Origin of the sequence: Arthrobacter gallicola (genome assembly GCF_014836775.1) — a bacterium.
Lineage (GTDB): Bacteria > Actinomycetota > Actinomycetes > Actinomycetales > Micrococcaceae > Arthrobacter_B > Arthrobacter_B gallicola.
Genome location: NZ_JACSQD010000006.1, coordinates 1 through 115,343, shown reverse-complemented (window position 1 = coordinate 115,343; position 115,343 = coordinate 1). Strand labels below are relative to the sequence as shown.

Genomic DNA, 115,343 nt, shown 5'->3' with positions numbered 1-115,343 from the left:
GAACCTCAAGGGCAAGCTGACCATTGTCGGCTTCGACTCCGGCAAGGCGCAGATCGATGCAATCAAGGACGGCACCATGGCTGGCGCCGTCACGCAGAACCCGGTGGGAATCGGCTATGAGACGGTCAAGGCGGCAGTCGCCGCTTCCAAGGGTGAAAGCGTGGAGAAGGTGATCGACACCGGCTTCTTCTGGTACGACGCCGAGAACATCGATTCAGACGAAATCAAACCGAACCTCTACGAATAGAGGTAAACGAACAGGAATGCCCCGCCCGCGAAACCGCCGGCGGGGCATTCCTGCGTGCACCCTATTTCTTGATGCGGATGAGTTTCCGGTTCACGAACTCGTCCATGCCGTACTTGCCCAGTTCCCGGCCGATGCCGGAGCGTTTGATCCCGCCGAACGGCAGCTCCGCTGAGGTGCCGCCGGCTTCGTTGATGAAGACCATGCCGGCGTCAATCTCCTCTGCCAGCTGCAGGGCGAGCTCCTCGTTGGCGGTGTGGATGGAGGCACCCAGTCCGAAGGGTGTGGCGTTTGCCAGGGCAGCTGCCTCTTCCGTGTCCTGTGCTTTGAAGACCATGGCGACCGGGCCGAACAGTTCCTGCCGGAAGACCTCCATCTCCGGGGTCACGCCGGTGAGCACGGTGGGCAGGAAATAGGCGGAGTCCTTGGCGGTCTTGGTCCCGCCGGTGCGGACGACAGCTCCGGCGGCGGCAGCGCTTTGAATCTGGCGCTCCAGTCCGTCGGCAGCGGCCTGCGAGGACAGCGGGCCCAGGAAGGTTGTTTCATCGGTCGGGTCCGCGGGCATGATCCCGGCCATGGCGGCCGTGAACTTTTCCACGAACTCGTCGTAGATGTCCGCCAGGACAATGAAGCGTTTGGAGGCGTTGCAGGCCTGCCCGCCGTTGACCATGCGGCCGAAGAGGGCCCGGCCCACCGCCTCATCCATGTCCTCGGTGTCCAGGAGGATGAACGGATCGGATCCGCCCAGTTCCAGGACCACCTTCTTCAGGTGCCGGCCGGCGGTCTCCGCCACGGCGGAACCGGCGCGTTCGGATCCGGTGAGGGAAACGCCGTGCACCCGGGGGTCAGCGATCACGTCAGTGATCTGTTCATTTGTGGCAAACAGGTTCACGTAGGCGCCGTCGGGTGCGCCGGCGTCGGCGAAGATGGCCTCCATGGCCAGTGCGGATTCGGGGCACTGCGGGGCGTGCTTGAGCAGGATGGTGTTGCCGTTCATGAGGTTCGGTGCGGCGAAGCGGGCCACCTGATAGTAGGGGTAGTTCCAGGGCATGATGCCCAGGAGGGCGCCCAGACCCTGTTTGCGGACGACGGCGGTGCCGCCGGCGGCCACGTCCAGGGTCTCGTCTGCCAGGAAGGCGGGTCCGTGTTCTGCGTAGTAGCGGTAGATGGACGCGGCGATGTCGACTTCGATGCCGGCCTGGAAGATGGGTTTTCCCATTTCCCGGGTGATGATGGCGGCCAGTTCGCTCCGGCGCTCCTCGTAGAGGTCCGCGACCCGGTTCAGCAGGGCGGACCGCTGTTCCACGCCAGCCCGGCTCCACTTGGTGAAAGCGGCGTCGGCGCGGCTGATGCCGTCCCGGACTTCGGTGTCTGTGGCGGTGGGGTAGGTGGCCAGGACCTCGCCGGTGGCGGGGTTGGTAACGGCGTAGGTACTCATAGGGATCTCCTTTTGATGGGAAGGCTCAGGGCAGCATGATTTGCGGGTCGGTCACCACATGGATGACGGCCGGCCGGCGGTCGACGACGACAGCCTTGACCGCGCGTTCAACGGCAGCCGCTGCCTGCTCATCACTGGTGATCCTCTCGCCGTGGCCGCCGAAGGCCTCGGCGAAAGCGGCGAAATCCGGGTTGGTCAGCGCGGTGCCGGAAACCCGGCCGGGGAAGTGCTGCTCCTGATGCGCCCGGATGGTGCCGAACTGGCCGTTGTCCATAACGACGGCGAGCAGCGGGGCGCGGTACTGCACGGCGGTAGCCATTTCCTGGCCGTTCATGAGGAACTCACCGTCGCCGCAGACGGCCACGACCAGGCGCTCGGGGGCAGCCAGGGAGGCGGCGACGGCCGAGGGAATGGAGTAGCCCATGGAACCGTTGCGCGTGCTCAGCTGGGCGGGAAAAACGTTGGTGGGGATGTAGGACTGCGCCCAGGCGCAGTGGTTGCCCGCCCCCATGGTGCGCACCACGTCCTCCGGGAGGTGCCTGGCCAGCTCCGCCATCACCACTGACATGTGGGCTGTTCCCTCGGCCGTGACGGGCAGTGAAGCGGGGTCCGGCAGCGCGGCCAGCTGTTCCTGCGCTTCCCGGCCCGCAGCCCGCCAGGTGTCCCACGCTGCCGACCTGCCCAGGTCCAGCCCGGCAACGGCGTCGGCGAAGGCGGCAGGGGACGCCACCACGTGCCTGGACACGGCACCGGAACGGCCGCGCAGGGACGTGTCGATGTTAACGAGAATGTTCACGGCGTTGGGATGCTGGCGCAGGGTGAAGCCATCGGTTGGCACATCGGAGGGAACCGCCCCGATGGCGAGCAGGACGTCGGCGTCGTTGAACATCCGCGCCGCAGTCTCCTGCCGGCCGTACCCCAGTGAGCCGGCGTTGACCGGCGAATTAGCGGGGATGCGGTCGTCAGCATGCCAGTCCTGAAGCACCGGGATGCCGTTACGCTCGGCAAACGCCGTCACCTGTGCCGCGGATTCCGGCGTCCAGCGCTGACCCCCGACGAACAGCAGCGGACGCTCCGCGGCAGTCAGCGCCGAGCGGATGTCCGCCAGCTCCTGGCTGGACACAGCGCCGTCGGCCACGGGGATCGGCGGGTAGAGGGCGCCGGTGAACTCGTGCGTGATGATGTCTTCGGGCAGGCCGATGACGACGGGCCCGGGGCGGCCGGATGCAGCGGCGAAAAAGGCTTCGGCCACGATTTCGGAGGCGCGGTCCGCCTCATCGAGCACAAATACCCGCTTGGTCTGGGTGCCGAACCAGGCAGCCGGATCGAACTCCTGGAAGGACTCCCGCATCCGGTCGGCGGTCGGGACGAGCCCGACAAACAGCACCATGGGTGTGCCGTCCTGCCAGGCGCTGTGAATGGCCACAAAAGCGTTGGCCGCGCCTGGGCCGCGGGTGACCATGGCGACGCCGGGTTGCCCGGTGAATTTACCGTGGGCTTCCGCCATGTAGGCTGCGCCGCCTTCATGTCGGGTGACCACGTTCTCGATGTTGCTGCCATGCAGTCCGTCCAGGACTGCCAGATAGCTTTCGCCCGGGACGGAGAAAACACGCTGCACACCGTGCAGGGCAAGGGAATCGACGATCGCCTGGCCGGCGTGTCTGGGTTTGTTCATGGCAGTGCTCCTGGTGGATTTACGGTCCCTGGCAGGGGACTCACGATGGCTGGGGGGAGGGGGGAAGGGGGAGGGGGAAGGAGGAGGTCAGAGGGACCCGGCGGCGAGCTGGCCGCCGACGACCGTTGCGGTTACCTGGACCGAGCTGATTTCACGGGCCGGCACCCTGTAGAGGTCTTCGGACAGGGCCACGAAGTCGGCCAGCTGGCCGTGCGCCAGCGTTCCCTTGTCCTGTTCCTGATGCACCGCCCGGGCGCTGCCCACGGTGTAGGCGCGCACCGCCTGGGCGACAGTGATCCGTTCTTCGGGTACAAACTCCGCGCCTGAGGCCGTGGTGCGGTTCACCAGGGACGCGATGTTCAGAATCGGGTCTGCGTCTACGACCGGGGCATCCGTGCTGGCCGGAATGTCGATGCCGGCGTCGAGGAATGCCTTGACCCGGTAGGTGAGGTTTGCCCGGTCCTCTCCCATGGCGCGGGCAGCGCCGTCGCCCAGTTCGTGAATGAACCGGCCCTGCGGAACCGGGATCAGGCCGAGCTCGGCGATGCGGGCGATCTGGCTGTCGCTGGCCACGGAAACGTGTTCCAGCCGGTGCCGGGCATCGGGGCGGGGGAGCAGCTTCTGGGCGTCGGCGAGGATGTCCATGGCCACGTCCAGCGCGGCATCGCCAATAGCATGTACGGCCAGCTGCCACCCGGCCAGGTGCGCCCCGATCAGCCGTTCCCGCAGATCTGGTTCGGGGAACTGCAGAAGCCCGCGGTTCTGTTCGCCGGCAGCCAGATCTGCCGCGTAATCGCAGCACATAAAGGCACTGCGGCCAATCAGCGATCCGTCGGAAAGTACCTTGGCCGGACCGATGCGCAGGAAGTCATCGCCCAGGCCGCTGCGCAGCCCGAGATCCAGGCTGTAGAGCGGATGCCCGGCAAACTCCGCGTCACCGATGCGGTGCAGGGTGGTCAGATAGGGCATCACCGTGGCGCGGACGCCCAGCTCGCCACGGTCGGCCGCCAGCTGGAAGCCCGCGAGGTCAAAGCGGGACATGCCGATGTGGTCCGGGGCGCCGATGCCCGGTTCGGTGACGGAGGTGATGCCCAGTTTCAGGACGGCCTGTGATCCGGCAACCACCCTGGCGGCGACGTCCTCGGCGGTATTCGCGGGAATGTGGTCCATAACCAGGGCCCGGGCAGTTTCCTGCAGCAGGCCCAGGGCCCGGCCGTCGGCGTCAGCCGGCACAGCACCGCCGTCGGGGACGGGGACGCTGCGCCTTTCCGGAAATCCGGCCAGTTCAAAGGCCCGGGTGTTGGCCACACCCATATGCCGGGAGTTGTGGATGAGGTAGACGGGATGGCCGTGGCTGACGGCGTCGAGCTGCTCGGCGGTGGGGTGCTCGCCCAGGTAATTCTGGTCGTAGCCCTGGCCCAGGACCCAGCTTCCCGCGGGTGCGGCTGCCGCGAAGGCGTCTACCGCCGCCAGCAACTCCGCCATCGAACGCACCGCGGCAGGGCGCAGATCCACCTGCAGGGTGGCGTCGCCGATATGGCTGAGGTGGCAGTGGGCGTCGTTGAATCCGGGAACCACAGCGGCGCCGTGCAGATCAACTGTTTCCCGGAACGCCGTGGCGGGCAGTTCGTCGTCGAGGCTGATGATTCGGCCGCGGTGGACTCCCACACTCCCGGCGGTGGGGCGGGAGGGATCCTGGGTGTAGAAGGTTCCATTGGTGTAAAGGGCGTCGAACTGCATGAACTTCTCCGAATCTGTGAGACCGACCTCTCTCAGTATCCGCGCGGCGTTCCATGCCGTCTAATGCGTAAGCGGTTCAGGAACTATACCTTTTGGGCATATAACTTTAGAGTCCGCGTTCCTCGTTCTCCAGGAAGGTGCGGATCGAGGCCGAGATGGAGCGAATGGTGGCCTCCGCGAAGTGGCCGGGAGTCCAGGTTGCATGCAGCGGCAGCTGCAGCACATCGGGTTCCTGACCTGTGCCGGCCCGGCGGGTCAGGATCCGCAGACCATGCGCACCAAAACGGGGACGGTCGGTGGTGATACCCATGCCGTGGCCGGCGGCGGCCAGGGCCAGGATGGTCTGTCCGTCGTCGCATTCCGAGACCTCGGCGAATGCCAGGTGCTCCAGGTTCAGGGCGTCATCGAGCAGGTGGCGGCTGGCACTGCCGTGTGAGGGAAGGATGGCATGTTCCGCGCAGAGCTCTGCCAGCGGCAGCGCATCAATGCCCTGCCGTGCCCACCGGTGGTCCGCGGACACATACGCCTGCACAGCCACGCTGCCCAGCGACATGGTGGCCAGGCCCGAGCTGGGCGGAGCGGGGGAGATGGCGAAGTCGGCCCCCAGCAGCAGCGCTTCCGGAATGCTGAAGTGGCTGGTCTCACGGGTGATCAGGAGCGGATCCTCCGGGCCTGTGGTGGCCACAAAAGGCGCAATGAATCCATGGACGGAGGCCCCCGTCGCCGCAACCACCAGGCTTGCCACCTTGCCGGTGCGGAGCGCTGCGGCAGTCTCCTGCACTCCGCGGGCCTCCACCATCATGCGCCGGGCGGCAGGTACAAATGCCCGGCCGGCCTGCGTGAGGGACAGCCGGTTGGCCTTTGGCTCAAACAATGTCAGTTTCAGCTCACGTTCCAGCGTCTTAATCTGACGGCTAAGGGCCGGCTGGGCAATGTGCAGACGCTCGGCGGCTGCAGTTACGGTGCCGGCGTCAACAACGGCAAGGAAGTACTCAAGACGGCGTAGATTCACGAGGCAAGTATGCCCTAAAGGCATGATGGGACGCCCGGATTGGCATTGGACATGCATATGCGTCCGGCATCACAGTGAAGGAATTCAACAGCTCGTCCCGCGTTCCCCCACGCGCTATCCCCTTGGAGCATTTATGAGTACAGCGACGCCGGCAGATCAGAAACGCCGCCAAAACCGCGCCACCGCAGGAGCCTTCGTGGGCACCGCCATCGAGTGGTACGACTTCTTCATCTTCGGCACGGCCGCCGCCCTGGTCTTCGGCAAGGTGTTCTTTCCCGACGCCACCCCCGCCGTCGGCATCCTCGCCTCCTTCGCGACCTTCTGGGTCGGCTTCCTGGCCCGCCCGCTTGGCGGCGCTTTCTTTGGCCACCTCGGGGATAAATTCGGCCGGAAGAACACCCTGGTCGCCACGCTGTTCCTGATGGGTACGGCCACTACGCTGATCGGCGTGCTTCCCGGCTACGCCACCATTGGCGTCGCAGCTCCCGTGCTGCTCGTGATTCTCCGGGCCTGCCAGGGCCTGGCGGTCGGCGGGGAATGGGCAGGCGCCGCGCTCATGGCCACCGAGAGCGCGAGCGCCAAGAAGAAGGGCCTGGCCGGAGCCTGGGTCCAGCAGGGCTCACCCGCCGGTTCCATCCTCGCGACCCTGATGTTCCTGGTGGTCGGCGGACTGCCGGATGACGCCTTCCTGTCCTGGGGCTGGCGCATTCCGTTCCTGTTCTCCGCCGTTCTGGTGCTGGTTGGCCTGCTGATCCGGCTGAAGGTCGAAGAGTCCCAGGACTTCATGGAGGCCAAGGCGCAGCAGGAAGTCGTGAAGGTTCCCATTGTGGAGGTCTTCCGCAAAGCCCCCGCGTTCGTCTGGCTCGGTGTCGCGGCCTCGGTGCTGGGCATCGCCGTCGCGTTCTTCAACAACACCTTCCTGCTCTCCTGGACCACAAGCGAACTGGGCATGCCGCGGCAGACCGTCCTGAATGTCCTGCTGATCATGGCCGTGCTCCAGTTCATCTGGCAGCCGCTGGCGGCCCTGCTGGCAGAGCGGATCGGCGCGGTCCGCGTTATGATCGGCGGCCTGGTGCTGAACCTGCTCGTGATCGTGCCGATGTTCCTGGCCATTATGTCCACCAATGCGGTGCTGATCGCCGTCGTCCTCGGCGTGGCCACCCTGGGCGGCACTGCCTACTATGCAATGCTGGCCAGCTTCCTGACCTCGGCGTTCCCGGCCAATGTCCGGTACACCGGCGTGGCCCTGGCCAACGGACTGTGCGCCTCCCTGATCGGCGGCTCCACACCGCTGATCGCCCAGTTCGTGCTCACTTCCGTGGGTCCGTGGGGCGTGGCAGCCTTCTACGCGGTGATTGCCGTTGTCACCGTGGGCGGAGTCTGGGGCCTGCACCGCCGGATCGTCCGGCGGGATACCGAAGCAGCCGTGCTGGAACCCGCAGCGCGCTAACGGCCGACGGCGGGTCGCCGGCTAAAACACCGGCTAAAGCGCCTGGCGCAGCCAGTTTTCCACTCCGCTGACATGCACCGTCATCAGGGCCCTGGCCAGATCTGCGTCTGATCTGGCCAGGGCCGCTGCAATGGCGGTGTGTTCTGCGAGCGTCGCGGACACTGCTCTGTCCTGGGTCAGGCCGCGCCAGACCCGGGCACGGACCGTGCTGCTGGAGAGCCCGTCGAGCAGGCTCTCCAGGTAGGCGTTGCCCGACGCTTTGGCGATCAGGCTGTGGAACGCGAGGTCGTGCGCCACCAGGTCTTCCACCGATGTGTCCTCGTGCACGGTGTCCAGGGTGGCGGTCAACTCGGCGAGCTGGTCCCCGGTGATCCGCTGGGCCGCCAGGGCTGCGGAACCCGGCTCCAGGATGCGGCGGACTTCGAGCAGTTCCAGGACCGAGGTGTCCTGGTGCAGGTCCACGACGAAGGACATGGCCTCGGTCAGCAGCTGCGGTTCGAGGCTGGTCACGTAGGTGCCGTCACCGCGGCGGACGTCCAGGACCCGGATCAGCTCCAGGGCCTTGACCGCTTCCCGCATGGAGCTGCGGGACAGACCCAGGCGCTCGCTGAGGTCCTTCTCCGGGGGGAGGCGGTCACCTGCTTTGAGCTCACCCGAGATGAGCATGTCCTTGATCTTGGTGATTGCTTCGTCCGTGACTGCCATGCTCCCATCCTAATGGTCGGATGTTTCAGCTGGCCGTCAACGCCCGCGTCAGTCCCCGGTGAAGGAGGCGGGCCGCCGCTCCGCGAACGCCTGCGCTGCCTCGGCAAAGTCGCGGCTTGGCAGGAAGGCCGTGTTCCAGACCTGGACGTAGTCCAACCCGGCCTGCACGGCGGCCTCACTCCCGTGGTCCAGGACCTGCTTCACGCCCTGCACCACCAGCGGCGGATTCGCGGCAATCATGGCGGCGAGTTCGCGGCCGCGGGCAACGACGTCGTCCGCCAGTTCGGTGACCAGACCCAGTTCCAGGGCGCGCGGGGCGGCGAAATCCTCGCCCGTCAGAGCCAGATGCCGGGTGGCCCCGGCTCCGATGATTGCCGGCAGCCGCTGCAGCGATCCGAGGTCTGCCACAATTCCCACCTTGACCTCCCGGACGCTGAACTTGGCGACCGGAGAGGCGATCCGCAGATCCGCAGCTGCGATCAGGTCCACGCCGCCGCCGATGCACCAGCCATCCACCGCAGCAATCACGGGTTTACCGCACCGGGCCACGGAGCTGACCGCGTCCTGCAGTTCCTTGATGTTCTGCCGGAAATTGCTGCGCAGCCGGGCGTCGGTGCCGCTGGATTCCAGCAGCGGACGGAAGACCGGTTCCATGGCGGGAAGGTCGAGCCCGTAACTGAAATTGCCGCCGGAGCCGTAGAGCACGACGGCGCGGACCTCATCGTCGGCGCCCAGGTCCGCGAAGACGGCAGGAAGTTCCGTCCAGAAGTCCGGTCCCATCGCATTGCCCTTGGATGGTCCAAGGAGCTGGACCTCTGCCACCGGTCCGTTGATTTTGACGTGGAGGGAACGCAGGGCGGAATCCGGTGTCATGGCATCCTTCGCTGATGGGCCGGGATATCCGGCGTGGCTGGGCCTTGGCCGCCAATATACAGTGGCCGGGCGAACCCCGGCGCCGGAAAAGCTAGGATCAAGGTATGGAGTTTGTGGTCATTATCCTGTTCGTTGCCGCCATCGTGCTTGTGAACTTCCTGGTGGGCCGCGCGCAGCGCCGCCGTGCGGGACGTCCGGCCACACCCAAGGCTGCGCCAACCCAGGCCCAGCGTGCCAAGGCCGCCGGGCGCGCTCCCGCCGGCGCATCGCCGGAAGCCTCCCGTGAGGCAGTGGCCCGCCTCGATGAAGCCGGCCACCGCCAGGTCTATGCCGCCATTGCGCAGGGGCAGCCCATCCGTGCCATCCAGGTTTACGCCCAGCTGACCGGCTGCGGCCTGCGCGCAGCCAGTGCCGCCGTAGCGTCGCTGGCCTCGCATCCGGTGCCGTACATCAAGCCGGCCCAACGGCCGGACCCGGCGGCTGGGACTCCGGCTGCGGAAGATCCGTCAACGCAGGCTCCGTCCGCCGGCACTTCCGGCGTCGGAAGGTCAGCGGCAGACGCCGCCGGAACCGACACCCCGGACACCGCCAGCGAGTCCGGCAGCACCGCTGCCGGGTCCGTGAATTCCGGGCGGGACGCCGGGAGTGCCGCGGGGGGCGAGGGTAAAGACGCCGGAAGCACCGGAGCCGACTCTGCCTCGCCGGAGAACGCCGGAAAGGATCCGTCTGCCCCGGGCACGCCCAAGGAGGCGGGCAAGCGGAGCGACCCCCAGACACTTCCGGACGAGGCAGAGATCAGCAAATGGGCGCAGAACCTGCGTCCCGAAGACTTCTAACCCAGCCGGCGTGAACGCTGGGTGAGTCCGTCCCGGCCATAGGGGTAATTCCCCACCGAGGGGGCGCTGACCTCATCCAGGTACTGCAGTTCCGCCGTCGTCAGCTCCAGCTCCGCTGCCTGGAGGTTTCCTTCCAGCTGCTCAGGGGTGCGGGCACCCAGGATGACCGAGGTGACCCCCGGGCGCCCGGCGAGCCAGGCCAGTGCCACCTGCGCCGGAGCCGCGCCGTGGGCGGAGGCGATTTGCTGCAGCGCCTCCAGGACGTGCCAGGTCTGCGGGTTGCTGCTGCGCAGGTCCCAGCCCTGGAACTGTCGGGCCGGGTTTTCGCCCACTCTGGTATTGCCGGACGGGACGGTTTCCCGGTGGTACTTACCCGTGAGCCAGCCGCCGGCAAGCGGGGACCAGGGCAGCAGGCCCAGCCCGGCGTCGAGCGCTGCGGGCACAATCTCAGATTCAATCTCCCGTTCCAGCAGGTTGTACTGCGGCTGCAGCGTCACCGGCAGCGGCCGGTTATGGAGTCTGGCCAGCCAGACCGCTTTGGTGAGCTGCCAGCCGGTGAAGTTGGAAAAGCCGTAGTAGCTGATCAATCCGGCGGAAACGGCATCAGACAGGAAGCCCAGCGTTTCCTCCAGCGGGGTCAGCGGGTCCCACGAATGCAGCTGATAGAGGTCGATGTGGTCCACACCCAGCCGCCGGAGCGAGCCCTCCAGCGCCCGGCGGAGATGACGGCGGGAATTGCCGGCGTCGTTTGGGCTCTCCCCGGTGGAAAAACGGCCCTTGGTGGCCAGGACCACCGTGTCCCGGGCCGCCTGGTTGGAGTGCAGCCACTTGCCTACGATTTCCTCCGATGCGCCGGAGTTGTAGATATCCGCCGTGTCAATGAAATTGCCGCCGGCGTCCAGATAGTCCTCCAGTATCCGGTGCGAGGTCCGTTCATCCGTTTCATTTCCGAACGTCATCGTGCCCAGGGCATAGTTGCTCACCACGGCTCCGCTGCTACCCAGCAGGCGCATTTCCATAACTGATTTCCTTCCGGCAGGCTGATCGCTGTTGCGCTCCACCCTATGCCCCGGTGTTCCAGGCCGGACAGAGGGACACCGGTGAGGGCTGCAGCGGCAACCGGCCTAACGCTCTGCGACGACGCGGCGGGTCACGCTGATGTCTCGCTCGCCGTAGCCCCGCTCGTCGATCTCGTCGAAGAAGTCGCGCAGCGCCGGCAGCAGCGCAGGGCTCGTGCCGGTCGCCTCGGCGATGTCCGCCGCGAAGCCGAGGTCCTTGATCATGTAGCGCGCGATCCCGGAGGGTGAGTCGTCGCCGCGCACGAGCTTGTCTTGTCGGCTCTCGAGCAGGTTCGACCCCGCGTAGCCGCCGCCGAGCAGCGCCCAGAGCGCGTCGAGGTCCAGCCCCGAGCGGTCGGCGAGGACTGTCGCCTCGCCGAGTGCGGTGATCGTCGCCGCTACGACGAGCTGGTTGCACGCCTTGGCGACCTCCCCCGCGCCGAGCGGACCGAGGTGGACGGGCCGTCCGCACGGCGCGAGCAGCGTAGCGGCGCGCGCGGCGTCCTCCGCCCCGCCGCCGAGCATGATGGAGAGTGATCCGGCTTCGGCGCCGTCCACGCCGCCCGAGACCGGGCAGTCGACCACTCGAACGCGGCCCTGCGTCTGGGCTGCGAGGCGCCCGGCGAGCGCGCGCACCTCTGGTGCCGAGGAAGTCGAGCCGATGAGCAGCAGCAACTCGCTGTCACCGAGGCCCCCGAGCAGGCCATCGGGTCCATTGAGTGCCTGCTCGAGCTCAGCCAGGTCGGGCAGCATAGAGAGCACGGCGCCGGCTTGTGCAGCGAGCTCCCGCGGCGTCTCGGTCCACACCGCGCCGGCGTCGACGAGCGCGGGCCTGGCGGAGCGGCCGGTGATGAACACCGGTCCGTGCCCTTTCAGCAGCCGGAGCACCATGGGTGCACCCATCGCGCCGAGTCCGATGACGCCGATCGCGTCGGCCCGTGCGGTGGCGTCGAGTGTGTCTGAAATTTCGTTACCCATGCGCTCAATATACGTCGGACGCGCGCAGATCGGACAGCGTGTCGGACGGTGTTCATCAGGATGGATCCACTCTACAGTTGGCGTCGATACCTCGACCCCAAAGGAGTGGACCATGGCTGAACAGGAAGCAACAACATCCTCGGAAACGACGGAACGCAAGGAACGTGATCCCGCTCCCGCGGTCTCACGAGCGCTGCGCATCCTCGCCTTGCTCGCTGACGCGGGGGGTGTGCCGATGACCCTCAGTGACATCGCACGGGCGCTCGGCATCGCGAAGTCCTCCACCGCGAACCTGTGCGCGGCGCTGGAGGAGGGCGCTATGGTCGAGCGCGACGCCGGGGGCTACCGGCTCGGTCGCCGCACGGCGGAGCTCGGCGGTGCGTTCGCGCAGCAGTTCAACCAGGTGCGCGAGTTCTACCGCGTAGTGGCGGCCTCGCCCGGGCTGCGCCGAGAGGTCGTGCAGATCGCCATGCTCGACGGCGTGGACGCACTCTACCTCGCGCGCCACGAGGGCCGCTCGCCCTACCGCCTCGGCACGCCGCTCGGCTCGCGGCTGCCGGCACCGCTCAGCGCCACCGGCGTCGCACTGCTCGCGGGCCTCGACGACGGCGAGGTGCGCAAGCTGCTCGCACCCGCCGAGCCCTTCCCACGCCTCACAGCCACGAGCATTACGACGGTCGACGAGCTGCTGCCACTGCTGCGCGAGGCACGGGAACAGGGCTTCGCGGTTGACCGGGGAGGCTCGTTCGGCGACATCACCGGCGTCGCGGTCGCGCTCGACCCGTGGGCGCCCGCCGATCCGCCCCTCGCGATGGGGGTCGCGCTGCCGGCCGAGCACGCGGACGACGCGCGCATCGCGGAGGTCGGCGCCGCGCTGCGGGAAGCGGTCGCAGCGCTGACCAACCCGCTCCGTGGTGCAGCCTCGTCCTAGTCACGGCAATGTGTCCAAAGTGTTGAACAGTGTTCAACCCTTTGGTACGCTCGGCGGTGCAATGACGCCTTGCACGACTGTCGAAGGAGATAGACCGTGACTGAGACCACCACCGAGCAGGATCCGGGGCAACAACGCCCCGCGAACACCGATGACCCGGAATACGCCGCCAACCTTCGCCGGGCGACGCTCGCTTCGGGTGTCGGGAGCGCGCTCGAGTACTTCGACTTCGCCCTCTACGGACTGTCGTCCGCGCTCATCTTCAATACTCTGTTCTTCAGTAACCTTGACCCCGCGATGGGCGTGGTCGCGGCCTTTGCCTCGTTCGGCGTCGGCTTCGCCGCCCGGCCACTCGGCGGCCTCTTCTTTGGGAGGATCGGCGACCGCATCGGCCGTAAGCAGGTGCTGGTCGTCACGATCCTGCTCATGGGTGGTGCGACGACTCTCATCGGGCTGCTGCCGACGTACGATCAGATCGGCATCTGGGCTCCTGTGCTGCTGACGGTGCTGCGCCTCGCCCAGGGCTTCGGTGCCGGCGCCGAGCAGGCTGGCGCAACCGTGCTTATGGCGGAGTACTCGCCTGTGCGGAGCCGCGGCTTCTTCTCGTCGCTGCCCTTCATCGGCATCCAGCTTGGCACCCTGCTGGCCGCCGTCGTCTTCACGTTCCTTTCCTCGTTGCCGGAGGACGTCTTCCTCGGCTGGGCCTGGCGCGTGCCGTTCCTGATGTCCTTCGTGCTCATCCTCGTCGCGCTCTTCATTCGGATGCGCCTGCGCGAGACGCCGACGTTCGTCGAGCTCGAAAAGCAGGAGCAGGTGGCCGAGACCCCGATCCGCGACATCTTCACGAAGGGCTTCCCGGGCGTCGTCGTCGGCATCGGGCTCCGAATGGCGGAGAACGGCGGCTCCTACATGTTCCAGAACCTGGCACTCGCCTTCGTCGCCGGCACGTTCATCGCCAACCCGGTCGACCGCGGCGTGGCGACCTGGGGCGTCACGATCGGCTCGCTCATTGGCATGGGCACGATCCCGCTCGCCGGACACCTCTCGGACCGCTTCGGCCGCCGCGCGGTGTACCGCTTCGGCGCCGTGTTCATGCTGCTCTACGCGTTCCCCGCCTGGTGGCTGCTGTCGATGGGCGACCCGGTGACGGTGGTGATCGTCATCGCGCTCGGCATCGGCATCGCCGTGAATACCATGCTCGGCCCGCAGTGTGCGATGCTCCCGGAGATGTTCGGCAACCGGCACCGCTACCTGGGCGTCGCGATGGCGCGCGAGATCTCGGCAGTGCTGGGCGGCGGGCTCGCGGGTGTGCTGGGCGCCTACCTGCTCGCGACGTCGGACGGCAACTGGCTCCTGCCCGCGATCTACATGGCGACTCTCGCGCTTATCTCCACCGCGTCGACCTTCCTCGTGCCTGAGACGCGTGGCCGCGACCTGATGCGGCTCGAGGACGCCTTGCGCCTCTCGACCGACGAGGGCGCCGACCGTGTCGACCACGCCGGCGGCGCTGGCAGTGCCGCTACGCTCGCGGCGGCGGCGCATTGATGCGGATAGCGCGAATCGCCGTCGACGGCCGCGAGCTGCATGCCCGCGCCGACGGTGACGCCTGGGTGCCGATCGAGGACCCGTACGCGGCGTTTGCAGCGGGCACCGGCGCCGCAGACACGGGGGAGCGCGTGGACGGATGCGACGCGACGCTCCTTGCCCCGGCCCTGCCGACCGTACTCGTCGGCATCGCGCAGAACCGCGGCGCAGAGCCGGAGCCACCCCTGCCCGTGCAGGCGTGGCTCAAGAGCCCGCGCGGCGTCGTGCCGCACGGCACCACCGTGCGGGTGCGCCGCGAGGCCGGCAGGGTCGTCGCGGAGGCCGAGATCGCGGTGGTCATCGGCCGCGACACCGGAGACCCCGGAGACGGGCTCGTGACTGAGGCGAACGCACACGAGTTCGTGCTCGGCGTCACCGCCGTGAATGACCTCTCCTACCCCGACCGGGCCGCTCTCGACGTGCGCAACTTTGAGTCCAAGGGCGGCGACGGCTCGACGCCGCTCGGACCCTGGATCAACACCGAGGCGTCGATCGATGACCTCGTCCTGCGGCTCGAGGTCGACGGCGAAGTTGTCTGCGACTCCTCCGCGCAGGAGATGCCCGTCCCGGTCCGGGAGTCGATCGCCTACGTCGCCCGATGGCTCCGGCTGGGGCCCGGCGACGTCATCATGGCGGGCGCGCCGCACTCGAGCCACGAGGTCGCTGCGGGATCGACGGTCTCGGTCGTCGTCGGCGGGCTGCGGCTCGAGACACCGCTGCGCTGACCGCGCACCGCGCACACACATCAATAACCCTGAGCACGAAGGAGACACCCATGCCCGGATCCACACTGAAGGTCGCGGTCGCCGTGAGCATCGACGACGCGAGCGCCGACCGCATCTGCGAGCTCGAGCCACGCGTCAAGCTGCTCCGCGATCCCTCCCTGACCCGGCCGTGGCGCTGGACGGGAGACTGGGAGGGGGATCCCGAGTGGCAGCGTACCCCCGAGCAACAGGAAGCATTCGAGGCGATGCTTGATGAGGCAGATGCGCTCTTCGGTCTGCCCGATGTCAGCCCCGCCGCGCTCGCCCGCACGGTGCGTGCGAACCCCCGGCTGCAGTGGCTGCACACCACTGCCGCAGGCGGCGGCGGTCAGGTGCGCGCGGCCAGGCTTACCGACGACGAGCTTGAGCGCGTCGTCGTCACGACCAGCGCTGGCATGCACGCGTCGACGCTCGCCGAGTGGGCGGTCTTCGGCGTACTCGCAGGCGCCAAGGGCCTGCGCCAGCTCGAGGCCGACCAGGCAGCGCGCACGTGGGGCGAGAGCCGTCGCCTCATGCGGCACGTCGGCGAGATGACCGTGCTCGTTGTCGGGCTCGGCGGCATCGGCGCCGTCGTCGCCGAGCGCTTCTCGGCGTTCGGTGCGACCGTCTGGGGCACCACGCGGTCGGGCGAGCCAGTGAAGCATGTTGACCGCCTCGTGCCGATCGACCAGCTCGTCGAAGCGGCCGGCCAGGTGGATGCGATCATCGCGACGCTGCCGGGCACGGAGCACACCACCGGCCTGCTCGGTGCCGATGTGTTCGGCGCGGTCCGCAGCGACACGATCCTCGTCAACGTAGGGCGCGGCACCGTCGTTGATGAGGACGCCCTGCTCGACGCCCTCGACACCGGCCGCATCGGTTTCGCCGCACTCGACGTCACCGCGGTTGAGCCGCTGCCGGCCGAGTCGCGGCTGTGGGAGCACCCGAGCGTGCTGCTGAGCCCGCACACTGCCGCGCTCTCGGTGCAGGAGCCCCGGCGTATCGCCGAGCTCTTCGCGGCGAACGCGACCCGCCTGCTCGACGGTGACCCGCTCCAGAACGTCATGTCGACGAAGGAGTTCTACTGAGCGCATCGCCATCTTCGCCGTCGCGGACGCCGAGGCGAGAGCGCCTCTGCAGCTAAAGGCCCAAAACGGCGGCAGCGATGAGGAAGTAGAGGATCAGGCCCGCAGCATCGACAAATGTGGAAATGAACGGGTTGGAGAACACGGCCGGGTCCACTTTGAGTGCCTTGCCCAGCAACGGCATCAGTCCGCCGATGCCCGCGGCCATGGTGCACACTGCCAGCAGCGTCAAACCGATGACCAGGCCGAGCGGCACGGTGAAAATGATGGCTGCCACGGTGAACCCCAGCGTGCCGAGCAGCAGTCCGAGCCACGCTCCGACCCGGACTTCACGGGCCGCGACTTTGAAAACGTCCCGGGGCCGCACGTCCCCCAGCGCCAGAGCCCGGGTGATGGTGGTGGCCGCCTGGTTGCCGGTGTTTCCACCGGTGCCGATCAGCAGGGGGATGAAGAGCGAGAGCACCACCTGCTCGGCGAGGGTAGCTTCGAAGGCCCCCATCACCTGCACCGTCAGTGTGGCGCCCACGGCAAGCACCAGCAGCCACACGACACGGGCCCGGACGATGCTGCGGATCGGAGTCGCCAGGTAGGGACGGCGCAGCGGCTCGGAGCCTCCTGCCCGGGCGGCGTCCTCACTTTCGGCGTCTTCGAGGATGCGCAGGGCATCGTCCACGGTCAGGATTCCGACGAGCCGGTTCTCCGCGTCGACGATGGGCAGGACCAGGACTTTGGCGTCAGCGCAGTAGCGGGCCGCTTCCTCTGCGTCCAGCGTCGCCGGAGCGGACAGCGGGTCCTTCATCAGATCAGAGATCAGATCTGATGAAGCGGCGCGCAGCACATCCCGCAGCGAGACCACGCCTACCAGGTGGCGGCCGCCGTCGGTGACAGGGATCGTGTAGACACTCTCGGCGTCGTCGAGCTGCTCCCGCACCCGGGCCAGGGTTTCGCCGGCCGTCGTGCCGGGGTGGGTCGTGACAAACTGCGGACTCATAAAGCGGCCCACAGCGCCCTGCGGGTAACCGAGCACCATGGTGGTGAGTGCGCGGTCCTTCTCGTTGAGTCCCAGGATCAGCCGGTTGGCCACCGACGCCGGCAGCTCATCCAGCAGTGCCACCCGGTCATCCGGACTCAGCGCGGCAAAAACCTCCGCCACCTGCGCATCCTGCAGCCCGGCCACGAGGTCGGCCTGGAGGCGCGCGTCGAGCCGCTCGAAAACCTCCAGCGCCCGTCCCTTGGGGAGGGTGCGGTAAGCCAGCGCCCGGTCAATGGTGTTCAGCCGTTCGAGCTGTTCCAGGGTTTCTGCCACGTCCAGCGGTTCCAGGGCACGGGCCACCTGGGACAGGCTGTTACTGCTGAGGGCGTCCGCGAGCAGCTCGGCGCTGGCATCGAACGAAAGAGTGGGAGATTTGATCATGATCCGCTTCCCTCCTGTGGGGCGCGCACACCAGAAAGCCGCAGCAGTGCAGCGGGCATGCGAGAAGTGAGTGTGGGTTTTCCGGTGTTCTACCGCAACCGCACGGGCTCACGCCTCGAGGGGGATTCGAAGGGTCCCGGATTGTATCCGCGGGACCGTCCCGGGGGCTGCCTGCTGGGCGGCAGCCGCGTCCTAGGACGAGTGGTGAAAGGATTCCCTGGAGCGAAGGTGAGGTCCGCGCGGTGCGGTAGATCGACTATTTCCGTCGTCCATGCGTGCGGTCCACCTCCTGCCCTGCTCGGAATGATCGGTATCTGTTAGCCCGGATGACCCGGATAACCCGGATCGGATATGCAAACACCCCGGTCCGAGGACCGGGGTGTTTGCCACCTGGCGGAGACGGGGGGATTTGAACCCCCGGTGGGCTTTAGGCCCACACTTCATTAGCAGTGAAGCCCATTCGGCCGCTCTGGCACGTCTCCATTTTGCCCTGGCAAACTTCCGTAGCCAGCCTGTCAAGACTACCCATAACGGGGTGCTTTCGGCAAAACAGGTTCAGGACAGCCGGCCGGTAAGTGCTTCCCACAGGAACTCGTAGGACATGGCGTGCATCCGCGCGGACTGGCGGTTGTCCGCAGCCCCGGCATGTCCGCCCTCCAGTGCCTCGTGGAACCAGACCCGGTCCACCCCGATGGCCTGCATGCGGGCGGCCATTTTCCGGGCCTGGACCGGACCGACCCGGTCATCGCTGGTAGCAGTCCAAATCAGCGACGGCGGGTACTGAACGTCCTCGCGAAGCAGGTGATACGGGGAGAACGTCTTAATGAACTCCCACTGCTCCGGATCGTCCGGGTCGCCGTATTCGGCGATCCAGGAATGGCCGGCGGAGAGCTTGGTGTAGCGGCGCATGTCCAGCAGCGGCACACCGCAGGACACCGCCCCGAAAAGCTCCGGGTAAAGGGTGAGCATGTTGCCCACGAGCAGGCCGCCGTTGCTGCGGCCGGTGCAGCCCAGATGGTTCCGGGACGTGACTTTGCGGTCCGTCAGGTCCCGGGCGACGGCGGCAAAGTCCTCGTAGGCACGGTGCCGGTTCTGCTGCAGCGCCGCCCGGTGCCACTGCGGCCCGTATTCACCGCCGCCGCGGATGTTCGCCAGGACGTAGACGCCGCGGCGGAGCGTTCCGCCGTCGTCCGTGTAGCTGCGCTCCAGCCAGCCGCGCCCGACCACGCCGCTGTAGGCGGGGGTGAGGGCCTGTTCAAACCCGCCGTAGCCCGAAAGCACTGTGGGATTGCCGCCGTCGAGCACCATTCCCTGGTGCGCCACCTGGAAGTACGGGACCCGGGTGCCGTCAGCGGACACCGCGAAGTGCTGCTCCACTGTGCAGCCGGTGGAATCGAAGAACGACGGCGAGGATTTCACCGCCGCGGCCGCACCCCCGTCCGTTCCTGCAGCGGGGCCAAGCGTTCCGCGGGAGAGCGTGGAGGGGGTGGTGAAACCGGTGCTGATCAGCCAGTAGTCGTTGCCGGCGGCGTCGTCCTCGTCGTCGACCGCGTACGCATCCACGGTGTGGAGCGGCGGGCAGGCATCCAGCGCGGCGGCCTGCCAGTCTGCTGCCGGCTCCAGAACCTGGATTTCGGAGGAAACGTCCCGCAGCAGGTTCAGCAGCAGATAGTCCCGCGTCCAGCTCCAGGACTGCAGGGAGACGGTGGGCTCCGGAGTGAAGAGCGTGCGCAGGTTCCGGCCGCCGGCGAGGAAGTCCTCCAGATCCGCGGCGAGCAGGGAGCCCGCCTTATGCAGGGTGTCGCCGACCAGCCAATCGGTCCGCGGCCGCATCAGCAGCCACTGGCGGTGCAGGTCCACCGTGACGTCCAGCGGTACCTCCACATGCACCCACGCATCACCGCGCTGCAGGTAGGTCTTGCTGTCGTAGAAGTCGATGATGTCCACGGCCAGGTCCCGCTCGAATCCCGGTGTCTGGTCATGGTGGACGTAGCCCATCATGTGGTCCTGCGGAACCTCGAAGTACAGGTCGGCGTCAGCGGGGTCCTGGCCGCGGTGCACGGTCCGCACCATCCGCGGATAGGAGGAAGCCGTCATGGACCCGGGACCGAAATCGGTGGCCACGTACAGGGCATCCGGACCGGCCCAGGAGACCTGGGTCTTCGCTACGGGGAGGTCAAAACCGCCGGGGACAAACGCCCGGTCCACGACGTCGTACTCCCGGTAGCGGGCAGCGTCGCCGCCGTCGGGGGAGAGGATCACCAGCGCCCGGCGGTAGGATTCCCCGTCCTCCGGGCGCAGGAAGCGGGCTCCGCCCCAGACCCACTCCGTGTCTTCTGCAGTGCTCAGGGCATCCAGGTCCAGCAGGGTCTCCCACTGGGTGTCTTCGGCGGTGTAGCTGTCCCAGGTGGTGCGCCGCCACAGGCCCTTGGGATGCTCGCCGTCCCGCCAGAAGTTGTAGTACCAGTCTCCGCGCTTGACCACCATGGGAATCCGGTCGGTGGAGTCCAGGACTTCCAGCAGCCGTTCCTCGGTGCGTTCAAAGTCCGTGGCGGAAAGCAGCGACTCCGTCTTGGAGTTCTGCGCCCGGACCCAGTCCAGCTGCCGGTCGCCGTAGATGTCCTCCAGCCAGAGGAATTCGTCTGTTGTGTCCTGAGGGATTTCTGCACTCGCGGAAGTCATAGTGCCCATCCTAGGCGGGGCGTCGTTGACTGTGACTCCCAGGCCAGCAGCGGTTCTCATTCCCTTGGACGCTTCGACAGGTAATGTATATACATAAAGACAACGTCCCTTGGCTTTACCTTTGCGCTCTGGAGGCACATCATGTCCGGCCCACTCCGTCTCACGGTAGACAAGACCTCCCCCGTCCCGCTCTACCATCAAGTGGCACAGGGACTGGAGGAGGTCATCCGGAGCGGGCAGCTGCCCCCAGGGACCAAGTTGGATAACGAAATTGACCTGGCAAACAGTCTCAATTTGTCCCGGCCCACCATGCGCAAGGCCATGGATCAGCTTGTGCGCGCCGGTTTGGTGGTGCGCAAGCGTGGTGTGGGCACCCAGGTCATCGGGCCGCAGGTCCGCCGGTCACTGGAATTGACCAGCCTGCACGAGGACCTGCGCAGCAGCGGGGGCACGCCCAGCACCGATGTGCTGGACTTTGACGTGGTTCCGGCCGATGAGGAGACCGCCCTGCTGCTGGGTCTGCAGGCCGGGGACAGCGTCTACCACCTGGTGCGGCTCCGCTGCGCGGATGGCGGCCCCCTTGCACTCATGGAGAACTGGATCCCCCAGCCGCTGTGCCGGCTCAGCCGCGGCGAACTGGTCGAGGAAGGCCTGTACTCCCTCATGCGCGGCCAGGGAATCAATTTCCAGCTGGCCCACCAGCGCGTGGGCGCCGTGGCCGCCAACCCGTTCCAAGCCGCACACCTGGGCGTTGCGCCCGGAGCCCCTCTCGTTAGCATGCACCGCACCGCCATGGATGACACAGGCCGCCCGGTGGAGACGGGCCGGCACGTCTACCGGGCAGATAAGTACAGCTTCGAACTCACACTCGTTCAGCGCTGAGATTCGAGTCCCCTTCCAAGGTCCGCTGTAACCCAATCCCACGCGTGCCACGATCATCCAACCCGACGACAGCAGAGGACAACCAGCACATGCCTACGGACAGCTCCCGGCCCGAATGGGTCTATCCAAAAGACTCCGCAGTGCAGGAGGGGTGGTTCGTCTCGCTGGGCGGACACGACTCCACAGCAGAGATACCCGGGTGGGCGCATACTGGCCTGCGGGTGGCCGACCTTGCCCCCGGGGAGCAAATCCGTTTGGCCGCGGCCGAAGAGGAACGCATCGTCGTTCCCCTGGCGGGGAGCTTCACCGCTGTAACGGGAGGCGCACGCTACGATCTCACCGGCAGGCCGTCGGTCTTCGCCGGGGCGACCGACGTCCTCTACACCGGGATCCAGCAGGACCTAACCCTGTCCAGCGAAACCGGTGGGCGGGTAGCCGTGGCCTCGGCCCCGGCAAGGGCGTCCTATCCCGCCAGGCACATAACCCGGCAAGAGGTTCCGGTGGAGCTGCGGGGTGCTGGCAATTGCTCCCGCCAGGTACATAACTTCGGTACACCCGCCACGTTGGAAGCCGACAGGTTCATTGTCTGCGAGGTGCTCACTCCAGCCGGTAACTGGTCCTCCTACCCGCCGCATAAGCATGACGAGGAGAAAGACGGTGAGAGCGCCCTCGAAGAGATTTATTACTTCGAGATCAGGGCTGTCTCCGGTGTCGCTGCTGCTGAGCAAAGCGAACCGGACCCTGTGGGGTATCAGCGGGTCTACTCCTCCGATGACCGGCCCATAGATGTGGCCGCGGAAGTCCACTCCGGTGACGTTGTCCTGGTGCCTTACGGCTGGCACGGGCCGGCGATGGCGGCTCCCGGCTATGACCTGTACTACTTGAACGTCATGGCCGGTGCCGGCCGCGTGCGTGAGTGGCTGATCAGCGACGATCCCCACCACGGGTGGATCCGCCGGACCTGGGATGAGCTGGCCGTCGATCCCCGTCTTCCCTTCACGGATTAGAGAACACAGCAATGGGTCCAAGCCTCCGAAGGAGCGCTTGGACCCATTGCTCAGACGGTGACGTTCAGCGCAGGAGCCTGCTCAACGCTGGGCGAATACAACCCGGGTCTGGCCTCAAGCTGGACCGGTTCGATCCTGCCGCTGGCCTGAGCCTTCACCCCGGCCTCGCAGCAGGCCGCGGTGGCATAGCCATCCCAGGCGGACGGTCCGCCGATCTCTCCGCGGGCGGCCGCGTCAACCCAGTCCTGGAGCTCCAAGTCGTACGCGTCGCCGAAGCGTTCTCCGAAACCGGGAGTGACGCCACCACCCCAGGTGCCGGCGCTGCGGATATACGGCTCGGTATCACCGCCAATGCTGACGATTCCGGTCTCGAATGAGGCCTGGGTGGCAACCTGGTAGCCGAACTGCGCGTTGACGTACGCTTCGACCTGCGCCAGAATCCCGGATTCGGTCTCCATCAGCACCAGCTGCGGGTCCCGTTGCCCGGCCGGTGCGTTGCGCGTGGAGCGGCCGGCCCGCACCTGGACGGAGGTGATTTCCTCTCCGGTGAAGAAGCGCACGGCGTCGAACTCATGCACCACCGTGTCATGAATGATCATCTCGTTGGTGAAGCCCGCAGGTGTCGTCGGATTGCGGTGCTGATGGTGCAGCGTCAGCAGTTCTCCGTAGGACTTCTCCTCGATGATCCGGCGAAGGGCACGGTAGCCGGCATCGAAGCGGCGCATAAACCCGACCTGAATGAGCTGGCGGCCAGCGGCCAGCTCGGCCTGGACCACCCGCCAGGCGGACGCCGCATCCGGGGTGAGCGGCTTTTCGCAAAGGGTAGGCAGCCGGTGTTCCAGCGCGGCTAGGAGCACGTCTTCGTGCAGAAAGCCCGGCGTCGCAATCAGGACAAGGTCTATGCCGCCCCGGTCGAGTGCCTGCCCAAAATCGGTGTGGGCCTCCGCGCCGGGGATATGGGCGATGGCGGCCTCGGCCCGGTGTCTGTCGATGTCGACGACGGCGGCGACCTCGGCGCCATTGATCCGGCGGTGAATGCGGTCAATATGGTCGGCGCCCATGCGGCCGGCGCCAACGACGGCTACGCGCAGTGGAGTATTCATGGATTGCGTCCGTTCTGAGCCCTTCACAGGGCAGTGTTGGTTTGGATGGGTGGTGCCCGCGGTTTCCCCGGCCCGCAACTGGGCCGGGGAGCCAGTGGTTCAGCGACCCGCGGAGGAAGGTATGCGCTCTCCGACGAGCGGGCGCTGCCGCTCTTTCATCTCCTGATAGACCGCATAGGCGGCTTGGGTTGAGGCAAGGCTGGCAGTGCCTGGGACGGGCACATCCCACCATGACTCAGAGCTTGGAGCGTCAATCAGCGGATCGGATTCCACGTGCACAAGTACGGGCCCGAAGCCTTCGGGCGCGTCTTTGGCTTGGCGGACCGCTGCCTTGAGCCTGGTGATGACGCCGTCGCCCGGTTCAACCCTGAGCACGCGAACGCCGAGGGATTCGGCATTCGCCGCCAGATCGACCGGCAGCGTCGAACCAGTGTCGAAGGACCGCTGCGCCTCATCCAGATAGCGGTACTTCGTGCCGAAACGCTGCGATCCGAGCTGCTCGGACAAGGCTCCGATCGACGCGTACCCGTGGTTCTGGATGAGCACGACCACTAACTTGATACCCTCCGCCACGGCGGTCACGAGCTCGGTGTGCATCATGAGGTAGGATCCGTCACCAACCATAACGACGACGTCGCGCACGCCGCCAGGGCCCCCAGCGTCCCCAGCCTCGGCGATTGCAGCGCGTTTTATCCCCAGCCCGCCGGCTATCTCATAGCCCATGCAGGAGAAGGCATACTCAACGTGGTAGCCGAAGGGATCCTTAACCCGCCACATCTTATGCAGGTCGCCAGGCAGCGATCCCGCGGCGCAGACAACGACGTCGCGGTCATCCATTGCAGCATTGACCGCACCGATGATCTCGTTCTGGCTGGGCAGCGGCAGGTTCTGTTCGTTGAAGGCCGCGTCAACTGTGGCATCCCAGCGCCGTTTTTCGGCGTCAATAGTCTGCGCGAGGTCCCCGCCGACGCGGTAACCGCCCAGGGCAACGGTCAACGCGGCGAGTGTTTTGCCCGCGTCTGCGACGATCGGAATGGAACTGCCCTGTTTGTACGCGTCGAACGGCGCGATATTGATGTTGAGGAAGCGAACGCCGGGGTGCTGGAACGCGGTGCGGGAGGCGGTGGTGAAATCCTCGTAGCGGGTGCCAACACCAATCACGAGATCCGCGTCGGCCACCACGGTGTTCGACGCCGTCGTGCCGGTCGAGCCCACGGCCCCGAGGCACAGGGGGTGGTCCCAGTCCAGGACACCCACCCCGGCCTGTGTATACGTGACGGGGATGCCGGTGGCTTCCGCGAAAGCGCGCAGGGTATCGGCAGCAAAGGCGTAGTGGACTCCGCCACCGGCAATAATCACGGGTCGGTCCGCCGCCCGGATAGCCTCGACAGCGGCCCGGATGTCCTCCTCTTCCGGGGCTGGACGGCGGATCCGCCATTCCCGGGGGGCCAGGAATTCCTCGGGCACCTGCAGCGTCTCAGTCTGCACGTCCTGCGGCAGGGCGATGGTGACAGCCCCGGTCTCGGCTGGATCCAGCAGCACACGCATGCCGCCGAGCACGGCCGAGAACAGCTGTTCAGGACGGACCACGCGGTCGAAATAACGGGAAACAGGACGGAATACATCGTTGACCGTTATGTCCCCGGTATCCGGGCGCTCAAGCTGCTGCAGCACCGGGTCCGGCGCGCGGGACGCGAATTGATCCGATGGCAGGAGCAGGGCTGGAAGCCGGTTGGTGGTAGCCAACGCAGCCCCGGTAACCATGTTGGTGGCCCCGGGGCCAATGGACGTGGTCACCGCGAAGGTGGACCGGCGCCGGGTATGGCGGGCGTAACCAACGGCCTGGTGGACCTGGGCCTGCTCGTTGCGGCCCTGGTAGTAGGGCATGAGCGTGGGATCCTCGGCTTGGAACTGCTTGAGCGCCTGCCCCACGCCGGCGACGTTGCCGTGGCCGAAAATCCCGAATATGCCTGGAATTGTCCGGGTCCGGTACTCCTGCGGTCCGATCCGGTCCACAGTCCATTGGTTGGCGAGAAACGCAACGAGTGCCTGGGAGACAGACATTGTGCGGGTGCTCATACGATGGCTCCTTCTTCGACGGGGTGTCCCTTCAGAAGGGAAGCGGCGGCGGCAACGGCGGCGGCGACATCGCCGTCCTCCGGATAGAGCAGTGCCCGTCCGACCGTGAGTCCTTGCACGCCGGGTAAGGCCAGCGCAGCCTCCCACGTCGCGAAGATCTCCTCCGGGCGGCCGAGCGGATCCCCACCCAGGAGGACAGTGGGCAGTGTGGTGGCGGCCATGACCCTTTCCATCTCTGCGACCACGGGGAGTTTCATCCAGGTGTGCGAGGAAGTGCCGCCCAGGCCCTGGGCAATCGCCACGGACTGGATAACGGCGTCCGTCGACAGGTCGTTGACGATTCCCTGGCCGGTGCTGATGGAGATAAAGGGCTCTATCATGGCGATGAGGCCGTGCTGGGCAAGCGAGCTCACAGCGTGGGCGGTGCTTTCCAGCATGGATACGGTATGCGGGTCCTCGAAACAGATGCGCGTAAGCATCTTGCCGCCATCAGCTCCAATTTTGGCCAGCGCTTCGGCGGTATGCCCCGTGAACCGGTCGTCCACCTCGTTAATAAGGCCTGCGAGTCCGCCGCGGTTCATGGAGCCAAAGATCAGTTTGCCCTCGAGTGCGCCCAGAAGCAGCAGGTCGTCAAGGATGTCCGGTGACGCCAGCACCCCGTCCACTCTGGGGTTGGCCAGAGCAATCAGGAGCCGGTCAAGCAGGCTGCGCCGGTCGGCCATGGCGCCGGCGTCCTGCCGCACCCTCAAGGCACCGCGGGCCGGGTGGTCTGCTGCGACGATAAAGTTTTGCCGGCCGTGCACAAGTCCCGGTGCTCTTCCGCGGGAGTCAGCAGCCCGCTGGACGGCCATCGGATCCTCCAGCCTGATCCGGCTCAGGTGCTCGTAGCGGCGTGGGTTTGCTGTGTCCGGATGGGGCCGTGGATACGTTTTCATCGGGTAGCTCCTTCGGGAGCGGCACGGCCATGTTCCCTCAACAGTGCGAATACTTCGCCGGGGGTTGGCATGGCATCGGAACAGGAGATGCGCGAGGCCACGATGGCGCCCGCTGCGTTGGCATAGTCGAGGACCTGTTTCAGGGGCCATCCCTGATTGATGCCGTGGCAGAAGGCACCGCCGAAGGAGTCTCCCGCTCCGAGGCCGTTGATGGTCCGCACCGGCACCGGAGCGGAAACCACTCGCTCATCCCGGGTTTTCGCCATAACGCCCTCGCGGCCAAGCTTAACCACGGCTACGTGCACGCCTGCGGCGAGCAGCCGGTCAGCCTGTTCATCGGGAGTGCCGTCCCCAACAGCGACCGCACACTCCTTGTCGTTGCCGATCGCGATGGTCACGTGCTGGAGCAATTCGCGGATCTGCACCCGGGCGCTTTCCTCGGACTCCCAGAACATCGGGCGGTAATCGAGGTCCAGAACCGTGTGCTGGTCCGCGCGCAACTGCTCCCGCGGGCGGACAAGGTGTGCTGCGAGGTGGGCGGAGCGGCTGGGCTCCTGGCACAGTCCCGTGACCGTTGACCACAGGATGCGCGTTTCGCGCACCACCTCGACGTCGATCTCCTCCGGCCGCAGCTGCAGATCAGGTGCTGTTGGGAATCGGCCGTAGAAGTAGAGCGGAAAATCCTCCGGCGGGCGGATTGCGCAGAAAGTCACAGGTGTCTGCAAGCCCTGTACCTGCTCGACGAAGCGGTCATCCACTCCGTAGCGCACAAGTTCGCGGCGCAGGTATCTGCCGAACGGGTCATTCCCGGTGCGGGTGATCACCGCTGCGGATTCTCCGTGGCGCGCAGCGGCTACCGCCACGTTTGCCGGAGAGCCGCCAAGATATTTGCCGAAGCTGCTGACGTCCTCCAATCCGACCGAGATTTCGTTGGGGTAGATATCAACGCTGATGCGTCCGAGGGTAACAACGTCATAGGTCATGCCCTGACCTCGAAACACATGCCGGGGTACGCGGGGCGGGCGCTAACGGTCTTCATTGACAGCTCTCCAAATCGGTGGTGCCGCGGAATCATCGGACGCTCGTGCGGGATCCGCAGCCGAGCAGGTAGGAACGGGTTCGCGTGGCGATGGGAAGCGGGACATCGAAGGATGAAACCGGGTACATATCCTGTTCTACGATGCCGAAGATTGATCGGCCGAGGCCCTCTGCGCCCGCGATGACGGCAGCCAGGTCGGGGAGTCCCGCAGGGGGTTCCACCATGACCCCGGCCAGGTTCGCCGCGGCCCATGTCAGGTTTTCCCGCCGCACACGTTCGAGAATCAGGGGATCGACCTGCTTCAGATGCAGATAGCCGATCCGCTCGGGGTACCGGCGGATCAGGTCCAGGGACGATGCCCCGCCATACTCAGCGTGCCCGGTATCCAGGCACAGTGTGACGAGCTCCGGATCGGTCCGCTGCAGAAAGTTCTCGATGTCCGGCTGAGCGCAGACATGGGAATCGGCGTGCGAGTGGAACTGCTGCTGAAGGCCAAAATCCTCCCGCAGCACCCTGCCCAGCCGATCATGGCCCGAACAAAGCGCATTCCATTGTTCTGGACTCAGCTGCTCGTTCTCCAGCGCTTCTCCGGACACATCGTCGCGCCACATAGCCGGGATGACTACCAAGTGTTCTCCACCGAGCGCCGCCGTGAGCTCTGCCACTTTCCGAGTGGATTCCCATGTCTCCTGCCACCGGTCAGCTCCGCGGTGAAATGCGGTGAAGACTGTGCCGGCGCTGACCGACAGGTTCCGCTGGGCAAGCTCGTCAGCGAGCCTGACCGGATCGGTCGGGAGATAACCGTAGGGTCCCAGTTCGATCCAGGAATACCCGGCCTCGGCGACCTCATCGAGGAAGCGCTCCCACGGAATCTGCCGTGGATCGTCAGGAAACCACACTCCCCAAGAGTCCGGTGCCGTGCCGATGAGAAGAGGCGCTTCGGGTTGGTTTCCTTCTGTGGGGACAGCGGCTGAGGTGTCCTGCCGGACCATAGTGACCTGCTTTCCTGCTTCGGGGTGCTGGACCGGTCGCGTGGAAACCGAGCTCCACGCCCGATCTGTGGTCGGGATCACGTCCAGAATACCCAGTCAGGTCAAATTGTAAAGACATAAGGACGAACTCGTGTGCTCCCATGTCACGGGGGTAGGCAGGAAAAAATAAACAAACCAAATTAGGGCTTGGCATTATGTACTTACGTATGATCAACTTCACATGTTGACGGAGTGGGCAGGTGTCATAGGACATCCTGAGCGCTGTGCGTTACCGTCCCAACAGCCTGTGCCTTCCTGGCCGGCAGCGGTCCACTTCCCGTCCCTGGCCAGTGACCGCTTTTCGGCCGCGGGTCGGGCACGCCCCTGATTCGGGTATCTGGCAAGGCAATACCCGGATGCCTAGAAGAGTACGTTTATGTTCAGACAAGGACGTCACTGTGACAACGACAATCCTCGCTCCCGATCCGCAGAAACTGCACGATCAGGAGAAAAAGAGACGTCGCCCGAAAGTTCCACTGCGCTACCGCATCCGGCTGTATGCGCAGAACCCTGTCGTAACCATTGGGTTTCTGGCGCTGGTGTTGTTCTGTTACCTCATTGTTGTTCCGATCATCTCCCTGCTGATTGACGGCGTGGTGGTGCATCGGCGGGAAACCGGCATCACGCAGCAGGAAGAGGGGAGCTTCACCACCTACTATCTGTGGCGGGTGTTCGTTTCGCCGCAGGCAGTCAGTATCTTCTGGGCGCCCCTGGCCAACACTCTGATGATCGCGCTGTGCAGCGTCGTGCTTGCGCTTCTGGTGGGAGTTTCGGTCGCCTGGCTGATGGTCCGCACCAACATGTGGGGGCGGCGCTGGTTCGCGACCGCCCTGATCGTCCCGTACATGCTTCCGGCTTGGACTTTCGCGCTGGCCTGGGTCACGATTTTCAAGAACCGGACGAGTGGCGGTCAGTCCGGCTGGCTCGAAAACCTTGGAGTCACGGTACCCAACTGGTTGTCCTACGGGCAGATTCCGATCATCTTGATTTTCGCCATACACTTCTCGCCTTTTGTCATCCTGCTGGTTGGAAACTCACTCAAGCGTTTTGATTCGACGCTGGAGGAATCATCCAGACTCTTGGGTGCATCGCGTCTCAAAACGACCTTCGACATTATCCTTCCCCTTCTGCGCCCCTCCCTTATCTCAGCCGTGACTCTGATCCTGGCCAAGGTGCTGGGAGAGTTCGGCGTGGCGTATGTCCTTGGCCTGCCAGTCAACGTGAACGTGCTGGCGACGAGCCTGTACCGCAACATCTACAGCGACCAGAAGGGGTCTGCTGCTGTGATGGCTGCCGTGATCGTGATGATCGGGGCGATCTCCCTTTGGATAGATATGCACTTTCTGCGCGAGGCAAAACGCTTTGTCACGATTTCGGGCAAGAGCGGATCGAACAATACGGTCATGGACCTGAAGAAGGCGCGCCCGTTCGCCACGCTCGCCTGCATGGTGCTTTTCCTGGTCAGCGTCGCGGTTCCGATCACTGTGCTGGCTCTCTCCACCCTCATGAAGCAGCCGGGGGTATTCAAGTTCGAGAACTTCACGCTGCAGTTCTGGGCTGGCCGGGACCTGCCAACTGTTGGGTTCCAAGACGGCATTCTCTTTAATTCGGAGGTGTGGTCGGCGGCCTGGAACAGCCTGTGGATTGTCGGCCTGGCGGCCCTCATGGCCGGCATCATGGGGCTGGTCATCGGATACGTCGTGGTCCGCTCACCCTCAGGGTTTATCTCCGGGGCGTTGCGCCAGATGGTGTTTCTGCCCTACCTGGTCCCCGGTATCGCGTTCGCCGTCGCCTATCTCTCGCTGTTTTCCGTGCAACGAGGCCCGATTCCTGCCCTCTACGGGACCGCCGCGATCCTGGTGCTTATCTATTTCACGGAGCAGATGCCCTTTGCTTCAAGATCCGGAATTTCCGCCATGATGCAGCTGGGTTCAGACCCCGAAGAGGCTGCGCAAATGTCGGGGGCGGGATGGTGGCGTCGATTCTTCACGATCGTATTGCCCATCCAAAAAGGGGCATTGGCGACCGGCATATTGATGGCATTTATTTCCGGCATCAAGAGCCTCAGCCTGGTTGTGATTCTGGCGGTTCCCGGTATGGACGTCCTGACCACGCTTTCGATCAGGCTCCTTGATGTGGGCTACTCGCAGGCCGGAAATGCAGTGGTGCTGCTGGTTGCGGCCATTGCATTCTTCGGCACCTACGGAGTTCAAAAAATTATGAAGACCGATCTTGCTCAAGGAATTGGAGGCTGAGATGCCCACGATCAGATTGAAAAACGTTGTGAAAAACTACGGCGGCGATACGAACGCGGTGGAGAACCTTGATCTCACCATTAATGATGGTGACTTTATGTGCCTGCTGGGGCCGTCAGGGTGCGGCAAGACCACAACGGTCCGCATGATCGCCGGGCTGGAGAACATCACTGCAGGAAGCATTCAAATTGGAGACAGGATGGTGGACGAGCCGAATGCTCAAACCTATGTCACCCCAGAGCAGCGCGACGTCGGAATGGTTTTCCAGAATTACGCGCTTTGGCCCCACCTCTCCGTGGCAGACAACGTTGATTACGGACTCAAACTGCGGAAGATGTCCAAGACAGACCGGGATGCCCGGGTAGGGGAAATTACCGGAAAGCTCAGTATCGCCAAATACCGGGACCGCTACCCCTCGCAGCTTTCCGGCGGGCAGCAGCAGCGGGTCGCTTTGGCCCGCATGCTCGCGGTGAACCCGAAATTGATGCTCCTTGATGAACCGCTGTCCAACCTGGACTCACGGCTGCGGCTTGAGATGCGGGCCGAATTGAAGCGTATCCACGCCGAGTTCGATGCAACCGTGGTGTTCGTGACCCACGACCAGTGGGAGGCCATGACGCTGGCCACCCATGTGGCAGTGATGTTCGAAGGGGTGCTGCAGCAAGTCGGCAGTCCAATGGACATCTATGACCGGCCCGTCAACCGCTTCGTCGCCAGCTTTCTGGGAGTTCCGCCGATGAACTTCGTGGAGATGGGGGAAAAGTCCCCGCAAGCCGCGTCCGCGGCGGAATTCCTGGCGGGACGGGTGGAGGACATCGAAGGGATCGGATCCATCGGCATCCGCCCAGAAGCGTTGACGGTGGAACGTCCGAATCCTGTGCGGTCCTCAGGCCAGTTTGTCCTTGCGGGCCGCGTTGAATCGCTTATGCCGACCGGTGGCAGCTGGACGGTGGAAACGGCTGTAGGCAGCCAGCGGGTGTACGCAACTGCTCTCCAGCTCGGCGATCTGCAGCCCGGCGATCGGATTGAACTTGTCGCCCCGGCCGCGAGCGTCCATGTGTTTGACCTGAACGACCAACGAGTAAGGGTGCGCCAGTAATGCCAGACATCCATGAAATCACCGGATTTACAAAGCGGATTGCCCTCGCTGCAGGAGCGATCGCGATGGAGGGATTCCGGAACAGAGAGCTCAATATCGACCTCAAAAAGGACTTTCACGACATGGTCACCAAGTATGACCGTGCCTGCGAAGAATACATCCGGTCGGAAATCCTCGCCCACTACCCGGAGTCAACGATAGTCGGGGAAGAAGACGGCTCGAGCGTGGGCTCCGGGCCCCTGACCTGGCATATCGATCCCATTGACGGCACCGCGAACTTTGCCCGCGGACTGGCGTTGTGGGCCGTGAGCATTGGCGTTGCCCTCGACGGGGAGATGGTGGTCGGCGTCGTGTATGACCCAGCCAATGAACACCTGTTCTGGGCCGACGACCGCGGCGCGTTCTTGGGCGAGGAACCGATGCACAGCTGGGGCTCCACCGCCCCGGCTCAGGCAACTGTTGCGTGCAGCTTTCCGCTGCCCAGGGATCTGGTCCACTTTCCGGACCTCGCACTGACTCAATTCGCTGAAGTGGTTCAGCAGTTCGCCCACGTACGCACCTTCGGCAGCAGCTGCATTTCGCTCTGCTGGGTTGCCGCCGGCTGGATCGACGCGACGATCTCCTTCGAAGCCGATTCCTGGGACGTCGCAGCGTCGGCCTTCATTGTCCGGCGGGCTGGAGGCACCTATGTCAGTTACCTGAATGGAGAAGCGCAGCCGGAGACACGTGACTATGAAAAACCCCACTACGTTGCGGCCATTCCCGGCGCCAACTTTGAACTGCTGCACGAGATTCTGCGAACGCAGAGCAAGCGGCCGCTGCCTGCGGCATCCCTGGACCATCAAATAAGTGAAGGAGCTCGACGATGAGTACGAAGTTGATGAAGAGTAACCGCTTCCTGACCGTTGCGGCGCTGGCATTGGCCTGCACCCTGGGCGTGAGTGCCTGCGCTCCGTCCAGCGTCGCCGGCGGGGAAGTGCAGGAGGACGTGCGCGATGAGATTGAGCTGCAGGCCGACGAAACCGCGGACGGGTTCGATCTGGACGAACTGATCGCTGCGGCGAAAGAAGAGGGCCCGATCACCATTTACGATGAAACCGGCAAAGTGACGCAGATAGCGGCTGCATTCACTGAGAAATACGGGATTAAGGCCGAGGGCGTCAAGATCGAAGCCAACGCCATTGACAAGGTTAAGCGCGAGAGCGAGTCGGGCAACATCATTGCCGATGTGCTCGCGATCTCGGAGCCACCGGCGCTTTATGCCGAGCTCCTCCGCGACGGCCTGATCACCAACTGGGTTCCCGGGGATGTCTATGACAAGCTCCCCGAGGAGGCGCGGTACCCCTACCTCTCAAGTGTCAGCTGGCTCTGGTGGTCCTACAGCCCTGAAGCCTATGGGGATAAGTGTCCGGTGACGAACATCTGGGAGATGACCGACGAGGAATGGAAGGGACGGGTCGCTTTGCCTGACCCCGAAGCCCGGGCCATGTACACCAACATCTGGAACCAGTCGGCCCGCGACCACGAAGATGCCTGGGCAGCGGCGTACGAGGAGCACTACGGCAAAGCCTACGAGTCGGACCAGGAGACCGCGTTCCATGCCTGGCTGAAGGGACTCGCCGAGAATTCACCCGTGGTGTTCAAGAGCGATGAAGAGGTGTCCGAGGCGGTTGGCGCACCGGGGCAGACCGACCCACCAATCGGTGCGATGTCCGGAGCGAAGTACCGGAACAATGCTGAGAAGGGCTACAGCCTGGCTCCTTGTACCGGGCTGGATCCCTATGTGGCCGGACCGATGCCGCAGACCATGGGGTACGTAACGAAGTCGGAAAGCCCCAACGCCGCAAAGCTCTACATTCACTTTGCTTCCAGCCAGGAAGGCATGGAATTCATCATGGGCGACGGCAAACGGTCGTACAACCCGGACGTCGTTCCAGATGAGGACCCGCATGGCCTGGAAGATCTGATCGGGGATACCCAGCCGTTCAGCACAAATTACCTTGAAGACGACTTCCAGAACACCGTGACGTGGCAGGATTTCTGGCGCCAGAACCGGTAGCCACTAGGGCAAAACCGGGGAACAGGTCATAAGTGTTGGCGAGGTGGGGGCCAATCCCTGCCTCGCCAACACTTATTTGCGCTGTGGCGGTACCGAATTGTGCCGTATGGGTAGAACGCTAAGGTGCGGATTGCTCCGCGCCCTTCTGCTGAGGAACGGCTCGGTAGCGCGCGTGCAGGGTGCCGCGCCAGTGCCGGACGTTGTGCAGCTGCAGCAGGAGGGATCGTTCCGGAAAGGCACGCAGCCCTTGCCCAAGCATGATCGGAGCGATGAAAAGATCCAACTCGTCGACTTCCCCGGCTTCCAATAGGGCGTGGACGAGGCTCACCGAACCCCAGATGAGAAACTTTCCACCCTGGCTGCGGCGTTCCCGGACGTAGCTGACGGCGTCCGGAACGACGGCGGCCTCCGGGTAGGCCCCCCAGGGGGCTGAGGAGAGGGTCCGGGAGGCTACTGTTTTCCGGGCCATGTTCAGCTGAGCCGCAATCGGCTCGTCCGCCGTGGGCCAGTACGCGGCGAAGAGCTCATAGGTCCTCCGGCCCAGCAGTATTTCATCGACGTGCGGCAGGAGCCGCATATTCCAGTCCTGGCCGGCGGCGCTGGTTTCCGGAGCCACGGCGGCGAAGAGGTCAGCTTCACCGCCGGGCCCGGCCGCAAACCCGTCGAGCGAGATCCATTCCTGGACCATCACCTGCACCCCGGGATCCAAAGTGAGATCAAGTGATGTGTCCGGTGCTCTGTCGGGAATGGTCTCCGGTGCGTCATCAGTCATGCCCGCCATTGTGCCTGCGCAGCGAAGTGAGGGCCAGAGCCAGCAGCCCGCCGATGGCTCCGATGGCCGCACCCGTCATCAAACTGCCCGGCACGGTTGCCAACCGCAGGGCTGGTCCGGCCTCGAGGAGAGCCGGCATGCCGGCGAAAGCGAAGTTCCAGAGCAGCTGGTGGGTGATGGCCAGCATGACGCCGAACATCACACCAATAACCAATACGGTCAAGAACGGCCGCGGGGAACGGACCCGGACGGTGACGAGGATCCACACGGCAACGGGCGCCAGGGCCAGGAACCAGGTCACCGGTGCGCCTTCGTGGATTACCTGGAGATCGTGCAGGACGGCCCGGGGCAGGCCAAGCAGTGCCAGGCCGGCCATCAGCAGCAGGGGCATTCCGAAGGAATAACGGACTGCCCGGGTGGTTTCCTGGGGTGTTGGGTATTCAGTCATGCTGCCACGGTAGGCACGCGGGCCGGGGCTCCGCGTCGGGCTGCGGGCGCCGGAGTGGGTCATCGCAGGCGACAAACCGGTACGCGTTTGGACGCCGTCGTCTGTTGCTGTTGCTGTTGCCGTTGCCGTTGCTGTGCTGTTGCCGTGCTGTTGCCGTGCCATAGGCACCGTCGCGGGAGCCGCTACTGAACCAGGCCCGAGCGGTGGGCGATCACAGCCAGTTCGGTGCGGTCCCTGGCCCCCAGCTTGCCCAGGATCCGGCTGACGTAGGTCCGCGAGGTTGCCGGGCTGATGAAGAGCACAGCCGCGATCTCCTGGTTGGTGTCACCGTGGCCAACCCGGACCAGGACGTCCAGTTCCCGGTCGCTGAGCAGGGACAGGCGGGGGTCTGGAACCGGCGGGCGCGGTCCGGCAGCGACAATTTCCAGCAGCCGTCCCACGACGGCGGGGGAGAGGAGTTTCTCCCCGTCCGCGGCCCGCCGCACCGCGTCGCGCAGCTCCGGACCGGGGGCATCCTTCATCAGATACCCGGCCGCACCCGCCCGGATGGCTTCCAGGACGTCCCTGTCGTCGTCGAATGTCGTCAGGATCAGCACGCGGGTGGCTGCCAGCGATTTGTCACTGCGGATCAGGCGGGTGGCCTCGATGCCGTCCATAACGGGCATCCGGATATCCATCAGGACAACGTCGGGCCGGTGCCGGGCGGCTGCTTCGACGCCGCGGCGGCCGTCGGCGGCTTCGCCTGTGACGAGGATGTCCTCGCCGCTGGAGAGCAGCGTCCGCAGCCCTGCCCGGACCAGGTCCTGGTCATCCACCAATACAACGGAGATCATGCTTCCTCCCGGCGCAGCAGGGCGGTGACCTCGAAGCCCGCCGGGGTCCAGCCCGCGGTGAAGCTGCCACCCAGGGCTTCAATCCGTTCCCGGAGTCCGGCGAGTCCGTAGCCGTGTGAACCGGAACCGGTGCGGGCCGCGGGTTCGTCCTTCCGCGGCGGAGCACCGTTGTCCGAGATGCGGAGCCGGACGGTCCCTGCCGCTTCGGTGAGGCTGATTCTGGTCTGCGTGCCGCTGGAATGCCGGACGATGTTGGTGACTGCTTCCTGGACAGCCCGGAAGAGGGCCGCCTGAACCGAGGCAGGCAGCTGGGGCTGCAGGGTGTTTGTTACCGTCACCCTGATCCCTGCTGCTTCCGCCGGAGCGATCGCGCTGGCAAGGGAGTCCGCGTCCAGCACGCTGTGTGCCGGAGGGCCGCCGCGCCGCAGGCCGGCCACGGTGCGCTTGAGTTCGGTGGAGGCCTCCGCCGTTGTGGCGCGGATGACTTCCAGCGCCTGGCGCCGGGCGCCGTCGTCGTCCGCCGGTGCCTCCCGGGCCACCTCGGTGTGCAGCGAGATTACCGCCAGCCAGTGGCCGAGCGAATCGTGCAGCTCCCGCGACACCGCGAGGCGCTCGGCGGCGATGCGTTCCTCCGCGTCGCGGCGGGCCTGTCTGGCCGTCAGGTCCCGGATCCGGCCGGCCTGCCACTGCAGTTCCCTCCGGGTACGGAGGCTGTCCCCCAAAGCGACCGCGCCGGCGAGGATCAGCAGGTTCTGCGGGAGGTCGTAGGCCAGGACGAACGCCGCATCCTGGCCGCTTCCCAGCCGATAGGCCACGGAGATGGCGGCGACGACGGCGGACCCGCTCACCGCTGCTGCCAGCCGGCCGCACTCGGCAGCTGAAAACACGGCGGCGGCGATGGGCACAGCCGTGCCGATGGCGGTGAATCCGGAGGCGTAGTAGGCAACGAACCCAACGACGGACAGGGCCACGACGAGCGTGGGATAGCTGCGGCGGATGAACATCAGCGCACCGAATCCGGCGGCCCAGAGATAGGCCCAGCCTGCCGGGCGGGTGCCTTCAACGTCGGCCGTGATGAAAGCGGCAAGGGTGAGTGAGACGCCCGCAGCGAGCAGGGCGTCAAAAACCCAGGGTGCGGGTGCGGACCGGCTGCCCTTCGGACGGACAGCCACCGGCGCTGCCATTTCCCCATGGTACGGCGGGGGACAGGCAGGCGGGAGGTGCCGGAGGCGGCAAGCGGGGTCGTCCGGGAGCGATGGCGCCGATTGCCTGGGGGCGCCGTGGGTAACGTCCGCAGGCAGGGGCAGCGCAGCCGTGCGGCAGGTACCTTCAACATCAGCGGCAGAACTTTAGGTGAGTTTGACGGGTTGGAGGCGGGACTGTGCGCGCAACGATCATCGGCGGAGGAATCGGCGGGCTGGCAGCGGCGCTGGCACTGCTGCGGAACGGCTGGGACGTGGAAGTCCGGGAGCGGTCCGCGGACCTGCCCTCCGGCGGGACAGCCCTGGGGATGTGGCCGGAGGCGATGGCAGCCCTGGACGCCCTGGGGGTGGGGGACGCGGTCCGGCACCAGTCGGTGCACTGCGCGGGTGCGGCGCTCCTCCGGGCCGACGGCAGCGTCATTGCCAGGCTGGGAGCCGAACGCAGCGCGCACCTGGTCACCCGGAACATGCTGCTCCGTACCCTCTATGCGGCGCTGCCCCCGGACGTGGTCCGGTGGAACATGCCGTACTCAGCGGGGCAGGCTGCTCCCGGCGGCGAGCTGCTGATTGCTGCGGACGGAATCAACAGCACGGTCCGGAGCACTGTTTTCCCCGGGGTAGCCCCGCGGAAGCTGGGCACCACGGCCTTCCGCGGCGTGATTGACGGCCGGGTCGGAACGGTCACCGAGACCTGGACCCGGGGCGGCCTGTTTGGGATTACCCCGGCCGGTGACAACGGCATCAACTGGTTCGCTGCCCTGCGCTCGGAACTGGTCCCGGCCGGGGCGCAGGACTCCGCCGGGTTCCTGCGGCGGTACTTCGACGGCGCGCATCCGGCGGTGCGCGCCGTCGTTGATTCCCTCCGCCCGGACGGCATAGACCGCCGGACCCTCCTCGATGTACAGCTGCGGGGTTCGTATGTGAGCGGGCAGACGGTCCTGATTGGCGATGCCGCGCACGCCATGGCCCCGAACCTCGGGCGCGGGGCGTGCGAAACCCTGCTGGACGCCGTCGCGCTCGCGGATGCCCTGGCCGGCAGTCCGGGCGTGGACTCCGGGCTGCGGCACTTCGACCGGACCCGCCGCCCGGTGGGCCGCCGGATGGTCCGGCTGGCCCGGATGCTGAACCGTGCGGCGACCGCCAAGCACCTGCTGCCCGCGCGGAACGGGCTGGTCGCAGCGGCCGCCCGGTTCAGTTCATAACCTGGCGCTAGGCGGCATCACCGGCGGGTCCGCTTTCGTAGACGCAGCGGCCGCCGACGACGGTGCGCAGGATCTTGGTGTCCAGGAGCACCGAGGGGTTCTCCGCCGCGAGGACATCGGTGTCGAGGACAATGAAGTCCGCGTAAAGGCCCGCGGCCAGCCGGCCGATTTCATGTTCGGCGCCGGCCGTCCAGGCGGAATCGCGGGTGGCGTGCTCGATCGACTCGGCGAGGGGCAGCGCGAATTCCGGAACGTTGGTTCCCGCCGCGGCATCCAGTGCCGAGGCGCGGGTAGCGGCAACATACATGTTGGGCAGCGGGGTGTGCGGCGACGTCGGGGAATCGGTGCCGAAGGCCAAACAGCCACCGGCATCCGTGATCCACGGCCAGGGGAAGCCGCGGTCCACGCGGTCGTCGTCCAACCTGGCACGCCAGTTGCTGCCAATGGCGGGATCGGCGTGGACCGGCTGCATGCTTGCGGTGATGCCCAGGGCAGCGAGGCGGTCGACGTCGGCCCGGTCCACGAGCTCCAGGTGCTCGATCCGGTGCCGGCGTTCGCGGGGGCCGTTTGTGGCCACCGCATATTCGACCGCACTGATAGCGATCCGCACGGCTTCATCCCCGATGGCGTGCATGGCGACCTTCAGCCCGGCGGCATCGGCAGCGGCGACGATCGGAGCGAGCTCCGCCAGGCTCCAGACAGGTTCGGCATTGGAACCGTCGGCGTAGGGGGCTCCGAGCACCGCGGTGCACCCGTCGATGGTTCCGTCGATGACCACTTTGATGCCCACCACCCGCAGGAACGCTGAGCGGTGTTCGGCGGCAAGTTCGGCCGCCCGCTGAACCTGCGCGAGGTTTTCCTCGAGGGAGCCGGTGTTGTTCAGCCGCCAGTAGGCGATGAGCCTGCTGGTGAGCGTGCCATCCTTCTCCGCCTGCGTGAACGTCTGAAGATCCGTCTCGTTGAACCCCATATCGCACGCGGTGGTCACACCGGTTTCCCGGTAGGCCTGCTGGATGGCGGCGATGCTGGCCTGGTGGTCATCCCCGCTGGCCTGCGCATCGAGGAAGGGGAGCACGATGTTGTAGAACGCGTTCTCGTCAATGTAGCCGGTGGCGTGCCCTTCGGAATCCCGTTTGATGGTGCCGCCCAGGGGATCCTCTGTCTGATCGGTGATTCCGAGCTCCGCCAGTGCCGCGGAGTTGACCCAGACCGAATGGAAATCATAAGCCAGCGCGTAGACCGGTTTGCCGGGCAGGGCGGCGTCGAGCATCCCGGCGTCCGGGACGCCGCCGGGAATCGCACCGTGTGCCCAGCCGGTGGCCATGATGCGGTCGGATTCCGGCCGCTCGGTGTCCCAGTCTTTGATGCGCTGCTGGATCTCTTCCACGGAGCCTGCACCCCAGAGGCTGACCTGTGCCAGGGACTCTCCCGTGCCGATCACGTGGGCGTGGCCGTCGACGAACCCGGGAAGAACCAGCCGGCCGTCGAGGTCAATCCGCTCCGGGTCCGCGGCAAGGCGCTCCGCGGTGACGGAGTCGCCGACATAGAGAATCCGCTCGTCCTGGACGACCATGGCCTCGGCCCAGCGCCGGGTGCTGGAGGTGAAAATACGGGCATTGGTGTAAAGCTGCGTGGTCACGCGGGAACTTCCTTCAGGGTTGGGGGATTAGGCGAGGGCGTCTTCAGCGACGCGAACCTGCGGGGCCGGGCGGGTGGGCGCCAAGCGTGTCCAGAGGACATACACCGCCGAGGTGACGATCAGGGCGACCGGCACGGAGAGGTCGACGTTGCCCATGGCCGCGGAGAGGGGGCCCGTAAACAGGCCGCTGTTGAGGAACAATGCTGCGGTGGACGCGCCGAGCGTGACGGCGGCCATGCCCGGAAGGTTCCAGCCTGCGGTGAACCAGAACGGTCCGCCGGGACGCTCGTCGAAGAGCTCCGCGCCGTTGTAGCGGTTGCGGCGGAGGATGACGTCGGTGGCGAAGATGGCCATGGTGGGGCCGGAGATGAGGATCAGCAGCTGCAGCATCAGGTTGACGGCCTCAAGGAAGCTGGTTGACGTCACCAGGTAGATGGTCAAGGCCGTGCCAATCACGCCCACAACCACCGCTGACGGGATGCGCCGGATCGGTATACCGATGGACTGGAACGCCATGCTGGCGGTGTATGTGGTCATGCCGTTGAGCGAGATGGTGTTGATAATGACGCCGGCAACGAAAATCGGTCCGAGCCACACGGGCAGCATGGCCAGCAGTGCGGACTCGATGCCGAGTTCCATGGCGGCCGCATCGATTCCCGTGGCCAGCAGTGCACCCACGGAAGTAAAGAAGATACCCGGCAGCATGCCGCCGAGTGCGGTAGCCGCCACGATGGAGGATGCCTTGGTGGAGCGTGGCAGGTACCGGGCCATGTCCGGACTGTTGGAGAAGGACAGCGGGTTGGAAGCAAGAATGGCGAACCCGATGGTCACCGAGGACCACAGCGGCAAGCCGTGCAGGGATTCGGCCGGCGCATAGTCCCAGTTCACGTGCGGCAGGATGAAGAAGGTGACCAGCAGGAAGATCAGCAGCAGGACCGAGGCCACTACGGGATAAATGCGCAGGATCAGGTTGTGGCCATATACGGCCACCAGTACGGTGACCGCCGCGACGACGATCGTGATGACCACCGGTCCGAGAACCGGATGGGTGAAACCGGCGCGGGCCAGCAGCTCGGCCCCCATAAAGGACGCGGCCAGCCAGTTCAGTGCCAGGAAGACGGCGGAGATGAACCAGCCATAGAACGCGACGATCACTTTGTTGCCGCGGATTCCGTAAATCGCGCGGGTAACTACTGACCCGGACGTGCCTGCCGCCGGACCGCTGATGGCCACAACGCCGACCAGGATCCAGAGAAGGTTGGCGGCGATGATCACGGCAAACGCCTGCCACAGTTCCAGGCCAAGCAGGATCAGGGATGCCCCGACGGTAAGGCTCAGGACGCTGACGCTCGGAGCGGCCCAAACAGGGAAAAGACCGCGGGCACGCCCGTGCCGTTCGGAGTCTCCGATCAGTTCAATTCCGCGCTTTTCAGGATGCGTCAGTACCTCAGGGTGGGTGACTGTTTCAGTCAAGTAGGACTCGGGCAACGCGGTTCCTCTCGGAGGGCTCGCGACCACACTGCTGCTTCGTCGAGCCGGAATACTGTTGGTCGAGTGGCCAACAGTGATATTGGTCACTAATCCAATAGACTCACCGGCATGCTGTCAAATCCCACCTCTCGGGTTAGGAAACATCCGGACGTACGCCGGGCTGAAATCCTCGCGGCGGCGGCGTCCATTGCGCTCGCCGACGGACTCGAAGGCATTACCCTGCGCGCGGTCGCTGCCCGGCTGGGGGTCCGGCCCGGACTTATCAGCCACTACTATCCGGCGGCGGAGGGTCTGGTGGTCGCCGCCTTCGCCCGTGCCGTGTCGGATGAACGCGAGGACTTATTTCCGAGCCAGGGGAATCCGTTGATGCGGGTGGCGTCCTTGATCTCACGCAATGAAGGGGAGGGATGGCGGGAGCTGTCGCAGCTCTGGCTGAACGCCCGCCACCTTTGCCGCTTCAGCCCCGCCTTGGCGGAGGCTGTGCAGGTCCAGGAGGGGTTGACGCACAGCCGCCTCGCCCGGCTCATCGAGGAAGGCGTGGCCGGCGGGTACTTCACCGCGGCCGACACCGATGCTGCCAGCAGCAGAATCCTTACCGCCATTGACGGCGTTGGAACCTATGTCAACAACACCGCCCCGCATGCGGATGAGGGCATTGCGCACTTTGTTTCTGATGTCGCCGAGTGGGCGCTCGGCATCCCGGCTGGGCAGCTGCGCGCCGCGGTGGATCGACAGTAGGCGGCGGGGTTCAACTCGTTTCCGCAGCTTCCGTAAACCCCTTGCGCCCTATCTACTCAGCGTTACTATGTACTGGTAGTCACTAATACTAAGTAGCAAGGAGTGTCCGATGGGCAAGCAGGCGACGGAGATGCTTAAGGGCGTCTTGGAAGGCATAGTCCTGGCAATCCTGTCCGGCCGCCCGGCCTACGGCTACGAGATCACCGGATGGCTGCGGGACCAGGGCTTCACCGACATCGCCGAAGGCACCGTCTATGCGCTGCTCATCCGGATCGAGCAGCGCGGACTCGTCGACGTCGAAAAGGTGCCGTCAGAAAAAGGCCCGCCGCGAAAGGTGTATTCCCTGAATGCGGAGGGGGAGGACTATCTCAAAGAGTTCTGGAGGACCTGGAGCTTCCTCGCAGACCGTCTGGAACAGCTCCACCAAGGAGATAAGTGACCATGTTGATTGAAAAAATAGTTGGAGACTTCGGCGACAAGCGCCGGTGGCGGGAATACAAGGCGCGGGTCAAGGCCCTTCCCGCCCCGTACCGCACGTCCGTCGAAGCATTCGAGCGCTACCTGACCTATTTCGGCGCCGTCAGCGACGGCAGCATCATGATGACGATGGTTGAGGATCTCGCCGACCTGTTTGAACGCGCCGCGGTGGATGGAACCCCCATCCGGGCCGTGGTTGGAGAAGACCCGGTGGAATTCGCCGAGACCTTCCTCCGGAACTACTCAGACGGTCAGTGGATCAATAAGGAGCGCAAGCGCCTCACCAAGGCCATTGACCGTGCCGAAGAAGAAAGCCGAGGTGAGGGTCATGACCGCCCGCCTGAGTGAGCGCCCCGCGATCCGGGTCGCCGGACTTGAAAAGTCGTTCAAGGACCTGGATGTGCTGCGGGGTGTGGACTTCGACGTCGCGCAGGGCAGTATCTTCGCCCTCCTCGGTTCCAATGGAGCGGGCAAGACGACAGTGGTGCGGATACTCGCAACACTGCTGAAAGCGGATGCCGGAACTGCTGTCGTGAACGGCTTCGACGTCGCCGCCGCGGCAGGGGAAGTGAGGGAATCAATCAGCCTCACCGGACAATTCGCCGCCGTTGACGAGGTCCTCAGCGGGCGGGAGAACCTGGTCCTGGTGGCCCAGCTGCGGCGCGTCAAAGAGCCTGGCCGGGTGGCAGATGAGCTTTTGGAGCAGTTTGCGCTCACCGAGGCGGGCGGGCGGAAAGCCGGAGCCTACTCCGGCGGTCTGCGCCGGCGTTTGGACATCGCGATGAGCCTCATCGGCAATCCGTCCGTCATCTTCCTGGACGAGCCGACGTCGGGCCTGGACCCGCAGGGCCGGCTCGAGGTGTGGGCGACGGTGAGGCAGCTCGCTGGGCAGGGAACCACGGTGCTGCTCACCACCCAGTACCTGGACGAAGCCGAGCAGCTCGCCGACCGCATCGCGGTCCTGCACGGCGGAACGATCATCGCGAACGGAACCTTCGCTGAACTCAAGCGGCTCATTCCGCCGGCAACTCGCGAATATGTGGAGAAGCAGCCGACTCTCGAGGAAATTTTCCTCGCCATTGTCGGCAGCGATGAGAATCAGGGGCAGAGACGATGACTGCAACCCATTTCTACGGCAACACCGCCGTGCTGACCCGGCGCTCGCTGCGGCATATCCTGCGCAGTCCGGACACCATCATCACCACGGCCATCATGCCGATCGCCATTATGGTGATGTTCGTATATGTGCTCGGCGGGGCGATCAACACCGGAGCCACTCGGTACATCGATTACATGCTGCCGGGCATCCTGCTGATCACCATCGCATCGGGTATCGCCTACACCGCTTTCCGGCTCTTTATGGATCTCTCGGGTGGCATCTTCGAACGCCTCCAGTCCATGCCCATCGCCCGGTCCAGCACCCTCTGGGCCCACGTTATGACGTCGCTGGCCGCCAATCTGATGTCGCTGGCAATCGTGGTGGGTGTGGCCCTCATCATGGGTTTCCGCACGGGAGCCGGCCTGTGGGCATGGCTGGCGGTTGCCGGCATCCTGTTCCTGTTTACCCTGGCGTTGACCTGGGTTGCCGTGTTCGCAGGGTTGTCGGCAAAAACCGTGGAGGGCGCAAGCGCCTTCTCCTATCCGCTGCTTTTCCTGCCGTTCATCAGCTCGGCCTTCGTACCTACTGACACGATGCCGGCCCCGGTGCGCTGGTTCGCTGAGAACCAGCCGGTGACCTCGATCGTCAACACGATCCGCGCCCTGTTCGCGCGGCAGCCGGTGGGGACCGAGATCTGGATTGCCCTCGCTTGGTGTGCCGGGATCCTGGTGGTGGCCTACGCGCTCTCGATGGCGGCGTACCGGCGCCGGATCAGCTAGGAGTCTCAGTGCAGCAAGTGTCTCAGTGCAGCAAATGTCTCAGCCCCGCTGGGACACCCGGGCAGCGGCGATCCGCTGCCCGGCGTCGAAGCTAACCGGCTGGCCGACGGGGCAGGCGGCCTACTGGAAGGCTGCCTGACCCTGAAGGGCAGAGGCCACCAGATTGCTCTGGGGCAGTTCAGTGCCGGACTCCACGGCCTTGGCCCAGTCACTGGTGGCTGCGACAGCCGCAAAGTTGGACTGCAGCAGCACCAGCAGGGCCTCGTGGACCTGCTGGGCGCTGACCTGCCCCATCTCGTTCGCCAAGTGGATCGCGCCGCTCGCGTCCGACAGCAGTTCCACCTTGAAGCCCAGGGGTTCCGCTGCCGCTGCGGTGGCCAGGTCGCAGTTATTGGTCATGTACCCGACCAGGGTGACCGTGCTGACCTGGTTCGCCCGGAGCCAGGCCTCGAAATCGGTTCCGGCGAAGACGCTGCCGTAGCTCTTGACAATGTGCTTCCACGAGTCCGTGCGGCGGGAGGCAATCTCCGGGTGCAGTTCCCAGCCCTGGGAACCTGCGGCGAACACCGGGGCTCCGGCCGGTGCCTCGTGCTGGACGACGGCGATGGGCAGGCCTTGTTCTTCGGCCAGGTCGATGGCCCGCATGATGTTGGCCAGGGATTCACTGCGGTCCGGGTACTGGATCTCAAAAGGTCCGGCAAAGTACTCATTCTGCACGTCGACAATAACGAGTGCGCGGCGTAGATCAGTCATAACTGGCCTCAAATCCTTAGGTGGAAATCTGTTGATTTATTGGTGATTCCAGCTTTGCAGGACCGGTCCCGGTAGAGTGAGTGGCGTATATGCACACTTTCGATGGAAATGGGCCACGTTGAAGATTGCCATCCACGCCTTCGACGGCATAACGATGTTCCATCTGGCGACCCCGTTGCTCGTTTTCGGCGAGGTGGCGCGCCTCGGCCTTGCCGCGGAGTGGGAAACCGGCTTGTTTTCCGAGGAGGGCCAGCCCATCCGCAGTGCGGAAGGGTATCTGGTTGACGGAGTCGCCGGGCTTGGGGCGGCTCAGGACGCAGACATCGTGGTGTTCCCCTCCTGGCTGTCCCATCTTCCCGATCCGTCAGAAGAGCTGCTGCGGCTGATCCGCCAGTCCCACGGGCGGGGAGCCGCTGTCGTCGGACTGTGCCTGGGTGCTTATCCGGTCGCTCGAGGCGGGGTGCTCGACGGACGCACGGCGGTGACGCATTGGGAGGCCGCTGCCAAGATGGCGGCAGCACTGCCAGCCGTACGGTTTGATGATTCCGCGCTGTATATCGACCACGGAGACGTGCTGACGTCGGCTGGGACCGCCGCGGCCCTGGATGCCTGCCTGCATCTTGTCCGCAAGCATCTGGGCTCGGCCGTGGCCGTCGACGTCGCGCGCCACATTGTGGTGGCCCCGCACCGGGAGGGCGGCCAGGCGCAGTACATTGTCCGCCCGCTGCAGGACCCCGAGCTCGACGGGCCGCTGGGCAGGACCATCGAATGGGCGCTCGCGAATCTGGACCAGGACCTCGAGGTGGAAAGCCTCGCGGCGCACGCTGCCATGAGCAAGCGCAACTTCACCCGCCGGTTTAAAGAGGTCACCGGGTTCTCACCCGCGCGCTGGGTGCTTGGCCGGCGGCTGGATGACTCCCGCCAACTGCTGGAGACCACTACCTGGAGCATTACGCGGATTGCCGAGGCCTGCGGCTTTGGCAGCCCGGTCACTTTCCGGCAGAACTTCATCAGCGCCTATTCCACCACTCCGACGTCGTACCGCAGCCGCTTCACCAGCCGCTGAGCCTGCTTCTTCGTCCGGCGCCTTAGCCTGCGGGAGCCTTGTCCACTTTGCGGGCGTAGGACCGGGTGGCTCGCTGCCTGGCACCGCACCGCTCGGAGCACCACTGCCGCCTTGCGTGCGTGCGGACCATAAACCTGTCGCACGGTGCGGCGGCGCATTGCGCGATGCGCCCGGCGTCGGGGCCGGTCAGCAGGGCGGCGGCATCCTCGGCAATCTGTGCCATGGCGTGGGCAACAATCTGGCTGACGGGGTGGCTCGGCACCCGGCTGAGGCCCGCTCCCGGGGAATAGTGCAGCGGCGCCGCGCTGGGCACGGCGGTCAGGGCGTGGTTGAGTCCCGCCAATGCCTCGGGTGCCGGGGCGGTGCATTCGGTGTGGGACCTGAGTATCTCCCGGAGCTGCTCCCTCAGGCCTGCGAGCTGATTCTGGCAGTAGGAGAGCAGTCCGGTGCCTTCCGGGGCGAGGTTATGCCCGACGAGCCAGGCCGTGGCGTCTTCCGGACTGTTCAGCTCGTCAACCCGCTGCCCGCCTGGAAGGGTGACGATGCTGTTAGCCAGCGCCAGGCACAGGTGTTCGGCTGTTCCCGGAGCCGGAGGGAGTGGGACGTTTGTCATAGTACTCACGGTATCAGTTGCACTTTACCGTGAGAACCTCCTAGAGTGAATCTCACGTTAAAGATTTACTTATACCGTGATATCTGAGGTACTTCATGAATCATCCCAGCCCTTCCGGCACCGCCCCCTTCGTGCTCTCGGTCCTCGACAACGCCTTCACCGGCGTCGGCCACACCGTCAACGAGACCTACAGCGAGATCATCTCGCTGGCAAAGCTGGCCGACCGCCGCGGCTTCCAGCGCTTCTGGATGTCCGAGCATCACGCCATGCCCGGCGCCGCCATTCCGTCCCCGCTGCTTATGGCGGCCCGGCTCACCGGTGAGACCGAACGCATTCGGCTGGGTGCGGGCGGGATCATGCTGCCCAACCATGTGCCGCTGGTCATCGCCGAACAGGTCGGCATGCTGGAGACGCTGGCCCCAGGGCGGATCGACCTCGGCCTGGGCCGGGCACCGGGCACCGACGGCGCCACGGCAGCCGCCCTGCGCCGCCACGCTTCCGCCAATGACGAATTCCCCGAACAGATCGCCGAGCTGCTTGGATTCCTGGGGAACGACTTCCCGCAGGGCCACCCCTATGCCGGTGTGCCAGCCGTTCCCGGACCCTGGCAGGCCGACGAGAACCGGGTTCCGCACTCCGAGACGAGCGCCGATGTCTGGATTCTCGGGTCATCGGTCTACTCAGCCCAGGTGGCCGCGCGGCTTGGCCGCCCGTACGCGTTCGCCCTGCAGTTCGGCAGCGCCGACATCCTGAATGCCATGCGGATCTACCGCGAGAATTTCCGCCCCTCGCCCTTCCTGGACACGCCCTACAGTCTGGTGAGCATCGGCGCCATTGCCGACGAGGATCCGGCCGAGGCACGGCGCCAGGCCACCTCCACCGCCATGGCGATGCTGCGTATGTTCCAGCGCAAGCCCTTTGCGCTGCTGCCTCCAGAGGAGGTGGCGGCCTACCCGGCCAACCTCCACGAGCGGCAGATCCTGGAGGAATACACCGACCGCACAATCCACGGCACCGCTGCGGAGGTGGCGGCCGGACTGGAGGATCTGCAGCGCCAGACGGGTGTTGATGAAGTGATGCTCGTCACCGGCGGGTACCTGCGCCGCACCCAGGCACACACGCTGGAACTGCTCGCGGACCACTACAGCATGCCGGCGGCCTAGCGTGCACCTCGCCGGTTCCGGAACTGATGGACAAAGAATTGGAAGTTTTGTGGAAATAACGAGGGACTCAGTTCCCGGAACCGGCGTGGACGCGGCGCCGCCGAAGGGGCAGGGCCTGGGCTATCACGAGCTCAACGCCATGCTGAACCTGTACGGCAGGGACGGGGAAATCCAGTTCGACGCCGACCGTGCGGCTGCCCGCCAGTACTTCCTGCAGCACGTGAACGACAACACTATGCACTTCGAGAGCCTCGACGAGAAGCTGACGTATCTGGTGGACAACGGCTACTACGAACGGGAAACCCTTGACCGCTACTCGATGGACTTTATTCGCGGGCTGTACCAGCGCGCCGCGGATCAGGAGTTCCGCTTTGAGACCTTCCTCGGCGCGTTCAAGTTCTATACCTCCTACACGCTGAAAACCTTTGACGGCAAGCGGTACCTTGAGCGTTTCGAGGATCGGGTCTGCATGACGGCCCTGCATCTGGCCGGCGGTGACGAGAAGCTGGCCGTGCAGATGGTGGACGAGATGCTCAGCGGCCGGTTCCAGCCTGCCACTCCCACGTTCCTGAACGCGGGTAAGGCCCAGCGCGGTGAGCTGGTCTCCTGCTTCCTGCTGCGGTTTGAAGACAACATGGAGTCGATCGGCCGGTCCATCAACTCTGCCCTGCAGCTGTCCAAGCGCGGCGGCGGCGTCGGGCTGTCGCTGACCAACGTCCGGGAGGTGGGTGCGCCGATCAAGCAGATCGAGAACCAGTCCTCCGGTGTTATCCCCGTGATGAAGCTCCTGGAGGATTCCTTCTCCTACGCCAACCAGCTCGGTGCCCGCCAGGGTGCCGGCGCGGTGTACCTGCATGCGCACCACCCGGACATCAACCGGTTCCTGGACACCAAGCGGGAAAACGCCGACGAGAAGATCCGGATCAAGACCCTCTCCCTCGGCGTCGTCGTTCCCGACATCACCTTTGAACTGGCCAAGCGGGACGAGGACATGTACCTGTTCTCCCCGTACGACGTCGAAAAGGTCTACGGCGTCCCGTTCTCCGACATCTCGGTCACCGAGAAATACTACGAGATGGTGGACGATGCCCGGATCACGAAGACGAAGATCAAGGCGCGCGAGTTTTTCCAGACCCTCGCCGAAATCCAGTTTGAATCCGGCTACCCGTACATCATGTTCGAGGACACCGTGAACAAGGCGAATCCGATTCAGGGACGGATTTCCATGTCCAACCTGTGCTCGGAAATCCTCCAGGTTTCGACGCCGTCGCGCTACAACGACGACTTGAGCTACTCCAGCGTTGGCAGGGACATCTCCTGCAACCTTGGCTCCCTGAACATCGCCAAGGCCATGGACGGCGGAAATCTGGGTGTCACGATCGAGACTGCCGTCCGCGCGCTGACTGCTGTCTCTGATCTGAGCCACATCAATTCGGTGCCCTCCATCGCCGAAGGAAACGACGCCTCGCACGCCATCGGGCTCGGCCAGATGAACCTGCACGGCTACCTGGCCCGTGAACGGGTCCATTACGGCTCCGAGGAAGCACTGGATTTCACCCACATCTACTTCTACACCGTGGTTTACCACGCCCTGCGGTCCTCCAACCTGCTCGCCAGGGAGCGCCAACAGACTTTCGAGGGGTTCGAGAACTCGCAGTACGCCAGCGGTGAGTTCTTCGGCAAGTACGTGAACCAGGAATGGATTCCCAAGACCCAGCGCGTCCGCGAGCTGTTCGAAGGCATCCACATTCCCACCCAGGAGGACTGGGCCGCGCTGCGTGAGTCGGTGATGGCGCACGGGATCTACAACCAGAACCTGCAGGCCGTCCCGCCGACCGGTTCGATCTCCTACATCAACAACTCCACCTCCTCCATTCACCCGGTGGCGTCGAAGATCGAGATCCGCAAGGAAGGCAAGCTGGGCCGGGTCTACTACCCGGCTCCGTACCTGACGAACGACAACCTGGAGTACTACCAGGATGCGTATGAAATTGGCTACGAGAAGATCATCGACACCTACGCTGCTGCCACGCAGCACGTTGACCAGGGCCTGTCCCTGACGTTGTTCTTCAAGGACACCGCCACCACGCGCGACATCAACAAGGCGCAGATCTACGCCTGGCGCAAGGGCATCAAGACCATCTACTACATCCGCCTGCGCCAGCTCGCCCTGGAAGGCACCGAAGTCGAGGGCTGTGTCTCCTGCATGCTCTAGCGGCGGACCCGCGGGAGCTCCCCTGACACCCCTCGTGAAGGAGGACCAATGATTCTGTCCACCACAACGGACTCCCGGCCCGGAGGGGGCGGCGGGACCATCACTTCCGAGCGGTACCGCGAAGTCATGCGGCAGCACCCCACCGGGGTAGCCGCCGTCGCCTCTTTGGATCCGGATACCGGTGCGCCCTGCGGGCTCATCGTCGGGACACTGGCTTCCCTTTCGCTGGACCCTGCCCTCATCACTTTCAGCATTGACCGTGCCTCAGCAACGTGGCCGAAGATCGCGCGTTCGGGAAAGTTCACGGTCAGCCTGCTGGCGGAAGGACAGCAACACGTTGCCCAAGCACTTTCCGGCAGGCAGGCGGACAAGTTCGCCGGCCTCGACTGGAGCCTCTCCTCGCAGCAGACACCGCAGATCGACGGAGCCACGGCCTGGATCCACGCCACCATCAACCGCGAGGTGGATGGCGGCGACCATGTCCTGGTCATTACCGACGTCGTGGGGATGAGTACATCCGGCGGCCGGCCCATGATCTTCCATGGAGGAAGATTCGGCGGCCTCGCCGAACCCGGTTCTGCCTGACCGGCTGTGGCGCCGGATCCAGCAGGCGCCGAAGCGCCATGGTACGGATCCATGGCGCCGGCATGCCCCCGGCTGCACAGGTTCATCCCGACACGCGTTCCCACTCTTTGTAGCCTCCTGTGGCAGGTGAGGTCACACCAGTCCCTCCACACAACTAACAGTGGGAACGCGTGTCGGCCGGGGCTGCTCGGGGCCATCCTGCCCGCAGGCGGGTTGTCCGTGTGCCGGGGAAACCCTTCCATTTGGGACATGCCTCCCAGTTTGGGACATTCCTGCCGTGGCGCCGCGCAGGATTGTCCCGAAGTGGCAGGGAAGTCCCGAAGGGCAGGGAAAAGGCCGCCCCAGGTGTCCCGCAGTGGCAGGGAAGTCCCGAAAGGTAGGGATCAGACCGCCCGAGGTGTCCCAAAGTGGCAGGGAAGTCCCGAGAGGCAGGGAAAAAGGCAGACATGGCTCCGGCGGCGCCCGAGATTCCTGATGGCCGCCGAGCCCCAACTCCCGCAGCCCGTCATGTGATCCCAGATTAGCGGCCGGTCAGGGGAGCGTGCCGGCGGCAAAAAAGTCGTGTTCCCACTGCACAGAACCAGTAAACGCTTCCTGCGCGGCCTGCCGTTCGGATGCATTCCGGGCCAGGACGGTTTCCAGGATCCCAATGGCCTGTTCGGTGGCGGCGGCGAAGCCGGGATCGGCGTAGGTGTCCAGCCATTCCCGATACGGATGGGCCGTATGATTCAGGCGCTGGAGCCTGGCTCCCACCTCCGCATAGACCCAGAAACAGGGGAGCACCGCTCCCACCAGGCGGGCGTACTGGATGTGCTCCTCCACAGACCGGTCCCGGCCGAGCAGATGCTCCAGATAACCGCGGGTCGCCGGCCCGGAGGGGTCCGTGCCAGCCGGAGCAGCCAGGACCTGTTCGACGCCGGTGCCGCCCGCAGTCCCGAGCCAATTCCGGTGCAGATCGAGCTCCGCTTCGAGGGCGTTGCGGGCACCCGCCGCCCAGAAAATCTGCTCCTGAAGCCGCGGCGCCAGTTCGCTCGCCCGGGCCATAGCACGGGCATACCCGCGCAGATAGATCGCGTCCTGGGTCAGATAGAAGCCAAAGGCCCCGTGATCCAACGACCCGTCGCCAAGCCCCCGGATGAAGTCCAGTTCAGCGATCCGGGCCCGCAGACCGGCGGTCGCTTCCCAGAGAGCGGCCGTCCGCACGCCAGCGGGGGCCGGGGCCGCGCTGGCAGCTGCCGAAACCGGCCCGGCATCGGGCGTCCGGGAGGTGTCCGGCGGCAGAGGATCCAGACCGCGTTCCCAGACACCCTGGAAATGGTTCACCGGTCCGTGGCCAGTGCCGACGTCCAGACGATCCGCGGTCTCCAGCGCCTCCTGCAGCCAGGCCTTGGCAGCCGTCAGCGTCCGGACCCAATTCCCGGTACGGACGAACAGCGTCGCCATGGCCGCGGACAGTGAGCATCCGGTCCCGTGGGTGTTCTTAGTGGCAACCCGCGCCGAACTGACTTCGGTCACCGCAAACCCGCCGCCGCCGTCGGGCACCACCAGCGCATCCGGCGCCGTCTCCCCGGCAAGGTGCCCGCCTTTGACGAGCACCGCGGTCGAATACGTCCCGGCCAGCCGTCGTCCCTGGTCAAGTGCCTGGTCCCAGGTCGCGGCGGGCTCTTCCTGCAGCAGAACGGCGAGTTCGGGCAGGTTGGGAGTGACCAGATCCACCCGGTGCAGCAGGTCGCGCAGCGCCTTCTCGGCACCGGTGCTGAGCAGGCGGTCGCCACTGGTAGCCACCATCACGGGGTCCAGCACCACCACCGGCGGGCGCACCTCCGCGAGCCACCTGCCCACCGTCTGCGTCAGTTCCGCAGTGCCCAGCATGCCGATCTTTACGGCGTCAATCACGACGTCGTCACTCACCGCCTCCAGCTGCTGGAGCAGGAAGTCCGCCGGGGGCGTGTGGACGGACCGGACGCCGTGGGTGTTCTGCGCCACCAGTGCGGTCACCGCCGCCATGCCGTAACCGCCGGTGGCAGCAATGGACTTCAGATCTGCCTGAATGCCCGCGCCCCCGCTGGGATCGGTGCCCGCGATGCTCAGGACCCGCGGAATGCTGCGGCCGGTGTCCGACGGCGGCAAAGTTTCCGCGGAGGCTAGGCGTTCCATGCTGCCACCAGCTCCCGGGCGCTGCGGAGCGGATCGGCGGCCGCGCAGACGGCCGACACCACCGCTGCGCCCGAAGCTCCGGCGGCGCGGAGAGCAGGAATGTCCGGTAGCTCAATCCCGCCGATCGCCACAGACGGGACCGGCGAGGCAGGAGCAAACGCCTGGAATCCATCCAAGCCCAGGGGTTTCGGATGATCCGGTTTGGTGCTGGTGGGACGGATGACGCCGACGCCGAGATAGTCCACCGTGCCGGGCGCGCATGCCCGCACAGCATTGAGGTGGGCCGTGGTGTTAGCGGTCAGGCCGACGACGGCGTCCGGTCCCACGACCGCGCGGACGGCCGCAACGGGAAGGTCGCTCTGCCCCACATGCACTCCGTGGACCCGCGCACCGGCGGCCCGGGCGGCCAGATAAATGTCCACCCGGTCATCCACCAGCACCAGCGTCTGGTCCTTGGCGGCCTGGTTATTAACTGCCTGGTCACTAACTTCCTGGGCGACGGCGAGGACCAGGGCATAAAAGTCTGCGGCCGAGGCGTGCTTTTCCCGGATCTGCACGGTCCGGATCCCACCGGCGACGGCGGCGCGCACGGTGTCCACGACGCCGCGGGCACCGCACTGGGTCGTGTCGGTCACCAGATAGATACCCGTGTTCCGGGCCAGGTCCCGGGGTGGCAGGGCCAGGGCGGCCGCGGGCAATCCGGGGTTCATGCTGCCACCAGCTTCGCGTCGATATCCTCGGCGGCAAGGTTTGCCAGCGCGTCCAGGAACGCCGGCACAAAACTGCCCGGCCCGGCTGCCTGCCGGGCGGCCAGCTCGGCCGCCAGCGTGTAAACGGCGGTGGCAGCAGCCACCGCGGCCAGTCTTCCCCTGATGTCTGCTCCGTCGTCCGCCACAGCACCATCCGCCACGGCCAGGAACGCGGCAGTGACCGCACCGAGGGCGCAGCCGCCGCCGGTAACCCGGGTCAGTAATGCGTCTCCGTTGCTGATCCGCACCGTGGAGACGCCGTCCGTGATGACGTCGGTGGGTCCGGAGACAGCAACGATGGAGCCGTACTTCTGGGCCAGGAGCGCCGCGGCGGGGAGGGCGTCCTCCGCAGTGTCCGTGGCGTCCACGCCGCGTCCACCCGCCCCCAGCCCGGCCAGCGCCATAACCTCCGACGCGTTGGCGCGGATCGCGGTGGGCCGCAGCTCCAAAAGCTCGGCGGCGAGGGCGGTGCGCACGGGGAGGCTGCCCACGGCAACGGGGTCCAGGACCCAGGGGGTGCCGGCGTCGTTGGCCGCATTGGCGGCTTCGAGCATGGCGGTGCGCTGCTCGGCGTGGGGCGTGCCGAGGTTAATCAGCACTCCGGAGGCCAGCCTGGCGAAGGGCCCGGCTTCCCCGGGAATGTCCGTCATGGCCGGGGCGGCGCCCAAGGCCAGCAGCACGTTGGCGGTGAAGTTTGTGACCACGGTGTTGGTCAGGCACTGCACCAGCGGTGGCTCGCTGCGCAGGCCGGAAAGCAGGGTGGATACGGTCAATGGTGTCAGGCCACAAGTCATGGCGACATCCCTTCGCTAGTCCTAACTAGATCAGGTTCGACGGGTCTAATCTCAGCCAAGCGGCACCCCGTGTCACTGCCCACGACTCTAAGGGCGAACCGGCCGGTTGGCCAACCGGGGGATTCCAGCCAGGAAATAACCGTTCTGTGCACCGCGTACCGAACCCCAGGTTTCGGGCCCGTTCGGCGCCGGCCTGCTTGCTGTCCGGCGGCGCGGCGTGGCGGTCTGACCGCAGGTCGGCCGGGGCAGGAACGTCCCGGGAAGGCTCTGCCCGGTTATGCGCTGAGTCCGGCGTCGGCCAGTCGGTTGACCAGGGTCCTGAAGAGGTCCGCGTCGCTGCCCAGGGCGGCCAGCAGTTCCCGCTCGGTCTCAGCAACCAGCTGGTCGGAGCGGGAAAGGAGGTCACGGCCGCCATCCGTGGCGATCACCTTCCGGGCTCGACGGTCCGCTGGATCCGGGACACGTTCCACGGCTCCGGCCTCTGCCAGGGCGTCGATCAGATAGGTCAGCACAGTCCGGTCAATCCCGAGGCGGGCACCGAGCGCCTGCTGGTTTTCCGGAGCATGATGGACGACGGCGGAGATCACCTGGAAGCCGCGCAGGCCGCCGGGGATGTCGGACAGGACCTCCTCCAGCCGGGACTGGTATCCGCCTGCCACAATCCCGAGGTTCCGGGCGAGTTCGCCGGGTACGGGGTCCGGGAGGCGGGTCCCGTCAGTGCCTTTGCTCATGGCCTTCATGATAGACCCGTCATGTGGGCGAATAGATATTCTGCTGGTTAACATAGTCTGCAGCTGTTCTGCCGTCCGGGTCGGGAGCTGGAGACGGTGCCGGGTTGCCGCCCAACCGGACCCGCCCAACCGGACCCGCCCAATTGAGCGCCCGCCCAACCGGGCCCGTCCGGAGGGCTGTTCCGTTCGCCAGGACCCCTCAACCGAGGGGAACCGTACCGTTCCCGCGGCCGTACCCGGTAGAGTCGCCTGCACGCAGATCCGTTGACGCCCCAGGGGGCCGCCGTGCCGATTTTGACCACCGTGCTGCTGTTCGCCGGGATCATCGCCGCCGTCATCCTGATTGTGCTGATCTTCCGTGGATCAAGGATTCCGGAGACGGATATTGAAGGCAGGAAGCGGGTAAACCGCTGGTTCTGGATCCTGGGCGTGTTTGTGGCGGCCGCGTTTATCTTCGTGTCCTTCACCTAGCAGTTCCGGCAGCCCGGAGCTGCTGAGCCGCCCTCTTGAGCACGGGCAGGCGGATACCCTAAGTACATGGACAAACCTCAGAGGCTTCGCGTGGCCGTCATCGGAGCCGGCCCGCGTGGAATATCTGTCCTGGACCGGCTGCTCGCGAGATACCTGGAACTGCCGGCTGACGAACGCCCGGAACTCGACATCCGGTTGGTGGATCCCTATTCGCCGGGGCCCGGCCACGTGTGGCGGACCAACCAGCCGCGGCTGTTCCTGATGAACACACCCTGCCTGTTTCCCACGGTGGTCCCCGCCGCAGCCACCGCGGACGGGTTCGCCCCGTCCGTCTCGGGACTCTCCTTCGGTGCCTGGCTGCGGAAGATGGTGCTGGATCCGGCGCCCGCATTGAGCGCAGGGGACCGCAGGGAAGCCGCAGGCCTGGAACCGGGAGACTTCCCCAGCCGCGCCCTGTACGGCCGCTACCTGGAGTGGACCTACGCCCGCCTGACCGCCGCGGCAGCGGACGCAGGCGCCGCCGTCGTCCACCACCGGACCGAAGCCCTGGCGCTGGCCCGCACCGAAACCGGGTTCAGCGTGGAACTTGCCGGCGAGGACGCTCTGGCGGCTGACGCCGTCGTCCTGGCCATGGGACACCTGCCCGCGGCCCTGAACCCGGAACAGTCCCGGCTCAATGACGCCGCAGCGCGGCTGGGCCTGCGCTACCTGCCGCCGGCCGTGCCTTCGGACGCGGACTTCTCCGTGCTGCCCGCCGGGGAACACGTGCTGGTGCGCGGCCTGGGATTGAACTTCTTCGACATCATGGCCCAGGTGACGCTGGGCCGCGGTGGACGGTTTGTCCCCACCGGGGCCCCGGCCGGGACGTCGCTGCGCTACGAACCCAGCGGCCGCGAGCCGGTGCTGGTCGCCGCCTCCCGGCGCGGAACGCCCTACCGCGCCAAGGCCCGGCTGAACAGCTACCTGCCGAAGAGCGTGCAGCTGCGCTGGTTCACCCGCGAAGCGGCGGGCAGCTTCGCGGCCGAAGGAATCCAGCCCGGGTTCGACCATGACTTCTGGCCGCTGCTGCACCGGGATGCCATCTGGGCGTACTACTCCACGCTGGCGCGGACCACCCCGGACTGCCTGACCGTACCCGCCGGAGACTTCCTGCGCGATTTGGATGCCGCCCTCAGCGTGGACGGACCGGACTGGGATGCCGCCAAGGAGCGCGTGCTTCAGCGCTGCGTCCCGGCCGAGCACCGGACCAGCCTCGAGGCGCTCGCCCAGCCGCTGGGCCGGCGGCCCTTCACCGGTGCCGCCGACGTCGACGCCGCCGTGCTGGCCTATCTGGAAGCCGACGCCGCCGGGTCGGCGAAGGGCGAAGACGACCCCCTGAAGATGGCGATCGGAGCGCTGAACGCCGGGCGGTCCGTCCTCAAAGCGGTGGTGGCCGACGGCGGACTCTCCGAAGAGTCCTGGCTCACCGAACTGCGCGGCTGGTTCGAACCCCTGGTTGAAGGGCTCGCCAGCGGGCCCCCGCCCGAGCGGATCGAGCAGCTGGCAGCGCTGACCCGCGCCGGTTTGGTCCACTTTGTTGGCCCGGATCCACGGTTCGACGTGGACGAAGCCCGTGGTGTCTTCACGGCGTCGTCCCCCTGGTCACCCGAGGAATACGCCGCGAAGACCCTGGTCGAGGCCATGATGCCCGCGAACAAGGTCAGTGCCAGCCTGTCCCCGCTGCTCGAAGGAATGCTGCACCGCGGCCTGGCGCGCACGAAGGTCATGATGGCGGCCGACGGTACGCCGGTGATGACCTCCGGGCTGGACGTTTCGCTGCCGCCGTACCGGCCGCTGGACGTCAAGGGCGAGCCGCAGCAGGACCTGTACGTACTCGGCCTGCAGCTCTCCTCCGTGCAGTGGGGCACGGCTATCGCCGCTGAGACAGGAGCTCCGGCCGACGCCGGTGCCCGGACCCTGCGCGACGCCGATGACATTGCTGCCGCGATTCTTGCCGGTGCCGGCCAGGATCCCGGCGCGACTGCCGGGGACCGCACGGGGGACCAGGCGGTGCTCCCGGACCTGGACCGGACAAGCACGGGTACTGCCGCCGTCGGGGCCGGATCGTAGCCGTCTGTCCCCGGGATCAACCCATCGCCCGGCACAGCCGGCCTCCCTTCCTTCCCACCCCCTCAGGAGAACCATCCATGCTAAGAACCGCCAGCAACCATAACGACTCCGCGGCTCCCACCGCCCTCGTGGCAGGTGCCACCGGAATCGCCGGCGCAGCGCTCGTCGACCTGCTTGCGGACCGGGGCTGGAACGTTTTGGCGCTCTCCCGGAAGGCAACCGCCGGGGTACGTCCCGGCGTCACTCCCATCGCAGCGGACCTCACGTCAGCCGAAAGCCTCGCTGAGGCTCTCGGCACAGCCCGCCCCACTCATGTCTTCTTTACCTCGTGGTCCCGTCAGGAGACCGAGGCAGAGAACATCCGGGTCAACGCCGCGATGGTCCGGAACCTGCTGACGGCACTTCAGGACGCGCCCCTGGAGCATGTCGCCCTGATGACCGGGCTCAAGCACTACATGGGGCCCTTCGAGGCTTACGGTGAGGGGCAGATGCCCGATACACCGTTCTCCGAGGAGGAGCCCCGGCTGCCGGTGGACAACTTCTACTACGCGCAGGAAGACGAACTCATGGCAGCCGCGGAGCGTCAGGGTTTCGCCTGGTCGGTGCACCGCGCGCACACGGTGATCGGCTTCGCCGTCGGCAATGCCATGAACATGGGCCAGACGCTGGCGGTTCAGGCCACACTCTGCCGCGAACTGGGACTGCCGTTTGTTTTCCCCGGGTCAGAAACCCAGTGGAATTCTGTCACCGACATGACCGACGCCGGCCTGCTCGCCGAACACATGCTCTGGGCCGCCACCGATGAGCACACCGCCAACGAGGCCTTCAACGTGGTCAACGGTGATGTCTTCCGCTGGCGCTCCCTGTGGCCGCGGCTCGCCGCCTGGTTTGGCGTGGAGCCCGAAGGTTACGCCACCGCACCCCGGCCGCTTGAAGAGCAGATGGCCGGGATGGAGGAGGCCTGGGAAAAACTGGCCGTGCGTCATGACCTGGCCGAGCCGGACCTGGGCCGGCTGGCTTCCTGGTGGCACACCGATGCAGACCTGGGCCGGAAAATGGAGGTGCTGACCGATATGAGCAAGAGCCGGGTCGCAGGGTTCACCGGCTACCGCCGCACCGAGGATGCCTTTCTCGCACTGTTCGAACGTCTCCGCGCGGAACGCCTGATTCCCTAGCCGGACGCGGGTCCAAAGGCTGCCGGACCACCGTCGGTGCGGAGCTCCACTGGTAGGCGGGGAGCTTCGTCGTATTTCAAGTAAGCCGTGCTGCCGGAATGGCGCTGAGCTGGCGCTAGGTTGGGTTACCGCCCGATTCCGGTGCCGGGACGGTGCTGGATGTGCAGGTATGGCGACCAAAATCGCGCCGAAGCCGCCAGATCTGCACATCGAGCGCCGTCGCCCGCGCTCGCAGGCCCCGCCCCTGACCGCGCCGCTCGACGGAACTCCGTCAATCCGCAAGTCTTGCCGCCTATTGAAATTGCTGTTTTACTAGGTGGCAACAGCAGCAGGTAACGGAAAGCGGACGCATGGCCGAGGCAGTGAGGACAGCAGACAGCACCACCCGGACGGTCGAACGCGCGCTGTCCCTACTGAGCGTGGTGTGCCAGCAGGGAGCCGTGACGCAGTCGGAGGCCGCCAAGGCCGCAGGCCTGTCGACCAGCACGGCGCTGCGGCTGCTGCGCACCCTGGAAGGAACCGACTTCGTGCGGCGGGAAGAGAACGGCACCTACCGTCCCGGACCGGCCATCGTGCAGCTGGGAGTGCTCGCCCTGAGCCAGGAGTCGCTCATCGCCACGTACCGCAGCGCCATGGACCGGATCGTTGAGCTGACCGGAGAATCCACCTACCTCAGCGTTCCCGCCGCGGGCGGCCACGGCCTGTACATTGCCATCGCCGAAGGAACCCAATCCGTCCGCCACGCCAACTGGGTGGGCCGGCGCTTTGTGCTCGAAGGCAGCGCCGCCGGAAATGCCCTGCAGGGAAGCACCGGCGAGCACGGCTGCGCTGTGGTGAGCGACGGCGTCGAACCCGACATCACCGCAATAGCCGTACCGCTGACCGCCGGCGGGAAACCCGTGGCGGCCATGAGCGTGGTTGTCCCGAGCTACCGGATCACGCCCGCCCGGATCCAAGACATCTGCCAGGTGCTGACCGCCGAAACAGCCGCGGTCCACACCTCGGGCTAGTCCACCTCACGGAATAGCAACAGCATCCACCACCGACAATGACGACGGAGAACCCCATGACCGAGACAGCCAACACCCCGCGCACCGTCCGGGCGCCCCGCGGCACGGAGCTGAACGCCAAGAGCTGGCAGACCGAGGCACCGCTGCGGATGCTGATGAACAACTTGGACCCGGAGGTCGCCGAGCGCCCCGAAGACCTCGTCGTGTACGGCGGCACCGGCAAGGCAGCCCGGAACTGGGAGTCCTTCGACGCGATCATCCGCACCCTGAAAACCCTCGACGACGACGAGACCCTGCTGGTGCAGTCCGGCAAACCGGTGGGCGTCTTCCGCACCAACGAATGGGCGCCGCGCGTGCTGATCGCCAACTCGAACCTGGTGGGGGACTGGTCCACCTGGCCGGAATTCCGCCGGCTCGAAGCCGAAGGGTTGACCATGTACGGGCAGATGACCGCCGGCTCCTGGATCTACATCGGCACGCAGGGCGTCCTGCAGGGCACCTACGAGACCTTCGCCGCCATTGCGAACAAGCGGTTCGGCGGCACGCTCGCCGGCACCGCCACCCTGACCGGCGGCTGCGGCGGGATGGGCGGTGCCCAGCCGCTCGCGGTCACGCTCAACGGGGGAGCGGTGCTGATTGTCGACGTCGACGAAACCCGGCTGCGGCGCCGCGCCGGCAAACGCTACCTGGACGACGTCGAAACGGACCTTGACGCCGCCCTCACCAAGGTGATGGCAGCCAAGGCCGAAGGCCGGGCGCTCTCCGTGGGCCTGGTCGGCAACGCGGCGGAGGTTTTCCCCGAACTGCTCCGCCGCCGCAACGCCGGCGAAGGCGCGGACTTCGACATCGTCACCGACCAGACCTCCGCCCATGACCCGCTGAGCTACCTCCCCGAAGGCATCAGCACCGCGGACTGGCACCGGGAGGCCGAAGCGGACCCCGAAGGGTTCACCAAAAAGGCCCAGGCATCGATGGCCCGCCACGTCGAGGCCATGGTCGGTTTCCAGGACGCGGGAGCCGAGGTCTTCGATTACGGCAACTCCATCCGCGATGAAGCCCGTCAGGGCGGCTTCGACCGGGCCTTTGAGTTCCCCGGCTTCGTTCCGGCCTACATCCGTCCGCTGTTCTGCGAAGGCATGGGCCCGTTCCGCTGGGTGGCACTCTCCGGGGACCCGGCGGACATCGCCGTCACGGATGCCGCGCTGAAGGAACTTTTCCCGGAAAAGGAGCACCTGCACCGCTGGCTGGACGCCGCCGCGGAGCACGTCGAGTTCGAGGGCCTGCCCGCCCGGATCTGCTGGCTTGGCTACGGGGAGCGGGCCAAGGCCGGACTGCTGTTCAACCGGCTGGTCGCCGAGGGCAAGGTCTCCGCGCCGATCGTGATCGGCCGCGACCATCTGGACTCCGGCTCCGTGGCCTCCCCGTACCGCGAAACCGAAGCAATGAAGGACGGCTCCGACGCGATCGCGGACTGGCCGCTGCTCAACGCACTGCTCAACACCTCCTCCGGCGCCACCTGGGTCTCCATCCACCACGGCGGCGGCGTCGGCATTGGCCGATCGCTGCACGCCGGGCAGGTCTCCGTGGCGGACGGTACGGAGCTGGCGGCCCGCAAGCTGGAACGCTTGCTCACCAATGACCCGGGCACCGGAGTGATGCGGCACGTTGATGCCGGGTACCCGGAAGCTGAGGCCGTCGCCGCCGAACGCGGTGTCCGCATCCCGATGGCAGAGTAGAGGACAGAGAGATGACAGCAGTCACCACCCTCCTGGACGCCATCTCCGGCATCGGCCGGGATCCGGTCCGCGGCGGCTACACCCGTCCCGTGTTCTCCGCCGCGGAAACCGACCTGCGGGCTTGGTTCATTGCCGAGGCACGGACCCGGGGACTCGCGGTGGAGACCGACCGCAACGGCATCCTCTGGGCCTGGTGGGGAGAGCCGCAGAAGGGCGCGCTGGTCACCGGCAGCCACCTGGACTCGGTCCCCGGCGGCGGAGCGTTCGACGGTCCGCTCGGGATCGCCGCGGCACTGGCCGCCGTCGACGTCCTGGTTAAACGCGGCGTGCAGCCCAACCGGTCCCTGGCCATCACCGTTTTCCCGGAGGAGGAGGGCTCCCGCTTCGGTGTCGCCTGCCTCGGCTCACGGCTGCTGACCGGAGCGATCGACCCGGACAAGGCCCGCAGCCTGCGCGACGCCGAGGGCACCACCTTCGCCGACGCCGCCCGCGCTGCCGGGCTGGCCCCGGAACACCTAGGCCGGGACGAGGAAGCGCTGGCCCGGATCGGGGACTTCGTGGAACTCCACGTGGAACAGGGCCGGGGACTCGGCGAGGACGGCCCCGCCGTCGCCGTCGGCAGTTCCATCCTCGGCCACGGACGCTGGAAGCTCACGGTCCACGGGCAGGGCAACCATGCCGGAACCACCTTGATGGAGGACCGGGCGGACCCCATGGCAGCCGCAGCGCAGATCATCACTGCCGTGCAGCAAGCGGCAACCGCGCAGCCCGGCGCGCGGGCTACGGTAGGCCGGATCCAGGCCGTTCCAGGCGGCACCAACGTCATCGCCTCCCGGGTGGAGCTGTGGCTGGACGCCCGGCACGAGGAGGACGCGGTCACCGCGCAGCTGGTGGAGACCATCCACGGCAAGGCGCAGAAGATCGCCGCGTTTGAAGGCTGCTCCGTGACCCTGGACCAGGAATCCTTCAGCCCCACCACCACCTTTGATCCGGGGCTGCAGCGTCAGCTGCAGCTCGCCCTGCCGCAGGCACCCGTCCTGGCCACCGGGGCCGGGCACGACGCCGGAATTCTTGCGGGCCATGTGCCGGCCGGCATGGTGTTCGTCCGGAACCCCACCGGCATCTCGCACTCCCCGGAGGAATATGTGGAAGACGCCGACGCCGACTACTCGGCGCAGGCGCTCGCCGATGTCCTGGAGGCGCTGCTGTGACCCGCCCGCCTAGCGGAGTGTGGTGCGAACAGGCGGTGGAGAACGGCCGGGTGGCCAGCGGTGTCCGGCTCAGTGTTGACTCCGCCGGCGTCGTCGCCACGGTGGAAACCGGCACCGATCCACGCCCGGGAGACCTGGTGCTGACCGGCGTCGTTTTTCCCGCCGCTTCCAACGCCCATTCGCATGCCTTCCACCGGGCCCTGCGCGGACGCACCCACAGCACGGGGGCGGACAGCTTCTGGACCTGGCGGCAGGCCATGTACCGGGCCGCCGGCGCCCTGACCCCGGAACTCTACGAGGAACTGGCCACCGCGGTCTTCACCGAAATGGTCACGGCCGGCTACACCTCCGTCGCGGAATTCCACTACGTTCACCACCGCCCCGACGGCACGCCGTATCCCGGCCATGCCATGGAACTCGCCCTCGGCCGAGCCGCGCAAACCGCCGGAATCCGGCTCACCCTGCTGGACACCTGCTACCTTGCCGGTGGATTCGGGGAGCCGCTGGGCACGGCGCAGGTGCGTTTCGGGGATGCCGGTGCCGAGGCCTGGCTCCGCCGGCTGGCAAGTTTGCGGGCGGCGGTGGAAGCCGAGTTCGACCCCACCGAGGTGAGCGTGGGGGCGGCCCTGCACTCCGTGCGCGCCGTGCCGGAGGACGCGCTAAAGGTCATCGCCGCGGGGCTGGACCCGGAGCTGCCGCTGCACCTCCACTTATCCGAACAGCCGGCCGAGAACGAAGCCTGCCTCGCCGCAACCGGCCTCACCCCGGCGCAGCTGCTGGCAACGCACGGTCTGCTGGGTCCACGGCTTTCCGTGGTCCACGCCACCCACCTCACGGAGACCGACATCGGGCTGCTCGGCGGTGCCGGCGCCACGGTGGTGATGTGCCCCAGCACCGAGGCCGACCTCGCCGACGGCATCGGCCCCGCCGCGGCACTCGCGGCTGCCGGCGCCCGGATCGCGCTGGGCTCAGACCAGCACGCTGTCCTGGACCCGTGGCTGGAGATGCGGGCACTGGAACACGGGGAACGGCTGGCTACCGGCGTCCGCGGCAGGTTTACCCCCGCCGCCCTGCACACAGCCCTGTCCGACGCCGGTGCTGCCGCCCAGGGACGGCGCACGCCCGGCTTCGCTGCGGGCAGCATGTGCGACCTGATGGTCCTGGACCCCGCCAGCCCCCGGACTGCCGGCGCAGACCCGGCCCAGCTGGCACTCGCCGCCACCGCACAGGACGTCACCGCCGTCGTCGTCGGCGGGAAGCTCACCGCCGAGCACGGGCGGCATCTGCGGGTTGGGGACCCCGGGCCCCTGCTGGCCGCAGCGATCCGGAAACTCGATGAAGCCGCCGAAGGACACGCATGAGCCCCTCCACCCTCATCACCAACATCGGTGAACTCTCCACGATGGATCCCTCCCGCGGCGCCGACGCAGTGCTCACCGACGCCGCCGTGGTGCTCGACGGCGAGCGGATCGCCTGGATCGGTCCGGCCGCTGAGGCACCGGCGGCGGATGAGATACACGACGCCGGCGGGCGGGCGATGCTGCCCGGCTGGGTGGATTCGCACACGCATCTGGTGTTCGCCGGGGACCGCAGCACCGAATTCGAAGCCCGGATGGCCGGGGAGCCCTACCAGGCGGGCGGGATTGCGGTCACCACGGAAGCCACCCGTGCCGCCGGAGACTTTGACCTGACCCGGCTGCTGCTGGCCCGGCAGGCCGAAGCGGCCGCCGGGGGAACCACCTGGCTGGAGACCAAAACCGGCTACGGGCTCGATGTTGAGCAGGAAGCCCGCAGCGCCAGGATCGCGTCCACCGTGGTGGATGATGTGACGTTCCTGGGCGCGCACCTGGTTCCGGCGGGCAGCGGCCCGGAGGAATACACGGACCTGGTGTGCGGACCCATGCTGGCAGCCGTCCGGCCCTACGTGCAGTGGGCGGACGTGTTCTGCGAACGCGGCGCTTTCACCGAGGAACAGTCCCGCCGGGTGCTCACCGCCTGCCGGGATGCCGGCCTGGGGCTGCGGGTGCACGGCAACCAGCTGGGCCCGGGCGGGGGCGTGCGGCTAGCCGTGGAGTTCGGCGCCGCCAGCGTGGACCACGTGAACTACCTGGCGGACAGCGACGTCGCGGCGCTCGCCGGAAGCTGGCGGGACTGGGACGCGCAGACGGGATCGGGACAGCCCGGAACCGTGGCTACCTGCCTGCCGGCCTGCGATCTGTCCACGCGGCAGCCGCTGGCCCCCGCCCGCCGGCTGCTGGACGCCGGTGTCGAAATCGCCCTGGCCTCCAACTGCAACCCGGGGACGTCCTACACCTCGTCCATGAACTTCTGCGTCGCCACGGCCGTGCTGCAGATGGAGCTCAGCGTCGCTGAGGCTCTTCGTGCCGCCACCTACGGCGGTGCGCTGGCCCTGCGCCGGCACACCGGTGCGGATGAAGACGGCAAGCGTGCCGTGGGATCGATCGCCGTCGGGCACCGGGCAGATGTGCAGCTGCTGAATGCGCCCTCGGCCGCGCACCTGGCCTACCGGCCGGGCATGCCGCTGACCGCGGCAGTGTGGCGGGCAGGGAAGAGGGTGCGCAAGCCCTAACGGCTGCGGGAGCGGGAAACCGGCCGCCACTCTGGACTGCCTCCGGGCGGGGTTTTACAGTACAAGGCAGACTGGGCTGCGTTGAACTGGTGCAGCGGCCGGGCTGAATATCCTGCGGATCCAAGGTGGCGCTGATGTCTACTCTGAAGTACACAGCCGACGACGGAACAGCTGTACCGCCGCGGGTGGTGCCCGTGTCCAAAGGGCGGGTGGTGGTGGACTGGCTGACCACTACGGACCACAAAAAGGTCGGCTACCTCTACCTGATTACCTCGTTTATCTTCTTCTGCCTGGCCGGCGTTATGGCACTGATCATCCGTGCCGAACTCTTCCAGCCCGGACTGGAAATCGTGGCCTCACGGGAACAGTACAACCAGCTGTTCACCATGCACGGGACCCTGATGCTGCTGATGTTCGCCACTCCGCTGTTCGCCGGTTTCGCGAACGTGATGATGCCGCTGCAGATTGGTGCGCCGGACGTCGCGTTCCCCCGGCTCAATGCCCTGGCCTACTGGTTCTTCCTGTTCGGTTCGCTGATCGCGGTCTCCGGGTTCATCACACCGCAGGGGGCGGCGTCCTTCGGCTGGACGGCGTACGCACCGTTGTCCAACACCGCCTTCTCGCCCGGTATTGGCGGTGACCTCTGGGTCTTTGGACTGGCCCTGTCCGGGTTCGGCACCATCCTGGGATCGGTCAACTTCGTCACCACGATCATCTGTCTGCGCGCGCCCGGAATGACGATGTGGCGGGTGCCGATCTTCACCTGGAACACGCTGGTGACGGCGATCCTGGTGCTGATGGCCTTCCCGCCGCTGGCCGCCGCACTGTTCGCCCTGGGGCTGGACCGGAAATTCGATGCACACATCTTTGATCCGGAGAACGGCGGCGCCATCCTGTGGCAGCACCTGTTCTGGTTCTTCGGCCATCCTGAGGTCTACATCATCGCTTTGCCCTTCTTCGGCATCATTTCCGAGATCATTCCGGTCTTCAGCCGCAAACCGATCTTCGGCTACAAGGGGCTGGTCTTCGCCACGATTGCGATTGCCGGACTATCAATGACCGTCTGGGCGCACCACATGTATGTCACGGGCCAGGTCTTCCTGCCGTTCTTCGCCATCATGACAATGCTGATCGCCGTCCCCACCGGGGTGAAGTTCTTCAACTGGATCGGCACCATGTGGCGGGGGTCCATCACCTTCGAAACGCCGATGATGTGGGCGCTGGGCTTCCTGATCACCTTCCTCTTCGGCGGGCTCACCGGCATCATTCTGTCCTCCCCGCCCATGGACTTCCACGTTTCCGACACCTATTTCGTGGTCGCGCACTTCCACTACGTGGTCTTCGGCACCGTGGTGTTCGCGATGTTCGGCGGCTTCTATTTCTGGTGGCCGAAGTGGACCGGGAAAATGCTCAATGAACGGCTGGGGAAGATCCATTTCTGGCTGCTGTTCCTGGGCTTCCACCTGACGTTTATGATCCAGCACTGGCTGGGCGTGCTGGGTATGCCCCGGCGGTATGCGGACTACCTGGTGGAGGACAACTTCACCGGGATGAACCAGCTGTCCACCATCGGGTCCATGATCCTGGGCTTCTCCCTGATCCCGTTCTTCTGGAACGTGTACGTCACCTGGCGGCGCGGCAAGAAGGTGGAAGTGGACGATCCCTGGGGCTTCGGCGGTTCCCTGGAATGGGCCACCTCCTGCCCGCCCCCGCGGCATAACTTCACCTCACTGCCAAGGATCCGGTCCGAGCGGCCCGCCCTGGACCTGCACCACCCGGAGCTGAAACCGCGTGCCAACGAGAAGACCGACAACCCGGTAGCGAGTGTGCTCGGCGCCGCGGACATGGGCTCAACCGATCCAAAGAACCCCGATCCGCGGCAGTAGTGGCCGGTTAGCGGGATCCCCCGGCATCAATTCGCCTGGCAAGGTTCTCCAGTCCGGCCGCAATCATCTTTCCGTACCCATCGTTGGCGAGGGCCGAGGAAGAGGCCATTCCGAGGGCGAGGTGTTCGCGGGCTGCAGTTATTTTTCCGTTGCGGTGGTACCCGTCCCCCAGGTTGAGATGCAGGGAGGGGAGCATTCCCCGCGTCGACGGGATGCCCAGAGGTGCAAGATCATCCTCGTCCAGGTGCCGGTGTTCCTGCAGAGCTGCCTCGTCCCAGCTGATCTCCAGCTCCAGATCCGTTTCGGTGTCGGCGAGGTAATGCGCCAGGACGCAGCGCTGGGCATGGTCGGTTGGGCCGGTCGCGTTCCAACAGGACATCAGCGCTTCCTTTCCGGCCTGCTGGTCTCCGCCCAGGGCGGTTCCTATCGCAGTCGTGATTGCTGTCCAGTCATCCATGGGCTTGCTCACCTGGCGCTCTCCTGAGTTATCCGCTTTTTCGCAACCCTATAGTTCGCCGGTGACACGGAAGCGGCGCCACCCGGGACCAAGACCCCGGACGGCGCCGCTTCGTTCCGTCATTCCTACTCAGCGAATGCGGACTAGCCGCGGCCGCTCAGGCAGATCAGGTACCGCGCGTAGTCAACGGCGTATTTCAGCCAGCCGCGCACGTCCCACCAGTTTTTCGGCGGAATGGGCCGTACACAGGTTGGCTGCTGCGGTTCAGCCTCCACCGTGACCGGGATGGTCACCGTGGTGCCCGACGGTGCCGCGGTGAGGACCAGGGAACCGCTGCCGGAGGCCGACGCCGGAATGGCCGCGGTGACGCTGGCGGCACCACCGGACACAGGGACAGATCCCAGCGCCACAGCCGCCCCGGAGGCCGGAACCCAGCTCACCGCGAGCGTGGTGTTGACCGGGCTGCCCAGCGAGGTCAGGTCCAGCTTCTCCACCGTGAAGGAGGTGCTGGTGCCCGCCCGTACGGTTGCCGGAGCTCCCTTGACGATGACCCCCTGACGGGCGAAATCGGGGGAGACCGGGCTGCTCGCCTGCAGGTAGCTGATCCAGGCATCCCGGTCGATCAGGCCTGAGTCACGGGTGTCCGTGCCGGCGGCGAAGGTGGAGAAATTGTCCCCGCCCTGGGCCAGGAAGCTGAACGTGCCAATCCGGTAGGCCCTTGCGGTATCCAGCGGAGCGCCGTTGATGGTCACTGACTGGATCCGGGAGCCGCGGGGCTGGTCCGGGTCGTAGGTGTAGGTGACGTTATCGGAAAGGCCCAGAGCCAGGAACGCCCGGGAGGAACCGTCCGGCTGCCACTGCTCCTCCAGGACTGCCTTCAGCTGCGCGCCGGCAAGGGTGGTGGTCCACAGGTTGTTCACAAAGGGCAGCACCGCGTTGGCTTCGGCGTAGGTGATCACACCGTCAGGGCCGTAGTACAGCTCGGCCCGCAGCCCGCCGGGATTGACGACGCCGATTTCGGCCCCGCCGCGTTCGGGAGCGCCCAGCGAGGAGAGCAGCGAGTCCGCCACCAGGTTGCCCAGCGTGGATTCGTTGGACCGGTCATCCCGGGAAGTGCCGGTAAACGCCGTCGTGATGTCCGCGGTCACCGAACCGACCGGCTGGTTGCCGACCTCGGCTGCGAACGCCAGGGCGGCGTCGACAATCCGCTTCACTTCAGCGACTGCCGGGTAGGCCGCCACCAGGTCCGCCGCGGGGGTGGTGGTCCGGGCGACGTTGCCGGCCGTGTAGGAGAGCACTTCGTCCGTCTCGGCGTTGTACTCGAGTTCGATCTGGCCGATGAACTCACCGTAGGACCCAGTCTGGACCACGGGACGGGTTTTGCCATCGACGCCGGGAACCGGCGCGTCCCACGCGTACTGCTTGTGCGTGTGCCCGGTATAGATGGCGTCCACCAGTGCGCTGGTTTCCGTCACGATCTCCGCGAATGCTCCACCGGCAGCGACTTCCTGCTCCAGGGTGGCGCCGTCGGGCGTGCCCGCACCGGCGCCCTCGTGGTATTCGGCAATGATGACGTCGGCCAGGCCCTCAGCCACGAGGCGTTCGGCCACGCGGTTCACGGCTTCCACCGGATCCCCGAACTCCAGGGTGGCGATGCCGCCGGGGCTGACCAGCGTGCCGGTCTCCTCGGTCACCGCACCGATCACGGCCACCTGCACACCGTTGACGTCCAGGAGGACGTACTCGGGCAGCGCCGGGGTGGTGGTGTCCTTGAGGTACACGTTGGCACCCAGGTACTCGAAGTCCGCGGCAGGAACCACCCGGTCCGTGAGGTCGGCGAAACCGCCGTCAAACTCATGGTTGCCCACCGCCGAGGCCCGCAGGCCCAAGGCGTTGAGGACATCAATGGTCGGCTGGTCCTGCTGCACCGAGGACGCGAACAGGGAAGCCCCGATATTGTCACCGGCGGAGAGGAACAGCGAGCTGCCCTCCGGCGCCGCGGCCTTGAGCTGTTCCACCGTGCCGGCGAAGTTCACGGTGTTCGCATCGATCCGGCCGTGGAAATCGTTGATATTGAGCAGGTTCAGCTCGGTGGTTTCCGCCTCGGCCGGGGTCAGGTTCAGGCCCACCAGGATGGGGTCGTGGTCCGAAGAGCGGTAGGCGTCCGGTGCATAGAAGTTGGTGACGTTGTAGTTGAATCGGCTGTATTCCAGCGCCACGGACTCCACCGAGTTGATGTTCCAGATGTCCGTGCCGGTGACATCCTCGGCTGCAGCCGGGGACGCCAGAATGTGATCCAGGGAGCCCACCAAACCGCTGAAGGCGTAGGAGTGCTTGCCGGTGGCAGCACCCAGGTTCACGTAGCCGGCGTCCGCCAGGACGCGCATGGGATCTTCGGCGGCGTAGGAGTTGAAGTCACCGAGCAGGAAAACCCGCTCCGTGCCCGCAGCGGCCGCGGTGGTGTCCGCGAAGGAGACCAGGGCCTGCGCCTGACGGACCCGGTCGGCGTTCCAGCCGCCCTGACCGTTATCGGCGTTCTCCCCGGTTGCCGGGGGAGAGCCCTTGGACTTGAAGTGGTTCGCGATCGCCACGAAGGACTCACTGTCCGCTCCGCCGGCCGGTTTGAAGGCCTGCGCGAGCGGTTCACGGGCGTTGGAGAAGACGCTTTCGTCGTTGAGGATCACGGACTCCCCAACAGGTTCAGCGCTCGCGGTCCGGTAGATGAAGGCCGTGCGGATCACGTCCTCGGCGTCGGGAAGTGCGGCCGGGGAGCGGACATAATCCCAGGTGCCGGGGGCTGCGGCGTTGAGGGCCGCGGTCAGGTGCGCCAGCGCCGCGTCGCGGTCCTTGCCCAGTTCTGCCGAGTTCTCGATTTCCATCAGTCCGACGACGTCCGCCCCCAGGGCATTGATCGCCGCAACAATCTTGGCCTGCTGGCGTTCCAGGTTCGCCGCGTTGGCCGCGCCGCGGGCATCACAGCCGCCGCGGACGGTGACCGGAGCGCCGGAACGGTCATTGAAATACGTGCAGCCGGAGAGCTGATCGCCGGTGGTGCTGAAGTAGTTCAGCACGTTAAAGGAGGCGAGCTTCAGATTGCCGCCCACACTCTGCGGTGCCGCGGTGCGGGTGTTTTCAAACGACGCCGGCTGCACAGCCGGTGCGTTCGCCGGGGTCAGCTCGGTGAGCGGCTGGAACTTCCAGGCGCTGTTGCGGAAGTCCAGGATCACATTCGTGCTGAACGCAACAGGCGCACCAACGCGCACCGGATCGGTGGTGCTGAGGTACGGCAGCGGCTTGGATTGGTTTGCCGCGGACAGGAAATTGATGGTGGCGCCGTCGTCGAGCTTCACGGCCTTGGCCGCATTCCCCGTGGCAACAGCCGCGTGCTCCGGCGTTCCTAACGGTGCGACGGCGGTGGGCTGGACCAGCGGTTCGGTCCCGGCTGCGAGGCCGATCTCCGCGTACTGGTTCAGGGAGAAGTTATCGGTGACGGTGAAGTCGCCCTGGGGAGCAAGGAGCATGCCTTCCAGGGTTTCCCGTTCCGCGTCGGTGGCAGGCCAGGCGACGGCGGCGGGCTTGACCTCCTCCGCCGGTTCGGTGAGCTTGGTCAGGGCGCCGGCGGGAACCGTGAGCTGGGTGAGCCCGAAGTACTCGCCCACGGTGCCGGTGACCTCAACGTAGTCGCCGATGGCAACCTGGCCGACGGTGGCCGCGGAGAACACGAAGATGCCATCCGAAGCTGTGTGGGTGGCGGGATCGATCGTGCCGCCGGTTCCCGGGGTTTGCAGGTAATAACCGCTGAACCCGCCGGTGGGGTAGGCAGCGGTGACCTTGCCGCGGGTGGTGACACTCTGCCCGACGAGCGGGCTGGCGTCGCCGGTGCCCTGGATCGCGGCAATGGCGACGGTTCCGGCGGGCGGATCTGTTGGGTCGGGCGGATCGGTGGGGTCCGGTGGATCAATGGGCCCCGCTCCGCCGCCGGCGGTATTGGTGGGGGTGACCGTCCCACTGAGGGTGAAATCAGCCGCGTTGTTGTTTGTGTCCGCAAAACCCGTGCGATTCAGCGACTTCGGGTCGCTGTTGCCGGCGGGCGCGGCGGCGGCTGCCGTCTCGAATGTGTTGGAGGTGCCGTAGCCCAGCAGGTCAACGACGCCGGGCTGACCAATCACCGAGCCGGTGGGCAGCGGGTTGACCGGGTTCGCCTGGCTGGCCAGCACCAGGGTTCCGGCGGTCCCGGAGAAGCTGGCTCCGATGGTCGCATCCGCGGCGGGGAGCGCGTTGCCCGTGGTTCCGTTGCTGGCACCTTGGATCAGGTAATACCCGCCGGCTGGGATAGTTCCGGCCAGCCGGCCGATTCCGGACGGTGCCGTGGTTGTTCCGGCGGCACGGTACTGGAGCGACCAACCCTCCAGGCTTACCGGGGCACTGGTGGGGTTGTAGAGCTCTACGAACTTGTTGGTGAAGGGAGCGTTGGCGCTGCCGCCGCTCAGATAGGCCTCATTAATAACGACGCCGCCCGCGCCTTCGTCGGCGTGGGCGGGCAGTGCCGCCAAGGGTCCGGCCAGCAGGCCGGCTGACAGTGCTGTTCCCAGCACCGCCTTCCATCTCGCAGGTCTCATGCCTCATGCTCCTCGAAGAAAGTGGTGCCGCAGCAGGGCAAGCAGAAGCGGCCCGGATGGTACGGCGGTGGGGTGCGGTGAACCCTCTTTGCATATCCCAGCCCCGGGGCTTTGACCAGTGGAACGGATGGGTTTGAAGGCCGATCCGGCACCAGCTCTTGACAAAGAGAAAGAGGACCCGGGCACAGTTTCAGTGCCGGGGCCCTCTTTCCAGAGTGTAAGAGCTTAGATCTGCGAGTTGCGCACCGAGTTGGTCAGCGGGGAGCCGTCCAGCCGGTAAGCGGTGCAGAGGATTTCCCGGTCGCTGGCCAGGGTCCAGGAGTACGACGTCGGCGTGATGAGACCGATGTCCAGGACCGAAGCCTGGTAGTCCGTGCCGATGTAGGGCTGGAATTCCGCCACACAGAATTCCGCCGCTGCTTCGTCGACAGCGGTTTCGCCCGGGTATTCCCCGCCGTCCATGTCCATGGCGGCATAAACTTCGCTGTCGTGCTCCTGCGTGCACGGCAGAACGTCTACCTCGGTGATCTGATCGCCGTCCGGTTCGATGAGGCAGTCGCCGACATTCAGGTCGATCGCGTCCACCGTTTCAGGCGAGACCTCTTCGACTTCTTCAACTACCTTTTCGGAAGTAGGGGATGCGGATGCAGAGGAAGGCTTCTCTTCCGACGCGGTGTTCTCGCCGCCGGAGGAGGCCGGAACCGCGCAGCCTGCGAGCAGTGCCGTCAGCGATGCTGCGGTGAGGATTCTTCCGGCTCGGGACAGGGTCGTCTTGTGGGCCGAATGCATAGTCATAGCTCCTCGATAGGAAATGGTTTACGTGGTCCACCCCCCAAATGGGCCGGAAACCACACATCAACCCTATTTGAGGGCAAGCATGCTGATGAATCGGCGAAGTAACATGCCAGCACAATATGCAATGGCATAAAAAAGCACCCCGGCTCAGTGAACCGGGGTGCAGATGCGGAAGGTAAGGGATTCGAACCCTTGGTACGGGGTTACCGCACACTGGTTTTCAAGACCAGCTCCATCGGCCGCTCGGACAACCTTCCCCGCTAGTAGTCTGGCAGATGAGCCCAATTCGCCAAAATCTTCACCAGCTACAGGAGGCAGCATGAAAGCCATCGTTATCAGCGAACCAGGCGGACCGGAGGTCCTGGAACTCCGGGAGGTCCCTGCACCGGTGCCGGGCCCGGGCGAGGTCCTCATTGATGTGGCAGCCGCAGGGCTCAACCGCGCCGATGTCCTGCAGCGGAAGGGGAACTATCCCGTCCCGCCGGGTGCCCCGGAATTCCCCGGTCTGGAGGTCTCCGGCCGGGTAGCCGCGGTGGGTTCCGGAGTGGAGCACCTGGAGGTGGGAGCCGACGTCGTCGCTCTCCTGACCGGCGGTGGCTACGCGGAGCAGGTGGCGGTTCCCGCCGGACAGGTGCTGACAGTGCCGCCGGAGCTGGACCTGATCACTGCCGCCGCCCTGCCGGAAGTAGCCGCAACGGTGTTTTCGAATCTGTTTATGGCGGCCGGTGTCCGGGAAGGTGACTTTGTCCTCATCCACGGCGGGGCCGGCGGGATCGGCAGCATGGCAATTCAGCTGGTTGCCGCGTTCGGTGCGGTGCCGATGGTGACTGCCTCCAGCGCCTCGAAGCTGGAACTGGCGCGGAGCCTGGGGGCCAAGGTCCTCATCAACTACAAAGAACAGGATTTCGTGGAGGAAGTCCGGAAGGCCACCGGCGGACACGGTGCCGACGTGATCCTGGACGTGATGGGTGCCAGCTACTTGCAGCGGAACGTCGATGCGCTCGCCGTCGCCGGCCGGCTGGTCATCATCGGCATGCAGGGCGGCACCCGGGCGGAGATCGACCTCAACGCGCTGATGACCAAGCGCTGCGCAGTGATGGGCACAACCCTGCGGGGACGCCCGGAGGAAGAAAAGAGCGCCATTATGGCCGCCGTCGGGGAGTACGTCTGGCCCATGCTGCGGGACGGGACCGTCAAGCCCCTGGTGGACCGCACCTTCCCGCTGGCTGAGGCGGCCGCCGCGCATGAGTACTTCGACTCCGGCCAGCACACCGGGAAGATCCTGCTGACGGTATAGACCCGCCGCAAAACCCCACTCAGCGCAAAACCAGGACCGGCCGCCGAACACCGGCGGCCGGTCCGGCGTGTATGTGACCTGGAGCACGGATACCGCTGCTACCCTCGTGCGCATCACCCGCACCCCGTTCCAAGGTGCGGAACCGCACTGCTGACAAGGGGTAGCACCATGAGTGAGAACAGACGGCACCGAAAGGGGCCGGCCGGGCACGATCCGGTGGACACAGGCCCGGACGTCCTGGTCCAGGACACGGATCTGCCGCCGGTTGCGTTGGACGACGCCGCCGCCGAGGCCGAGGAGCGCCGCTGGACGCCGGCCAAGATCATCCTGTGGACAGGTATTGCCCTCCTGGGCGGCATCAGCTGGACCATGCTCGCGATTATCCGCGGTGAAACAGTCAACGCCATCTGGTTCGTGTTCGCAGCGGTCTGTACTTACTTCATTGGGTACCGCTTCTACTCCAAGTTTATTGAACGGCACCTCCTCAAGCCCAACGACCGCCGTGCGACTCCCGCCGAATACAAGGCGGACGGCAAGGACTACGCCGCAACCGACCGCCGGGTGCTCTACGGCCACCACTTCGCCGCCATCGCCGGGGCCGGACCGCTGGTCGGCCCCGTGCTGGCAGCCCAGATGGGCTATCTGCCCGGTACGGTCTGGATCATCGTCGGCGTCATCCTGGCGGGAGCGGTCCAGGACTATCTGGTCATGTTCTTCTCCATGCGCCGAGGCGGCCGTTCGCTCGGCCAGATGGCCCGCGAAGAGCTGGGCCTGATCGGCGGCACCGCCGCCCTCATCGCGACCCTGACCATCATGATCATCATCGTTGCGATCCTCGCGCTGGTGGTCGTCAACGCCCTGGGCGAGAGCCCCTGGGGTGTCTTCTCCGTCGCCATGACCATTCCGATCGCCCTGTTTATGGGCGTGTACCTGCGCTTCCTGCGGCCCGGCAAAGTCACTGAGGTCTCCATCATCGGTTTTGTGCTGCTGATGCTGGCGATCATCGGCGGCGGCTGGATTGCGGACACCGAATGGGGTGTGGCGCTCTTCTCCCTGGACCGGGTCACCATCGCCTGGGGCATCATCATCTACGGCTTTATTGCCGCTGTCCTTCCGGTCTGGCTGTTGCTGGCCCCCCGGGACTACCTCTCCACCTTCATGAAGGTCGGCACCATCGTGATGCTGGCCGTGGCCATCATCATCGTCCGTCCCGAGATCAGCGTTCCCGCGTTCAGCGAGTACGCGTCCCGGTCGGACGGGCCGGTGGTCGCCGGGCCACTCTTCCCCTTCCTGTTCGTCACGATCGCCTGCGGTGCCCTCTCCGGGTTCCACGCCCTGATCTCCTCCGGCACCACGCCGAAGATGATCGAGAAGGAACGCCAGACCCGGTTCATCGGGTACGGCGGCATGCTGATGGAGTCCTTCGTGGCCATCATGGCCCTGGTTGCCGCGCTCTCCATTGACCGGGGAATCTACTTCGCCATGAACTCCTCCGCCGCAGCCACCGGCGGAACCGTGGAGGGCGCCGTCGCTTTCGTCAACTCCCTCGGCCTGGCCGGGGTGAACCTGACACCGGACATGCTCACGTCGCTGGCCTCCGGCGTCGGCGAAGAGTCCGTGGTTTCACGCACCGGCGGTGCCCCAACCCTCGCCGTCGGACTGGCCATGATCATGCAGAGCTTCATCGGCGGTCCGGGCATGATGGCCTTCTGGTACCACTTCGCCATCATGTTCGAGGCGCTGTTCATCCTCACGGCCGTCGACGCCGGTACCCGCGTGGCCCGCTTTATGCTGCAGGACTCGATCGGCAACTTTATCCCGAAGTTCCGGGACACCTCGTGGCGTACGGGAGCCTGGATCTGTACGGCCGTTATGGTCGCGGGCTGGGGGTCGATCCTGATCATGGGCGTGACGGATCCGCTGGGCGGAATCAACACTCTCTTCCCGCTGTTCGGCATCGCCAACCAGCTTCTGGCGGCCATCGCGCTGGCTATCTGCCTGGCGATCCTGGCCAAGAAGAACCTCTTCAAGTACATCTGGGTGGTGGTGCTGCCGCTGGGCTTCGCCTCGGTCGTGACGATCACGGCCTCGATGTACAAGATCTTCTCCCCGGTCCCGGGGGTGGGCTACTGGGCTCAGCACAACGCGTTCAAGAACGCGCTGGCTGCCGGGGAGACCAGCTTCGGCACCGCCAAGACCGTGGAGGCCATGGAGGCCGTTGTCCGCAACACTTTTGTGCAGGGAATCCTGTCCATCCTGTTCGTGACGCTGGCCATCATCGTGATTGTCACCGCTGTTATTGCCTCGGTCCGTTCCTACCGTTCCGGAGGCGCTCCGAGTGCCGAGGATCCGGCAGTGCCGTCGCGGATTTTTGCGCCGGCCGGGTTCTTCGCCACCCCGCTGGAGAAGGAGATCGAAGCGCGGTGGAGGGCCCTGCCGCAGGACAAGAATCCCGCGGCGAAAACAGCAGGAGCCGGGCACTGATGGTGGCGGCATTGGCCGGCAGCCTGCGGGGCTTCATCCGCTTCTTCCGCGATGTGATGGGCGAAGACGCCTACCGCAAATACCAGGCGCACCACGCGGCGTCCGGCTGCGCCGGCCCGGTGCTGACGGAGCGGGAGTTCTGGAAGGACAAGATGGACCGCCAGGACCTCGTCCCCGGCGGACGCTGCTGCTGACTCACTGCTGCTGAGGCCGTAACGCGGCAGGCCCGGTGCCACCTGGCGCCGGTCCTGCCGCGTTTTTGCGCTGCGGTTCCCGTCCAGCGGCCCTTGTAGTGGGTGGCGGTTCCTGTTTTGCTGGTTAGATGCCTGGACGCGATGAACTGCCCCAAGACCCCCACCTGCGTGAGGACATCAGCCTTCCCCTCCCGGAGCCGGACAACGAGGATGAGCATCTGGCCGAGGACATCAACCTGCCGGAGGAACAGCAGGACTCCGGTCCCGAGTTCGACTCACGCCACTACACGTCAGGCCAGCTCAACGCCGGCCAGTACGTGCCCGGCCTGAGTCCCAACGGGGAATACGCGGAAAAGCGGGAAGAAGAGCTTGAAAGCGACTAGCGCCCGGAACAACCGGCCCCAAGCGTGAGAGCATTTATTTATGACTGAACAGAACGGATCTGCGGCCGTCCCCGGTGCTCAAGCCTCCGGGGCTCCCGCCGGAGGGCCGGCCCAGTCCCCGGAGCGGGACGGCACTGGATTCCGCCCCGCCGGAGCCCAGACCCAGGACCCAGGTGCACCTGTTCAGCCGGGTGCAGCGCAGGACACTGGCAGCGGGGCCGAAAACGGGAATCCACAGGACAAAAACGGCCCGGCAAAGCTGAATGAACTGGTGGATGAGCCCGCGAAGGTTATGCGGATCGGCACCATGATCAAGCAGCTACTCGAAGAAGTGCGCAACGCACCCCTGGATGACGCGGCCCGTAACCGCCTGGCGGAGATCCATGAGCGGTCGCTCAAGGAACTTTATGACGGCTTGGCTCCGGAGCTGGTCACCGAACTGCAGCGGATAAACCTGCCCTTCCTCGAAGACGCAACGCCGACCGACGCGGAGCTGCGCATTGCCCAGGCTCAGCTGGTGGGCTGGCTGGAGGGACTGTTCCGCGGCATCCAGACCGCCATCGCAGCCCAGCAGACCGCCAACCAGCAGCTGCAGGGCCGCTTGCAGCTGCGCCAGCTGCCGCCCGGCACGGTCCTCGCACCGGGAGTGGTTGTGGGGGAAGACGGTGAACCACGGCGTGCCGGTGCCGCTCCGGGCCAGCAGCGGCAGGCCCCCGGTTCGGGCAGCCGGATTGAGCCCCACGCGGGTCCCGGACAGTATCTGTAGAATTTTCCGCAAGATGGCACTTTTCGCAGCAGCCCGGCAGGGGCGCAAGGACGACGTCGAACTCGGCAAGGGTGTATGGCGGCGTGCCCACGACCGCTTCACCCGCGGGCTGGACCGCTACCATCAGATGCTGGAAGGCGTCGAGGACGATGCGCTCTATAACGAGCTGGCACTCGTAGCCAATCAGCTCTCCGGGCTCCTGCCGCGTGTCCGGGCGGTCTGCGCGCACGCCCAGGAGCAGTGCCCCAGCGCGGGCCAGGACATCCCGGGCCGGATGATCACCGTCCACCGAGCCCTGTCCCGGTCAGGCAACTCGCTGGCAGCCACCGCGGAAGCGGCGGCCATGTCGCGGCTGGAAGGCGAACGCTGGGGGATGGCGTCCTCCGGCATCGAGAACGTCCGGCGCCGGGCACAGCTCGTGGAACAGGACATCGCCGAGGCAGAACGCGTGCTCGCCGCCGATCAAGCCGGCGGTTAGCCGGGCAAAGGGAGCCGGCAGCACCCTTTTCAGGGTCCGGTTTCAGCGCTGGTCCCCAGCGCCGGGGTTCAGTGCCGAAATTTCGCGGCCAGCAAACAGGGCACCGTTTGGTCAACGCGGCACCGCAGTGAGGGGCAGGATAGTGATCATGACTACATCCCCACTTGTGACGTTCAACGACGGAAACACCATCCCCCAGCTCGGCTACGGCGTCTGGCGGGTTGAGGACGAACTTGCGGAAAAGACTGTGGGCATGGCCTTCGAGGCCGGCTACCGCCACATCGACACCGCCAAGATCTACGGCAACGAGTCCGGCGTCGGCCGGGCCATCGCCGCCTCCGGCCTGCCGCGCGAAGACCTGTTCATCACCACCAAGGTCTGGAACGCCGACCAGGGCTACGAAGAAACCCTGGCCGCCTTCGACGCCTCCATGGAACGCCTGGGCCTGGAATACCTGGACCTGTACCTGATCCACTGGCTGCAGCCGAAGCAGGGCAAGTACGTGGACACCTGGAAGGCCCTCGTTGAGCTGCAGAAGACCGGCCGGGTCAAGTCCATCGGCGTCTGCAACTTCACGGTCGAGGCGCTGCAGGAAATCATCGACGCCACCGGCGTCGTCCCCGTCCTGAACCAGGTGGAAACCCACCCGTACCTGGCGCAGAAGGAACTGCGCGAGTTCGAGGCCAAGCACGGCATCAAGCACGAGTCCTACTCGCCGCTCGGCTCCGGCCAGGGCCTGCTGGATGATCAGGTCCTGCAGGACATCGCAGCGAAGTACGACGGCGCCACGCCGGCCCAGGTGGTTATCGCCTGGCACCTGGCGCTCGGCAACATCGTGATTCCGAAGTCCGTGACCGAGTCCCGCATCCAGGAGAACTGGGCCGCACTGGACCTCAAGCTGGCCGACGAAGACATCGACGCGATCAACGCACTGGATAACGGCACCCGCTTCGGCGCCGATCCGGCGACCTCCGACTTCGCTTAACAGCCGTTTCGCCAGCCGGCACGACGGCTAAAAACTGAAGGTGGCCTTCCCCGAGGGGAAGGCCACCTTCAGTTTTGTTCCGGTTAAAACCACAGGCTGCCGATGAAAGACCCTTATCGGCATTTATTGCCCCAATGTTAGTGATATGTTGCACGTGCTACGCCGAATTTTTTGGAATCAGCCGGGAGTCTCAGCTCCTTTCCAACCGGTAAGCGCTCTTAGCTGGAAACAAGGACTTTGGGGGTCCGTATTTGAATCGCGAAGCACGCAACCGTTTGGTTGTGGAGAGCCTGCCGCTGGTGGGATATCTGGTCTCGGAGACATGCGCCAAAGTGACGCACCTTTCCCGCGAAGAGCTGGCATCAGCCGGGGCGGCTGCTCTGATCACTTCCGCTGACTCCTTCAATGCGGAGCTTGGTGTGCCCTTCGGTGCTTACGCACGGCGCAGAATAGTGGGGGCTTTCGCCGACGAGATGCGCGCGGCTGACTGGGCAACAAGGACGGCACGAAAGCGCATAAGGGACACTCTGGCAGTGAAGGAAACGCTCACTGCAGTGCTTGGCCGGACTCCTGCAGCGGCTGAAATCGCCTCCGCAATGGGCGTAGACCGCGCCGCCGTCGATGAAGCACTCGCTGATGCCTCACGCAGCGTGTCCTATCTTGACGATTCCACCTCGGAGTCACTTGTCAGTGAACTCTCTTCGCCGGAGGAAGCAGTTCTGACAGCCGAGCGTCTGCAGTATCTTCGGGCGGCAGTAGCCGCCTTGCCGGAGAGGATGCGCTACGTCGTAGAACAGATCTATTTCCGCGACCGCTCAGTCAAGGACCTCGCCGCCGAGCTGGGAACTACCCACTCCGCCATTTCCCAGCAGCGGGCAGAGGCAGTCCGGTTGCTCCGCGACGGCCTCGGGACGCACTACGCTGACTCGGATGCGCCGGTGTCAGTCGAATCCCGAATTTCACCTGCCCGGCGAAACGCCTACCTCTCGCTGGTCGCGGAACGGACGGCAGGAGGGCTCACCCGCCACAGCACGCACCATGACACCACAGCCGTGCGGCGGATGGATGCCGCCTGCTGACTCAGATGGGTCCCATCGTGCTCATGCCCCCACATAAGCGGCCAGGTGCTCGCCGGTGAGCGTGGCCCGCGATGCCACCAGCTCCGCCGGCGTTCCCTCGAACACAATCCGGCCGCCGTCGTGCCCGGCCCCCGGACCCATGTCGATGATCCAGTCCGCGTGGGCCATCACCGCCTGGTGGTGTTCGATCACAATCACCGACTTACCAGAGTCGACCAGCCGGTCCAGCAGACCCAGCAGCTGCTCGACGTCGGCCAGATGCAGGCCCGTGGTGGGTTCATCCAGAACGTAGATGTCCCCCTTCTCCGCCATCTGCGAGGCGAGCTTCAACCGCTGACGTTCACCGCCCGAAAGGGTGGTGAGCGGCTGGCCCAGGCTCAGGTAGCCCAGCCCCACGTCGGCCAGCCGGGAGAGCACCTTATGCGCCGCCGGCGTGCGGGCTTCCCCGTTGTTGAAGAACTCCTCCGCCTCCGTGACAGACATGGCCAGCACCTCGGCGATGTTCCGCCCGCCCAGGGTGTACTCCAGCACCTGCGCCTGGAACCGTTTGCCGCCGCACTCCTCACAGGTGGATTCCACCGTGGCCATCACACCCAGGTCGGTGTAAATCACCCCGGCACCGTTGCAGACAGGGCAGGCGCCCTCCGAGTTGGAACTAAACAGTGCCGGCTTCACGCCGTTGGCCTTCGCAAACGCCTTGCGGATTGGCTCCAGCAGCCCCGTGTAGGTTGCCGGGTTGCTCCGGCGGGACCCTTTGATCCCGCTCTGGTCAATCACGACGACGCCCTCGCGTCCCGCAACCGAACCCCGGATGAGTGAACTTTTCCCGGACCCGGCCACCCCGGTCAGTGCGCAAAAGACTCCGAGCGGAATATCGACGTCGACGTCCTGCAGGTTGTTGGTCGAGGCACCGCGGACCTCCAGCGCACCGGAGGGCTGCCGTACGGATGGTTTGAGCTGTGCCCGGTCATCCAGGTGCCGGCCGGTGACGGTGTCCGCGGCGCGCAGCCCTTCCACCGTGCCCTGAAAACAGATCTCCCCACCACCCGTTCCGGCACCGGGCCCCAGATCAATGACGTGGTCGGCAATCGCGATCATTTCCGGCTTGTGCTCCACCACCAGAACGGTGTTGCCCTTGTCCCGCAGCTGCAGCAGCAACTGGTTCATCCGTTCGATGTCGTGCGGATGCAGTCCGATGGTGGGCTCATCAAAAACGTACGTGACGTCGGTGAGTGAGGAGCCCAAATGCCGGATCATCTTGGTCCGCTGTGACTCGCCTCCGGAGAGTGTCCCGGCGGGACGCTCCAGGGAGAGATAGCCGAGCCCGATCTCCGTGAAGGAGTCCAGCAGGTGCTGGAGCCCGGCCAGCAGGGGTGCAACGGACGGCTCGTCCAGCTCCCGGACCCATTGCGCGAGGTCACTGATCTGCATCGAGCACAGGTCGGCGATGTTCTTTCCCCTGATCCGGGAGGAGAGCGCTTCAGGAGCGAGGCGGGTGCCGCCGCAGTCCGGGCAGGTGGAGAACGTGATGGCGCGCTCCACGAAGGCACGGATGTGCGGCTGCATCGCTTCGCGGTCCTTGGACAGCATGGATTTCTGGATTTTCGGGATCAGGCCTTCGAAGGTGACGTTGATGCCCTCGACCTTGAGCTTGGTCGGCTCCTGGTACAGAAGGGCGTGCAGTTCTTTTTTCGTGAACTTGGCGATGGGTTTGTTGGGATCGAAAAGCCCGGTGTTGCTGAAGATCCGCCCGTACCAGCCGTCCATGCTGTAGCCGGGGATGGTCAGGGCCCCCTCGAGGATCGACTTGGAGTCGTCATACAAGGCCGTCAGGTCGAAGTCGCTGACCGAGCCCATACCCTCACACCGCGGGCACATCCCGCCGAGACGGTTGAAGGTGGCCTTCTCGGCCTTGGTCCTGCCCCCGCGTTCAATAGTGATCGCACCGCTGGCCCTCACCGAAGGAACGTTGAAGGAGTAAGCGTTGGGGGAACCGATGTGCGGGTCCCCGAGACGGCTGAACAGGATACGCAGCATGGCGTTGGCATCGGTGGCGGTGCCAACCGTGGACCGCGGGTTGGCGCCCATCCGTTCCTGGTCCACGATGATGGCTGTGGTGAGCCCTTCCAGCTGGTCGACGTCGGGGCGGGCCAGCGACGGCATAAACCCCTGCACGAAGGCACTGTAGGTCTCATTGATCATCCGCTGGGAGTCCGCCGCGATGGTCGCGAAGACGAGCGAACTCTTGCCCGAACCCGAGACCCCGGTAAACACCGTGAGACGGCGTTTGGGGATTTCGACGCTGATGTTCCTGAGGTTGTTCTCCCGGGCGCCGAGGACACGGATCAGATTATGGCGGTCGGCAGCAGTCACATCCGGGGACTCTGAGGGCCGGTCCGTAGCCATGCTCATGGTTTCTCCCTTAACCGGACGACGTTGAGTGCTTCAGAGGCGCAGGCAGCCCGCAAAAAACCAAGCCGTCCTGCCACGTTACCTGTGGAGCCGGAGGTCAGGCTTGTTCACCCCTGCTCACTTGTTTCCCCGCCGCTAATCGGGCCCGGTTAAAGCCATGCCCCGGCATCCAATGGGGTGGAAGCCGGGGCATGGTGAGCCAGGTACCTTCCACGGACGGGTGGTTGGTACCGCACATGCAACTGTGTGGCTCGTCTTTTCGCAGTACATTTTCTTGGGGGATACTGCGGGTTCTTTCCTGGGGAAAGATCTAAAGGTGACGCAGGTAACACGTTCAATGCAGGTTTCTCTGTAGCTCACTTCGACAGGATGCGCTTCTCCTGATGGGAAGGACGATACAGAGCTATGACCGGACAAACGCTCAAGTTCACCCCGCGGTTAGCACAATGTTTCCGCAAGAATTGCCCCGGAATTCCTGAGCGGGATCCGGGGGAAGAAACCCAATGGAAAAGCGGCGGCTGCCCTGCCGGGCGGCCGCCGCTTATGGTGCTGCAGGAAGGACTAGAACGGGTAGGACGCAATCTCCGGCCGCATGGTGAGCCACTGGATTTCCGTGAAGGATTCCATATTCGCGGCGGCACCTCCGACGCGGCTTCCGTTGCCGGAATCCTTGACCCCGCCGAAAGGAGCATTGGGTTCGTCGCTGACGGTCTGTTCGTTGATGTGGACCTTGCCGGATTCCACTCGGTCGGCGATAGCCATTGCCATTCCGACGTCACCCAGGATGGACAGGGAAAGTCCGTAGTCACTGTCGTTGGCCAGCGCCACGGCCTCATCGATACTGGCGAATTTCATCACCGGTGCCACAGGACCGAAGATCTCCTGGGTCCAGGCCGGGTTATCCGGAGTGAGATCGGCCAGCACGGTGGGCCGGTAGAAGAGAGCTTCGCTGGTCCCTCCGGCGGTGAGCCGCGCTCCGGCAGCGACGGCGTCCTGCACAATACCGTTGACCTTCTTGAGCTGGTTTTCGTCGATGATGGGTCCAAGCGCCACCTGGCCACCGGCCGGATCTCCCACGGGAAGGTGTTCGGCCTTCTCGGTGAGCGCCGCAACATACTCGTCGTAGATGTCCTCGTGGACAATATGGCGCCCCGTGGTCATGCAGATCTGGCCCTGGTGCATAAAGGATCCGAAGGCGGCAGCAGAGGCGGCCTTTGCCAGGTCCGCGCCCGGAAGCACGATCATGGCGTTGTTGCCCCCCAGTTCCAGATGCGCCCGCTTAAGCAGGCGCCCGGCGGTCTCGCCGATCTTGCGTCCGGCGCCGGTGGACCCGGTAAACGCAATGACCCTCACCTCAGGGGCCTCAACCACTGCCGCGCCGATCTCAGCACCGCCGGGGAGCAGGGACAACAGCCCGGATGGAAGGCCGGCCTCTTCGAAAACGCGCATCAGCGCGACGCCGCCGCAGACGGCGGTACGCGGGTCCGGCTTCAAAAGGACGGCGTTTCCCAGGGCCAGGGCCGGGGCAACCGCACGGATAGACAGGATCAGGGGAAAGTTGAACGGAGCAATGACGGAGACGACGCCGGCTGGCCGCCGCCGAGCGAGGGACCAGCGGCTCGAATTGCTTGTCAGCACTTCACCGGCGGGGAGGGCAGGAAGGGCAGAGGCGTCATAGCACTCGTTGGCTGCAGTGTGCGTTTCCAATGCGGCTTTAGCCGCAATGCTGCCCGTCTCACGGGAGATCCAGGTGTCGATTTCCTCCGCATGCTCTTCCCAGAGCAATCCGGCCCGGCGGAGGACGGCAGCGCGTTCTTCGGGTTTACGCTCAGCCCATTCCTTCTGCGCCGCGGCCGCGGCGCGGGCTGCGGACCGGACGTCCTCCACAGAAGCCACGCCGTAGCTCCCCAGCGTGTTGCCGGTGGCCGGCTCCGTTGCATTGGCGGTGCCTGCACCTCCGTCACGCCAGCCGTTTACGTAAATCTTGCCTGTCCAGATTGACGGGTCGAGCAAAACCATGGGTCATCCTAGCTGTTGGGGGTTACCTGGGCCACCGATTATCGCAGACGCCTGTGTCCGGACACACACCGGGGTGCCGGGGCCGGGGTCACCGGTGGTTTTCTGCGGTTTTCCCCGGTGTGGCCTCACCCGCCCGCCGCATTCCACCCGCCGGTGTACCCCGCAGGGGCTGCCCGTTCCTCGTTGACAAATGCGCTCTCCGAGGGTTGGCTGTCCCCAGCCCCAGCCCCAGCCCCAGCCCCAGCCCCAGCCCCAGCCCCAGCCCCAGCCCCAGCCCCAGCCCCAGCCCCAGCCGAACCCGCTGCGGGCCCAGCTGGCGCCGTCGTCCCGGAACAGTCCGAAAACACACTGCCCGCTAACTGAAGAGAGCAGCACCATGACCAACCGCCCTACCAACCATGTCCTGGAGGTGCCCGGAGCCCGTATCGTCTATGACGTCGCGGAGGTCCGGACCAGTGCGGAGCCGCCGCTGCTGCTGTTCGGCTCTCCCATGGATGCCAGTGGCTTCACTGCCCTCGCCGCCCGGTTTTCCGACCGTACTACGCTCACCTATGACCCCCGGGGCACAGGGCGGAGCGAAACCTCCGATACGGAGTGCTCACCCGAGCTGCACGCCCAGGACCTTCATGCGCTGGTCACGGATCTCGGCAGCGCGCAGGTGGACATCTTTGCCAGCAGCGGGGGAGCGGTCAACGCGCTGGCGTTCGCCGCTAAGGCCGGAGAGCAGATCCGGATCCTCGTGGTGCACGAACCCCCGCTGGCCGGGATTCTCCCCGACCGCCACGCGGCCCTGGCCGGCATCGAGGCGATACTGCAGACCTATCAGGAACACGGCAGGGGTGCGGCCATGGCACGGTTCATGGAGTATGCAGACTGGCGGGGCGAGTTTCCAGCAGGCTCCGGGCACCTGCAACCCGCGGACCTGCCGGACCCCGGCGATCCGGAGCCCGGTACGAGCCGGGAGGCCGCCACACGTCCGGAGGCCGACGACGGCACCAGGGACGATCCGTTGTTTGCCCGTAACCTGCGGACCTGCACAGCATTTCAGCCGGACTTTGACGGGCTCCGTGATGGTCCGGCGAGCATTGTCGTTGGTGTGGGGGAGGAATCCAGCGGCACGATGGCGGCACGCGCCGCCAAGGTGACAGCTGACCGGCTGGGAACACTGCCGGTGACCTTCCCTGGCGGACACAGCGGGTTCATGGGTCCGGAAGCCGGACCGGGCGCGGGAGATCCGGATGCCTTTGCCGGGGTGCTGCGCCAGGTGCTGGACGGAAGGTAGCCGCGGGTCCCGGCCCGGCCCGCCTCCTGCGCCGAACGGTCAGCGGCCGCACGGCGGTTGGCGAGGGCACTGCGGAGCTGGCGGAAAATACCGATGAAGCCAAAAACCACGGGCATAATGGCGATGATCCCAGCCACCGGATCACTGAGCAGCAGGAGAATGCTTACCCCGAAAAAGATGTGCAGGCAGTACCCGGCTGCCCGTGCGGATTCGGGGCGCCTCCGGACGGCGGTGGTGAGGGTGGTGATGATTGCTCCCAAATGTTGCCGGGCTCGCGCTGCAGCGAAGCCCCCGGAACCGGGGGTTCCGAGGGCTTCGATAGGGAGCCTCCTGCCAGAATCGAACTGGCGACCTTCTCATTACGAGTGAGACGCTCTACCAACTGAGCTAAGGAGGCGGGCTTCCTCTGCGCCGGGCTACCGGCCAGAATCCACAAGGAATAACTTTATACGGCGGGAGCATCCGGGTCAAAAGCGCCGCCGGGAAGCCCCCGCAACCCAGCGGCACCGCAGTGGTTTACGAACAGACCAAACCGTCCTCCGGCACTGTCCCGTCGATGAAGTAGTCATCCACCGCATCCGCGATGCACTGGTTTCCGCGGCCATATGCGGTGTGGCCCTCGGCCTCCCAGGTGAGGAGCACCGCCGAGTCCAGCTGATCCGCCAGCGCCTGCGACCACTCGTACGGGGTGGCCGGGTCGCCGGTGGTGCCAATGACCAGCAGAGGCGCAGCACCCTCTGCGGTAATCCGGTGCGGTTCGTTCACCGGGGCATGCGGCCATGCCTCGCAGGTCAGACCGCCGTAAGCGAGGAACCGGCCCAGGGTCGGGGACGCTTCGTCGAGTTCCGCGGCATCCACCGCCATCGCCCCGCGGTCGGTTTCCATCGGGTAATCAAGGCAGTTCACCGCGCTGAACACCTCGGAGGAGTTGGAGGCGTAGGTGCCGTCCTGGTTCCGCTCCGCACCAAGGTCGGCCAGCATCAGCATGGTTGTGGGGTCACCGCGCAGGGCCGAGCTGAGTGCCTGGGTGAGGGCGGGCCAGTTGGCGTCGTTGTACAGGGGGAGGATGAACCCGCTGACGAAGATCGAGGCGTTGACCACCCGTCCGTCCGCTGCTGTCAGCGGGCTGGCTTCGACGGAGGCGATCAGGTCGCGGATAGTCTGCACCCCGTCGTCAACGCTGCCCTCCAGCGGGCAGTTGGAGGAAGACTGGCAGTCTTCGACGTAGGAGCGGATCGCCGTTTCGAAAGCCCGCGCCTGGCCAAGAGTGATCTCCTCGTTGCTGGCCGATGGATCAATTCCTCCATCCAGCACCATCCGGCCGACGTTCTCCGGGAACAGCTCTGCATAGGTTGCTCCGAGGAAGGTGCCGTAGGAGAAGCCCAGGTAGTTGAGTTTCGGATCGTTTACGACGGCGCGCAGGATGTCCATGTCCCGCGCGGCACTTTTGGTGTCCACAAAACCAAGGAGCTCACCGGATTCCGTGGCGCACTGCTCGGCATAGTCCCGGGCGCTCTCCCGGGCTTCCTCAAAGCCGGCGTCCGTGGACGGATCAATGGTTTCGCTGCGCGCCTCATCGAGCTCTTTGTCGCTCAGGCAGTCCACCGGGGTGGAACGGCCGACGCCGCGCGGATCGAAGCCCAGCACGTTGAAGCTGCTGCGCAGCCGGTCGGTGGTGACCCCTTTCAGGGATTCAAGCACCGTGTCATACCCCGAACCGCCCGGTCCGCCGGGGTTGAGCAGGATGGTGCCGGCGGGCGTGCCGCCGGACTCGGCCAGAATCACTTCGAGCCCGATGCTGCTGCCGGGATCCGAGTAATCCATGGGCACTTCAACGCTGGCGCAGAGGAAGTCCTCCTCGCAGGGCTCCCAGACGACTTCCTGCGTGTAGTACGACTCGAGCTCCGCCGGGACGTCACCGATGACCTCCGGCGCCGCGGACTGCGTGCCTTCTTCCGGCCCCTGGGACTCCTCGGGTGTGCAGGCAACCAGGGAACCCAGGACGACGGCGGCGGCACCGGCGGCTGCCGCGGCGCGGCGCAGGGTGCGGACGGAAGTCCGGGGACGGCGTCGTACTGGGGGCATTGGTGCGGCTCCTGAGTCCATAGGGGTGCTGGCGCTGTGGCGGGGTGTCATCACAACAGGCTGACTGCCATCGCTTCGATGGCAAGCAGCGGGGCGACGTTGGTGGTGACCAGCCGGCGCCGGACGGCGTTGATCTCCTCCATCCGCGCCAGGGTTGCTTCCGCAGCGCTGCGGCCGGCAAACTCCTCAAGCTCGGAGCGGAGCGCCTCATTGACCAGGTCAGTCCCGGAATCCAGCTGAAGTACCAGGACGTCGCGGTAGAAGGACAGCAGGTCCGTCAGGGCCCGGTCGAAGTAATCATTCTTGGAACGTTTCGCCCGGCGCAGCTGGTCATCTTCCAGCCGCTTGACCTGGCTGCGCATCGAGGGCGGCAGGGTTCCCGTCTCCGGGGCGCCGAGCGACGCCAGCAGGGCGGCCTTCTCCTCGGCGTTCCGCTGTTCAAAGGAGCTGGCGGCCTCGGCCTCGGCCAGGGCCACCAGGTCCGCAGCCACCTTCATGGCACCCGATACGCTGCGCAGGGACAGCGGAAGACGCACGATCTTCTCCCGCCGGGCCCTGGCTCCCTCATCGGTGGCGAGGCGCTTGGCCACACCCACGTGGCTCTGCGCGGCCCGGGCCACCTCCACAGCCACGGTGGGGTCGACCCCGTCGCGGCGGACCAGGAGTTCAGCGACGTCGGCCACCGGCGGCAGCCGCAGGCCCACGGGACGGCACCGGGACCGGATGGTCACCAGCACATCCCCGGGGCTGGGCGCGCAGAGCAGCCAGATGGTCCGCGGCGGCGGTTCCTCGATCGCTTTGAGGAGCACATTGGTGCTGCGTTCCTGCATGCGGTCGGCGTCCTCAACGATCAGCACCCGCCAGCGTCCGGTGGAGGGTTTGTCCTGGGCCTTCTTCACCAGCTCGCGGGCCTCGTCGATGCTGATGGTGACCTTCTCGGTGGTCACCGAGGAGACATCGGCATGGGAACCGGCCAGGGCGGTGCGGCAGGCCCGGCAGTGTCCGCAACCGCGCTCGGAAGGGTCCTCAGCTTCACACAGCAGGGCAGCGGCAAAGGCCCTGGCAGCGTTGGACCGCCCGGAGCCGGGCGGTCCGGTGAACAGCCAGGCATGGGTGGGGCGTTCCTCGGCGGCCGCACGGCGCAGCTGGTCGACCACGGGAGCCTGCCCCTGGAGGTCATCCCAGACGCTCACGGAAGCAGCCCGCCGATCCGGGCCAGGATCTGCCCGGCCAGTACGGGCACCGGAAGTCCGGCATCGAGCACCAGATACCGTTCGGGGGATTCCCCGGCCAGCGTCAGGAACGCTTCCCGAATGCTGCCGTGGAATTCATCGGGCTCGGATTCAAGCCGGTCTTCGGCGGCAGCGGAGGCGGTGCGGCGGCTCCGGCCGGCCCCGGGGTCAACGTCCAGGAGGACCGTGAGGTCGGGAACCAGTCCCTCCGTAGCCCATTCATTGAGTCCGCGGACGGTGTCTGTGCCCAGCGCGCGTCCAGCGCCCTGGTAGGCAACAGAGGAATCGATGTAACGGTCGCAGACCACAACGTCGCCGCGCTCCAGGGCCGGAAGAATCACCTGCTGGACGTGCGCCGCGCGGGAGGCGGCAAAAATCAGGGCTTCGGTGCGGGGATCAATTTCCCCGTGGCCGTGCTCCAGGACGAGTCCCCGCAGTTTCTCGCCCACAGGGGTTCCGCCGGGCTCGCGGGTGCGGACCACCCGCCGGCCCGCCTGCTCCAGGGCTTCCGTGAGCAGTGAAGCCTGCGTCGACTTACCGGCGCCGTCGCCGCCTTCAAAGGCAATAAAGAGACCGGCGGAAGGTTTCGAAATACTCACCCGCATAGCCTACCCAGTCAGGCTGGGAACGCCGTGCCGGCAGGTGGAACCCGCGGGCAGGCGGCCCGGCGAAACATGACGGAGCATAGCGAAACGTTCGGCGGTGCGGCGCCCGGCGGGTCTAGGCTGAATGCCATGAGCACAGCCACCGAGCCGAAACGGCATGCCGCGAACCTGTCCGCCGAAACCCTCGTGGTGTCCGCCGGACGCCCGGAACGCCTCGCGGATTCGGCGGTCAATCCGCCGATCGTCCTCACCTCGACGTTCCTCGGAACCGGCGCGACCCGGGACGGCGACCGCGTCTACGGCAGGTACTCCAATCCCACGTGGGAACCGTTCGAGGAGGCTCTGGGAGCCTTGGAGAATGCTGAGCTTCCCGCGCTGGTCTACTCCTCCGGGCTGGCAGCGGTCATCGCCGCACTGTCCCTGATTCCCGCCGGCGGAACCCTGGTGATGCCCCGGCACAGCTATCAGGGCTCCCTTCTGCTGGCCGCTGAAGATGCCCAGAACGGGCGGATCAGTGTCCGCACGGTGGATATTGCGAACACCGCTGAGGTCATCGAGGCGCTGGACGGAGCGGCGATGCTCTGGCTCGAGAGCCCCACCAACCCCATGCTGGAAGTCGCCGATATTGAGGCGCTGAGCGCGGCTGCCCACGCTGCCGGAGCCATCGTGGTGGCAGACAACACCTTCTCGACGCCCCTCGTGACCCGGCCCCTGGACCTGGGTGCCGACGTCGTCGTCCATTCGGTGACCAAGTACCTTTCCGGCCATTCCGACGTCGTCCTCGGCGCAGCGGTTACCTCCGATCCGGAGCTGCGCGCCCAGCTGCTGACCTACCGTTCGCTGCACGGTGCCGTGGGCGGTCCGTTCGAGGTGTGGCTGGCCCTGCGCGGCCTGCGCACGCTGGCGCTGCGGGTGGAACGGTCCATGGCGACGGCGATGGACCTGGCCCGCCGGCTGCAGGAACATCCCCGGGTGGAAAACGTCCGTTACCCGGGGCTTCCCGGAGATCCGGGGCACGCCCGGGCAGCCACCCAAATGAACGGCTTCGGCTCGATCCTCTGCATTGAGGTGGCCGGCGGCGCTGCTGCGGCGGACGCCGTGACCGAAAAAGTGAACCTCTGGCTTCCGGCCACCTCGCTGGGCGGAGTTGAATCGCTGATCGAGCGGCGGAGGCGGCAGCCAGCAGAACCGGTATCTGTTCCGGAGAATCTGCTGCGGCTGTCCGTGGGAATCGAAAACGTTGAAGACCTCTGGAACGACCTTGAGCAGGCGCTGGCACGGTAGGCTGGCCGAGTGATACTAGTCTTCCAGCTGCAGAACCTGCTCTACCTGGTCCTGGGCCTCGTGGCCCTGGGAATCGAACTGTGGGCTTTCGCGGACTGCGCCCGGCGCAAGCCCGCGGATTTCGAGCGTGCCTACAAACGGACCAAGGGGTTCTGGATGGGCCTCACCGGCGGTGCCGCCGCGGTGGGTCTGCTCTCGGTGCTGCTGTTCGGCCCGCTGGCCCTGCTGCTCTTTGAGCTGGCTGCCGTGGTCGCGGCGTCGGTCTACCTGGCGGACGTCCGCCCGGCGCTGAACGAGTCCAAAGGCCGCGGCGGAGCCTACGGGTCCTGGTAGCGGCCCGGTAGCCGGCTCTACCTGCACCGGCCCAACGACGGTGCGACGGCGCTCCACGCCACGGTAATTTCGCCGAGCCGCCACCGGGACGGTCCGGTCAGCAGCGGCCAGCCCTGGCTGCGCAGTGTCCGGCACATGGCGATCCAGCGCTGCCGGGTGCCGTAGGAAGCCATCGGGGCCGCGTCCAGCCAGGCCTTGTCCATTGCCCGCAGGAAAACGTGAATCCGTTCCCCGGGAACATTGCGGTGGATCAGCGCCTTGGGCAGGCGCTCGGCGACGTCGGACGGCCGCTCAAAGGCCCCAAACCGCAGCGAAATGCTCAGCGAAACCGGACCTGAGGGATCAAGGACCACCCACGTGGAGCGCCGGCCAATCTCGTCGCAGGTGCCGTCAACAAAGATCCCCCCGGCCGCGAGCCGGCTGCGGACCATATCCCAGTGGGCAGCGTATTCGTCCTCACCGTACTGACGCAGCACGTTAAAGGCCCGCACCATGACCGGACGCCGTCCGTCGACAGGCAGTTCAAATCCGCCCTGGCGGAAACTCAGGCCGGAGCGCTCGAGCGGTTTGGCAGCCAGGACCCGGTCCGGATCGATCTCGATCCCGACCACACTCACGTCCCGCCGCACACTGCCCATCCGGTGGTGCAGTTCCACCGCGGTCGTCGGGGCGGCCCCGTAGCCAAGGTCGATCACCAGCGGGTCAGCCGCCCGGCGCAGGCGCCACGCTTCCGGGCCGGACAGCCAGCGGTCCACCCTGCGCAGCCGGTTGGGGTTTGTAGTGCCCCGGGTCATGTTTCCAACGGGCTTCACGGGATTTTGCACCAAACAATGTTACTGGCCGGGAAGGTATGGTCCTGACCGGGCGAACAGGTACCGCCCATCGCCCGGTGTTGGTTACGCTGCCGCCCTGCCCGCCGCCAGTGCACTCGGATACGATGCTTTTATGACCTACAAAGTGATCCTTCTGCGCCACGGGCAGAGTGAATGGAATGAAAAGAACCTCTTCACCGGCTGGGTGGATGTAGACCTCACGGACCTGGGCCGGGCCGAAGCGCTCCGCGGCGGAGAGCTGCTGGTGGAGAACAACATCCTGCCGGACGTTCTCTACACCTCCAGGCTGCAGCGGGCCATCAACACGGCCAACATCGCACTGGGAGCGGCAGACCGCATCTGGATCGACGTCAAGCGCAGCTGGCGCCTGAACGAGCGGCACTACGGCGCCCTTCAGGGGAAGGACAAGGCCCAGACCCTGGCCGAATACGGCGAAGAGCAGTTTATGCTCTGGCGCCGCTCCTACGACACCCCGCCGCCGCCCCTGCCGGACGACAGCGACTTCTCCCAGGCCCACGACCCGCGCTACGCGGACCTCAGCGCGGATGAGCTGCCGCGCACCGAGTGCCTCAAGGATGTCCTGGAACGCTTCCTGCCGTACTGGGAAAACGAGATCACCAAGGACATCCGGGCCGGCAAAACCGTTCTGATCGCCGCGCACGGCAACTCGCTGCGCGCCCTGGTCAAGCACCTCGATGGAATTTCCGACGCCGACATCGCCGCCGTGAACATCCCCACCGGTATCCCGCTGGTGTATGAACTCGACGAAAACCTGAAGCCGGTCAAGGCCGGCGGCACCTACCTCGACCCGGAGGCCGCAGCTGCGTCCATTCAGGCCGTGGCGAATCAGGGCAAGCAGAAGAAGTAACCTGTTCCGCGCAGAAAGGCGCCCCTCCCGCACGGGGAGGGGCGCCTTTTCAGTCTGCGCGCCGGCTGGGCCTGGGCAGAGTCAGCTGATCAGTTCGGAGTCGGCTGGCCGGTCCGGAGTCAGTTGATCAGAGCGGGCTCTCAGAAATGGGCTGCCAGTCACCGGTCACGAGGTAGTTGACCTTGCGGGTCACTGACACGCCGTGGTCCGCGAACCGTTCAAAGTAGCGGCTGGCCAGGGTCAGATCCACGGTAGTGACAGCGGAGTTGTTCCACTCCGGTGAGGCCACGGCCTTGAACACACTCACGTGGAGTTCGTTGATGCGTGTGTTGTGCGCGTAGATGTCCTTGCTGAGTTCCAGGTTGCGGGTCTCCAGGAGCTCGGTCAGGAGTTCAGAGATCGCGATGTCCAGACGTGCCATTTCCTTGAAGGTCTCAACCATGGAGTCGGGGACCACGTTGGCCGGGTAGCGCAGGCGGGTCAGCTGGGCGATGTGGCGGGCAAGGTCGCCCATGCGTTCGAGCGATGCGCTCATCCGGAGGGACCCGACGATCATCCGCAGGTCGCTGGCCACGGGCCCCTGCAGCGCCAGGATATCGATGGCACGCTCGTCAAGGTCGTTCTGCAGGAAGTCAATGCGTGCATCAGCGGCGATCACGTCCTGGGCGAGCTCGGTATCTGCGGTCTCGAACGCCAGAGTGGCCTTTTTCATCGCCTCGGTAACGAGCTGGGAAATCTGGGTCAGCTCCTCTCCGATTTGGTGAAGCTCGGCTTGAAAAACCTTGCGCACTGATGCGTCCTTTCGATGAACATTTATACAGCCGGCCGCCAGCCGGTACGGCTCCGTCAATGGTGCCAGTAACCGGTGAACGAACGGCGCCCTTGAAGTGAACGTTAGTTTAACGCTTGGGTGAATGCCACCGGAGGGCAGTTCGGTGCCGCTGCGTCCGCCTAAGCTAGGAACTGTGAATCCTGTACTGCTGGGCCTGCTGTCAGGCATCCTCGGCTTGGCCGTTGGCGTCTTCGGCGTTGTCGCCTATATGTCCAGCCAGCGGCACCGCCGCGAATTGGCGGAAGTGGATGAGCCGGCGCTGTCCGAGGGCGCGGCCGAGATCCTTGGTGTCCTGGGCCGGGCGTACATCGTTGTGGACGGTATCGACGGCGTGGTCCGCGCCAGCCCCGGCGCCTACGCCTTCGGCCTGGTCCGCGGGCACACCCTGATGCAGGACGAGGTACTGGCGCTGACCGCCCGCGTCCGCCGGGATGGGGTGATCGAGGACCAGTTTGTTGAACTGCACCGGGGTGCGCTGAACCAAACCAGCCTGATCCTCCAGCTGCGGGTGGCGCCGATCGCCGAGGAGTACATTCTGATCCTCGCTGACGACCGCACCGAGGCCACCCGTACCGAAGAGATGCGGAACGACTTTGTTGCCAACGTCTCGCATGAACTGAAGACGCCGGTCGGTGCCATCTCCCTGCTGGCAGAGGCAATCGACGGCGCTGCAGCGGATGAGGAAGCGGTGAGGCGCTTTGCCAAGCGGATGAACAAGGAAGCCGTCCGGCTTGCCGCACTAGTGCAGGACATTATCGAACTTTCCCGGCTGCAGGGCGCGGACATGGTTGACCATGCCGAGCCCGTGGACATCAATGAGCTGGTCTCCCATGCCGTGGAGGCCAACCGGCTTCCGGCGGAGAACCGGAACATCACGCTGGTGGTCGGCGGCACGGCCGAGAACCCCGTCTTCGCTGACGGACCCATGCTCACCACAGCCTTCCGCAACCTGATCGACAACGCGATCCGTTATTCGCCGGAGGGCAGCCAAGTGGGCGTCGGGATCCGGTCCCGGGACGGCCTGGCCCAGATAACGGTCACCGACCGTGGCCCCGGAATTCCGGCCGAGGACCAGGAACGGGTCTTTGAGCGCTTCTACCGCCTCGACTCCGCACGCTCCCGCAACACCGGGGGCAACGGCCTGGGTCTGAGCATCGTGAAGCATGTTGTCTCCAACCACGGCGGAGAAGTCAGCCTGTGGTCCCAGCCCGGCCAGGGATCAACCTTTACCGTGCGGCTGCCGGAGATGGACACCGCCGAACTGGATGAACAGGCGGAACTGCCGCCGCGAACCCCTGGCGCGCCTGCGCCGGCCAACAAGGAGTAAACGCTTGAGCAGGATCCTGATTGTGGAGGACGAAGAGTCCTTCAGCGACCCGCTGTCCTACCTGCTCGAACGGGAGGGGTTCGACGTCGCCGTCGTGGACAACGGTGCGGACGCCGTTGTGGAGTTTGACCGCTCCGGAGCCGACCTGGTGCTGCTGGACCTGATGCTGCCGGGCCTGCCCGGGACAGAAGTGTGCAGGCAGCTGCGTCAGCGCTCGGACGTGCCGATTATTATGCTGACCGCCCGCGACGCCGAGATCGACAAGGTGGTGGGCCTGGAATTGGGGGCGGACGACTACGTCACGAAGCCGTACTCCTCCCGCGAGCTCCTGGCCCGGGTCCGGGCCGTGCTGCGGCGCCGCAGCGACGCCGGTGACTTCAACGCCGCGGCTGTGCAGGCCGGACCGGTCCGCATGGATGTCGAGCGGCACGTGGTCAGCGTCGACGGCCAGGCTGTGTCCATGCCGCTGAAGGAGTTCGAGCTGCTGGAAATGCTGCTGCGGAACTCCGGCCGGGTAATGACCCGCGGTCAGCTGATCGAGCGGGTCTGGGGCGCCGATTATGTAGGAGACACAAAGACTCTCGATGTGCACGTCAAACGCCTGCGCGCGAAGCTCGAACCTGATCCTTCGGCGCCCCGGCACCTGGTGACCGTCCGCGGGCTCGGCTACAAGTTCGAGGCATAAGGGGCGGCAGCGGCGGACGTGTGCTGAGACGAAAGGTGCCTTAAACAACTGCGAGGCCCTGTCCGGAAGATCGGACAGGGCCTCGCAGAGTTGTGACGTGGTGGCGCTGTGACGTGGTGGCTCCGTTACGGAGCGGCCGTGCCGGTGGGCTCGGCGGTGGAAGCCCCGGTGGGCTCTCCGGCGGCGGGCGCGGTTGCTTCCTCAGTGGCTTCGCTGGAGGGGGTAGCCTCCGGCGTCGGCAGGTAGTCCTTGTAGTAGGGGACCTGGCCGTCCACAACCGGAATGTTCAGGGTGGCGGACTCCGAAGCGGCAGTGGCTTCGGCGCGGATACCGGTGCCGGGAACAACGTTGACGGACTCGACGAGAGCCTGGGGTTCATCGTCATAGACCACCTTGCCGCCGGCCGGGATGTTCCAGGAGAGGTCCGTTCCGCCGATCGACAGTTCAAAGGTGATGGGCTCGGTGGAAGCGTTGGCCGCGGTGCCCAGCAGGCGGCCGGGCTCGCCGTCGCCGTCGCTGACCACAACGATGTTGCGCAGCTGCAGCTCGCCGATGTCCTGGACGATGCCGTCGGACGGGGAGTACTCCATGGTGGTTGCCTGATCGTTCACGGCACTGCAGCCGGTGGCGCCCAGCAGCGACAGCGCGATAACACCGGCGGCGGCAGCGGTCCGCGTCCGGTTCTTGGGTGTGAATCTCACAGCACAAACTCCTGAAGTGTGGCGGTCGGGGGACCGGGGGAACGTTTGTTTCATAGCCTATCGGCATTCCCTGAAAAACATGGATTTAGAGACTTCGGGGGCCTGCGGAAACTACTCAGGCCGGCACCGGTGCGAGGCCGAATACTACTCAGTTTTGGGGCCCGTGCCGCTGACCTGCGCAAACTCTTCTCGGCGTGTCGCTTGCATGCTAAACTAGGGTTCGGGAAAGGGGAAAGTCCACATGGTTTTTGAGGTTGGCGAAACAGTTGTTTACCCTCACCACGGTGCCGCGAAGATCGAAGAGATCAAGATGCGGACCATCAAGGGCGAAGAGAAGATGTATCTCAAGCTCAAGGTGGCACAGGGTGATCTGACCATTGAAGTACCGGCTGAAAACGTTGACCTCGTTGGGGTGCGCGACGTCGTGGGCAAGGAAGGCCTCGAGCATGTCTTCGATGTCCTCCGCGCCGAACTGACTGAAGAGCCCACTAACTGGTCCCGCCGTTACAAGGCAAATCTGGAGAAGCTCGCCTCGGGCGACGTCGTCAAGGTTGCAGAGGTCGTCCGCGACCTGTGGCGCCGTGACCACGACCGCGGCCTTTCCGCAGGCGAGAAGCGCATGCTTGCGAAGGCCCGCCAGATTCTCATTTCGGAGCTTGCCCTGGCCGAAAAGACTGACGAAGACCAGGCTGCGGCTGTACTGGACGAGGTCCTGGCCAGCTAAGCACCCGGTAGACGGTTGCCGCTCCCATCGGGGCGGCAATCGTGCTTTAACGGGCCCCGCGGAGCCTAGTGGCCCTGCAGGCCACTAGGCTTGGGCTGTGTCTGAATCCATTCCCGGCCCCCACCGCGTGGGCGTCATCCTGGTCGCCGGCGGTTCCGGTCAGCGCCTCGGCTACGGTATGCCCAAGGCGCAGGTTCCCCTCGCCGGCGAGATGCTCCTGGCGCATGCCCTCCGGGGAGTGGACGCCTCCGGCGTCGCGTCCCACATCAGCGTGGCGGTGCCTGCTGCTGACGTGGCCCTGAGAGCGCTGTGCACCGCCATGCGCCTGGGCTGCCCCATTACTGTTGTTGACGGCGGTGCCACCCGGTCCGACTCCGTCCGGGCGGCCCTGAACTCACTTCCGGGGGATCTGCATGCCGTCCTGGTGCACGACGCAGCGCGGGCCCTGGCGCCGGCGCAGGTGTTTCACCGGGTCGTCTCCGCTCTGGCAGCGGGTGCGGAGGCCGTGATCCCGGCGGTTCCGGTAGTGGACACGGTCAAGTCGGTGGAGCCCACCGGCGGCAGCGAGGCAGCACTGGCGCCCTTCCGCGTGACCGGAACTCCGGACCGCTCCTCGCTTCGGGCGGTGCAGACACCCCAGGGCTTTGAGGCCGGGCTGCTGCGCCGGGCGCATGCCGAGGCCGCCGAGTTTGACGAAAAACGGGCGGCAGCGATCACCGACGACGCAATGCTTGCCGAAAGTCTGGGAGCCACCGTGCATGTGGTGGAGGGATCCGACATGTCACTGAAAATCACCACGCCGCTGGACCTGCTGCTCGCTGAAGCTGTCCTGTCCAACGGCACCAGCATGCAGGAGGACTAAGCCATGGGATCCGTTTCCCTTCCGCGCACGGGCATCGGGACAGATGTCCATGCCTTCGCCCCCGAGGATGCACCCCGGCCCCTGTGGGTTGCCGGCCTGCACTGGGAGAATGAGCGGGGCCTGGCCGGGCATTCGGACGGCGACGTGGTGGCGCATGCAGCCGCTGACGCGCTCTTCTCCGCGGCGGGTATCGGGGATCTCGGCTCCCATTTCGGCACCGACCGGCCCGAGTATGCCGGTGCCGCCGGTACCGTTCTCCTCGCCGAAGCTGCCCGGCTGGTGCGTGCGGCAGGGTTTCGGATCGGCAATGTTTCGGTGCAGCTGATTGGCAACCGCCCCAAATTCAGTCCCCGCCGCGGTGAAGCGGAAGCGGTGCTCAGTGAGGCCGCGGGCGCGCCGGTGAGCGTTTCGGCCACCACCACCGACGGGCTTGGCTTCACTGGACGCGGCGAAGGCCTCGCTGCGGTGGCCACCGCCGTCGTCGCCGTGGACCAGCCGTAACGAACCTGCCGGCCGGGGGAGCGGCAGGCGGTAGCCTAGAGCAGTGAGCCTGAGATTCTATGACACAGCAACCGCGCAGGTCCGGGACTTCGAACCGCTGGTACCGGGGCAAGTCAGCCTGTACTACTGCGGTGCCACCGTGCAGGGACTGCCGCACGTGGGCCATATCCGTTCCGCGATTGCCTTCGACCAGCTCACCCGCTGGCTCCAGGCCCGCGGCTTCCGGGTCACGACCGTCCGCAACGTCACCGACATCGACGACAAAATCCTGGCCAAAGCCGCCGCATCCGTCGGCGCCGAACCCGCCGAAGGGGTCATCCCCGACGAGCCCTGGTGGGCCCTGGCCTACCGGTACGAGCAGGAGTTCTCCCGCGCCTACGACACGCTGGGTGTGCAGCGGCCCACGTACGAACCCCGTGCCACCGGCCACATCCCGGAAATGCATGCGCTGATCCAGCGGCTGATCGACGCAGGCCATGCCTACCCCGCGCTGGACGATTCCGGCGACGTGTACTTCGACGTCCGCTCGTGGCCCGCCTACGGATCACTGACCCGGCAGAACATCGACGACATGCAGGCAGCGCCCGACGCCGATCCGCGCGGCAAGCGCGATCCGCGGGACTTTGCGCTGTGGAAGGGCCACAAGGACACCGACCCGGACACCGCCGCCTGGGACAGCCCCTGGGGTCGCGGCCGGCCCGGCTGGCACCTGGAATGCTCGGCGATGGTCACCAAATACCTCGGCCCGCGGTTCGACATCCACGGCGGCGGCCTGGATCTGCGCTTCCCGCACCACGAAAACGAAATGGCGCAGTCCCAGGCAGCCGGAGACGGATTCGCCAACTTCTGGATGCACAACGGCATGGTCACCTTCGAAGGCGAGAAGATGTCCAAGTCGATCGGCAACACCATCAGCCCGGAACAGATGCTCGCTGAAGCCTCTCCGCGCGTGGTGCGCTACTACCTGGGCCAGGCCCACTACCGGTCCGTCCTGGACTACAGGCCGACGTCGCTGCAGGAAGCAGCAGCCGCCGTGGAGCGCATTGACGGCTTCATCGCCAAGGCCGAAGCCAAGCTCGGCGACACCGCGCCCGGCTCTCCGGCAGACCTGCCCGAGGCTTTCGGCGCAGCGATGGACGATGACCTGAATGTTCCGCAGGCCCTGGCCGTGCTGCACGAAACCGTGCGCTCCGGCAATACGGCGCTGGCGGCGTCGGACCTTGAAACTGTCCGCACCGCACTGGCCCAGGTTCGCGCGATGACCGGGGTCCTTGGCCTGGATGCCGTCCAGACCGGTTCCACGGCGGCCGGGCCCGAGCACCACGCGCTGGACAGCCTGATCCAGGACCGGCTGCGGGAACGCAGCGAGGCCCGCAGCGCCAAGGACTGGGCCCGTGCCGATGCCATCCGGGATGCGCTGGCCGCGGCCGGAGTAGTGGTTGAGGACACGCCCGACGGCGCACTCTGGTCCCTGGACGCCGGCTAGAAACCGGTTCCGGGCCACCGGCATCGGGCATGGAACGCGGCCGGGGGACAGGCTGCGTAAACTAGAAGTAGTGCTTTCCTCTACTTAAGGTGTAACCCATGGCCAATAACGGACGACCCGGCGCAATGCGCAAAGCCAAAAAGGGCCCCAGCCAGGGCACCGGAGGCCTCGGCCGCAAGGCCCTTGAAGGCAAGGGCCCCACCCCCAAGGCCGAGGACCGCCCCTATCACAAGGCCTACAAGAACAAACAGCTCTCCGAGCGCTCCGCCGCCAAGCACGGCGGGCAGCGCGGCGGCGGCCGGAACGCTCCGGCCCGGGGCAAGGTAGCCGAAGAAGTTGTCACCGGACGCAACTCCGTCGTTGAGGCACTGCGCGCCGGTATTCCGGCCAAGGCCCTGCACGTCGCCGTGCGGATCGATATGGACGACCGGGTCCGGGAATCCCTCAAAATGGCTACCGAGCGCGGGCTGCCGGTGATGGAAACACACAAGCCCGAGCTGGACCGGATGACCAACGAGGCCGTCCACCAGGGCCTGGTCCTGCAGATCCCGCCGTACGAATACGCCGACCCGACGGACCTTGCCGAGGAGACCCTCGCCGCCTGGAAGAAGGGCCATATCCGCAACGCGCCGCTGTTCGTGGCGCTGGATGGCATCACCGACCCGCGGAACCTCGGCGCGATCATCCGCTCCGCCTCCGCCTTCAGCGCCCACGGCGTGATCGTTCCGGAGCGCCGCTCGGTGGGCGTCACCGCCGCCGCCTGGAAAACCAGTGCCGGCGCAGCTGTCCGGGTACCGGTGGCACGGGCCAGCAACCTTAACAACACGCTGAAGACCTTCAAGAAGATGGGGATCTTCGTCCTGGGCCTCGACGGCGACGGGGATGTGTCGCTGCCGAACCTGGCCCTGGCGAAGGAACCGGTCTGCATCGTGGTTGGCTCCGAAGGCAAGGGGCTGTCCCGGCTGGTCCGGGAAAACTGCGACCAGATTGTGTCCATCCCCATCGACTCCGCCATGGAATCCCTGAACGCTTCCATGGCAGTGGGCATCACACTCTACGAAGTGTCGCGGCAGCGCTCCGCCTGAGCCGCGGGGAGCACCGGGAGGCACCATGGCAAACGTCGTCACGTCGGGCAGACTGACCCCGTCTGAACGGATCTCCCGGGCCTTTCCACTGGGCGTGCACCGCAGTGTCGCAGGCGTCCCGGACGTACCGGAAGCCGTCAACGTCTCGGTGTACGCCCCCGGCCTGGACGCGGTGGATATCTGGTTCCAGGCGTCGCCGGAGCGCTGGACCAACGTCCTGCTTCAGCGGCGTTCTGCCGGCATCCACCACGGCCGGGTGGACGGATTTGCGCCCGGGGTCCGTTACGGGTTCTGGCAGCACGGAGTCCCGCTGCCCGCGCAGCCTGGCCTGTCCCAGCTCCTGCTGGACCCTTACGGCCGGGGAATCCAGACGGTCTACGGCGATGCCGGGCAGCCGCTTTACTTCTCCGTGGCCACCGAGCAGGCCTTCGACTGGGGCAGAGATCAGCACCCGCACCTGCCTTGGCGGGACACCGTGGTTTATGAAGCCCATGTCCGTGGAATGACCATGCTCCATCCCGATGTTCCGGAGGAGCTGCGCGGAACCTACGCCGGGATGGGACATCCGGCGGTCATCGAGTACCTGCTGGACCTCGGTATCACCGCGGTGGAGCTGCTTCCCGTGCATTTCCACATCGATGAACCGCATCTGCAGGACCTCGGACTGAGTAACTACTGGGGGTACAACACCCTCGGTTTCTTCAGCCCGCATACCGGCTACGCCACCGCCGGAGCGCAGGCCGCGGGACCTCAGGCCGTGCAGGACGAAGTCAAGGCCATGGTCAAGGCGCTGCACCAGGCAGGCATCGAGGTGATCCTCGACGTCGTCTACAACCACACAGCGGAAGGCGCCCAGGATGAGCCGGCCCTGTGCTGGCGTGGACTGGGGGACGCGGTGTACTACCGGCACACCGCAGACGGCCGCTATCTCGACACCACCGGCTGCGGAAATACCCTGGACTTCAGCGAGCCGCGGGTGATCCAAATGGCGCTCGACTCCCTGCGGTACTGGGTCAGCGAGTTCCACGTGGACGGCTTCCGGTTCGATCTGGCACCGACGCTGGCCCGCGACGCAGAGAACCGCTATGAGCGGCGGCATCCGCTGCTGGTCGCCCTGGCCGCCGATCCCCTGATGCAGGGCATCAAACTGATCGCTGAGCCGTGGGACCTGGGGCCTGATGGATGGCAGACCGGGAACTTTCCACCGGGCTGGGCGGACTGGAACGACCATTTCCGGGATACCGTCCGGGACTTCTGGCTCGTGGACCAGGCTGCCCTGGCCGCGGGCGAGCCGGCGGGGTCCCTGGCCCGGCTCGGTGGTGCGCTGGCCGGTTCCGCGGAACTCTTCGCCCGCTCCGACCGCACGCCCCTGTCTTCCATCAATCTGGTGACGGCCCACGACGGGTTCACCATGGCGGACCTCACCATGTACAACCACAAGCACAACGAGGCCAACGGTGAAGACAACCGGGACGGCTCCGACCACAACCGCAGCTGGAACCACGATTTGGAAGGCCCCGATCCCGATCTCGCCGCGAGGCGGGCGCAGACGGCACGGAACCTGATGGCAACCCTGCTGTTCTCGGTCGGGGTGCCCATGATCACCGCCGGCGACGAGATCGGCCGGACCCAGCACGGGAACAACAATTCCTACTGCCAGGACAACCGGATCAGCTGGCTGTCCTGGGACCTCGACGGCGAGGCACAGCGCATGCTGGAAACGACCCGGCGGCTGCTGAGGATCCGGCGCGGGTTCCTGGCCCTTCAGCCCTATGCTTTTCCCGCGGACTCCCGCGACGCGTTCCTGCTGTGGTTCAGTGCCACGGGCGAACCCATGACGGAGGGCGAGTGGCACGATCCCGGCTGCCGGGTACTGCAGCTGCTGCTCGGCTCGGTCAACGGCGAACGCGCAGCCCTCGTGGTCATCAACGGCCAGGCCGAGGCAGCGGACGTAGTGCTGCCGGGGCGGGACACCCTGCACGCAACCGGAGTCGACAGCGGCGGGAGCCGGCTGTACGAGCTGCTGGCGACCACCGCCGATCCGGACGGCCGCCGTACCGGTGCGCGGCTGGCCGGGGGCGAGACGGAGCGGGTCGCGGCGGACTCGATCAGCGTCTACCAGGCCTAGCCGGCGGGCCGGGTCTCCTTAACCGGTGCCGCGCAGCCGGTGCTGCGTACAGTTTCAGAGACTGTTAGGCGTTCACCACCAGTCCGAGCTCGGCCTTCGAGGCCAGGCCTGGATGATCCGGCAGCACCCGCGCCGTGTAACCGAACGGTCCCGCCTGTTCAATCCGGATGCTGCCGGCGTACAGATACCGGCCGGAGCTGAGGTCTTCACTGACGGAGAGGTCCTGGAACTGGTAGTCGCTGAGCCGGTCCGTTTCCGAGACCTTCCCGTAGGCAACTTCCACCACCACGTCGGAGGGTTTCAGCGACCCCAGATTCACGTAGGCCTGGATGTTGAGACTGTCGCCGATCTGCGGTGCATCACTGATTCCGATTGAATCCACGTGTTCAACGGAGACCCCGGCCCAGCCGTCGCGGACCTTCTGAATCCAGGCCGCAAGCTCCCTGGCCGCCTGGTACTGATTAGCGGCGGCAGCTCTGCCGGACTGGCAGGCAGGCATGTAGAGCCGGTTGACGTAGTCGCGCAGCATCCGCGAGGCGGAAACCTCCGGGCCCAGTTCGGCCAGCGTGTGCTTGACCATTTCCAGCCACTGCCGCGGCAGCGAATCCGCCGGAGCTTCGGAAGGTCCGGCCGCGCCCGCGGCACCGGGCAGCTCCGCGCCGTAAAAGAGCGGGGTGACGGTGTTCTCCAGCAGGTCATACAGGGCAGCGGCCTCGATGTCGTCCCGCTGGTCAGCGGTGTGCACCTCCCTGGTCTGCGTGCCTTCCCGGGGATTCGCCGACGGGATCGCCCAGCCGTTGGCGCCGTCGTACATTTCGTCCCACCAGCCGTCCATGATGGACACGTTCAGCCCGCCATTGATCGCTGACTTCATACCCGAGGTTCCGGAGGCCTCCAGCGGCCGGATGGGGTTGTTCAGCCAGACGTCGCATCCGGGGAAGAGGGTGCGGGCCATCGCGATGTCGTAGTTGGGCAGGAAAACAATGCGGTGCCGGACCTCCGGATCATCGGTGAACTGCACCAGATCCTGGATCATGCGCTTGCCCATCTCATCCGCGGGATGGGATTTGCCCGCCACGATCACCTGGACCGGACGGGTCGGATGCAGGAGCAGTGCCTTGAGCCGGGCAGGGTCGCGCAGCATCAGGGTCAGGCGCTTGTAGGTGGGCACCCGGCGGGCAAAGCCGATGGTCAGGATGTCCGGGTCCAGCACGTCGTCGGTCCATCCGAGCTGGGCATCGGAAGCGCCGCGCTTGAGCCACGCGGCGCGCACCCGGTGCCGGACGTCCGCGATCAGGTTGCTGCGCATCCTGCGCCGGAGGTCCCAAAGGGCCTCGTCAGTGACTTCGTAGGCGCGGGACCACTCCCGGTCGTGGACAGCTGCGTCGCCCAGCTGCTGCTTGGCGAGGGCGGTGACTTCTGGATCGACCCAGGTGGGTACGTGCACCCCGTTGGTGACGGAGGTGATCGGCACCTCGGAGACATCAAAGCCCGGCCAGAGACCGGAGAACATTTCCCGGGACACCTGCCCGTGGAGTTTGGCGACGCCGTTGGCGCGCTGGGCCAGGCGGAGCCCCATCACGGCCATGTTGAACATATTCGGGTCCCCGCCCTCGTAATCCTCCGTTCCAAGGGCAATGACCTTGTTGGTGGGGACGGACTGTGCCAGTCCGGCGCTGAGGAAGTGGCGCACCACGGAGGCGTCAAAGCGGTCGATGCCGGCCGGGACCGGCGTGTGGGTAGTGAATATGGTTGAGGCCCGGGCCGTAGTCAGGGCCTCCTCCCAGTTCATTCCGGTGTCCATCAGCTCGCGGATGCGCTCCACTCCGAGGAAGCCCGCGTGGCCCTCGTTGGTGTGGAACACCTCCGGTGCCGGGGCGCCGGTCAGCCGCTCAAAGACGCGCAGCGCCTTCACACCGCCCATACCCAGCAGCAGTTCCTGCTGCAGGCGGTGGTCGCCCCCGCCGCCGTAAAGCCTGTCGGTGATGCCGCGTGCGGCGTCGTCGTTGCCCCGGACGTCAGCGTCCAGCAGGAGCAGCGGCACCCGGCCGACGTCGGCCCGCCAGATCTGCGCCATCAGGTGCCTGCCGTTGGGCAGAGGCAGGCTGATGCGTGCCGGGGTTCCGTCTTCTTCGCGCAGCAGCGTCAGGGGCAGCCCGTTGGGGTCCAGGACCGGGTAGGTCTCCTGCTGCCAGCCGTCCCGGGAGAGGGACTGCTTGAAGTAGCCCGCCTGATAGAGCAGGCCAACACCCACCAGCGGAACACCGAGGTCAGAGGCGGATTTGAGATGGTCACCGGCCAGGATGCCCAACCCGCCGGAATACTGGGGGAGGACCGCGCTGATGCCGTATTCCGGGGAGAAGTACGCAATGAGCCGGGGCGCGTCCTCCCCAAGCGACTGATACCACCGCGGAGCGGTGAGGTAGTGCTCGAGGTTCTCGTCGAGTTCGCGGATTCGCTCCACCAGAGCTGTGTCGGAGGAAATGCGCTCCAGGGTCTGCCGGCTGACCGAGCCGAGGGCCCGGATCGGGTCGTGCCCGCTGGCATCCCAGATCTCCGGGTCCAGATCCTGGAAGAGCTGCCGGGTGGGCTCGTGCCAGCTCCAGCGCAGGTTGCCGGCCAATCTGGCCAGCGGCGCTATCGTCTCGGGGAGGACAGTACGGACGGTAAACCTTCGGATTGCCTTCACCCCCGTTAGGCTAGCGCAGATGGTGCCGCGGGTGCCGTAAATCACAAAAATGCGGCAAAAAGCACTACGGAATTCACCTGGCTGGGCGGACCCGCCGCTCACCTGCGGGAACATTTGCCGCGGTGCCCTGACCAGCGACAATGCAGCAAAAGGTACGTGCCCTTAGCAATCTGCTCAGATTGTCGCTAACGTCTAGTCTGTGACCACTTCCAGCGCGTTGTCATCCGATGTCCAGCCCGCCACGGAACTCCGGTTTGGCCGGATTCCGATCGTAAACGTGTCCCCGGTGATCGAGTGCGGCCGATTTGCGGCGAAAGCCGTCCCCGGGGAGGACCTCGTGATCGGAGCCACCGTCTTCCGCGAGGGCCATGACCTTGTGGGGGTTACGGCTGTGCTCTACGACCCCTCCGGGCAGGAGGTCCAGCGCCACCGCATGCAGCCGGTGGGACAGGGGCTGGACCGGTGGAGGGGGCTGCTGCGGCCCGAAGCCCCGGGAGACCACACCTTCGCCGTCGAGGGGTGGGCCGATCTTTACGGAACGTGGCACCACAATGCCGAGGTGAAAATTGCGGCGGGAGTCGACGTCGAACTGATGCTCGCCGAAGGGGCTGCGCTGTTCAACGCCGCGGCGCAGGGCAGAAGTGAAGCCGACGCGGAACTCCTCCGCAGCACCGCCCGGCTGATGGGGGACACCGCCGTGGATCCGCAGCAGCGTCTGGCGGCTGCCGGCCGGAGTGAACTGACCGGGATGCTGGAACGCGATCCGATCCGGGACCTAGTGACGTCCTCCCCGAGGTTCCCGGTCAGGGTGGAACGCGACCGTGCCGGGCGCGGCGCCTGGTACGAGTTTTTCCCCCGGTCAGAGGGCGCGGTTTTTGACCCGGCAACAGCCTCCTGGACCTCCGGGACCTTCCGGTCCGCGGCCCGCAGCCTGGACCGCGTCGCGGCCATGGGGTTCGACGTCATTTACCTGCCTCCGATCCACCCGATCGGCACCACGCACCGGAAGGGCCCGAACAACACCCTCGTGGCCGGCCCGCAGGACCCCGGTTCACCCTGGGCCATCGGCGCGGCGGAGGGAGGCCACGACGCCATCCACCCGGATCTGGGCACGTTCGAGGACTTCGACCACTTTGTCGAAGCCGCCGCCGGACTGGGGCTCGACGTCGCAATTGACCTGGCGCTGCAGGCCTCACCGGACCATCCCTGGGTCACCGAGCACCCCGAATGGTTCACCACGCGGGTCGACGGAACGATCGCATATGCGGAGAACCCGCCGAAGAAGTACCAGGACATTTACCCGCTGAACTTCGACAACGACTACGAGGGGCTTTCCCAGGAGATCCTGCGGATCGTGCTGATGTGGATCAGCCACGGGGTGAAGATCTTCCGGGTCGACAACCCTCATACCAAACCACTGCGTTTCTGGGAGTGGCTGATCGGCACAGTGAACCGTCAGCATCCCGACGTCGTTTTCCTGGCCGAGGCATTCACCCGCCCGCCCATGATGCACGCGCTTGGCATGGCCGGATTCCAGCAGTCCTACACCTACTTCACCTGGCGGAACACCCGGGCCGAGCTCGAGGAGTACTTCACCGAGGTCTCGCAGGAAACGGCTGCTTTCTTCCGGCCGAACTTCTTTGTGAACACCCCGGACATCCTGACCGAATTTCTGCAGTACGGCGGCCCGCCCGCCTTCAAGATCCGGGCTGTGCTGGCCTCGACGGCCAGCCCGCTGTGGGGTATGTACGCCGGGTTTGAACTGTACGAACACGTCGCCCGACCCGGCGCGGAAGAGTACCTGGACAATGAAAAGTTCGAGTACAAACAGCGGGACTTCGCCGCTGCCGAGGCTGCGGACAGGAGCCTGGCCCCCTACATCACCAGGCTTAACCAGATCCGCCGGGCGCATCCGGCCCTGGGGGATCTGCAGAACCTGAGCATCCACTCGAGCACCGATGAGGCAACGGTGGTTTACTCCAAGCACAAACAGGTGCGGCTATCCGATCCGAGCAGTAAGGACACACTCATCATCGTCGTGAACACCGATCCGCACAGCGCGCGGGAATGCACAGTATCCCTGGACCTCGCTGCCCTGGAGCTGGACCCGCAGGACTTCAACGAGGACGGAACATTCTGGGTTGATGACCTGATCAGCGGTGCCAGCTGGCGGTGGGGCCAGCACAACTACGTGCGCCTGGACGCCCACTACGAACCTGCGCACATTCTCGCCGTACGGAGGGGACGCTAGTGGTCAACCCGTTCCAGCTGCATGCCCCCGGTCTCACCAACGATCCGAACTGGTACCGCAAAGCTGTCTTCTACGAGGTCCTGGTGCGCGGCTTCCGCGACTCCAACGGAGACGGCAGCGGAGACTTCACCGGCCTGATTGACCAGCTCGACTACCTCCAGTGGCTGGGGATCGACTGCCTCTGGCTGCCGCCGTTCTTCAAGTCGCCGCTGCGCGACGGCGGGTATGACATCTCCGACTACTACGACGTGTTGAACGAATTCGGCACGATCAGCGACTTCAAGCGCCTGGTGTCGGAGGCACACGCGCGCGGCCTGCGCGTCATCATCGACCTGCCGCTGAACCACACCTCGGACAAGCACCCGTGGTTCGAGGAGTCGCGGAATGATCCGGACGGCCCGTACGGGGACTTCTACGTCTGGTCAGACACCGATCAGAAGTATGAGGACGCGCGCATCATCTTCGTGGACACCGAGGAGTCCAACTGGGCCTTCGACCCGGTCCGGCGCCAGTTCTTCTGGCACCGCTTTTTCAGCCACCAGCCGGACCTGAACTTTGAGAATCCCAAGGTTGTCGAGGCGGTGTTCGACGTCGTCCGGTTCTGGCTGGACCAGGGGATCGACGGGTTCCGCGCGGATGCCATTCCCTATCTGTTCGAGGAAGACGGCACTAACTGCGAGAACCTTCCCGCCACGCACCGGTTCCTGAAGGACCTGCGCACCATGGTGGACGAGAACTATCCCGGCCGGGTGATCGTGGCCGAGGCGAACCAGATGCCGCATGAGGTGGTGGAGTACTTCGGGGACGAAACCGGCCCCGAGTGCCACATGTGCTTCCACTTCCCGATCATGCCCCGGCTGTTCTACGCGCTGCGTGACCAGAAGGCAGCGCCGATCGTGCAGACCATGGAAGAGACCCCGGAGATCCCGCAGGGCGGACAATGGGGCACGTTCCTGCGCAACCACGATGAGCTGACGCTGGAAATGGTCACCAACGAAGAGCGCCAGGCCATGCTGGGCTGGTATGCGCCGGATTCCCGGATGCAGGCCAACATCGGCATCCGGCGCCGGCTCGCGCCGCTGCTGGACAACTCGCGCTCGGAGATCGAACTGATCCACGCCCTGCTGCTGTCCCTGCCGGGCAGTCCGTTCCTCTATTACGGGGACGAGATCGGTATGGGAGACAACATCTGGCTGGAAGACCGCGACGCCTCCCGTACTCCCATGCAGTGGAACCCGGACCGCAACGCCGGGTTCTCCACGGCCGACCCGGGCAAGGTCTACCTGCCGGTGGTCCAGTCCTTGGTCTACCACTACAACCACGTGAACGTGGAAGCGCAGCTGGCCAGTTCCAGTTCGCTGCTGCACTGGATGCGGCAGATGATCATGGTCCGGAAAACCCATCCATCTTTCGGCATGGGTTCCTACCGCAACGTGCCGACCGACAGCGAAGCTGTCCTGGCGTTCCTGCGTGAACTGCCGGAGGACAATCCGGAAGGCGAGGTGGGGGAGACCATGTTCTGTATCTTCAATCTCTCCCAGCACCCGGTGGCCGCAACGGTGAGCCTGCCGGAATTCGCGAACCGCGGGCTGCGGGATGCGTTCGGCGGAACCCCCTTCCCGGCGTTCGGGGAGGACGGGTCGCTCACGCTGACGCTGGGCAGCCATGACTTCTTCTGGCTGCGGCTGCGCTCGCCGAAGTCCAACACCAGTTCACCGCAGACCGAAGCAATTCCGTTGATACTCGCCCCGGAGGCCACGTCGAGATGAGCGATTCCCTTCCGTCCCTACCCGATCTTCTGACTGCCTGGCTGCCCCGGCAACGATGGTTTCCGGCCAAGGGACGGGAGGTTGCGCTCAAACGGGTAGGCGGCATCCAGCTCGAGGATCCCGACGGCGCCGTCGAACTCCAGGTGCACTTCGTCGCCGTCGAATCCGAGCACCGGGTGGACGTGATCAGTGTGCCTGTCACCACCCGTTCGGTGCCCGATCCGGAGCTGGAAGCGGCGCTGATGGGGTCCGAGGAACTCCCGGACGAAAGCCAGGTATGGCTTTACGACGGTACTGCGGACCCGGTGTTCGTGACCGCCTGGCTGGAGACGATGCGCTCGCAGGCCAATTCGATTGACGGCAGGACCCACGGGTACGCCTTGGGCGGGTTTGCGGACTGGGATGCGTTCCTGGAACCGCTGACCATCCAGGTGCTGAAGGGTGAACAGTCCAACACCTCGGTGATTGCCATGACCCCGGACGTGCCCGTGATTGTGAAGTTCTACCGGGTCCTGGCCTCCGGCGACAGCCCGGATGTCCTGGTCAGCGCCAAACTGACTGCCGGCGGGTCCCAGGATGTGCCGGCGACACTGGGTTGGCTCACCGGCAGCTGGGAAGCCGCCGGCGGGCCGGGAACAGATGCCTGGGTCAGCGGCGACGTCAGCGTCCTGCGTGAATTCGTTCCAAACAGCGAAGACGCCTGGCGCACTGCCTCATCTGCCGCCGTCGCCGGCCGGGACTTCACCGCAGAAGCCGAAGAACTGGGCGCCGTGACCGGCAGGATCCACTCACAGCTGGAGGCGGCTTTCGGAGCCAGGCAGGCGCTGCCTGCGGAACGCGACGAGTTTATTGCCTCCCTGATCCGCCGGATCCGGTGGGAATGGGACGAAGCCCGGAGCTATGTTGGTCCCTTCGATGACGCGCTCGAGCAGCTCCTGGATACCGTCGCTGACCTGCCGGCGCTGCCGAACCTGCAGCGCATTCACGCCGATTACCACCTCGGCCAGGTGCTGCATTCGGCGGCCCGCGGCTGGACCGTGCTGGATTTTGAAGGTGAGCCGCTGCGCCCGGCCGCGGAACGCAGCGTTCCCGACGTTGCCCTGCGCGACGTCGTCGGCATGCTCCGCTCCATCGACTATGCCGCGGCCGTAGCGGTCATCGGAACCGCCGGTGCCAGTCCCGAGCAGGCGCAGGACCTCGACGCGCGGCGGACCCAGTCCGAACGATGGGCGCAGGGTGCCGCCGACGCGTTTTTGCGCGGCTACGAAAAGGAAACCGGAACCCAGGTTGACCGCGCGGATCCGCTGTTCCGCGCCCTGTGGCTGGACAAAGCCCTGTACGAAGTTGTGTACGAGATCCGCAACCGCCCCGCCTGGATAGAGGTGCCGGCCGCTGCGGCCCGTGAGGTGCTGGAAGAGCTCCAGTCACAGCAGAATCCGACGAATGCTCAGGAAGAGAGCCCCGTGAACGAAGTGCCCGAGCCCACCCCCGTACAGCCCGACGACGCCGGAGCGGTGCCGCCGGCAGGGCAGCCGGCAGGACAGGGGGCCGGCGCGCCCGGCGACGCCGGCGCCGGGCCGGCGGGGAAAACGGCCGGTGAAACGGCTGATGAAACGGCTGCAAAGGACCCGCTGCCCGTTCCGGAGCACGTCCTGGCCGCGGTTTCCCACGGCACGTATTACCAGCCGCACGCCGTGCTGGGTGCCCATCTGGACGACCACGGCACCGTGACCATCCGGACCCTGCGGCCGCTGGCCCGCGAAGTGAGCGCGGTGACCCCGGAAGGGCGGGTGCCTCTCCGGCATGAGTACAACGGCATTTGGGCCGGGACACTGCCGGCACCTGCGCCGGGACAGGTCCCGGATTACCGGCTTGAAGTTGCCTACGAGGGACTTCCCGCAACCACCGTGGATGATCCGTACCGGTTCCTGCCGAGCCTGGGCGAAATCGACCTGCACCTGATCGGGGAAGGCCGGCACGAGAAGCTGTGGACCGTGCTCGGTGCCAACCCGCACCACTACCAGTCCGTCCTGGGCGAGGTGGACGGGGTCAGTTTCGCCGTGTGGGCACCGAACGCGCAGGCCGTCCGGGTGGAAGGTGACTTCAACGGATGGGACGGACGGATCCACGCCATGCGGTCCCTGGGCAGCTCCGGGGTCTGGGAAATCTTCATTCCGGACGTTGAGCCCGGCGCACGCTACAAATTTGAGATCCTCGGACAGGACGGGGTGTGGCGGGAAAAGGCCGATCCACTGGCCAAGGGCACGGAAGCCCCGCCGCTGACCGGTTCACGGGTGGTTGAATCCACGTACCGGTTCGGGGATCAGGAGTGGATGCAGGCCCGTGCCGAGCGGGACCCGCACAATTCACCGATGAGTGTGTACGAGGTGCATCTGGGTTCATGGCGGCTGGGCCTGGACTACCGGGAGCTGGCGAAACAGCTGGCTGAGTACGTCACCTGGCAGGGGTTTACCCATGTCGAGTTTATGCCGGTGGCGGAGCACCCCTTCGGCGGATCCTGGGGCTACCAGATCACCAGCTATTTCGCCCCGACTTCCCGCTTCGGGCACCCGGATGACTTCCGCTACCTGGTCGATACCCTGCATCAGGCCGGAATCGGCGTTCTTCTGGACTGGGTACCCGGCCACTTCCCCAAGGACTCCTGGGCGCTCGCAAACTTCGACGGCCAGCCCCTGTACGAGCACCCGGATCCGATGCGCGGCGAGCAGCCGGACTGGGGAACCCTGATCTTTGACTACGGGCGCCGTGAAGTGCGCAACTTCCTCGTGGCCAACGCGATCTACTGGCTGGAGGAGTTCCACATCGACGGTCTGCGCGTGGACGCCGTGGCCTCCATGTTGTACCTGGACTATTCCCGGCCGGAGGGCCAGTGGCGGCCCAACGCCTTTGGCGGGCGGGAAAACCTGGAGGCAATTTCGTTCCTCCAGGAGGTCAACGCCACGGCCTACCGTCGTGTGCCCGGCATCGTGATGATCGCCGAGGAGTCCACGGCGTTCCCCGGCGTCACCTCTCCAACCAGCACCGGCGGGCTCGGTTTCGGCCTGAAATGGAACATGGGCTGGATGAACGACACCCTCGAGTACATGTCCGAGGACCCGATCAACCGGATGTACCACCACGCCAAGCTCACGTTTTCGCTGGTGTACGCCTTCACCGAGAACTTCCTGCTGCCCATCAGCCATGACGAAGTTGTGCATGGAAAGGGATCTCTGCTGCGCAAGATGCCGGGGGACCGGTGGCAGCAGCTGGCCAATGTGCGCGCCTATCTGGCCTTCCAGTGGGCGCACCCCGGCAAGCAGCTCCTGTTTATGGGAACAGAATTCGGCCAGGAAGCGGAGTGGTCGGAACAGTACGGCCTGGACTGGTATCTCGCCGAGACTCCCCAGCACCGCGGTGTGCAGCTGCTGGTGCGGGAACTGAACGGTATCTACCGGCAGACCCCCGCACTCTATGACCGGGACAACGAACCGGCCGGGTTCCAGTGGATCAATGAGAACGACGGCGCCCGCAACGTCCTGTCCTTCATCCGGTGGGACCACCAGGGCAATCCACTGGTGTGCATCGCCAACTTCGCGGGCGCACCCCACGAGCAGTTCAGGGTCGGTCTGCCCTGGGCCGGAGAGTGGGAGGAACGGCTGAACACAGATGCCGCTGAGTACGGCGGATCCGGGGTAGGCAACCTGGGAGCCGTAACGGCGCGGGAAGGTGCTTTCGAAGGCCAGCCGGCGTCCGCCGAGCTTCGGCTCCCGCCGCTCGGCGTGCTCTACCTGACCCCCAAGCAGTAGGGACCGGGATGCTGGTCTGCAGGGAAGGGGCAGGGCCCCGCTTCCTGCGGACCGGTCAGGGCTGTCCCGGCCGGTTGAGACGGATGGTTCTGACGGGTGGTTTTGACGGGTGGTTTTGACGCCGCCAAAACGGTGCTATAGTTGATATCCGCGCAGAACGAGAGATCGGGAAGCGCGCCGCAGGCCAGAAACGCCGGTTTGACACCGACGGGCCAGCGGTACTAAGATAGAAAAGTTGCTCCGGAGCGACGGAGAGCAAAGATTCCACGGAATATCAGCTCTCCCGGTGCCGGAAGTACCTGTTGTTTGAGAACTCAATAGTGTGCCAAGTTTATTGATACCAATTATTTTGATTGGTTGAATTGGCTGTCCCGCC

General features: G+C 65.9%; 94 protein-coding genes, 3 tRNA genes and 1 riboswitch (1 of these 98 running past the window's edge). Of the genes, 55 read left to right on the top strand and 42 right to left on the bottom strand.

Annotated elements, in window-relative coordinates; all coding sequences use genetic code 11:
• Positions 1–247: the 3' end of an ABC transporter substrate-binding protein gene (locus tag H9639_RS13115; RefSeq protein ID WP_191808528.1), read on the top strand. Its footprint begins 725 nt before the window's first position; 247 of the gene's 972 nt are visible here — the last part of the coding sequence; the start codon falls outside the window, past its left edge; its stop codon occupies positions 245–247.
• A gap of 61 nt (positions 248–308) precedes the next feature.
• Here H9639_RS13115 and H9639_RS13110 read toward each other — a convergent pair whose 3' ends face one another.
• The 4 genes from H9639_RS13110 to H9639_RS13095 form a co-directional block, all read right to left on the bottom strand.
• A complete protein-coding gene (locus H9639_RS13110; RefSeq protein ID WP_191808527.1) occupies positions 309–1,682 on the bottom strand; it encodes an NAD-dependent succinate-semialdehyde dehydrogenase in 1,374 nt (457 codons plus the stop codon).
• A 25-nt stretch (positions 1,683–1,707) separates the two neighbouring features.
• Positions 1,708–3,357: a thiamine pyrophosphate-dependent enzyme gene (locus H9639_RS13105; protein ID WP_191808526.1), complete on the bottom strand. Its 1,650-nt coding sequence runs from the start codon at positions 3,355–3,357 to the stop codon at positions 1,708–1,710.
• A gap of 87 nt (positions 3,358–3,444) precedes the next feature.
• On the bottom strand, positions 3,445–5,097 hold the full coding sequence (locus H9639_RS13100; RefSeq protein ID WP_191808525.1) for an amidohydrolase: 1,653 nt from the start codon (positions 5,095–5,097) through the stop codon (positions 3,445–3,447).
• Positions 5,098–5,203: 106 nt separating this feature from the next.
• On the bottom strand, positions 5,204–6,109 hold the full coding sequence (locus H9639_RS13095) for a LysR family transcriptional regulator (RefSeq protein WP_191808524.1): 906 nt from the start codon (positions 6,107–6,109) through the stop codon (positions 5,204–5,206).
• A gap of 133 nt (positions 6,110–6,242) precedes the next feature.
• On the opposite strand from H9639_RS13095, the gene H9639_RS13090 reads away from it, so the two are divergent.
• A complete protein-coding gene (locus H9639_RS13090) occupies positions 6,243–7,559 on the top strand; it encodes an MFS transporter (protein WP_191808523.1) in 1,317 nt (438 codons plus the stop codon).
• A 33-nt stretch (positions 7,560–7,592) separates the two neighbouring features.
• Here the strand turns inward: H9639_RS13090 and H9639_RS13085 are convergent, their stop codons facing one another.
• Positions 7,593–8,264 carry a FadR/GntR family transcriptional regulator gene (locus H9639_RS13085; RefSeq protein ID WP_191808522.1) on the bottom strand — a complete coding sequence of 224 codons (672 nt, stop codon included), beginning with the start codon at positions 8,262–8,264 and terminating at the stop codon, positions 7,593–7,595.
• 48 nt (positions 8,265–8,312) lie between these two features.
• A complete protein-coding gene (locus H9639_RS13080) occupies positions 8,313–9,137 on the bottom strand; it encodes a crotonase/enoyl-CoA hydratase family protein (protein WP_191808521.1) in 825 nt (274 codons plus the stop codon).
• 104 nt (positions 9,138–9,241) lie between these two features.
• Between H9639_RS13080 and H9639_RS13075 the strand changes: the two genes are divergently transcribed.
• Positions 9,242–9,973 (top strand): hypothetical protein, encoded by a 732-nt coding sequence (locus H9639_RS13075; protein WP_191808520.1) that lies wholly within the window; start codon positions 9,242–9,244, stop codon positions 9,971–9,973.
• Here H9639_RS13075 and H9639_RS13070 read toward each other — a convergent pair.
• Together H9639_RS13070 and H9639_RS13065 are read right to left on the bottom strand one after the other, a co-directional pair.
• Positions 9,970–10,992 (bottom strand): aldo/keto reductase, encoded by a 1,023-nt coding sequence (locus tag H9639_RS13070; protein ID WP_191808519.1) that lies wholly within the window; start codon positions 10,990–10,992, stop codon positions 9,970–9,972. The two genes, H9639_RS13075 and H9639_RS13070, sit on opposite strands and share 4 nt — an antisense overlap.
• A 105-nt stretch (positions 10,993–11,097) precedes the next feature.
• Complete coding sequence (locus H9639_RS13065; RefSeq protein WP_191808518.1) at positions 11,098–12,009, bottom strand: NAD(P)-dependent oxidoreductase; 912 nt, start codon at positions 12,007–12,009, stop codon at positions 11,098–11,100.
• A 112-nt stretch (positions 12,010–12,121) separates the two neighbouring features.
• On the opposite strand from H9639_RS13065, the gene H9639_RS13060 reads away from it, so the two are divergent.
• From H9639_RS13060 to H9639_RS13045, 4 genes are all read left to right on the top strand, one after another.
• Positions 12,122–12,940 carry an IclR family transcriptional regulator gene (locus tag H9639_RS13060; RefSeq protein ID WP_191808517.1) on the top strand — a complete coding sequence of 273 codons (819 nt, stop codon included), beginning with the start codon at positions 12,122–12,124 and terminating at the stop codon, positions 12,938–12,940.
• A 96-nt stretch (positions 12,941–13,036) separates the two neighbouring features.
• Entirely contained in the window at positions 13,037–14,485 is a 1,449-nt protein-coding gene (locus tag H9639_RS13055) for an MFS transporter (protein ID WP_191808516.1), read from the top strand.
• Positions 14,485–15,249: a fumarylacetoacetate hydrolase family protein gene (locus H9639_RS13050; RefSeq protein ID WP_191808515.1), complete on the top strand. Its 765-nt coding sequence runs from the start codon at positions 14,485–14,487 to the stop codon at positions 15,247–15,249. The genes H9639_RS13055 and H9639_RS13050 overlap by 1 nt, the downstream gene beginning before the upstream one ends.
• 50 nt (positions 15,250–15,299) lie before the next feature.
• Positions 15,300–16,355 (top strand): D-2-hydroxyacid dehydrogenase, encoded by a 1,056-nt coding sequence (locus tag H9639_RS13045; protein ID WP_191808514.1) that lies wholly within the window; start codon positions 15,300–15,302, stop codon positions 16,353–16,355.
• A gap of 52 nt (positions 16,356–16,407) precedes the next feature.
• Here the strand turns inward: H9639_RS13045 and mgtE are convergent, their stop codons facing one another.
• From mgtE to H9639_RS13030, 3 genes are all read right to left on the bottom strand, one after another.
• Entirely contained in the window at positions 16,408–17,766 is a 1,359-nt protein-coding gene (gene mgtE, locus H9639_RS13040; RefSeq protein ID WP_191808513.1) for a magnesium transporter, read from the bottom strand.
• 391 nt (positions 17,767–18,157) lie between these two features.
• Positions 18,158–18,248 (bottom strand) — tRNA-Ser (locus tag H9639_RS13035).
• A 73-nt stretch (positions 18,249–18,321) separates the two neighbouring features.
• Positions 18,322–20,448, bottom strand: coding sequence for a prolyl oligopeptidase family serine peptidase (locus tag H9639_RS13030; RefSeq protein WP_225219589.1), 2,127 nt, complete (start codon positions 20,446–20,448; stop codon positions 18,322–18,324).
• Between the two features lie 141 nt (positions 20,449–20,589).
• Here H9639_RS13030 and H9639_RS13025 point away from each other — a divergent pair, with 141 nt between their 5' ends.
• Positions 20,590–21,330 (top strand): GntR family transcriptional regulator, encoded by a 741-nt coding sequence (locus H9639_RS13025; protein ID WP_191808512.1) that lies wholly within the window; start codon positions 20,590–20,592, stop codon positions 21,328–21,330.
• An 89-nt stretch (positions 21,331–21,419) separates the two neighbouring features.
• Complete coding sequence (gene iolB / locus H9639_RS13020; RefSeq protein ID WP_191808511.1) at positions 21,420–22,337, top strand: 5-deoxy-glucuronate isomerase; 918 nt, start codon at positions 21,420–21,422, stop codon at positions 22,335–22,337.
• Between the two features lie 50 nt (positions 22,338–22,387).
• Here iolB and H9639_RS13015 read toward each other — a convergent pair whose 3' ends face one another.
• The 5 genes from H9639_RS13015 to H9639_RS12995 form a co-directional block, all read right to left on the bottom strand.
• Entirely contained in the window at positions 22,388–23,440 is a 1,053-nt protein-coding gene (locus tag H9639_RS13015) for a Gfo/Idh/MocA family protein (protein ID WP_191808510.1), read from the bottom strand.
• Positions 23,441–23,539: 99 nt separating this feature from the next.
• Positions 23,540–25,519: a 3D-(3,5/4)-trihydroxycyclohexane-1,2-dione acylhydrolase (decyclizing) gene (gene iolD, locus H9639_RS13010; protein WP_225219588.1), complete on the bottom strand. Its 1,980-nt coding sequence runs from the start codon at positions 25,517–25,519 to the stop codon at positions 23,540–23,542.
• A complete protein-coding gene (locus H9639_RS13005; RefSeq protein WP_191808509.1) occupies positions 25,516–26,454 on the bottom strand; it encodes a Cgl0159 family (beta/alpha)8-fold protein in 939 nt (312 codons plus the stop codon). Before H9639_RS13005 ends, iolD begins: the two co-directional genes overlap by 4 nt.
• The gene (gene iolC, locus H9639_RS13000) at positions 26,451–27,437 is read right to left on the bottom strand and encodes a 5-dehydro-2-deoxygluconokinase (protein ID WP_191808508.1); all 987 of its coding nucleotides are present in this window, start codon (positions 27,435–27,437) and stop codon (positions 26,451–26,453) included. The genes H9639_RS13005 and iolC overlap by 4 nt, the downstream gene beginning before the upstream one ends.
• 88 nt (positions 27,438–27,525) lie before the next feature.
• Positions 27,526–28,485: a sugar phosphate isomerase/epimerase family protein gene (locus H9639_RS12995; protein ID WP_191808507.1), complete on the bottom strand. Its 960-nt coding sequence runs from the start codon at positions 28,483–28,485 to the stop codon at positions 27,526–27,528.
• 437 nt (positions 28,486–28,922) lie between these two features.
• On the opposite strand from H9639_RS12995, the gene H9639_RS12990 reads away from it, so the two are divergent.
• From H9639_RS12990 to H9639_RS12975, 4 genes are read left to right on the top strand one after another with little or no spacing between them, the layout of a single operon-like run.
• Entirely contained in the window at positions 28,923–30,779 is a 1,857-nt protein-coding gene (locus tag H9639_RS12990; RefSeq protein WP_318242087.1) for an ABC transporter permease, read from the top strand.
• 1 nt (position 30,780) lies between these two features.
• Positions 30,781–31,878 carry an ABC transporter ATP-binding protein gene (locus H9639_RS12985; RefSeq protein ID WP_191808505.1) on the top strand — a complete coding sequence of 366 codons (1,098 nt, stop codon included), beginning with the start codon at positions 30,781–30,783 and terminating at the stop codon, positions 31,876–31,878.
• The gene (locus H9639_RS12980) at positions 31,878–32,747 is read left to right on the top strand and encodes an inositol monophosphatase family protein (RefSeq protein ID WP_191808504.1); all 870 of its coding nucleotides are present in this window, start codon (positions 31,878–31,880) and stop codon (positions 32,745–32,747) included. Before H9639_RS12985 ends, H9639_RS12980 begins: the two co-directional genes overlap by 1 nt.
• Positions 32,744–33,937 carry an ABC transporter substrate-binding protein gene (locus tag H9639_RS12975; protein WP_191808503.1) on the top strand — a complete coding sequence of 398 codons (1,194 nt, stop codon included), beginning with the start codon at positions 32,744–32,746 and terminating at the stop codon, positions 33,935–33,937. Before H9639_RS12980 ends, H9639_RS12975 begins: the two co-directional genes overlap by 4 nt.
• 118 nt (positions 33,938–34,055) lie before the next feature.
• On the opposite strand, the gene H9639_RS12970 is transcribed toward H9639_RS12975, so the two are convergent.
• The 4 genes from H9639_RS12970 to H9639_RS12955 form a co-directional block, all read right to left on the bottom strand.
• A complete protein-coding gene (locus tag H9639_RS12970) occupies positions 34,056–34,709 on the bottom strand; it encodes a dihydrofolate reductase family protein (protein ID WP_191808502.1) in 654 nt (217 codons plus the stop codon).
• Positions 34,702–35,157 (bottom strand): hypothetical protein, encoded by a 456-nt coding sequence (locus H9639_RS12965; protein ID WP_191808501.1) that lies wholly within the window; start codon positions 35,155–35,157, stop codon positions 34,702–34,704. Before H9639_RS12965 ends, H9639_RS12970 begins: the two co-directional genes overlap by 8 nt.
• Before the next feature lie 182 nt (positions 35,158–35,339).
• Positions 35,340–35,990, bottom strand: coding sequence for a response regulator (locus H9639_RS12960; protein ID WP_191808500.1), 651 nt, complete (start codon positions 35,988–35,990; stop codon positions 35,340–35,342).
• The gene (locus H9639_RS12955) at positions 35,987–37,174 is read right to left on the bottom strand and encodes a sensor histidine kinase (RefSeq protein WP_191808499.1); all 1,188 of its coding nucleotides are present in this window, start codon (positions 37,172–37,174) and stop codon (positions 35,987–35,989) included. The genes H9639_RS12960 and H9639_RS12955 overlap by 4 nt, the downstream gene beginning before the upstream one ends.
• A gap of 197 nt (positions 37,175–37,371) precedes the next feature.
• Here H9639_RS12955 and H9639_RS12950 point away from each other — a divergent pair, with 197 nt between their 5' ends.
• Positions 37,372–38,394, top strand: a complete 1,023-nt coding sequence (locus H9639_RS12950; protein WP_191808498.1) for an FAD-dependent monooxygenase — start codon at positions 37,372–37,374, stop codon at positions 38,392–38,394.
• Between the two features lie 7 nt (positions 38,395–38,401).
• Here the strand turns inward: H9639_RS12950 and H9639_RS12945 are convergent, their stop codons facing one another.
• Positions 38,402–40,033 carry an amidohydrolase gene (locus H9639_RS12945; RefSeq protein ID WP_191808497.1) on the bottom strand — a complete coding sequence of 544 codons (1,632 nt, stop codon included), beginning with the start codon at positions 40,031–40,033 and terminating at the stop codon, positions 38,402–38,404.
• 27 nt (positions 40,034–40,060) lie between these two features.
• A complete protein-coding gene (locus H9639_RS12940; protein WP_225219587.1) occupies positions 40,061–41,521 on the bottom strand; it encodes a purine-cytosine permease family protein in 1,461 nt (486 codons plus the stop codon).
• Between the two features lie 111 nt (positions 41,522–41,632).
• Here H9639_RS12940 and H9639_RS12935 point away from each other — a divergent pair, with 111 nt between their 5' ends.
• From H9639_RS12935 to H9639_RS12915, 5 genes are all read left to right on the top strand, one after another.
• Complete coding sequence (locus H9639_RS12935; RefSeq protein WP_191808496.1) at positions 41,633–42,262, top strand: TetR family transcriptional regulator C-terminal domain-containing protein; 630 nt, start codon at positions 41,633–41,635, stop codon at positions 42,260–42,262.
• Between the two features lie 109 nt (positions 42,263–42,371).
• Positions 42,372–42,701, top strand: a complete 330-nt coding sequence (locus tag H9639_RS12930) for a PadR family transcriptional regulator (RefSeq protein WP_191808495.1) — start codon at positions 42,372–42,374, stop codon at positions 42,699–42,701.
• 2 nt (positions 42,702–42,703) lie between these two features.
• On the top strand, positions 42,704–43,087 hold the full coding sequence (locus H9639_RS12925) for a DUF1048 domain-containing protein (RefSeq protein ID WP_191808494.1): 384 nt from the start codon (positions 42,704–42,706) through the stop codon (positions 43,085–43,087).
• Positions 43,068–43,856 (top strand): ABC transporter ATP-binding protein, encoded by a 789-nt coding sequence (locus H9639_RS12920; RefSeq protein WP_191808493.1) that lies wholly within the window; start codon positions 43,068–43,070, stop codon positions 43,854–43,856. The genes H9639_RS12925 and H9639_RS12920 overlap by 20 nt, the downstream gene beginning before the upstream one ends.
• On the top strand, positions 43,853–44,617 hold the full coding sequence (locus H9639_RS12915) for an ABC transporter permease (RefSeq protein ID WP_191808492.1): 765 nt from the start codon (positions 43,853–43,855) through the stop codon (positions 44,615–44,617). Before H9639_RS12920 ends, H9639_RS12915 begins: the two co-directional genes overlap by 4 nt.
• A gap of 120 nt (positions 44,618–44,737) precedes the next feature.
• Here the strand turns inward: H9639_RS12915 and H9639_RS12910 are convergent, their stop codons facing one another.
• Positions 44,738–45,370, bottom strand: coding sequence for a cysteine hydrolase family protein (locus H9639_RS12910; RefSeq protein WP_191808491.1), 633 nt, complete (start codon positions 45,368–45,370; stop codon positions 44,738–44,740).
• Positions 45,371–45,488: 118 nt separating this feature from the next.
• Between H9639_RS12910 and H9639_RS12905 the strand changes: the two genes are divergently transcribed.
• The gene (locus tag H9639_RS12905) at positions 45,489–46,436 is read left to right on the top strand and encodes a GlxA family transcriptional regulator (protein WP_191808490.1); all 948 of its coding nucleotides are present in this window, start codon (positions 45,489–45,491) and stop codon (positions 46,434–46,436) included.
• 22 nt (positions 46,437–46,458) lie between these two features.
• Here the strand turns inward: H9639_RS12905 and H9639_RS12900 are convergent, their stop codons facing one another.
• Positions 46,459–47,049 carry a CGNR zinc finger domain-containing protein gene (locus tag H9639_RS12900; protein WP_191808489.1) on the bottom strand — a complete coding sequence of 197 codons (591 nt, stop codon included), beginning with the start codon at positions 47,047–47,049 and terminating at the stop codon, positions 46,459–46,461.
• Between the two features lie 95 nt (positions 47,050–47,144).
• Here H9639_RS12900 and H9639_RS12895 point away from each other — a divergent pair, with 95 nt between their 5' ends.
• The 3 genes from H9639_RS12895 to H9639_RS12885 are packed head-to-tail and all read left to right on the top strand — an operon-like array spanning position 47,145 to position 51,012.
• Positions 47,145–48,212 carry an LLM class flavin-dependent oxidoreductase gene (locus H9639_RS12895; protein WP_191808488.1) on the top strand — a complete coding sequence of 356 codons (1,068 nt, stop codon included), beginning with the start codon at positions 47,145–47,147 and terminating at the stop codon, positions 48,210–48,212.
• Between the two features lie 49 nt (positions 48,213–48,261).
• Positions 48,262–50,427, top strand: coding sequence for a class 1b ribonucleoside-diphosphate reductase subunit alpha (gene nrdE / locus H9639_RS12890; RefSeq protein WP_404799758.1), 2,166 nt, complete (start codon positions 48,262–48,264; stop codon positions 50,425–50,427).
• A 48-nt stretch (positions 50,428–50,475) separates the two neighbouring features.
• A complete protein-coding gene (locus H9639_RS12885; protein WP_191808487.1) occupies positions 50,476–51,012 on the top strand; it encodes a flavin reductase family protein in 537 nt (178 codons plus the stop codon).
• A 531-nt stretch (positions 51,013–51,543) separates the two neighbouring features.
• On the opposite strand, the gene H9639_RS12880 is transcribed toward H9639_RS12885, so the two are convergent.
• From H9639_RS12880 to H9639_RS12865, 4 genes are all read right to left on the bottom strand, one after another.
• A complete protein-coding gene (locus H9639_RS12880; RefSeq protein ID WP_191808486.1) occupies positions 51,544–53,169 on the bottom strand; it encodes a bifunctional hydroxymethylpyrimidine kinase/phosphomethylpyrimidine kinase in 1,626 nt (541 codons plus the stop codon).
• Positions 53,157–53,879 (bottom strand): thiamine phosphate synthase, encoded by a 723-nt coding sequence (gene thiE / locus H9639_RS12875; protein WP_191808485.1) that lies wholly within the window; start codon positions 53,877–53,879, stop codon positions 53,157–53,159. The genes H9639_RS12880 and thiE overlap by 13 nt, the downstream gene beginning before the upstream one ends.
• Positions 53,876–54,712 carry a hydroxyethylthiazole kinase gene (gene thiM / locus H9639_RS12870; protein ID WP_191808484.1) on the bottom strand — a complete coding sequence of 279 codons (837 nt, stop codon included), beginning with the start codon at positions 54,710–54,712 and terminating at the stop codon, positions 53,876–53,878. The genes thiE and thiM overlap by 4 nt, the downstream gene beginning before the upstream one ends.
• A riboswitch (TPP riboswitch) is annotated at positions 54,703–54,792 on the bottom strand. It overlaps the preceding gene by 10 nt.
• 195 nt (positions 54,793–54,987) lie before the next feature.
• On the bottom strand, positions 54,988–55,443 hold the full coding sequence (locus H9639_RS12865) for a MarR family winged helix-turn-helix transcriptional regulator (protein ID WP_191808483.1): 456 nt from the start codon (positions 55,441–55,443) through the stop codon (positions 54,988–54,990).
• 285 nt (positions 55,444–55,728) lie between these two features.
• Between H9639_RS12865 and H9639_RS12860 the strand changes: the two genes are divergently transcribed.
• The 9 genes from H9639_RS12860 (at position 55,729) to ctaD (ending at position 67,631) form a co-directional block, all read left to right on the top strand.
• Complete coding sequence (locus H9639_RS12860) at positions 55,729–55,914, top strand: hypothetical protein (RefSeq protein ID WP_191808482.1); 186 nt, start codon at positions 55,729–55,731, stop codon at positions 55,912–55,914.
• Between the two features lie 66 nt (positions 55,915–55,980).
• Positions 55,981–58,023, top strand: a complete 2,043-nt coding sequence (locus H9639_RS12855; RefSeq protein ID WP_191808481.1) for an FAD/NAD(P)-binding protein — start codon at positions 55,981–55,983, stop codon at positions 58,021–58,023.
• A 77-nt stretch (positions 58,024–58,100) separates the two neighbouring features.
• Positions 58,101–59,198: an SDR family oxidoreductase gene (locus tag H9639_RS12850; RefSeq protein WP_191808480.1), complete on the top strand. Its 1,098-nt coding sequence runs from the start codon at positions 58,101–58,103 to the stop codon at positions 59,196–59,198.
• Positions 59,199–59,548: 350 nt separating this feature from the next.
• The gene (locus H9639_RS12845) at positions 59,549–60,208 is read left to right on the top strand and encodes an IclR family transcriptional regulator (protein WP_191808479.1); all 660 of its coding nucleotides are present in this window, start codon (positions 59,549–59,551) and stop codon (positions 60,206–60,208) included.
• Positions 60,209–60,264: 56 nt separating this feature from the next.
• Positions 60,265–61,944 carry a urocanate hydratase gene (gene hutU, locus H9639_RS12840; protein ID WP_191808478.1) on the top strand — a complete coding sequence of 560 codons (1,680 nt, stop codon included), beginning with the start codon at positions 60,265–60,267 and terminating at the stop codon, positions 61,942–61,944.
• An 11-nt stretch (positions 61,945–61,955) separates the two neighbouring features.
• Positions 61,956–63,155, top strand: coding sequence for an allantoate amidohydrolase (locus H9639_RS12835; RefSeq protein WP_191808477.1), 1,200 nt, complete (start codon positions 61,956–61,958; stop codon positions 63,153–63,155).
• Positions 63,152–64,516, top strand: coding sequence for a formimidoylglutamate deiminase (locus tag H9639_RS12830; RefSeq protein ID WP_318242086.1), 1,365 nt, complete (start codon positions 63,152–63,154; stop codon positions 64,514–64,516). The genes H9639_RS12835 and H9639_RS12830 overlap by 4 nt, the downstream gene beginning before the upstream one ends.
• Positions 64,513–65,745, top strand: a complete 1,233-nt coding sequence (gene hutI, locus H9639_RS12825; protein ID WP_191808476.1) for an imidazolonepropionase — start codon at positions 64,513–64,515, stop codon at positions 65,743–65,745. Before H9639_RS12830 ends, hutI begins: the two co-directional genes overlap by 4 nt.
• 134 nt (positions 65,746–65,879) lie before the next feature.
• A complete protein-coding gene (gene ctaD / locus H9639_RS12820) occupies positions 65,880–67,631 on the top strand; it encodes an aa3-type cytochrome oxidase subunit I (protein ID WP_191808475.1) in 1,752 nt (583 codons plus the stop codon).
• A 7-nt stretch (positions 67,632–67,638) separates the two neighbouring features.
• Here the strand turns inward: ctaD and H9639_RS12815 are convergent, their stop codons facing one another.
• The 4 genes from H9639_RS12815 to H9639_RS12800 form a co-directional block, all read right to left on the bottom strand.
• Positions 67,639–68,100: a hypothetical protein gene (locus H9639_RS12815; RefSeq protein WP_318242085.1), complete on the bottom strand. Its 462-nt coding sequence runs from the start codon at positions 68,098–68,100 to the stop codon at positions 67,639–67,641.
• A gap of 131 nt (positions 68,101–68,231) precedes the next feature.
• Positions 68,232–72,707 carry an ExeM/NucH family extracellular endonuclease gene (locus tag H9639_RS12810; protein ID WP_191808474.1) on the bottom strand — a complete coding sequence of 1,492 codons (4,476 nt, stop codon included), beginning with the start codon at positions 72,705–72,707 and terminating at the stop codon, positions 68,232–68,234.
• A 225-nt stretch (positions 72,708–72,932) separates the two neighbouring features.
• The gene (locus H9639_RS12805; RefSeq protein ID WP_191808473.1) at positions 72,933–73,502 is read right to left on the bottom strand and encodes a septum formation family protein; all 570 of its coding nucleotides are present in this window, start codon (positions 73,500–73,502) and stop codon (positions 72,933–72,935) included.
• 169 nt (positions 73,503–73,671) lie between these two features.
• A tRNA-Ser gene (locus H9639_RS12800) sits at positions 73,672–73,759 on the bottom strand.
• A gap of 62 nt (positions 73,760–73,821) precedes the next feature.
• Between H9639_RS12800 and H9639_RS12795 the strand changes: the two genes are divergently transcribed.
• From H9639_RS12795 to H9639_RS12760, 8 genes are all read left to right on the top strand, one after another.
• Positions 73,822–74,799, top strand: coding sequence for an NAD(P)H-quinone oxidoreductase (locus H9639_RS12795; protein ID WP_191808472.1), 978 nt, complete (start codon positions 73,822–73,824; stop codon positions 74,797–74,799).
• 168 nt (positions 74,800–74,967) lie between these two features.
• Positions 74,968–77,283, top strand: a complete 2,316-nt coding sequence (locus tag H9639_RS12790; RefSeq protein ID WP_191808471.1) for a carbon starvation CstA family protein — start codon at positions 74,968–74,970, stop codon at positions 77,281–77,283.
• A complete protein-coding gene (locus H9639_RS12785) occupies positions 77,283–77,477 on the top strand; it encodes a YbdD/YjiX family protein (RefSeq protein WP_191808470.1) in 195 nt (64 codons plus the stop codon). Before H9639_RS12790 ends, H9639_RS12785 begins: the two co-directional genes overlap by 1 nt.
• Before the next feature lie 128 nt (positions 77,478–77,605).
• The gene (locus H9639_RS12780; RefSeq protein WP_191808469.1) at positions 77,606–77,860 is read left to right on the top strand and encodes a hypothetical protein; all 255 of its coding nucleotides are present in this window, start codon (positions 77,606–77,608) and stop codon (positions 77,858–77,860) included.
• Positions 77,861–77,900: 40 nt separating this feature from the next.
• Positions 77,901–78,626 (top strand): bacterial proteasome activator family protein, encoded by a 726-nt coding sequence (locus H9639_RS12775; RefSeq protein WP_191808468.1) that lies wholly within the window; start codon positions 77,901–77,903, stop codon positions 78,624–78,626.
• Between the two features lie 13 nt (positions 78,627–78,639).
• Positions 78,640–79,104: a hypothetical protein gene (locus H9639_RS12770; RefSeq protein WP_191808467.1), complete on the top strand. Its 465-nt coding sequence runs from the start codon at positions 78,640–78,642 to the stop codon at positions 79,102–79,104.
• 148 nt (positions 79,105–79,252) lie between these two features.
• Positions 79,253–80,089, top strand: a complete 837-nt coding sequence (locus tag H9639_RS12765; RefSeq protein ID WP_191808466.1) for an aldo/keto reductase — start codon at positions 79,253–79,255, stop codon at positions 80,087–80,089.
• Between the two features lie 251 nt (positions 80,090–80,340).
• Positions 80,341–81,168, top strand: coding sequence for a sigma-70 family RNA polymerase sigma factor (locus H9639_RS12760; protein WP_191808465.1), 828 nt, complete (start codon positions 80,341–80,343; stop codon positions 81,166–81,168).
• A 21-nt stretch (positions 81,169–81,189) separates the two neighbouring features.
• On the opposite strand, the gene H9639_RS12755 is transcribed toward H9639_RS12760, so the two are convergent.
• Entirely contained in the window at positions 81,190–83,580 is a 2,391-nt protein-coding gene (locus H9639_RS12755) for an ATP-binding cassette domain-containing protein (RefSeq protein WP_191808464.1), read from the bottom strand.
• A 561-nt stretch (positions 83,581–84,141) separates the two neighbouring features.
• The gene (locus H9639_RS12750; protein ID WP_191808463.1) at positions 84,142–85,599 is read right to left on the bottom strand and encodes an aldehyde dehydrogenase family protein; all 1,458 of its coding nucleotides are present in this window, start codon (positions 85,597–85,599) and stop codon (positions 84,142–84,144) included.
• A 376-nt stretch (positions 85,600–85,975) separates the two neighbouring features.
• Between H9639_RS12750 and H9639_RS12745 the strand changes: the two genes are divergently transcribed.
• Positions 85,976–86,881: an alpha/beta fold hydrolase gene (locus H9639_RS12745; RefSeq protein ID WP_191808462.1), complete on the top strand. Its 906-nt coding sequence runs from the start codon at positions 85,976–85,978 to the stop codon at positions 86,879–86,881.
• Positions 86,882–87,205: 324 nt separating this feature from the next.
• Here H9639_RS12745 and H9639_RS12740 read toward each other — a convergent pair.
• From H9639_RS12740 to tmk, 4 genes are all read right to left on the bottom strand, one after another.
• Positions 87,206–87,278 (bottom strand) — tRNA-Thr (locus tag H9639_RS12740).
• A 119-nt stretch (positions 87,279–87,397) separates the two neighbouring features.
• A complete protein-coding gene (locus H9639_RS12735; RefSeq protein WP_191808461.1) occupies positions 87,398–88,966 on the bottom strand; it encodes an alpha/beta hydrolase in 1,569 nt (522 codons plus the stop codon).
• 50 nt (positions 88,967–89,016) lie between these two features.
• A complete protein-coding gene (locus H9639_RS12730; protein ID WP_191808460.1) occupies positions 89,017–90,159 on the bottom strand; it encodes a DNA polymerase III subunit delta' in 1,143 nt (380 codons plus the stop codon).
• Positions 90,156–90,791, bottom strand: coding sequence for a dTMP kinase (gene tmk / locus H9639_RS12725; RefSeq protein ID WP_191808690.1), 636 nt, complete (start codon positions 90,789–90,791; stop codon positions 90,156–90,158). Before tmk ends, H9639_RS12730 begins: the two co-directional genes overlap by 4 nt.
• A gap of 141 nt (positions 90,792–90,932) precedes the next feature.
• On the opposite strand from tmk, the gene H9639_RS12720 reads away from it, so the two are divergent.
• Together H9639_RS12720 and H9639_RS12715 are read left to right on the top strand one after the other, a co-directional pair.
• A complete protein-coding gene (locus H9639_RS12720) occupies positions 90,933–92,087 on the top strand; it encodes a trans-sulfuration enzyme family protein (protein ID WP_191808459.1) in 1,155 nt (384 codons plus the stop codon).
• A 9-nt stretch (positions 92,088–92,096) separates the two neighbouring features.
• Positions 92,097–92,420 carry a DUF2516 family protein gene (locus H9639_RS12715; protein WP_191808458.1) on the top strand — a complete coding sequence of 108 codons (324 nt, stop codon included), beginning with the start codon at positions 92,097–92,099 and terminating at the stop codon, positions 92,418–92,420.
• A gap of 17 nt (positions 92,421–92,437) precedes the next feature.
• Here H9639_RS12715 and H9639_RS12710 read toward each other — a convergent pair whose 3' ends face one another.
• A complete protein-coding gene (locus H9639_RS12710) occupies positions 92,438–93,214 on the bottom strand; it encodes a class I SAM-dependent methyltransferase (RefSeq protein WP_225219604.1) in 777 nt (258 codons plus the stop codon).
• A 151-nt stretch (positions 93,215–93,365) separates the two neighbouring features.
• Between H9639_RS12710 and H9639_RS12705 the strand changes: the two genes are divergently transcribed.
• Complete coding sequence (locus H9639_RS12705) at positions 93,366–94,121, top strand: phosphoglyceromutase (protein WP_191808456.1); 756 nt, start codon at positions 93,366–93,368, stop codon at positions 94,119–94,121.
• Between the two features lie 127 nt (positions 94,122–94,248).
• Here the strand turns inward: H9639_RS12705 and phoU are convergent, their stop codons facing one another.
• The gene (phoU, locus tag H9639_RS12700; protein WP_191808455.1) at positions 94,249–94,911 is read right to left on the bottom strand and encodes a phosphate signaling complex protein PhoU; all 663 of its coding nucleotides are present in this window, start codon (positions 94,909–94,911) and stop codon (positions 94,249–94,251) included.
• Positions 94,912–95,086: 175 nt separating this feature from the next.
• Between phoU and H9639_RS12695 the strand changes: the two genes are divergently transcribed.
• Both H9639_RS12695 and H9639_RS12690 read left to right on the top strand, forming a co-directional pair.
• Complete coding sequence (locus H9639_RS12695; protein WP_318242084.1) at positions 95,087–96,280, top strand: sensor histidine kinase; 1,194 nt, start codon at positions 95,087–95,089, stop codon at positions 96,278–96,280.
• A gap of 4 nt (positions 96,281–96,284) precedes the next feature.
• Positions 96,285–96,965, top strand: coding sequence for a response regulator transcription factor (locus tag H9639_RS12690; RefSeq protein WP_191808453.1), 681 nt, complete (start codon positions 96,285–96,287; stop codon positions 96,963–96,965).
• Positions 96,966–97,090: 125 nt separating this feature from the next.
• Here the strand turns inward: H9639_RS12690 and H9639_RS12685 are convergent, their stop codons facing one another.
• On the bottom strand, positions 97,091–97,666 hold the full coding sequence (locus H9639_RS12685) for a hypothetical protein (protein ID WP_191808452.1): 576 nt from the start codon (positions 97,664–97,666) through the stop codon (positions 97,091–97,093).
• Between the two features lie 241 nt (positions 97,667–97,907).
• On the opposite strand from H9639_RS12685, the gene H9639_RS12680 reads away from it, so the two are divergent.
• The 6 genes from H9639_RS12680 (at position 97,908) to glgX (ending at position 104,452) form a co-directional block, all read left to right on the top strand.
• Positions 97,908–98,390, top strand: coding sequence for a CarD family transcriptional regulator (locus H9639_RS12680; RefSeq protein WP_066300159.1), 483 nt, complete (start codon positions 97,908–97,910; stop codon positions 98,388–98,390).
• A gap of 97 nt (positions 98,391–98,487) precedes the next feature.
• Positions 98,488–99,252 carry a 2-C-methyl-D-erythritol 4-phosphate cytidylyltransferase gene (gene ispD, locus H9639_RS12675; protein ID WP_191808451.1) on the top strand — a complete coding sequence of 255 codons (765 nt, stop codon included), beginning with the start codon at positions 98,488–98,490 and terminating at the stop codon, positions 99,250–99,252.
• Positions 99,253–99,255: 3 nt separating this feature from the next.
• Entirely contained in the window at positions 99,256–99,753 is a 498-nt protein-coding gene (ispF, locus tag H9639_RS12670) for a 2-C-methyl-D-erythritol 2,4-cyclodiphosphate synthase (protein ID WP_191808450.1), read from the top strand.
• 43 nt (positions 99,754–99,796) lie between these two features.
• Positions 99,797–101,239 carry a cysteine--tRNA ligase gene (cysS, locus tag H9639_RS12665; protein ID WP_191808449.1) on the top strand — a complete coding sequence of 481 codons (1,443 nt, stop codon included), beginning with the start codon at positions 99,797–99,799 and terminating at the stop codon, positions 101,237–101,239.
• Positions 101,240–101,337: 98 nt separating this feature from the next.
• The gene (rlmB, locus tag H9639_RS12660) at positions 101,338–102,324 is read left to right on the top strand and encodes a 23S rRNA (guanosine(2251)-2'-O)-methyltransferase RlmB (protein ID WP_191808448.1); all 987 of its coding nucleotides are present in this window, start codon (positions 101,338–101,340) and stop codon (positions 102,322–102,324) included.
• 25 nt (positions 102,325–102,349) lie between these two features.
• The gene (glgX, locus tag H9639_RS12655) at positions 102,350–104,452 is read left to right on the top strand and encodes a glycogen debranching protein GlgX (protein ID WP_191808447.1); all 2,103 of its coding nucleotides are present in this window, start codon (positions 102,350–102,352) and stop codon (positions 104,450–104,452) included.
• Positions 104,453–104,516: 64 nt separating this feature from the next.
• On the opposite strand, the gene glgP is transcribed toward glgX, so the two are convergent.
• The gene (gene glgP, locus H9639_RS12650; RefSeq protein ID WP_191808446.1) at positions 104,517–107,141 is read right to left on the bottom strand and encodes an alpha-glucan family phosphorylase; all 2,625 of its coding nucleotides are present in this window, start codon (positions 107,139–107,141) and stop codon (positions 104,517–104,519) included.
• Positions 107,142–107,340: 199 nt separating this feature from the next.
• Here glgP and H9639_RS12645 point away from each other — a divergent pair, with 199 nt between their 5' ends.
• The 3 genes from H9639_RS12645 to glgB are packed head-to-tail and all read left to right on the top strand — an operon-like array spanning position 107,341 to position 114,967.
• Positions 107,341–109,392 carry an alpha-1,4-glucan--maltose-1-phosphate maltosyltransferase gene (locus H9639_RS12645; RefSeq protein WP_318242083.1) on the top strand — a complete coding sequence of 684 codons (2,052 nt, stop codon included), beginning with the start codon at positions 107,341–107,343 and terminating at the stop codon, positions 109,390–109,392.
• The gene (treS, locus tag H9639_RS12640) at positions 109,392–111,161 is read left to right on the top strand and encodes a maltose alpha-D-glucosyltransferase (protein ID WP_191808445.1); all 1,770 of its coding nucleotides are present in this window, start codon (positions 109,392–109,394) and stop codon (positions 111,159–111,161) included. The genes H9639_RS12645 and treS overlap by 1 nt, the downstream gene beginning before the upstream one ends.
• Entirely contained in the window at positions 111,158–114,967 is a 3,810-nt protein-coding gene (glgB, locus tag H9639_RS12635; protein ID WP_191808444.1) for a 1,4-alpha-glucan branching protein GlgB, read from the top strand. The genes treS and glgB overlap by 4 nt, the downstream gene beginning before the upstream one ends.
• Positions 114,968–115,343 lie beyond the last annotated feature (376 nt).

Excerpts from the sequence above, each read along its gene's own strand:
- H9639_RS13060 (WP_191808517.1), top strand. The coding sequence starts at position 12,122 with ATGGCTGAACAGGAAGCAACAACATCCTCGGAAACGACGGAACGCAAG.
- H9639_RS12915 (WP_191808492.1), top strand. The coding sequence starts at position 43,853 with ATGACTGCAACCCATTTCTACGGCAACACCGCCGTGCTGACCCGGCGC.
- hutI (WP_191808476.1), top strand. The coding sequence starts at position 64,513 with ATGAGCCCCTCCACCCTCATCACCAACATCGGTGAACTCTCCACGATG.
- glgX (WP_191808447.1), top strand. The coding sequence starts at position 102,350 with ATGGCAAACGTCGTCACGTCGGGCAGACTGACCCCGTCTGAACGGATC.
- H9639_RS13085 (WP_191808522.1), bottom strand. The coding sequence starts at position 8,264 with ATGGCAGTCACGGACGAAGCAATCACCAAGATCAAGGACATGCTCATC.
- H9639_RS12865 (WP_191808483.1), bottom strand. The coding sequence starts at position 55,443 with ATGAGCAAAGGCACTGACGGGACCCGCCTCCCGGACCCCGTACCCGGC.
- H9639_RS12855 (WP_191808481.1), top strand. The coding sequence starts at position 55,981 with ATGGACAAACCTCAGAGGCTTCGCGTGGCCGTCATCGGAGCCGGCCCG.
- H9639_RS12980 (WP_191808504.1), top strand. The coding sequence starts at position 31,878 with ATGCCAGACATCCATGAAATCACCGGATTTACAAAGCGGATTGCCCTC.
- rlmB (WP_191808448.1), top strand. The coding sequence starts at position 101,338 with ATGGCCAATAACGGACGACCCGGCGCAATGCGCAAAGCCAAAAAGGGC.
- H9639_RS12885 (WP_191808487.1), top strand. The coding sequence starts at position 50,476 with ATGATTCTGTCCACCACAACGGACTCCCGGCCCGGAGGGGGCGGCGGG.
- H9639_RS12900 (WP_191808489.1), bottom strand. The coding sequence starts at position 47,049 with ATGACAAACGTCCCACTCCCTCCGGCTCCGGGAACAGCCGAACACCTG.
- H9639_RS12750 (WP_191808463.1), bottom strand. The coding sequence starts at position 85,599 with ATGGTTTTGCTCGACCCGTCAATCTGGACAGGCAAGATTTACGTAAAC.
- H9639_RS12765 (WP_191808466.1), top strand. The coding sequence starts at position 79,253 with ATGACTACATCCCCACTTGTGACGTTCAACGACGGAAACACCATCCCC.
- H9639_RS12775 (WP_191808468.1), top strand. The coding sequence starts at position 77,901 with ATGACTGAACAGAACGGATCTGCGGCCGTCCCCGGTGCTCAAGCCTCC.
- H9639_RS13045 (WP_191808514.1), top strand. The coding sequence starts at position 15,300 with ATGCCCGGATCCACACTGAAGGTCGCGGTCGCCGTGAGCATCGACGAC.
- H9639_RS12920 (WP_191808493.1), top strand. The coding sequence starts at position 43,068 with ATGACCGCCCGCCTGAGTGAGCGCCCCGCGATCCGGGTCGCCGGACTT.
- H9639_RS12880 (WP_191808486.1), bottom strand. The coding sequence starts at position 53,169 with ATGGAACGCCTAGCCTCCGCGGAAACTTTGCCGCCGTCGGACACCGGC.
- H9639_RS12720 (WP_191808459.1), top strand. The coding sequence starts at position 90,933 with ATGAGCACAGCCACCGAGCCGAAACGGCATGCCGCGAACCTGTCCGCC.
- H9639_RS13050 (WP_191808515.1), top strand. The coding sequence starts at position 14,485 with ATGCGGATAGCGCGAATCGCCGTCGACGGCCGCGAGCTGCATGCCCGC.
- H9639_RS12970 (WP_191808502.1), bottom strand. The coding sequence starts at position 34,709 with ATGACTGATGACGCACCGGAGACCATTCCCGACAGAGCACCGGACACA.
- H9639_RS12785 (WP_191808470.1), top strand. The coding sequence starts at position 77,283 with ATGGTGGCGGCATTGGCCGGCAGCCTGCGGGGCTTCATCCGCTTCTTC.
- ctaD (WP_191808475.1), top strand. The coding sequence starts at position 65,880 with ATGTCTACTCTGAAGTACACAGCCGACGACGGAACAGCTGTACCGCCG.
- H9639_RS12910 (WP_191808491.1), bottom strand. The coding sequence starts at position 45,370 with ATGACTGATCTACGCCGCGCACTCGTTATTGTCGACGTGCAGAATGAG.
- H9639_RS12780 (WP_191808469.1), top strand. The coding sequence starts at position 77,606 with ATGCCTGGACGCGATGAACTGCCCCAAGACCCCCACCTGCGTGAGGAC.
- ispF (WP_191808450.1), top strand. The coding sequence starts at position 99,256 with ATGGGATCCGTTTCCCTTCCGCGCACGGGCATCGGGACAGATGTCCAT.
- H9639_RS12955 (WP_191808499.1), bottom strand. The coding sequence starts at position 37,174 with ATGGCAGCGCCGGTGGCTGTCCGTCCGAAGGGCAGCCGGTCCGCACCC.
- H9639_RS13005 (WP_191808509.1), bottom strand. The coding sequence starts at position 26,454 with ATGAAAACGTATCCACGGCCCCATCCGGACACAGCAAACCCACGCCGC.
- H9639_RS12975 (WP_191808503.1), top strand. The coding sequence starts at position 32,744 with ATGAGTACGAAGTTGATGAAGAGTAACCGCTTCCTGACCGTTGCGGCG.
- H9639_RS12705 (WP_191808456.1), top strand. The coding sequence starts at position 93,366 with ATGACCTACAAAGTGATCCTTCTGCGCCACGGGCAGAGTGAATGGAAT.
- H9639_RS13110 (WP_191808527.1), bottom strand. The coding sequence starts at position 1,682 with ATGAGTACCTACGCCGTTACCAACCCCGCCACCGGCGAGGTCCTGGCC.
- thiM (WP_191808484.1), bottom strand. The coding sequence starts at position 54,712 with ATGACTTGTGGCCTGACACCATTGACCGTATCCACCCTGCTTTCCGGC.
- H9639_RS12710 (WP_225219604.1), bottom strand. The coding sequence starts at position 93,214 with ATGACCCGGGGCACTACAAACCCCAACCGGCTGCGCAGGGTGGACCGC.
- H9639_RS12930 (WP_191808495.1), top strand. The coding sequence starts at position 42,372 with ATGGGCAAGCAGGCGACGGAGATGCTTAAGGGCGTCTTGGAAGGCATA.
- mgtE (WP_191808513.1), bottom strand. The coding sequence starts at position 17,766 with ATGATCAAATCTCCCACTCTTTCGTTCGATGCCAGCGCCGAGCTGCTC.
- H9639_RS13105 (WP_191808526.1), bottom strand. The coding sequence starts at position 3,357 with ATGAACAAACCCAGACACGCCGGCCAGGCGATCGTCGATTCCCTTGCC.
- H9639_RS13030 (WP_225219589.1), bottom strand. The coding sequence starts at position 20,448 with ATGACTTCCGCGAGTGCAGAAATCCCTCAGGACACAACAGACGAATTC.
- hutU (WP_191808478.1), top strand. The coding sequence starts at position 60,265 with ATGACCGAGACAGCCAACACCCCGCGCACCGTCCGGGCGCCCCGCGGC.
- H9639_RS13070 (WP_191808519.1), bottom strand. The coding sequence starts at position 10,992 with ATGGAAATGCGCCTGCTGGGTAGCAGCGGAGCCGTGGTGAGCAACTAT.
- iolC (WP_191808508.1), bottom strand. The coding sequence starts at position 27,437 with ATGACCTATGACGTTGTTACCCTCGGACGCATCAGCGTTGATATCTAC.
- H9639_RS12835 (WP_191808477.1), top strand. The coding sequence starts at position 61,956 with ATGACAGCAGTCACCACCCTCCTGGACGCCATCTCCGGCATCGGCCGG.
- iolB (WP_191808511.1), top strand. The coding sequence starts at position 21,420 with ATGCCTACGGACAGCTCCCGGCCCGAATGGGTCTATCCAAAAGACTCC.
- H9639_RS12935 (WP_191808496.1), top strand. The coding sequence starts at position 41,633 with ATGCTGTCAAATCCCACCTCTCGGGTTAGGAAACATCCGGACGTACGC.
- H9639_RS13075 (WP_191808520.1), top strand. The coding sequence starts at position 9,242 with ATGGAGTTTGTGGTCATTATCCTGTTCGTTGCCGCCATCGTGCTTGTG.
- H9639_RS12735 (WP_191808461.1), bottom strand. The coding sequence starts at position 88,966 with ATGCCCCCAGTACGACGCCGTCCCCGGACTTCCGTCCGCACCCTGCGC.
- thiE (WP_191808485.1), bottom strand. The coding sequence starts at position 53,879 with ATGAACCCCGGATTGCCCGCGGCCGCCCTGGCCCTGCCACCCCGGGAC.
- H9639_RS13065 (WP_191808518.1), bottom strand. The coding sequence starts at position 12,009 with ATGGGTAACGAAATTTCAGACACACTCGACGCCACCGCACGGGCCGAC.
- H9639_RS12770 (WP_191808467.1), top strand. The coding sequence starts at position 78,640 with ATGGCACTTTTCGCAGCAGCCCGGCAGGGGCGCAAGGACGACGTCGAA.
- H9639_RS13025 (WP_191808512.1), top strand. The coding sequence starts at position 20,590 with ATGTCCGGCCCACTCCGTCTCACGGTAGACAAGACCTCCCCCGTCCCG.
- glgB (WP_191808444.1), top strand. The coding sequence starts at position 111,158 with ATGAGCGATTCCCTTCCGTCCCTACCCGATCTTCTGACTGCCTGGCTG.
- H9639_RS12810 (WP_191808474.1), bottom strand. The coding sequence starts at position 72,707 with ATGAGACCTGCGAGATGGAAGGCGGTGCTGGGAACAGCACTGTCAGCC.
- H9639_RS12925 (WP_191808494.1), top strand. The coding sequence starts at position 42,704 with ATGTTGATTGAAAAAATAGTTGGAGACTTCGGCGACAAGCGCCGGTGG.
- H9639_RS12795 (WP_191808472.1), top strand. The coding sequence starts at position 73,822 with ATGAAAGCCATCGTTATCAGCGAACCAGGCGGACCGGAGGTCCTGGAA.
- H9639_RS12745 (WP_191808462.1), top strand. The coding sequence starts at position 85,976 with ATGACCAACCGCCCTACCAACCATGTCCTGGAGGTGCCCGGAGCCCGT.
- H9639_RS12895 (WP_191808488.1), top strand. The coding sequence starts at position 47,145 with ATGAATCATCCCAGCCCTTCCGGCACCGCCCCCTTCGTGCTCTCGGTC.
- H9639_RS12960 (WP_191808500.1), bottom strand. The coding sequence starts at position 35,990 with ATGATCTCCGTTGTATTGGTGGATGACCAGGACCTGGTCCGGGCAGGG.
- H9639_RS12965 (WP_191808501.1), bottom strand. The coding sequence starts at position 35,157 with ATGACTGAATACCCAACACCCCAGGAAACCACCCGGGCAGTCCGTTAT.
- H9639_RS12845 (WP_191808479.1), top strand. The coding sequence starts at position 59,549 with ATGGCCGAGGCAGTGAGGACAGCAGACAGCACCACCCGGACGGTCGAA.
- H9639_RS12805 (WP_191808473.1), bottom strand. The coding sequence starts at position 73,502 with ATGACTATGCATTCGGCCCACAAGACGACCCTGTCCCGAGCCGGAAGA.
- H9639_RS12755 (WP_191808464.1), bottom strand. The coding sequence starts at position 83,580 with ATGAGCATGGCTACGGACCGGCCCTCAGAGTCCCCGGATGTGACTGCT.
- iolD (WP_225219588.1), bottom strand. The coding sequence starts at position 25,519 with ATGAGCACCCGCACAATGTCTGTCTCCCAGGCACTCGTTGCGTTTCTC.
- H9639_RS12995 (WP_191808507.1), bottom strand. The coding sequence starts at position 28,485 with ATGGTCCGGCAGGACACCTCAGCCGCTGTCCCCACAGAAGGAAACCAA.
- H9639_RS12850 (WP_191808480.1), top strand. The coding sequence starts at position 58,101 with ATGCTAAGAACCGCCAGCAACCATAACGACTCCGCGGCTCCCACCGCC.
- H9639_RS13080 (WP_191808521.1), bottom strand. The coding sequence starts at position 9,137 with ATGACACCGGATTCCGCCCTGCGTTCCCTCCACGTCAAAATCAACGGA.
- H9639_RS13090 (WP_191808523.1), top strand. The coding sequence starts at position 6,243 with ATGAGTACAGCGACGCCGGCAGATCAGAAACGCCGCCAAAACCGCGCC.
- H9639_RS13100 (WP_191808525.1), bottom strand. The coding sequence starts at position 5,097 with ATGCAGTTCGACGCCCTTTACACCAATGGAACCTTCTACACCCAGGAT.
- H9639_RS12790 (WP_191808471.1), top strand. The coding sequence starts at position 74,968 with ATGAGTGAGAACAGACGGCACCGAAAGGGGCCGGCCGGGCACGATCCG.
- H9639_RS13015 (WP_191808510.1), bottom strand. The coding sequence starts at position 23,440 with ATGAATACTCCACTGCGCGTAGCCGTCGTTGGCGCCGGCCGCATGGGC.
- H9639_RS12985 (WP_191808505.1), top strand. The coding sequence starts at position 30,781 with ATGCCCACGATCAGATTGAAAAACGTTGTGAAAAACTACGGCGGCGAT.
- H9639_RS12680 (WP_066300159.1), top strand. The coding sequence starts at position 97,908 with ATGGTTTTTGAGGTTGGCGAAACAGTTGTTTACCCTCACCACGGTGCC.